Source organism: Paenibacillus sp. UNC451MF, assembly GCF_000686845.1.
Classification (GTDB): Bacteria; Bacillota; Bacilli; order Paenibacillales; family NBRC-103111; genus Paenibacillus_S.
On sequence record NZ_JMLS01000008.1, the window covers coordinates 57,672 to 173,014 of the forward strand.

Annotated in this window: 101 protein-coding genes and 1 other RNA gene (2 of these 102 cut by a window edge); 94 read left to right on the forward strand and 8 right to left on the reverse strand. The window is 46.6% G+C overall.

Annotated elements, in window-relative coordinates; all coding sequences use genetic code 11:
* The 25 genes from hrcA to BP97_RS35980 form a co-directional block, all read left to right on the forward strand.
* On the forward strand, positions 1 to 96 hold the final stretch of the coding sequence (gene hrcA, locus BP97_RS0111320; protein WP_028549198.1) for a heat-inducible transcriptional repressor HrcA. It extends 930 nt beyond the left edge of the window; 96 of the gene's 1,026 nt are visible here — the last part of the coding sequence; its start codon lies beyond the left edge, outside the window; its stop codon occupies positions 94 to 96.
* Entirely contained in the window at positions 93 to 1,634 is a 1,542-nt protein-coding gene (locus BP97_RS0111325; RefSeq protein WP_028549199.1) for a TCP-1/cpn60 chaperonin family protein, read from the forward strand. The genes hrcA and BP97_RS0111325 overlap by 4 nt, the downstream gene beginning before the upstream one ends.
* Positions 1,635 to 1,756: 122 nt before the next feature.
* Complete coding sequence (gene grpE / locus BP97_RS0111330) at positions 1,757 to 2,329, forward strand: nucleotide exchange factor GrpE (protein ID WP_028549200.1); 573 nt, start codon at positions 1,757 to 1,759, stop codon at positions 2,327 to 2,329.
* Positions 2,330 to 2,430: 101 nt separating this feature from the next.
* Complete coding sequence (gene dnaK, locus BP97_RS0111335) at positions 2,431 to 4,272, forward strand: molecular chaperone DnaK (protein WP_028549201.1); 1,842 nt, start codon at positions 2,431 to 2,433, stop codon at positions 4,270 to 4,272.
* Between the two features lie 207 nt (positions 4,273 to 4,479).
* Complete coding sequence (gene dnaJ / locus BP97_RS0111340; protein WP_028549202.1) at positions 4,480 to 5,595, forward strand: molecular chaperone DnaJ; 1,116 nt, start codon at positions 4,480 to 4,482, stop codon at positions 5,593 to 5,595.
* A 195-nt stretch (positions 5,596 to 5,790) separates the two neighbouring features.
* A complete protein-coding gene (locus tag BP97_RS39635) occupies positions 5,791 to 5,940 on the forward strand; it encodes a YfhD family protein (RefSeq protein ID WP_081824065.1) in 150 nt (49 codons plus the stop codon).
* A gap of 26 nt (positions 5,941 to 5,966) precedes the next feature.
* A complete protein-coding gene (locus BP97_RS0111350) occupies positions 5,967 to 6,359 on the forward strand; it encodes a hypothetical protein (RefSeq protein WP_028549203.1) in 393 nt (130 codons plus the stop codon).
* A 109-nt stretch (positions 6,360 to 6,468) separates the two neighbouring features.
* The gene (prmA, locus tag BP97_RS0111355; protein WP_028549204.1) at positions 6,469 to 7,446 is read left to right on the forward strand and encodes a 50S ribosomal protein L11 methyltransferase; all 978 of its coding nucleotides are present in this window, start codon (positions 6,469 to 6,471) and stop codon (positions 7,444 to 7,446) included.
* A 10-nt stretch (positions 7,447 to 7,456) separates the two neighbouring features.
* Positions 7,457 to 8,134 (forward strand): site-2 protease family protein, encoded by a 678-nt coding sequence (locus tag BP97_RS0111360; protein WP_028549205.1) that lies wholly within the window; start codon positions 7,457 to 7,459, stop codon positions 8,132 to 8,134.
* 141 nt (positions 8,135 to 8,275) lie between these two features.
* Positions 8,276 to 9,079 carry a 16S rRNA (uracil(1498)-N(3))-methyltransferase gene (locus tag BP97_RS0111365; RefSeq protein ID WP_028549206.1) on the forward strand — a complete coding sequence of 268 codons (804 nt, stop codon included), beginning with the start codon at positions 8,276 to 8,278 and terminating at the stop codon, positions 9,077 to 9,079.
* Positions 9,080 to 9,084: 5 nt separating this feature from the next.
* Positions 9,085 to 10,425, forward strand: coding sequence for a tRNA (N(6)-L-threonylcarbamoyladenosine(37)-C(2))-methylthiotransferase MtaB (mtaB, locus tag BP97_RS0111370; protein ID WP_028549207.1), 1,341 nt, complete (start codon positions 9,085 to 9,087; stop codon positions 10,423 to 10,425).
* Positions 10,426 to 10,506: 81 nt separating this feature from the next.
* Positions 10,507 to 10,935, forward strand: coding sequence for an NUDIX hydrolase (locus tag BP97_RS0111375; protein ID WP_028549208.1), 429 nt, complete (start codon positions 10,507 to 10,509; stop codon positions 10,933 to 10,935).
* Positions 10,936 to 11,637 (forward strand): deoxyribose-phosphate aldolase, encoded by a 702-nt coding sequence (gene deoC, locus BP97_RS0111380; protein WP_442952361.1) that lies wholly within the window; start codon positions 10,936 to 10,938, stop codon positions 11,635 to 11,637.
* A gap of 68 nt (positions 11,638 to 11,705) precedes the next feature.
* A complete protein-coding gene (locus tag BP97_RS0111385) occupies positions 11,706 to 13,079 on the forward strand; it encodes a class I SAM-dependent rRNA methyltransferase (RefSeq protein WP_028549210.1) in 1,374 nt (457 codons plus the stop codon).
* Positions 13,080 to 13,223: 144 nt separating this feature from the next.
* Positions 13,224 to 14,207, forward strand: coding sequence for a LacI family DNA-binding transcriptional regulator (locus BP97_RS0111390; RefSeq protein WP_028549211.1), 984 nt, complete (start codon positions 13,224 to 13,226; stop codon positions 14,205 to 14,207).
* 137 nt (positions 14,208 to 14,344) lie between these two features.
* A complete protein-coding gene (locus BP97_RS0111395) occupies positions 14,345 to 15,115 on the forward strand; it encodes a 2'-5' RNA ligase family protein (protein WP_028549212.1) in 771 nt (256 codons plus the stop codon).
* A 209-nt stretch (positions 15,116 to 15,324) separates the two neighbouring features.
* Entirely contained in the window at positions 15,325 to 16,659 is a 1,335-nt protein-coding gene (locus BP97_RS0111400) for an extracellular solute-binding protein (RefSeq protein WP_028549213.1), read from the forward strand.
* A gap of 25 nt (positions 16,660 to 16,684) precedes the next feature.
* Positions 16,685 to 18,517: a right-handed parallel beta-helix repeat-containing protein gene (locus BP97_RS0111405; protein WP_028549214.1), complete on the forward strand. Its 1,833-nt coding sequence runs from the start codon at positions 16,685 to 16,687 to the stop codon at positions 18,515 to 18,517.
* 185 nt (positions 18,518 to 18,702) lie between these two features.
* Positions 18,703 to 19,299 (forward strand): nitroreductase family protein, encoded by a 597-nt coding sequence (locus tag BP97_RS0111410; RefSeq protein WP_231506280.1) that lies wholly within the window; start codon positions 18,703 to 18,705, stop codon positions 19,297 to 19,299.
* Positions 19,300 to 19,576: 277 nt separating this feature from the next.
* The gene (locus BP97_RS35970; RefSeq protein WP_051620515.1) at positions 19,577 to 20,677 is read left to right on the forward strand and encodes a rhamnogalacturonan acetylesterase; all 1,101 of its coding nucleotides are present in this window, start codon (positions 19,577 to 19,579) and stop codon (positions 20,675 to 20,677) included.
* 294 nt (positions 20,678 to 20,971) lie between these two features.
* Positions 20,972 to 24,673 carry a helicase-exonuclease AddAB subunit AddB gene (addB, locus tag BP97_RS35975; RefSeq protein ID WP_064745687.1) on the forward strand — a complete coding sequence of 1,234 codons (3,702 nt, stop codon included), beginning with the start codon at positions 20,972 to 20,974 and terminating at the stop codon, positions 24,671 to 24,673.
* The gene (gene addA, locus BP97_RS0111425) at positions 24,654 to 28,697 is read left to right on the forward strand and encodes a helicase-exonuclease AddAB subunit AddA (protein WP_028549216.1); all 4,044 of its coding nucleotides are present in this window, start codon (positions 24,654 to 24,656) and stop codon (positions 28,695 to 28,697) included. The genes addB and addA overlap by 20 nt, the downstream gene beginning before the upstream one ends.
* Positions 28,698 to 28,781: 84 nt before the next feature.
* Positions 28,782 to 29,945: an exonuclease SbcCD subunit D gene (locus BP97_RS0111430; RefSeq protein WP_028549217.1), complete on the forward strand. Its 1,164-nt coding sequence runs from the start codon at positions 28,782 to 28,784 to the stop codon at positions 29,943 to 29,945.
* 27 nt (positions 29,946 to 29,972) lie between these two features.
* Positions 29,973 to 33,455 carry an AAA family ATPase gene (locus tag BP97_RS0111435; RefSeq protein ID WP_028549218.1) on the forward strand — a complete coding sequence of 1,161 codons (3,483 nt, stop codon included), beginning with the start codon at positions 29,973 to 29,975 and terminating at the stop codon, positions 33,453 to 33,455.
* 85 nt (positions 33,456 to 33,540) lie between these two features.
* Entirely contained in the window at positions 33,541 to 35,667 is a 2,127-nt protein-coding gene (locus BP97_RS35980; protein ID WP_051620516.1) for a stalk domain-containing protein, read from the forward strand.
* On the opposite strand, the gene BP97_RS0111445 is transcribed toward BP97_RS35980, so the two are convergent.
* Positions 35,657 to 37,612: an FAD-dependent oxidoreductase gene (locus BP97_RS0111445; RefSeq protein ID WP_028549219.1), complete on the reverse strand. Its 1,956-nt coding sequence runs from the start codon at positions 37,610 to 37,612 to the stop codon at positions 35,657 to 35,659. The genes BP97_RS35980 and BP97_RS0111445 overlap by 11 nt on opposite strands.
* A gap of 235 nt (positions 37,613 to 37,847) precedes the next feature.
* On the opposite strand from BP97_RS0111445, the gene efeO reads away from it, so the two are divergent.
* From efeO to rnpB, 27 genes are all read left to right on the forward strand, one after another.
* On the forward strand, positions 37,848 to 38,717 hold the full coding sequence (gene efeO, locus BP97_RS0111450; RefSeq protein WP_028549220.1) for an iron uptake system protein EfeO: 870 nt from the start codon (positions 37,848 to 37,850) through the stop codon (positions 38,715 to 38,717).
* Between the two features lies 1 nt (position 38,718).
* Positions 38,719 to 40,011, forward strand: a complete 1,293-nt coding sequence (gene efeB / locus BP97_RS0111455; protein ID WP_231506281.1) for an iron uptake transporter deferrochelatase/peroxidase subunit — start codon at positions 38,719 to 38,721, stop codon at positions 40,009 to 40,011.
* A 39-nt stretch (positions 40,012 to 40,050) separates the two neighbouring features.
* Entirely contained in the window at positions 40,051 to 41,850 is a 1,800-nt protein-coding gene (locus BP97_RS35985) for an FTR1 family iron permease (protein WP_036745748.1), read from the forward strand.
* A 158-nt stretch (positions 41,851 to 42,008) separates the two neighbouring features.
* Positions 42,009 to 42,353, forward strand: coding sequence for a histidine triad nucleotide-binding protein (locus tag BP97_RS0111465; RefSeq protein WP_028549222.1), 345 nt, complete (start codon positions 42,009 to 42,011; stop codon positions 42,351 to 42,353).
* A 106-nt stretch (positions 42,354 to 42,459) separates the two neighbouring features.
* Positions 42,460 to 42,633, forward strand: coding sequence for a 30S ribosomal protein S21 (rpsU, locus tag BP97_RS0111470; protein ID WP_010491812.1), 174 nt, complete (start codon positions 42,460 to 42,462; stop codon positions 42,631 to 42,633).
* A gap of 12 nt (positions 42,634 to 42,645) precedes the next feature.
* Entirely contained in the window at positions 42,646 to 43,089 is a 444-nt protein-coding gene (locus tag BP97_RS0111475; protein WP_028549223.1) for a GatB/YqeY domain-containing protein, read from the forward strand.
* A gap of 148 nt (positions 43,090 to 43,237) precedes the next feature.
* Positions 43,238 to 44,632: an NfeD family protein gene (locus BP97_RS0111480; protein ID WP_028549224.1), complete on the forward strand. Its 1,395-nt coding sequence runs from the start codon at positions 43,238 to 43,240 to the stop codon at positions 44,630 to 44,632.
* A 98-nt stretch (positions 44,633 to 44,730) separates the two neighbouring features.
* Entirely contained in the window at positions 44,731 to 45,720 is a 990-nt protein-coding gene (gene floA / locus BP97_RS0111485) for a flotillin-like protein FloA (RefSeq protein ID WP_028549225.1), read from the forward strand.
* 35 nt (positions 45,721 to 45,755) lie between these two features.
* Complete coding sequence (locus BP97_RS0111490; RefSeq protein ID WP_028549226.1) at positions 45,756 to 46,259, forward strand: hypothetical protein; 504 nt, start codon at positions 45,756 to 45,758, stop codon at positions 46,257 to 46,259.
* A gap of 194 nt (positions 46,260 to 46,453) precedes the next feature.
* Complete coding sequence (yqfC, locus tag BP97_RS0111495) at positions 46,454 to 46,732, forward strand: sporulation protein YqfC (RefSeq protein ID WP_028549227.1); 279 nt, start codon at positions 46,454 to 46,456, stop codon at positions 46,730 to 46,732.
* 14 nt (positions 46,733 to 46,746) lie between these two features.
* On the forward strand, positions 46,747 to 47,928 hold the full coding sequence (gene yqfD, locus BP97_RS0111500) for a sporulation protein YqfD (RefSeq protein WP_028549228.1): 1,182 nt from the start codon (positions 46,747 to 46,749) through the stop codon (positions 47,926 to 47,928).
* A 31-nt stretch (positions 47,929 to 47,959) separates the two neighbouring features.
* A complete protein-coding gene (locus BP97_RS0111505) occupies positions 47,960 to 48,922 on the forward strand; it encodes a PhoH family protein (RefSeq protein WP_442952362.1) in 963 nt (320 codons plus the stop codon).
* Positions 48,923 to 48,972: 50 nt separating this feature from the next.
* Positions 48,973 to 51,225 carry an HD family phosphohydrolase gene (locus BP97_RS0111510; protein ID WP_028549230.1) on the forward strand — a complete coding sequence of 751 codons (2,253 nt, stop codon included), beginning with the start codon at positions 48,973 to 48,975 and terminating at the stop codon, positions 51,223 to 51,225.
* A 4-nt stretch (positions 51,226 to 51,229) separates the two neighbouring features.
* Entirely contained in the window at positions 51,230 to 51,790 is a 561-nt protein-coding gene (gene ybeY / locus BP97_RS0111515) for an rRNA maturation RNase YbeY (RefSeq protein WP_028549231.1), read from the forward strand.
* Positions 51,787 to 52,488: a diacylglycerol kinase family protein gene (locus BP97_RS0111520; RefSeq protein ID WP_028549232.1), complete on the forward strand. Its 702-nt coding sequence runs from the start codon at positions 51,787 to 51,789 to the stop codon at positions 52,486 to 52,488. The genes ybeY and BP97_RS0111520 overlap by 4 nt, the downstream gene beginning before the upstream one ends.
* Positions 52,489 to 52,515: 27 nt before the next feature.
* Positions 52,516 to 52,926, forward strand: coding sequence for a cytidine deaminase (cdd, locus tag BP97_RS0111525; protein ID WP_028549233.1), 411 nt, complete (start codon positions 52,516 to 52,518; stop codon positions 52,924 to 52,926).
* 4 nt (positions 52,927 to 52,930) lie between these two features.
* Positions 52,931 to 53,842, forward strand: coding sequence for a GTPase Era (era, locus tag BP97_RS0111530; RefSeq protein ID WP_028549234.1), 912 nt, complete (start codon positions 52,931 to 52,933; stop codon positions 53,840 to 53,842).
* 144 nt (positions 53,843 to 53,986) lie between these two features.
* Entirely contained in the window at positions 53,987 to 54,133 is a 147-nt protein-coding gene (locus BP97_RS39640; RefSeq protein WP_081824067.1) for a YqzL family protein, read from the forward strand.
* A gap of 33 nt (positions 54,134 to 54,166) precedes the next feature.
* Positions 54,167 to 54,913, forward strand: a complete 747-nt coding sequence (gene recO, locus BP97_RS0111540; RefSeq protein ID WP_028549235.1) for a DNA repair protein RecO — start codon at positions 54,167 to 54,169, stop codon at positions 54,911 to 54,913.
* Between the two features lie 226 nt (positions 54,914 to 55,139).
* Positions 55,140 to 55,952: a pyruvate, water dikinase regulatory protein gene (locus tag BP97_RS0111545; RefSeq protein WP_028549236.1), complete on the forward strand. Its 813-nt coding sequence runs from the start codon at positions 55,140 to 55,142 to the stop codon at positions 55,950 to 55,952.
* 93 nt (positions 55,953 to 56,045) lie between these two features.
* Positions 56,046 to 56,501, forward strand: a complete 456-nt coding sequence (locus BP97_RS0111550) for a YaiI/YqxD family protein (protein ID WP_028549237.1) — start codon at positions 56,046 to 56,048, stop codon at positions 56,499 to 56,501.
* A 46-nt stretch (positions 56,502 to 56,547) separates the two neighbouring features.
* Positions 56,548 to 58,380 carry a DNA primase gene (gene dnaG / locus BP97_RS0111555; RefSeq protein ID WP_028549238.1) on the forward strand — a complete coding sequence of 611 codons (1,833 nt, stop codon included), beginning with the start codon at positions 56,548 to 56,550 and terminating at the stop codon, positions 58,378 to 58,380.
* Positions 58,381 to 58,423: 43 nt separating this feature from the next.
* Positions 58,424 to 59,539 (forward strand): RNA polymerase sigma factor RpoD, encoded by a 1,116-nt coding sequence (rpoD, locus tag BP97_RS0111560; protein ID WP_028549239.1) that lies wholly within the window; start codon positions 58,424 to 58,426, stop codon positions 59,537 to 59,539.
* A 126-nt stretch (positions 59,540 to 59,665) separates the two neighbouring features.
* A complete protein-coding gene (locus BP97_RS0111565; RefSeq protein ID WP_028549240.1) occupies positions 59,666 to 60,496 on the forward strand; it encodes a hypothetical protein in 831 nt (276 codons plus the stop codon).
* 1 nt (position 60,497) lies between these two features.
* Positions 60,498 to 61,268: a tRNA (adenine(22)-N(1))-methyltransferase gene (locus tag BP97_RS0111570; protein WP_028549241.1), complete on the forward strand. Its 771-nt coding sequence runs from the start codon at positions 60,498 to 60,500 to the stop codon at positions 61,266 to 61,268.
* On the forward strand, positions 61,235 to 62,350 hold the full coding sequence (locus BP97_RS0111575) for a Nif3-like dinuclear metal center hexameric protein (protein ID WP_028549242.1): 1,116 nt from the start codon (positions 61,235 to 61,237) through the stop codon (positions 62,348 to 62,350). The genes BP97_RS0111570 and BP97_RS0111575 overlap by 34 nt, the downstream gene beginning before the upstream one ends.
* A 141-nt stretch (positions 62,351 to 62,491) precedes the next feature.
* Positions 62,492 to 62,899: RNase P RNA component class A (gene rnpB / locus BP97_RS38805), an RNA gene on the forward strand.
* Positions 62,900 to 62,964: 65 nt separating this feature from the next.
* Here rnpB and BP97_RS0111580 read toward each other — a convergent pair.
* Positions 62,965 to 64,881 (reverse strand): S8 family peptidase, encoded by a 1,917-nt coding sequence (locus BP97_RS0111580; RefSeq protein WP_028549243.1) that lies wholly within the window; start codon positions 64,879 to 64,881, stop codon positions 62,965 to 62,967.
* A 198-nt stretch (positions 64,882 to 65,079) separates the two neighbouring features.
* Between BP97_RS0111580 and BP97_RS0111585 the strand changes: the two genes are divergently transcribed.
* From BP97_RS0111585 to BP97_RS0111645, 13 genes are all read left to right on the forward strand, one after another.
* The gene (locus BP97_RS0111585) at positions 65,080 to 65,580 is read left to right on the forward strand and encodes a YpuI family protein (RefSeq protein WP_028549244.1); all 501 of its coding nucleotides are present in this window, start codon (positions 65,080 to 65,082) and stop codon (positions 65,578 to 65,580) included.
* Positions 65,581 to 65,651: 71 nt separating this feature from the next.
* Positions 65,652 to 66,779: a glycoside hydrolase family 15 protein gene (locus tag BP97_RS0111590; RefSeq protein ID WP_051620518.1), complete on the forward strand. Its 1,128-nt coding sequence runs from the start codon at positions 65,652 to 65,654 to the stop codon at positions 66,777 to 66,779.
* A 47-nt stretch (positions 66,780 to 66,826) separates the two neighbouring features.
* The gene (locus BP97_RS0111595) at positions 66,827 to 67,033 is read left to right on the forward strand and encodes a DUF1540 domain-containing protein (RefSeq protein ID WP_028549246.1); all 207 of its coding nucleotides are present in this window, start codon (positions 66,827 to 66,829) and stop codon (positions 67,031 to 67,033) included.
* A 28-nt stretch (positions 67,034 to 67,061) separates the two neighbouring features.
* Positions 67,062 to 67,490 (forward strand): CoA transferase family protein, encoded by a 429-nt coding sequence (locus tag BP97_RS35990; protein ID WP_036745749.1) that lies wholly within the window; start codon positions 67,062 to 67,064, stop codon positions 67,488 to 67,490.
* Between the two features lie 196 nt (positions 67,491 to 67,686).
* The gene (locus tag BP97_RS0111605) at positions 67,687 to 68,376 is read left to right on the forward strand and encodes a lytic transglycosylase domain-containing protein (protein ID WP_028549247.1); all 690 of its coding nucleotides are present in this window, start codon (positions 67,687 to 67,689) and stop codon (positions 68,374 to 68,376) included.
* Between the two features lie 91 nt (positions 68,377 to 68,467).
* Positions 68,468 to 69,634, forward strand: coding sequence for a cysteine desulfurase family protein (locus BP97_RS0111610; RefSeq protein WP_028549248.1), 1,167 nt, complete (start codon positions 68,468 to 68,470; stop codon positions 69,632 to 69,634).
* Between the two features lie 2 nt (positions 69,635 to 69,636).
* The gene (gene thiI, locus BP97_RS0111615) at positions 69,637 to 70,839 is read left to right on the forward strand and encodes a tRNA uracil 4-sulfurtransferase ThiI (RefSeq protein ID WP_028549249.1); all 1,203 of its coding nucleotides are present in this window, start codon (positions 69,637 to 69,639) and stop codon (positions 70,837 to 70,839) included.
* Positions 70,840 to 70,923: 84 nt separating this feature from the next.
* On the forward strand, positions 70,924 to 71,592 hold the full coding sequence (locus BP97_RS0111620) for a TerC family protein (RefSeq protein WP_028549250.1): 669 nt from the start codon (positions 70,924 to 70,926) through the stop codon (positions 71,590 to 71,592).
* Between the two features lie 205 nt (positions 71,593 to 71,797).
* Complete coding sequence (gene typA / locus BP97_RS0111625) at positions 71,798 to 73,645, forward strand: translational GTPase TypA (RefSeq protein WP_028549251.1); 1,848 nt, start codon at positions 71,798 to 71,800, stop codon at positions 73,643 to 73,645.
* A 124-nt stretch (positions 73,646 to 73,769) separates the two neighbouring features.
* Positions 73,770 to 74,039 carry a YlaH-like family protein gene (locus tag BP97_RS0111630; RefSeq protein WP_028549252.1) on the forward strand — a complete coding sequence of 90 codons (270 nt, stop codon included), beginning with the start codon at positions 73,770 to 73,772 and terminating at the stop codon, positions 74,037 to 74,039.
* Positions 74,040 to 74,073: 34 nt separating this feature from the next.
* Complete coding sequence (locus BP97_RS0111635; protein WP_028549253.1) at positions 74,074 to 74,511, forward strand: hypothetical protein; 438 nt, start codon at positions 74,074 to 74,076, stop codon at positions 74,509 to 74,511.
* Between the two features lie 130 nt (positions 74,512 to 74,641).
* Positions 74,642 to 74,914 (forward strand): hypothetical protein, encoded by a 273-nt coding sequence (locus tag BP97_RS0111640; protein ID WP_028549254.1) that lies wholly within the window; start codon positions 74,642 to 74,644, stop codon positions 74,912 to 74,914.
* A gap of 187 nt (positions 74,915 to 75,101) precedes the next feature.
* Positions 75,102 to 75,554 carry a pyridoxamine 5'-phosphate oxidase family protein gene (locus BP97_RS0111645; RefSeq protein ID WP_028549255.1) on the forward strand — a complete coding sequence of 151 codons (453 nt, stop codon included), beginning with the start codon at positions 75,102 to 75,104 and terminating at the stop codon, positions 75,552 to 75,554.
* 34 nt (positions 75,555 to 75,588) lie between these two features.
* Here BP97_RS0111645 and BP97_RS0111650 read toward each other — a convergent pair whose 3' ends face one another.
* Positions 75,589 to 76,128 (reverse strand): YhcN/YlaJ family sporulation lipoprotein, encoded by a 540-nt coding sequence (locus BP97_RS0111650; protein ID WP_028549256.1) that lies wholly within the window; start codon positions 76,126 to 76,128, stop codon positions 75,589 to 75,591.
* A gap of 105 nt (positions 76,129 to 76,233) precedes the next feature.
* Between BP97_RS0111650 and BP97_RS0111655 the strand changes: the two genes are divergently transcribed.
* Complete coding sequence (locus tag BP97_RS0111655) at positions 76,234 to 77,565, forward strand: PhoH family protein (RefSeq protein WP_028549257.1); 1,332 nt, start codon at positions 76,234 to 76,236, stop codon at positions 77,563 to 77,565.
* A 71-nt stretch (positions 77,566 to 77,636) separates the two neighbouring features.
* On the opposite strand, the gene BP97_RS0111660 is transcribed toward BP97_RS0111655, so the two are convergent.
* The 3 genes from BP97_RS0111660 to BP97_RS0111670 form a co-directional block, all read right to left on the reverse strand.
* Positions 77,637 to 78,137 carry a hypothetical protein gene (locus tag BP97_RS0111660; protein WP_028549258.1) on the reverse strand — a complete coding sequence of 167 codons (501 nt, stop codon included), beginning with the start codon at positions 78,135 to 78,137 and terminating at the stop codon, positions 77,637 to 77,639.
* A gap of 31 nt (positions 78,138 to 78,168) precedes the next feature.
* Complete coding sequence (locus BP97_RS0111665) at positions 78,169 to 79,263, reverse strand: hypothetical protein (protein WP_028549259.1); 1,095 nt, start codon at positions 79,261 to 79,263, stop codon at positions 78,169 to 78,171.
* A gap of 114 nt (positions 79,264 to 79,377) precedes the next feature.
* Positions 79,378 to 80,349, reverse strand: a complete 972-nt coding sequence (locus tag BP97_RS0111670; RefSeq protein ID WP_028549260.1) for a protein-tyrosine phosphatase family protein — start codon at positions 80,347 to 80,349, stop codon at positions 79,378 to 79,380.
* A 136-nt stretch (positions 80,350 to 80,485) separates the two neighbouring features.
* Here BP97_RS0111670 and BP97_RS0111675 point away from each other — a divergent pair, with 136 nt between their 5' ends.
* Positions 80,486 to 81,604 (forward strand): class I SAM-dependent methyltransferase, encoded by a 1,119-nt coding sequence (locus tag BP97_RS0111675; protein WP_231506282.1) that lies wholly within the window; start codon positions 80,486 to 80,488, stop codon positions 81,602 to 81,604.
* 24 nt (positions 81,605 to 81,628) lie between these two features.
* On the opposite strand, the gene BP97_RS0111680 is transcribed toward BP97_RS0111675, so the two are convergent.
* Entirely contained in the window at positions 81,629 to 81,859 is a 231-nt protein-coding gene (locus BP97_RS0111680; protein ID WP_028549262.1) for a DUF2626 domain-containing protein, read from the reverse strand.
* A gap of 347 nt (positions 81,860 to 82,206) precedes the next feature.
* On the opposite strand from BP97_RS0111680, the gene BP97_RS0111685 reads away from it, so the two are divergent.
* The 3 genes from BP97_RS0111685 (at position 82,207) to BP97_RS0111695 (ending at position 84,346) form a co-directional block, all read left to right on the forward strand.
* On the forward strand, positions 82,207 to 82,860 hold the full coding sequence (locus BP97_RS0111685) for an RsfA family transcriptional regulator (RefSeq protein WP_028549263.1): 654 nt from the start codon (positions 82,207 to 82,209) through the stop codon (positions 82,858 to 82,860).
* 99 nt (positions 82,861 to 82,959) lie between these two features.
* Positions 82,960 to 83,931 carry a ketopantoate reductase family protein gene (locus BP97_RS35995; RefSeq protein WP_036745750.1) on the forward strand — a complete coding sequence of 324 codons (972 nt, stop codon included), beginning with the start codon at positions 82,960 to 82,962 and terminating at the stop codon, positions 83,929 to 83,931.
* A gap of 19 nt (positions 83,932 to 83,950) precedes the next feature.
* Positions 83,951 to 84,346 (forward strand): DUF3397 domain-containing protein, encoded by a 396-nt coding sequence (locus tag BP97_RS0111695; RefSeq protein ID WP_036745751.1) that lies wholly within the window; start codon positions 83,951 to 83,953, stop codon positions 84,344 to 84,346.
* 108 nt (positions 84,347 to 84,454) lie between these two features.
* On the opposite strand, the gene BP97_RS0111700 is transcribed toward BP97_RS0111695, so the two are convergent.
* Complete coding sequence (locus BP97_RS0111700) at positions 84,455 to 84,817, reverse strand: helix-turn-helix domain-containing protein (RefSeq protein ID WP_028549265.1); 363 nt, start codon at positions 84,815 to 84,817, stop codon at positions 84,455 to 84,457.
* Between the two features lie 167 nt (positions 84,818 to 84,984).
* Here BP97_RS0111700 and BP97_RS0111705 point away from each other — a divergent pair, with 167 nt between their 5' ends.
* The 24 genes from BP97_RS0111705 to ftsA form a co-directional block, all read left to right on the forward strand.
* A complete protein-coding gene (locus BP97_RS0111705; RefSeq protein ID WP_028549266.1) occupies positions 84,985 to 85,974 on the forward strand; it encodes an asparaginase in 990 nt (329 codons plus the stop codon).
* A gap of 351 nt (positions 85,975 to 86,325) precedes the next feature.
* The gene (locus tag BP97_RS0111710; RefSeq protein ID WP_028549267.1) at positions 86,326 to 87,981 is read left to right on the forward strand and encodes a peptide ABC transporter substrate-binding protein; all 1,656 of its coding nucleotides are present in this window, start codon (positions 86,326 to 86,328) and stop codon (positions 87,979 to 87,981) included.
* Positions 87,982 to 88,274: 293 nt separating this feature from the next.
* Positions 88,275 to 89,210 (forward strand): ABC transporter permease, encoded by a 936-nt coding sequence (locus BP97_RS0111720; protein WP_028549269.1) that lies wholly within the window; start codon positions 88,275 to 88,277, stop codon positions 89,208 to 89,210.
* Complete coding sequence (locus BP97_RS0111725; RefSeq protein WP_028549270.1) at positions 89,210 to 90,127, forward strand: ABC transporter permease; 918 nt, start codon at positions 89,210 to 89,212, stop codon at positions 90,125 to 90,127. Before BP97_RS0111720 ends, BP97_RS0111725 begins: the two co-directional genes overlap by 1 nt.
* Positions 90,128 to 90,199: 72 nt before the next feature.
* Positions 90,200 to 91,225, forward strand: a complete 1,026-nt coding sequence (locus tag BP97_RS0111730; RefSeq protein ID WP_028549271.1) for an ABC transporter ATP-binding protein — start codon at positions 90,200 to 90,202, stop codon at positions 91,223 to 91,225.
* Entirely contained in the window at positions 91,222 to 92,178 is a 957-nt protein-coding gene (locus tag BP97_RS0111735) for an ABC transporter ATP-binding protein (RefSeq protein WP_028549272.1), read from the forward strand. The genes BP97_RS0111730 and BP97_RS0111735 overlap by 4 nt, the downstream gene beginning before the upstream one ends.
* 151 nt (positions 92,179 to 92,329) lie before the next feature.
* Positions 92,330 to 93,970, forward strand: a complete 1,641-nt coding sequence (gene bshC, locus BP97_RS0111740; protein WP_028549273.1) for a bacillithiol biosynthesis cysteine-adding enzyme BshC — start codon at positions 92,330 to 92,332, stop codon at positions 93,968 to 93,970.
* A 115-nt stretch (positions 93,971 to 94,085) separates the two neighbouring features.
* Positions 94,086 to 95,348: an adenosylhomocysteinase gene (locus BP97_RS0111745; protein ID WP_028549274.1), complete on the forward strand. Its 1,263-nt coding sequence runs from the start codon at positions 94,086 to 94,088 to the stop codon at positions 95,346 to 95,348.
* A gap of 159 nt (positions 95,349 to 95,507) precedes the next feature.
* Positions 95,508 to 96,566 carry a DUF4349 domain-containing protein gene (locus tag BP97_RS36000; RefSeq protein ID WP_051620520.1) on the forward strand — a complete coding sequence of 353 codons (1,059 nt, stop codon included), beginning with the start codon at positions 95,508 to 95,510 and terminating at the stop codon, positions 96,564 to 96,566.
* A 124-nt stretch (positions 96,567 to 96,690) separates the two neighbouring features.
* On the forward strand, positions 96,691 to 97,128 hold the full coding sequence (gene mraZ, locus BP97_RS0111755; protein ID WP_028549275.1) for a division/cell wall cluster transcriptional repressor MraZ: 438 nt from the start codon (positions 96,691 to 96,693) through the stop codon (positions 97,126 to 97,128).
* Between the two features lie 35 nt (positions 97,129 to 97,163).
* Positions 97,164 to 98,114 (forward strand): 16S rRNA (cytosine(1402)-N(4))-methyltransferase RsmH, encoded by a 951-nt coding sequence (gene rsmH, locus BP97_RS0111760; protein ID WP_028549276.1) that lies wholly within the window; start codon positions 97,164 to 97,166, stop codon positions 98,112 to 98,114.
* 49 nt (positions 98,115 to 98,163) lie between these two features.
* Complete coding sequence (gene ftsL, locus BP97_RS0111765) at positions 98,164 to 98,592, forward strand: cell division protein FtsL (RefSeq protein ID WP_028549277.1); 429 nt, start codon at positions 98,164 to 98,166, stop codon at positions 98,590 to 98,592.
* 23 nt (positions 98,593 to 98,615) lie between these two features.
* Positions 98,616 to 100,907 (forward strand): penicillin-binding transpeptidase domain-containing protein, encoded by a 2,292-nt coding sequence (locus tag BP97_RS0111770; protein WP_028549278.1) that lies wholly within the window; start codon positions 98,616 to 98,618, stop codon positions 100,905 to 100,907.
* Between the two features lie 81 nt (positions 100,908 to 100,988).
* On the forward strand, positions 100,989 to 102,929 hold the full coding sequence (locus BP97_RS0111775; protein ID WP_028549279.1) for a stage V sporulation protein D: 1,941 nt from the start codon (positions 100,989 to 100,991) through the stop codon (positions 102,927 to 102,929).
* A gap of 89 nt (positions 102,930 to 103,018) precedes the next feature.
* Positions 103,019 to 104,509, forward strand: a complete 1,491-nt coding sequence (locus tag BP97_RS0111780) for a UDP-N-acetylmuramoyl-L-alanyl-D-glutamate--2,6-diaminopimelate ligase (protein WP_028549280.1) — start codon at positions 103,019 to 103,021, stop codon at positions 104,507 to 104,509.
* Positions 104,502 to 105,905, forward strand: coding sequence for a UDP-N-acetylmuramoyl-tripeptide--D-alanyl-D-alanine ligase (locus BP97_RS0111785; RefSeq protein ID WP_028549281.1), 1,404 nt, complete (start codon positions 104,502 to 104,504; stop codon positions 105,903 to 105,905). The genes BP97_RS0111780 and BP97_RS0111785 overlap by 8 nt, the downstream gene beginning before the upstream one ends.
* 70 nt (positions 105,906 to 105,975) lie before the next feature.
* Positions 105,976 to 106,938 carry a phospho-N-acetylmuramoyl-pentapeptide-transferase gene (mraY, locus tag BP97_RS0111790; protein WP_028549282.1) on the forward strand — a complete coding sequence of 321 codons (963 nt, stop codon included), beginning with the start codon at positions 105,976 to 105,978 and terminating at the stop codon, positions 106,936 to 106,938.
* A gap of 3 nt (positions 106,939 to 106,941) precedes the next feature.
* Positions 106,942 to 108,360 (forward strand): UDP-N-acetylmuramoyl-L-alanine--D-glutamate ligase, encoded by a 1,419-nt coding sequence (murD, locus tag BP97_RS0111795; protein WP_028549283.1) that lies wholly within the window; start codon positions 106,942 to 106,944, stop codon positions 108,358 to 108,360.
* A gap of 54 nt (positions 108,361 to 108,414) precedes the next feature.
* A complete protein-coding gene (spoVE, locus tag BP97_RS0111800) occupies positions 108,415 to 109,512 on the forward strand; it encodes a stage V sporulation protein E (protein ID WP_028549284.1) in 1,098 nt (365 codons plus the stop codon).
* 5 nt (positions 109,513 to 109,517) lie between these two features.
* Complete coding sequence (locus tag BP97_RS0111805; protein ID WP_028549285.1) at positions 109,518 to 110,582, forward strand: undecaprenyldiphospho-muramoylpentapeptide beta-N-acetylglucosaminyltransferase; 1,065 nt, start codon at positions 109,518 to 109,520, stop codon at positions 110,580 to 110,582.
* 222 nt (positions 110,583 to 110,804) lie between these two features.
* Positions 110,805 to 111,710 (forward strand): UDP-N-acetylmuramate dehydrogenase, encoded by a 906-nt coding sequence (gene murB, locus BP97_RS0111810; RefSeq protein ID WP_028549286.1) that lies wholly within the window; start codon positions 110,805 to 110,807, stop codon positions 111,708 to 111,710.
* Between the two features lie 15 nt (positions 111,711 to 111,725).
* Positions 111,726 to 112,994: a UDP-N-acetylglucosamine 1-carboxyvinyltransferase gene (gene murA / locus BP97_RS0111815; RefSeq protein ID WP_028549287.1), complete on the forward strand. Its 1,269-nt coding sequence runs from the start codon at positions 111,726 to 111,728 to the stop codon at positions 112,992 to 112,994.
* 168 nt (positions 112,995 to 113,162) lie between these two features.
* Positions 113,163 to 114,047: a cell division protein FtsQ/DivIB gene (locus tag BP97_RS36005; RefSeq protein WP_036745752.1), complete on the forward strand. Its 885-nt coding sequence runs from the start codon at positions 113,163 to 113,165 to the stop codon at positions 114,045 to 114,047.
* 179 nt (positions 114,048 to 114,226) lie between these two features.
* Positions 114,227 to 115,343 carry the 5' portion of a cell division protein FtsA gene (gene ftsA, locus BP97_RS0111825; protein WP_028549288.1) on the forward strand. The gene runs 134 nt beyond the window's last position, so the window shows 1,117 of its 1,251 coding nt (coding positions 1-1,117); it begins with the start codon at positions 114,227 to 114,229; the stop codon falls past the right edge of the window.

The window sequence follows — 115,343 nt, forward strand, 5'->3', positions numbered from 1 at the left end:
CTTGGGCCTACACGGATGGATTACGGTAAAGTGATTAATTTGCTGGACCACTTGTCTAAAGATATGACGCTGATGCTGGAGCGATGGTATAAATGAGCCAAATTAAGCCTGTCACACACGAAGGCGATGATACGTATGCAACGCTGTTGAATAATGCGGGAGCCATCCGCGCAATTTGTTCGGCTGTTGAAGGTACGCTCGGGCCTAAGGGTCTGGATACGATGCTGGTCGGCGGACAGGGCGAAGTCATTATAACGAATGACGGTGTGACCATTTTGGAAAAGATGGACGTTACCCATCCTGCGGCACGCCTCTTGATTCAAGTAGCGCGTTCCCAACAACAGCAAGTAGGAGATGGAACAACGACTGCTACGGTATTAGCGGGAGCACTGGTAGCCGAAGGCGTGGCACAGGTTACTCGTGGTGTTCCCGTAGCCAAGGTAGTCAGAGGGATTCAGCAAGGAGTTGCCGCGGCCTTGGCATCGCTTGCTAAGCGAAGTCGGCGCATTGAAGGCTTAAAAGATCCGCTTCTGTATCGTATAGGATATATAGCCGGTCGTGAGCATTCCGACTTGGCAGAGCTTGTGCTTAATGGAGCTCAGCGATTAGGAGTTCATAAGCTGCAGGAGGAAAACTTCCGATTTGCGGATGTGGTCGTATCACACAGCCGAGCCGTTAGTGAAGTGTGGCCCGGACTTCTCATTCAGAAGAAGCCGGTCAATTCACAGCTTGAGTTTCCGCCTGATGCGGCATCGGTTCTTGTTTTTCAGGATGCTTTCGAGCCTGAGACCATCGACGAGGAAGCTCTTATGACCGAGGCTGGCTTTCAGAAGCAAATGCAGCTGAAGGAGCAATTCCGTAAGTCGCTTGAGAAGCTCGTAGAGCTGCAGGTTGGGCTTATCATCGCGGATCGGGGCGTGAATGCGGAGGCGGAGCAGTTTTGTACCGATCATGGGATCATGGTCGTACAGCGTGTACCGCGCTCCGATCTTAGGCTCGTGTGCGAGTATACCGGAGCAAGGCCAATCCGTCGCAGCGGGCTTCGTAAGCCGTCCTCTGAGCTTGCAGGCTACCTGGGCTTCGCCGGACGCGTTTCGTACGACGAGCGTCTCGAGTGCGTACGAATGGCTGAGGGCAAGGGCAGGACGCAGGTGACCATCGTCGTTGGTGCCAGCACAAGCGAGGTTGTAGGAGAGCGGCTGCGCATCGCAAGGGATGCGGCCTCCGCCGTACAGGCAGCACTGCGAGGCGGGTGTTTGCCAGGCGGTGGCGCTGCCGAAATGGCGGCTGCCTACGAGCTGGATCGTCTGAGAGAGACGATCCAAGGCATGGAGGGCTTCGGCGTAGCAGCAGTAGCCCAAGCGCTTCGCAAGCCGCTTGCACAGATCGTCGTCAATGCGGGCTACAATCCGCTTGAGAAGGTCGAAGAAGTGAAGGCGGCGCAAATAAACGCGGGCACTGATGCACTTGGCGTCGATTGCGATACCGGTGCCGTCATCGATATGCTGGAGCATGGTGTTGTCGATCCTGCTCATGTGAAGCTGCATGCACTTCAAGCAGCAGGAGAGGTGGCTGCTGCTGTGCTTAGGATTCATACCGTCATTAAGATGAAGCAGCCACGAGCTGAAGAATAACAATTTTTATCCGGTCATCCGCAGATTCCTTCAACTAAATTTGCTTACATCAGGGATGGTCTGGTTAAAATAAATAAATAACAACTATAACAATCGGATTCGGATCAAGGAGGTGACAGATATTGAGTACTGAACAAAAAAACCAATTCGAAAACCAAGCGGACAACGGGCAAGAGGTTGACGCTACATATAACGAAGATACCGATACTGCAGCAGATCAACAACAAGAGGCAGCAAATGAGCAGTCCGGTGAGCTGGAGCAGCTTCGTCAGCTGGCGGAGGAAAATTACCAACGCTCCCTTCGGGCCCAAGCGGATTTCGATAACTTTAGAAGACGTACGCGTCAAGAAAAAGAAGAGTTCGCTAAATATGCTTCCTTGAAGGTGGTTGAGCAGCTTCTTCCGGTAGTGGATAACTTCGAAAGAGCCTTAGCCGCAAGTAAAGATAGCAAAGATTATGATTCATTGTTGAAGGGAGTCGATATGATTTTCCGTCAATTGGATCAAGTTCTTGGTAACGAAGGCTTGAAAGCAATGGATGCTGTAGGACAACCGTTTAATCCAGAGTTCCACCAAGCGATTATGCAGGTAGAGTCCGACGAGCATGAGGAAGGCATCGTAGTGGAAGAAGTTCAAAAAGGTTACATGCTCAAGGATAAAGTGCTGCGTCCTGCAATGGTGAAAGTGAGTTCCTAGTTCCTCTTTCAGCATTTTCATTGCCATCTATCATGACATTCTTAATCATATAATCAATGATTCAAGCGATCGTTTGTAAATTAAAGGAGGTTTAATCCAACATGAGTAAAGTAATCGGTATTGACTTAGGAACAACGAACTCTTGCGTAGCCGTAATGGAAGGCGGAGAAGCTGTTGTTATTCCAAATCCGGAAGGTAACCGTACAACTCCTTCCGTAGTAGGCTTCAAGAAAGATGGAGAGCGTGTAATCGGTGAGACAGCTAAACGTCAAGCTATCACGAATCCAGACCGTACCGTGATTTCTATTAAACGTCACATGGGTACAAACCATAAAGAAAACATTGACGGCACAGAGTATACACCTCAAGAAATTTCCGCTATGATTTTGCAAAAGCTGAAAGCTGACGCAGAAGCATATCTTGGAACGTCTGTAACTCAAGCAGTTATTACGGTTCCTGCTTATTTCAATGACAGCCAGCGTCAAGCGACTAAAGATGCTGGTAAAATCGCAGGTCTGGAAGTATTGCGTATCGTCAACGAGCCGACAGCAGCAGCTTTGGCTTACGGTATGGAGAAATCCGAAGACCAAACCATCCTAGTTTATGACTTGGGCGGCGGTACTTTCGACGTATCCATCCTTGAGCTGGGCGACGGCTTCTTCGAAGTTAAAGCTACTAGCGGTGACAACCGTTTGGGCGGCGACGACTTTGACCAAGTTATCATCGATTATTTGGTAGCTGAATTCAAAAAAGAGCAAGGAATTGACCTTAGCAAAGATAAAGCGGCTGTTCAACGTTTGAAGGACGCTGCAGAAAAAGCTAAGAAAGAGCTTTCCGGTGTATTGACAACTACGGTTTCCCTGCCGTTTATTACTGTAGTAGACGGAGTTCCTCAGCACTTGGAATTAAACCTGACTCGTGCTAAGTTCGAGGAAATCTCTGCTGCGCTTGTTGAAAGAACAATGGGACCTGCACGCCAAGCACTTAGCGATGCTGGTTTGTCCGCAAGCCAAATCGACAGAGTCGTTCTTGTCGGTGGTTCCACACGGATTCCTGCTGTTCAAGAAGCGGTAAAACGTTTGATCGGCAAAGAGCCGCATAAAGGCGTTAACCCAGACGAAGTAGTTGCACTGGGTGCAGCTGTTCAAGCGGGCGTATTGACAGGCGACGTAAAAGACGTTGTTCTTTTGGACGTAACTCCATTGTCCCTGGGTATCGAAACAGCTGGCGGCGTGTTCACTAAAATGATCGACCGCAATACAACGATCCCTACGACAAAATCGCAAGTATTTACTACTTATGCTGACAATCAGCCAAGCGTAGAAATTCACGTGCTTCAAGGTGAGCGCGCAATGGCTAACGATAACAAAACTTTGGGTCGGTTCATCCTGGGTGACATTCCACCGGCTCCACGCGGTATTCCGCAAGTCGAAGTTACTTTCGATATTGATGCGAACGGAATCGTTAACGTAAACGCGACGGATAAAGGCACAGGCAAAAGCCAAAAAATTACGATCACTTCCTCCAGCGGTTTGTCCGATGAAGAAATCGATCGCATGATGAAAGATGCTGAGTCCCATGCTGATGAAGACCGTAATCGTAAAGATTTGGTAGAGGCTCGCAACAATGCCGATCAGCTGGTATACTCTGTAGATAAAACGATTAAAGATCTTGGAGATAAAGTTGACCAAGCTGAAATCGATAAAGCGAATGCTGCTAAAGAGAAGGTCAAAAAGGTTCTGGAAGGCGACAACTTGGATGAAATCAAAGCCGCTACAGACGAATTGACTGAAGTAGTTCAACAGCTTTCCGTAAAATTGTATGAGCAAGCTCAGCAAGCACAAGCTGGTGATGCTGGAGCCGCTGGTGCTGAAGGTGCACCGAAGAAAGACAATGTCGTAGACGCTGATTTCGAAGTTGTAGACGATAAAAAGCAAGGTTAATTTCCCGGTAGTTATACCCTATAGTGTATGGAAAGGTCAAAGCCGCTTGCCGGCTTTGACTTTCCCTATGTAGAATAGGAATTTGGCTATTGGCGATAAAACCTACTTGCTTACGAAGCGATTTTTGCTAGAGCAAAACTTTAGGTCGTTCATCTTGGGATGCGTCGGCAGACGTTTTCTCATGGCTTTAAGAATGGGAGTGGAAGAATGAGTAAACGCGATTTTTACGAGGTACTTGGGGTAGGCAAGGAAGCTTCGCAAGATGAAATTAAAAAGGCTTATCGCCAAATGGCCCGGCAATTCCATCCGGACGTTAACAAAGCTCCAGACGCGGAACAAAAGTTTAAGGAAGCAAAGGAAGCTTATGACGTTCTGAGCGATGACCAGAAAAAAGCGCAATATGACCGATTTGGTCATGTCGATCCGAATCAAGGCATGGGTGGCGCCGGCGGTGCCGATTTTGGTGGCTTTGGCGATTTGTTCGATATGTTTTTTGGCGGCGGGGGCCAACGTCGTAACCCGAATGCTCCGCAGCGAGGCAACGATTTGCAGTACACGCTGACTATCGAATTTAAAGAAGCGGTATTCGGTAAAGAAACGGATATTCATATTCCGCGCACTGAAACCTGCGAAACATGTCATGGCAATGGCGCGAAACCGGGAACGAAGCCCGAAACTTGTACCGTGTGTAAAGGTAGCGGTCAGCAGGAAGTCGTTCAGAACACAGCTTTTGGCCGGATCGTTAATCGCCGGGTATGTTCGGCCTGCGGTGGCCAGGGCGTAACGATCAAGGAAAAATGCGGCACTTGTCATGGATCCGGAAAAGTGAAAAAGCAGCGCACTATTCATCTGAATATCCCTGCGGGCGTAGATGACGGAGCACAGCTTCGTGTTTCCGGTGAAGGTGAATCGGGTACACGCGGAGGTCCAGCTGGTGATTTGTACGTTGTTATTCGCGTGAAGTCGCATGATTTCTTCGAGCGCGAAGGCGACGATATTTATTGCGAAATCCCTCTAACCTTTGCGCAAGCGGCGCTTGGTGACGAGATTGAAATTCCTACGCTAACGGAAAAGGTTAAGCTGAAAATTCCGGCGGGGACACAAACCGATACGTACTTCCGCTTGAAAGGCAAAGGCGTACCTCGTTTAAGAGGATACGGTCAAGGGGATCAGCACGTGAAGGTCGTTGTCGTCACGCCGACGAATATGAATGACGAGCAAAAAGAATTGCTGCGAGAGTTTTCACGCCTCAGCGGAGAAAATACGCATGAACAGCAGCAATCTATCTTTGAGCGCATGAAAAAGGCGTTTTTAGGGGACTAAGAAGAAGCACACTTGCGGGGAAACCAGCAAGTGTGTTTTTTTACATAATTTAAATTTAGGGGTTCCCCGCAACTTGAATTCACTTCGAAGCTGAAGGCTCCACTTTGTGGGGGTATTTTGTTGTGCATATTAACATCGGTTTTGCGGACAATAGGAGGAGGTTTTTTAACTTACTCAGAAGGAGTGTTGTTACTCATGCCTAAGAAACAACAATCGAATCAACAAAATCAGAAGCTGCCCGTAGCGAAGAATGAAGATGTTGAATATAATGCTGAATTTGCGGATGAAGAGGATCTGGAGGCTTTGGAACGTGCCGAGCAAGCAGATTCAAGACAGCAATTCTAGACGAAGCTGTAGGAGGCGAACTAGTTGTGGCTGAAAAAAGCATCATGGCCTTTTTCCAATCTCCCGATCAAGCCGAACGGATCGTACCTAAGCTGAAGGCATTGCGAGTGGTCGATGTTTCGGTAGACTCCATTCATCATAATGGTGCAGCAGGTGTCAGCGAATCCATGAACCCGGCAACGGGGACTTTTCCCGGACTTTCCTTTTTAACCTATGGTACAGAAGGTCAGGGAATCGATGAACGGATTCTCTCAGCGGCAAGTGTCGATGCAAGCGGCATGAGTGCACCTATGGAGGAAGTGTTTCAAGGGGATTTTAACGGAATGGACCGGATGGATACCCTACTTACCGTCGTCGTCAATGAGCCTTATTATGAGCAAGCGGTTCGGGTCATTACGGAGGCTGGAGGGAAAATATAAGGCAGGTCAAAAAGCTTCCTGAATCGGGAAGCTTTTTTGTTGGCCGGAATTATTGTATACTGGGAATCATGTGCATTGCCTTAGTTGAACGTTTAGGGAGGATATAGACATGCGTTGGCATGAAGTTACCGTACATACGACAGAAGAAGCAATTGAGATGATTTCGAATTTTATCCATGAGCTTGGAGCAGGCGGGGTATCCATAGAGGAATCAGGAACCTTGAACAAAGAGAGAGACACTTCGCTTGGTCAATGGTACGAGAAGCCGCTTAATGATATTCCGGAAGGCCGTGCTATAATCAAAGGTTATTTTTCCGATAATACGGAAATGGACGCCATTATGGAATCTTTGAAACGCTCCGTTGAACAATTAACAGAGTTCGATATTGACACAGGAAACCCGACTTACGAGCTGAAAGAAGTGGACGATGAAGATTGGGCTAATGCTTGGAAGCAATATTTTAAGCCACTTCGCATATCGGAACGCTTGACGATCAAGCCAACTTGGGAGGATTACAATCCAGGGCCTGAGGAACTGATTATTGAGCTGGATCCAGGAATGGCTTTCGGCACAGGTACTCATGCTACCACTTCCTTGTGTCTTAGAACGCTGGAGAAGGTCATTCAAGGCGGAGAAGATGTAATCGACGTAGGCACAGGCTCTGGCGTACTTGCAATAGCCGCATCCAAGCTAGGAGCTAAGCATGTGCTGGCTGTGGATTTGGATCCGGTAGCTGTTTCAAGCGCTACAGAAAACACCAGATTGAACGGGCTAGAGTCTAACATTACGATAAAATTGTCTGACTTGCTGGGTGTTCTTAGAGAGAGTGAAGCGGCCGGCTCGGAGGCATCATTGGGCGTCAAAGTTCCGGTGCAGGTTGTTGTAGCCAATATATTGGCGGAAATTATTCTTTTGTTTGTGAAGGACGTTTATGATGTGCTGGCACCTGGTGGTACTTATGTTGTATCGGGAGTCATCCAAAGCAAACAGGAAGACGTGGAAAAGGGACTGGCTGAAGTAGGATTTACAGTCACTGAAGTCCATGAGGATCAAGATTGGGTCGTAATCATCGCTCGAAAGCTGTAGTTGGGAGGCATTGGATTTGAGTTCATTTTTACCGTTTCCGCTGGAGCAGCTTCCCTTTGTATTCATCGTGCTGCTGATCGGCTTCACGATACATGAATTTGCTCACGCATTTTTTGCTGACCGGTTCGGGGACCCTACTCCCCGTTCCATGGGACGGCTTACGCTTAACCCGAGAGTTCATCTGGATTGGCTCGGGATGATCTTTTTTCTGATTATTGGAATAGGCTGGGCGAAGCCCGTACTCGTTAATCGTTCACGGTTCAAAAGCCCCCGTCTGATGGGAATTATCGTTTCGATCGCAGGACCTCTTAGCAACCTTGTTCTTGCATTTATCAGTCTTATCGTTTTTTATTTGCTGATGAAGTTTCATGCGCTGGACAATGTGTCCAATGGAGTTAGCGTGGCAGTTAAACTCTTTTTTAACTTAATGATATTGCAAAATATTTTTCTCTTTATTTTAAATTTGCTCCCGCTGCCTCCGTTGGACGGCTACCGGATTGTCGAGGATTTGCTGCCAACGTCCATCATGATGAAAATAAAAGCATATGAACAGTGGCTGTTTTACGCCATCCTGCTAATGTTCTTTATTCCACCGATTCGGAGAGTGACGATTGGTCCTGTATTTGCTCTGCAGTGGGACATACTGGACGCTATGAATAGGGTTGTTTTTATGATATTCGGTAAATAATCCGACAGGGGATCTGGAGCGAGAAGGGCGCCACCTCCCCTTTGGGTATTGCTGTAAACGGTGGCTTTTTAATAAAAAAAGTTGTAAGATGAAATTTGATGCACATGCAGTTGAAATGAGAAAGAGGAAGTAGAGAAGACCATGCAGCGTTATTTTATAGCTCCTGAGCTTTTTTCGGAATCGTTCGTTGCGATCATCGGCGATGATGCCCACCATTTGAGCCGAGTTATGCGTGCAAAAGCGGGCGATCAAGTCATTGTCAGTGACGGAAACAGCCGTGAGGCCTTGGTGCGGCTTAGAGAGCCGGGTAAGGATCGGGTAGAAGCCGATATAATTGAATGGCTGCCGATGACCCATGAACCGGCGGCTGAGGTTTGGATTGCGCAGAGCTTGCCCAAGGGTGATAAGATGGAGCTCGTCATTCAAAAGGGAACCGAAATCGGCGCAGATCGGTTTGTTCCGTTTGTTTCGGAGCGGACTGTAGTCCAGTTGGATGCCAAGAAAGAAGGCAAGCGAATTGAACGCTGGCAAAAGATTGCCAAAGAAGCCGCTGAGCAGGCTCACCGCAACCGGGTACCCGCTGTGGAAACGCCTCATTCTTGGAAGCAGCTTCTGCAGCTGATACCGCAAATGGATGCGGCATGGATATGCTATGAGAAGCAGTCCGGTTTAACACTAAGAAAACAGATTCAAGAAGCTTTGTCCAAAAGCAAAGCGTTTCGTATAGATTCATCCGATAGTGAAGCAGCCGAACATTTGGGTCAAAGATTGAAGCTCATGCTTATCATTGGCCCTGAGGGCGGTTTTACGGAACAGGAAGTGGATGCGGCGGAAACGGCAGGTTGCCGTTCTGTCAGCTTGGGAAGACGTATATTGCGAACGGAAACGGCAGCAATGGTTGGTCTTACATGTATTTTGTACGAAACCGGTGAGATGGGAGGATAACGAAGATGCCTACAGTTGCGTTTCATACGTTAGGCTGTAAAGTTAATTTTTACGATACGGAAGCGATTTGGCAGCTGTTCAAGCATGAAGGCTATGAACAGGTCGATTTTGAGTCAACAGCGGATGTATATGTTATCAACACTTGTACCGTAACCAATACGGGCGATAAAAAGAGCAGGCAGATGATTCGACGCGCGGTTCGCCGTAACCCAGAAGCGATTATTGCGGTCACAGGCTGCTATGCTCAGACCTCTCCTGCTGAGATTATGGCGATTCCCGGCGTGGATCTCGTCATTGGTACACAGGATCGGGACAAGATCATTCCTTATGTACAACAGCTAGATCAAGAGCGCAAACCGATCAATGCGGTTCGCAATATTATGAAAACCCGCCAGTTCGAAGAGCTGGATGTTCCTGATTTTGCAGATCGTACGCGTGCGTTCCTCAAGATTCAGGAAGGCTGTAACAACTTCTGTACATTCTGTATTATTCCTTGGTCTCGGGGTCTGATGAGAAGCCGGGAACCGGAAAGCGTATTGAAGCAGGCACATATGCTCGTTGATGCAGGCTATCAGGAAATTGTTCTGACAGGTATTCATACAGGCGGGTATGGAGAAGATATGGAGAACTATAGCTTAGCTAAGCTGCTGTGGGATCTGGATAAAGTAGACGGGCTCAAGCGTATTCGTATCAGCTCTATCGAAGCAAGCCAAATTACCGATGAAGTGCTGGAGGCTTTGCAAGGGTCGGATAAAATGTGCCGTCACCTTCATATCCCGCTTCAAGCCGGTCATGACGCCGTGCTAGCAAGAATGCGCCGTAAGTATACGACGGCTGAGTTCGGTAATAAGATTGAGAGAATCCATAAAATTATGCCTGGGGTTGCCATTACAACCGACGTCATCGTTGGTTTCCCTGGAGAAACAGAAGAAATGTTCCGTGAAGGCTACCGCTTTATGGAGCAAATGCAGTTCTCCGAAATGCATGTGTTCCCGTACTCCAAACGTACAGGAACTCCGGCGGCACGTATGGAGGATCAGATTGATGAAGAAATCAAAAATGCTCGTGTTCACGAGTTGATTGATTTGTCTGAGCGGATGCAGCTGGCGTATGCCAAACAATTTATTGGACAGGTTCTTGAAGTCATACCGGAACGCGCTCATAAAGGTGAGGCGAACAGCGGGCTCATCATGGGCTACTCCGATAATTATATTCAATTGGTGTTTGAAGGAAGCGAAGATTGGATCGGCAGCGTATGCAAGGTGAAAGTAACGGAAGCGGGCGTTAATGAATCCCGCGGACAACTGCTGCGCCTTCCTGAGATGCCGCGAGCATTGATCGTGTAGAGCAGTAATGGGCAAGGATTTCATTCTGGTTAAAGGGTGAAATCCTTGTTCTTTCTCAACTAAACGGAAAGGGTGGGCTGCATGAAAGAAATATCTGCTGGAGGGGTTGTTTTTCGTAAAGAAGGAAATGAAACGCATGTCCAGATGATTCAGGATCGCTATGGCAAGATCACGCTTCCCAAAGGGAAAATGGAGCCTGGGGAAACCGTTGAGCAAACGGCTCTTAGGGAAATTTTGGAAGAAACGGGTATTGTCGGAGCGATTGTGGAGCCCATTGAAACGATCAAATATCAGTTTACAATGTCAGGTGTCGGTCTTGTCGATAAGGAGGTTCACTATTTCCTGGTTGAGGCAACAGGCGGTACGCTGCATGCTCAGGTGGAAGAAATTCGTGGTGTCGAATGGCTCGATCCCTTAGAGGCGTGGCATCAGCAGACACATTCCGGATACGGTAATAACGACAGCGTATTGAAGAAAGCATTGCATTCATTAGGATATGAGGTGAAGTAATTGGCTGATGGACAATCAGGAATCGTGTTGGATGCACGAAAGCTGCCTTCATATATCGACCATACATTGTTGAAAGCGGATGCCAACGAGACGTCGGTGCAAAAATTGTGTGTTGAAGCCTTAAATTACGGTTTCTACAGTGTCTGTGTCAATGGAGTGTGGGTACCATACTGCAAAAATACTCTTTCTGGAAGTCAGGTTCGTATAAGCGTTGTATGCGGCTTTCCGTTGGGAGCTAACGACAGTGCGGTTAAAGCATATGAAGCCGCAAAAGCGGCTGAGGCGGGTGCGAATGAGATCGATATGGTGCTGCAGATCGGACAGTTGATGGAAGGCAAGGAAGACGCGGTACGAGATGATATTCGCGCAGTTGTCAAAGCCGTTGAAGGGCAGGCTATCGTGAAAGTGATATTCGAGACGGGCTTCTTGAACGTTGAGCAAAAGACGGCTGCGTGCCGTTTATCCGAGGAAGCCGGCGCTCATTATGTAAAAACCTCGACTGGCTTTGGTCCTGGCGGTGCAACCGTTGAGGATATTCGGCTGATGCGATCGAAAGTCTCGCCATCCATCGGAGTTAAAGCATCAGGCGGCGTTCGCGATCTTCAGACGGCGCTCAACATGATCGAAGCTGGTGCAACAAGACTAGGCACGAGCTCGGGTGTTGCTATCATGAACGGACTTTCGGACTCTTCATCTTATTAATTCTACATAGTGTTTAAGCTGTAAGCTATTGCTTGCTAAGCAACGCTTTTTTGGGAGGAACGGCTACATTGGCATCCATAATTTTAAACAAGAAAAGAAAGAAACGGGTGGAAGCGGGTCATCCGTGGATATTCAAAACAGAGGTGGAAAGGCTCGATGGCGAGGCTGAACCTGGACAGCTCGTGGACGTACATAACCATATTGGCCAGTATGCGGCTACAGGCTACTGGAATCCAGCTTCACAGATTGTCGTGAGAGTGGTTTCCTACGAGCCGCTGGCTCAAATGACGCATGACTTTTTCGTGGAACGGTTTCAACGCTGCTTGGAGCAGAGGGAGCGGTTTTTGCAGGATGCGAGATCGTATAGGCTTGTATATGGGGAAGCAGATTTTTTGCCTGGATTAATCGTGGATCGTTTTGAGGATATATTGGTTGTTCAAATATTGACTCTAGGCATGGACCGTGTTCGTGATTCTATTGTCTCAGCATTAATAGAGGTCGTACGCCCTTCCGGGATCTATGAGCGCAGTGATGTGTCTGTACGTGAATTGGAAGGCTTAGAGCAGCGTACAGGGCTGCTGTACGGGGAATGCCCGCAGCATGTTCGCATAACGGAGAACGGATTGCTGCTCGATATTGATATTATGCAAGGCCAGAAAACCGGTTATTTCTTCGATCAGCGCGAAAACCGTGCTGCGATTGCTCCACTGATGCTGGGTTGGGGTAAACGAAGCGGAATCGAGTTGAAGGAGATCGTTGGGGAAGACGGCAAAGGACAAGGGATTAAAGCTCCTTTTAATGCCAACGGCAAGCAGGTAACCTTTCCGTTATGGGATGGCGCAACGGTGCTGGAGTGCTTTTCACATACGGGGAGCTTTACATTGAATGCTTGTAAGTATGGCGCCAAGAAAGTAACCTGCCTTGATATATCGGAGCACGCTATCGAGAGCGCGAGAACGAATGTAAAGCTGAACGGCTTTGAGGATCGAGTCGAATTTGTTGTAGCCGATGCCTTCGAATATTTGCGTGAGCAGGTCAAGGGATTGGATCAGAGAGTAGAACGAGGGCAAGCGGACAAGAAGAAGGTGGACACCTCGCAGCCGCTCCAAGCTAAAAGTAAAACATGGGATGTAGTGATTCTCGATCCTCCTGCTTTTGCCAAGACGAGAAGCGCGGTAGAAGGCGCATGCAGAGGCTACAAGGACATCAACCTCCACGGAATGAAGTTGGTTAATGAAGGCGGTTATCTCGTTACTGCTAGTTGTTCATACCACATGAAACCGGAGCTATTCTTGGAGACTATCCATGCTGCGGCGATCGACGCCAAAAAAATATTGAGGTTAATCGAATTCCGTGGCGCTGGCAAGGATCATCCGCGTATTTTGGGTGTCGATGAAGGCCACTACCTTAAATTTGCGATTTTTGAAGTGCGAAGTAAATAATAAAAGAAACAGCGGCGAATCAGGAATAAAAAAAGTCCTGGACTGCCGCTGTTTTTTGCTGGAAAAAAAATGAATGATGTGTTATGATGAATGTAATCGATTACATCATTATTTAAATGTAACGCACAAAGGAAGATTAAAGCTATGAGTTCCATTAAAGAGGTTGCCAAGCAAGCCAACGTATCGGTAGCTACCGTGTCGCGTGTATTGAACAATGATCCGGTTGTGAAAGCCGAGACGAAGACTAAGGTGCTTCGTGTCATCGAAGAGATGAACTACAAACCGAATATGCTCGCCAAAAATTTGCGTAAGCAAGCAAGCAAAACGATTGTTATGGTGCTCCCTTCCATGTCAAACCCTTATTTCTCAGAGATTGCGAGAGGGGCGCACGCCGCCGCGTACGATAGCAGCTATCATATTATCATAGGGACCATTGAATCGAAGCAATGGGTTCTGGATACATATATCAATTTGTTGAAGACGAACTTGGCCGAAGGGATCATTTTTGTATCATCCAGCGCTAACAAGGCTCTTCTGGAGCAGCTGCAGCCCAATTATCCGTTTGTGCTCTGCACGGAAAGCTGTCCGGGGATTGACGCAACATGTGTTGCTATCGACAATAGGCAAGCCTCGTATGAGGCAGTTAGAGAATTGCTTCAGCGCGGGCACAAGCGGATTGTTTACATTGCCGGAAGCAAAGAGTCGAGCTCGGTAACAGCCCGGCTGGAAGGCTACAAGGAGGCATTGAAGGAAGCGGGAATTGCTTATAATCCGGACTTGATCCGACCTGCGAAGAATGTATATCAAGATGTAGTTGAAGTGGTGAACCAAATACATTCCAATGGATATGAAATCGACGCCATCATTGCGCATTCCGACCTCCAAGCCTCCTATATTTTACGAGGCATCAAGGAGGAGACCATTCATCTTAATGAAACGGTGGGGCTAATCAGCTTTGATGGAACGTTCGTTGCGGAAATTACGAATCCGACGATTTCGACCATTGTTCAGCCTCTGTACGATTTGGGCTATCGTGCGGTTCAACAGCTGGTTTCCCAATTATTAAATGAAGCTGGAGCACCTCAGTTGGTAATTTTGCCTCATCGAATGGTTGTTAGAGAGACATAAGAGTTGTTCTCATAGGCTCTATGTTCTTTTTTGAAAGAAATGTAACCGATTACAATAAGGAGGTGAGTATGTTTAGGATGTGACGGTATTTTGCTAAAGTCAGAATAGAAATAGAAGATGAGAAGGAGAAATCGACCATGTTGACCATTACAAACCGTAAAGTAAAAGATCTCAAACCAAGTTGGGCTCCGTTTAACGGCTTTTCATTTTTATTTGATAATCCTGGGGACAGTCTTCGTTTATTTGAATTATGCGAAAATACGGAGGTCATGAATAATCGTTATGAGGACCAAGCCTCTACCTTTTACCGGATTCTGTATGATGAGGCGAAAGAAAATTCTTTTTTAATAGAACAATGCGGATTTTGCCCGCTACCTCTGCCTTCCTACCATGTTACGGTCTGGGATGGAGTGAATGATTATAATGTGCATCGAATCGACGGAAGTGAGAAGGAAAATGGGCTTAAGTTTCTGGAGGGGCTGCCTCATACGTTGCTGAACAGCCCGTTCGTGACGAAAAAAGACGGAAAACCCCTGTCGATACATACCCAAATGATCGAATTTACTTTCGCTAAAGTACATAAATGGGGTAACAGCTCGTTGGTTGCCTTACTGCAACCGGCCAATAAAGAGTCTGCAGAGAGGATTGCTGAGTTAGAGCAAGCCAGAGTGAGGCTCAACGATGAATTCATTGAACGATTCGGAATACAACCTGCAACGCTGCCTTATCGTCCGCATGTATCCCTTGGTTATTTCGCCAATAATGAGTTAGCTGATCAGGCAGAATCCGAGGTTCAATTGATAAATAAACGTGTGAGTGAGCAAATGGAAGGTCTCGTACTGTGTTTCCAAAGCATAAGTCTTTACGGAATGATCAACATGGAAACGTTTTTCCGGCGTAAGCTTTAAATCAAGCTTCATTTTTACGAATTCTTAAAAGATTACCGCAGTTCTTTTTACATTGGCATGATATGTTTAGCACTAGCATGATTTTCTCATGCGAAAATGTAATCGATTACGAAAGATTGATTAGCTTCCTATTCGTTAAGTGATTGAAGCACAGTCAATTCAAAAATGTAATCGATTACGAAAATCATAAAGAAAGGAACTAAGAAATCATGAAAAAGACGAAAATTAAGTCAAAATCGTTATCATGGCGTGCAGTGGGTGTCACAGGGGGGATGCTTGTCTCAGGTATGCTGATTCTGTCAGCTTGTTCACAGCAGGAGTCTGTCAAAGAAACGGCTAACAAAAAGGAGGAGAAGCATGATCCGGTTACGATCAAAATTGGTGTCAAAGCTAGTGGATATTTGACTGACGAGGAGTTCAAACGTTATTTTACGGATCCTGTACAGAAGAAGTATTCATGGATCACAACGGAAAAAGTTGCGTATGACGATAAGCTGCTTCCAGGGCAGGTTGTAGCGAATGAAGTGCCGGATGTGATCATTACCAACAATGTGAATGGAATTCCTGCCATTAATGAAGCCGGTCTGCTAGTGTCTTTAACGGATGGGCTCAAGAAACACGCAATCGATTTGTCAAGGTTTGAGACGGCAGCATTAGATTCAATCAAAGCCGCAGCGCAGAAGGACGATCTCATCGCGGTGCCGTATACGCAGAACTTCAGCGCTCTCTATTACAATAAAGACATTTTCGATAAATTCGCTGTTCCTTATCCAAAGGATGGCATGACGTGGCAAGAGGCTGCAGAATTGGCTAAAAAAGTGACCAGGATGGACGGAGGCGTTCAGTTCAGGGGGTTGGAGCCTAACGTACCCGAGCGGATGGCTTCCCAGCTCTCGCTGCCTTTCGTTGATGTGAAAACGAACCAAGCGATAATCAATAACGATCAGTGGAAAATGGTGCTTCAACAGGCGGCAAGCATTTATTCGATCGAAGGCAACGGTAAGCATGCATGGAAAACAGCAGGGATTAATTTGTTTACGAAGGACCGTTCTTTGGCCATGCTGGCAGACGTCAATATCATTACATCGGCCAAATTGGGCGATTTAACGGATTTGAACTGGGATGTAGCCTCGTACCCGGTATTCCCGGAAGCTGCAGGAAAAGGGATGGGACCGGATCTTCACATTATGGTGCCTACGAAGACTAGCAAGCACCAGGATGATGTGTTCAATGTCATTGCAACCGTAACATCCGATGAGGTTCAAATGGATATGGCGAAGCAAGGAAAAATGAGCATTTTGAAGGACGAGAAATACAAAGCAGCATTCGGACAGGAGCTGCCTTATTTAAAAAATAAACATATTGCTTCTGTGTTCAAGACTTCTGTAGCCAAGCCTTACCAGCCATCATTGTTTGATACACAGGCGATGACGATTATTCAAGAAGAGCTCCGCAACATGTTCCAGAAGGGCAAGGATGCAAATTCCGCGCTGCGGGATGCTCAAGAGAAAATCAATATGGATATTAAGACGAAGCTCAAATAATATGGGTTAGGTCGGTGAAGATCCAATGAAGAAGCTGGAAAAAGATAAGATGAACAGCAACTCACAGGGAACCAAGGTAAGCAGAAGAAAGCTCCTGCAGTCATTAGGGGTTGTTGGAGCTGCAATGGCAATAGGCTCGGTAGGATCAGCTATTGTACAAGGCAAGCCAATAGCGACAAGCAGTGTTACGGACAATGTGTACGGTACCGATCCGGAGCCGTTGTTGGACGATTGCATCTTCAATGTGAAGCTTTATGGCGCTGTAGGAGATGGAGTTGTAGATGACACTTCCATTTTCGAGCAATGCCTGACGAAAGTAAATGAGCACGGGCGAGGGACGATTGTTGTTCCGCCGGGTACATACAAGCTGACCAGAGTATTGAGATTGTACCGAAACACGATGATCCTGATGGATGATGGAGCGGTATTGAAAAGAATGGGCAATCCCGATGTCCATTTAAAGCTATTCATAAATGGCGTTTCGGGAGATGCCGATTATGCTTTTAGCTACGAAGGGGATGGGAACCTGACCTTGATAGGTGGTACGATGGATTTATGCGGTGATACGAATCCTCCTTCAAGCTCTGCTAAGAACTTCCAAGCCCTTGCACTAGCTCATGCAGACCGGATATACATGGAACGTGTTCAGTTTGTTAACGGGTATAACGGACATATTATTGAGTTTAATTCGAGCCGAAATGTCACCTTGAGAAATTGTTCATTTAAAAATCAGCTTGTAAAAGGAACCGATCAGTATGAAATGGTTCAGATTGATTTTGCTGATTCGTTATCGTTTCCATTGTTTGGTGCTTATGACAATACCCCTTGCCGTGATGTGCTGATTGAGGGCTGCACATTTGAGAATGGACACAGGGGAGTAGGGACACATGGCTCTAAGTATGATTCGGCGGGTCAGCAGGTTTTCCATGAAAATATTCGAATCGTTAACAATCATTTCAAGGGTTTGAAGGATATTGCTATTAAACCGGAAAGCTATAGGAATGCTATCGTGTCAGGGAATACGATAGAGCAATCAGGAGGCAATGCGATTTCCGTTTATTCCTGCAGCAATTTGGTGATCTCTGACAATGTTATTCGGCAAACTGGCCTGCACGGCATCGCGATAACGAGGAAAACGGTAGCGGGTGGATTCGACGAGCCTTCCGTCCTAATTCAAGTGGCAGACAATGTTATATCCAACGTTAAAAATTCCGCATTTCGAATCATAGGGGGTTCTGGAGTCGTAGTCACCGGAAATTATTGCTCTGCGATTCAGCGGGAAGGAGTGTATGTCACTAACACGAAGGATGCTGTTATCAAAGGGAATGTATTTCGGGGAGTGACACAGGATCAGAACGCTTTGTACTATGGCCTCCGAATCGAAGGCTGCTCTGGTGTAGAGGTAAGCGAGAACACACTTACTAATCAAGGATTCACGAACAATTACAAGTATGCAGTGTTCGTTCCCGCAGGAAATACGGGTGTGAACATAAACTTGAATACTTTAAGCCCAGGCGTATCAGGCACTCTCTATAATGATGCGGTCGATACCCTCTTTTCCACAGCTCAAGGGGAGCGGTTATTAACCGAGGTGTTGAATACGACTTCCGGAACCGTTACGTTAAACGACGACATAACGAAGTACAGAAGCGTTATTGTTGCAACAGGCAGCGTAACTGATGAAACTCTGCGCCATGAGATCGCCAGAGGCTGGATTACAACCGGATTCAGACCAGGAACGGATATTATCCATGTATTAACGTCAAACGGACAATTTGTCGCAAAGATTGAAGCCTCGAACCAAATTCTCATCGTTAGCGCCAGCGATCCGTTAAGATACATCATTGGAGTCAGTTAATTACCTGTACAGTCATAAGCCGTAAGTAGACACTGCGGCTTATGACTGTATTTGTAAGAGTGGGCCGTTATTGCAATCAATAAGGCTTGAAATTATACTTTGCCGAACATATAATGGTGGTAATGATAATTATTCTCAAGGTTTGATATAACAAAGCATTGGCAAAGTAAAGGTGGTAATTTACGATGACTTCATTAATCGATATAAAAATGCCCTTATGGGAAGCTATTAGAGACCGGAGAAGCGTTGGCAGGGTTAAGCAGGAGCCTGTGGATAAGCAGCTAATCGAGACCTTGCTGGAAGCGGCAAATTGGGCACCCAGCCACCATGCGACGGAGCCATGGCGTTTCTTCGTCATGACGGGCGGCGGCAGACAAGCTCTTGCGGACGCTTATGCCGATATCGCAACGGAAACTGCTACAGATGCAGGCGAAGAGGAATTGCAGATGATGCGACGCAAGGCGGGGGATAAAGCATTCCGTGCGCCAGTAGTCATCGCGGTAGCTGTTTCGCCTTCGAGTTCTCCGAACGTGAATCGCATGGAAGAATTTGCCGCTGCGCATTCCGCCGTGCAGAATATGCTTTTGACTGCTCACGCTCTTGGTCTAGGAGCCATATGGCGTTCTGGAGAGCCCGCCTACCATCCGAGAATGAAGCAAGCGTTTGGCTTGAATGAATCAGAAGCCGTAGTCGGTTTGATCTATGTGGGCTATCCTGATATGCAGCAGCTGCCAGGCAAAAGAAAGTCGAAGGCTGACAAAACGGTTTGGATGACGGAATAACCTATTGCAAAAGGAACTCTTTATGGTTTGAAGCTGCAAAGCTTTAGCTGTAAAGAGTTTTTTTTTAATAAGTGCAGCTATCCTTCATACCGAACCTCTTTGTTTCAAATATCAATATGGATGATAAATAATTCGGATTGATGTAGACGCCGATACAGCTTACTATTGTTATTATTGAAGACGAGATCATGGTGCTCGTCTATATTGGACTGGTTAGACTACGTGCAGTACTAGGGAAACACACACATCTTGGAGATCATTACAGGAGGATATAGGGATGAACGTATATTATCGATTTGCTCTTACTGAAGAAGAGACAAGTACCGATTCGACTCTACTCGATGATTCAACAGCTTACGATGCTGTAAAAGGCTACGGTTACGCGAGAGCGGCTAATCCATCAAAAAATGAAGATCTGCGGGACTCTTGGCCAGGCGACTACTTCGACAAGCCAGTGCCTACATTGTTAGTAGACCTGCCGTATGGAGCCTACAAAGTGTCTATTATTTTGGGTAATCAAGAATCGTCGTCGGTGACGACCGTTAAAGCAGGCCTTGGGAGACTAATGCTGGACCGCATTCAGGTGGAAGCGGGGCAATCGATCCGGCATACCTTTGCAGTACTCGTAGAGGATGGTCAACTGAAGCTTGCATTTTCCGGCGAAGCGCCAAGTGTAAGAGCCATCGAAATCGAACGCGCACTTCTTTTACCTACGTTATTTTTAGCTGGTGACTCTACCGTTACTGACCAGCCCTCCGGTCAATATCCGTACGCAGGTTGGGGGCAGATGATAGGCAAATTTCTGGGTCCAGATATAGCAGTATCGAATCATGCTCGCTCAGGAAGAAGCTCCAAGAGCTTTATTACGGAAAATCGGTTGAACAACATTTGGAATAAAATGAAGGCTACCGATTATTTGTTCATCCAGTTTGCGCACAACGATGAGAAAGACAATGACGGAGGAACCGAGCCTTTCACAACCTACCAGCAATATTTGAAGGAATACATTGACGGTGCCCGTCAGCGGGGGGCATATCCCGTATTGGTAGCTCCGATGCATAGACGTTTCTTTGATGAGCAGCACCGCATTAAAAACACTCACGGAGAGTACATAGAAGCGATGCAGCAGCTCGCTGAACAAGAAGGAGTACCGTTTTTGGATTTAGCAGCCAAAAGCAAACGTTTGTTCGATGATCTAGGTGAAGAAGCAACAAAAACTATTTTCATGTGGGCAGAGCCTGGAATATTGTCCAATTTGCCTGAAGGTGCTCAGGACAATACTCATTTTTGCCAATACGGCGGTGTGGAAATTGCCAAGCTAGTCGTTGAATGCATTCGGGAAGCAGGAATCGAACCTTTAAACAGCTATTTGCGGTAAAGTTAATCGGAACCATCATATATTGAAGCCGGAACGCTGCTAAGCGTCCGGTTTTTTGCGGTTGCAGAATTTTTAATTATGCTCAAGGTCGAACTTATAGTTCATTATGCCTAGGTTCATTGGCGAGATAATAACGGAACAAATGTTCTAATATGAACTAGTATGTTATACTAATCCAAAACATCCCTTTCCCTTTAATCCGTATTTTTTGGTAGAATAATAGAGTTAGGGAGTTATTTTACATAAGGGCCGTTTAGCAGTTAGGTCTTTGTTCATAGTTGAGGAGGAAGCGATATGGCGATCCGTTTTGTGCTCGGTAGATCCGGCACCGGAAAAAGCGAATATTGTTTGCGTAATATAAAAGATAAGCTGATAGAGTCGCCTAGCGGAAGACCGATAATCCTGCTTGTTCCTGAGCAAGCTACGTTTCAGGCAGAATACGCACTGGTATCTACACCAGAGCTAGGAGGCACGCTTCGCGCCCAAGTGCTGAGCTTTCGCAGGCTGGCATGGCGCGTCATGCAGGAAGCGGGAGGAACGGCACGTTTACCTATAGATGAGACGGGCAAGAAGCTGCTTCTGCATAAAATTATACATAGACAAAAAGAACGTTTGAAGCTGTTCTCCGCAACAGCGGATCAAATGGGCTTCATTGAGAAAATAAACGACCTATTCAAGGAATTTAAACGATACTGCGTTACGGCCGAAGGGTTATCTCAGTTTGTAGAAAGCTCTCCCATGCAATCGCAGTCGTTGTCGATAAAAGAGAAGCTGAACGATCTTCAGCTGATCTATGGGGAATTCGAGCATGAGCTGTCTCGCACATATTTAGACGGTGAGGATTATTTGACACTGCTCGCGTCACAGCTATCTCAATCCGATTATGTCCGCGATGCGGAGTGCTATATTGACGGCTTTCACGGATTCACCCCACAGGAACTTGCGGTCATCGAAAGCTTGGCTAAAGTTTGCAGCGATGTGACGATGACGCTATGCTTGGACCGGGAATACCGGTTAGGCGAGAAGCCTCATGAGCTTGACTTATTTCATCCGACAGCCAGAACTATGCTTCAAATGCTGGAGAGAATGGAGAACCTTCAGATTCCGGTCAAGGAAACGGTTCAGCTTAACGATAATCCCCCATTTCGTTTTCATGCAAACCCTATGCTGGCTTATATGGAGAGAGCTTTTGAGCAGCGCGTTAAGAAGCCTTTCTCAGGGCAGCAGATGGGGGAAATGGAAGGGGTTCGTCTTACCGCAGCAGTAAATCGAAGAGCAGAGGTTGAGGGGGCGGCCCGTCATATTTTGCAGCTTGTCCGAGAGGAGCAGGTTCGCTTTCGGGATATAACGGTAACTGTTAGGAACGCCGAGGTATACGGTGACTTATTGTCATCCACATTCACCGATTTCGGCATCCCTTACTTCTTCGATCAAAAAAGGACAGTTATGCATCACCCCTTAGTGGAGCTGATCCGCTCAGCTTTAGAAGTGATACTTCATTATTGGAAGTACGATGCAGTTTTTCGCTGTGTGAAAACAGACTTTTTTCTCCCTGTTGACAATGAGGAGAGGGAGATCAAGCTGGACCGTCACGCGATGGATCAGTTGGAAAATTATGTGCTCGCCTTTGGGATTCAAGGGGCTCGATGGTTTGACGGCAGGCCTTGGACCTATTCGATGCGTGCCAGTCTTGAGCAGCCGGAGGGGGCTGCGAGCGAAACGGAGACCGCCTTTTTACATAAGATGAATGCGTGCCGCAGCCGGGTCGTTGAGCCGCTGTATGCTTTTCAAGAGCGAATGAAGCGCAGTCGGACAGTGCAAGAACAAGTTAAGGCGTTATATGAGCTGCTGGCAGAGCTTCAGGTTCCGCAAAGGCTGGAAAGCTGGAGCCAGAAAGCGATTCGCGACGGTAAGCCGGAAAAAGCCCGCGAGCACTCTCAAGTATGGGATCGGATTATCGATATGTTCGATCAATTGGTCGAGCTGCTTGGGGATGAGGAAGTATCTACGGATAATTTTGCCGGTCTCCTTGAAACGGGGATGGAAAGCATTAAGCTTGGGCTAGTGCCACCTTCGCTCGATCAGGTTCTGATCGGCAGCATGGACAGGACCCGGACTGGTAATGTAAAGCATGTCTTTGTGCTGGGGGTGAACGAGGGCGTCATTCCATCCAAAATGAAGGAAGACAGTGTTCTGAGTGAACCGGAGAGGGAGAAACTGACTGGGTTAGGACTTCCGATGGCGGAAGGAAGCCGGAGAAAGCTGCTGGATGAGCAGTTCCTCATTTATTGCGCCTTTTGCACACCATCACAATGCTTATGGCTCAGCTATCCGCTTGCCGACGAGGAAGGTAAGATGCTGCTTCCTTCGGAAATTATTCGACATATGAAGCGAATGTTTCCCGGAGTAAAGGAACGACTTTTGATGAGTGAGCCGACGATGGGTATGGGCTTAACTGAACAGCTCGGTTATGTTGTGAGTCCGGGTAATGCTCTGTCCTATCTTGTTGTCCAATTGAAGCAATGGATGAAAGGGGAGCCGATATCGGAGCTCTGGTGGTCGGTCTACAATTGGTTTGTCCGTCAGCCTGGATGGGGCGCCCGTTTAGCGAATACCTTAAGGTCCCTTCAATACACAAACGAAGCGAAACCGCTCAGTCCGGTAACAAGCCGATTGCTTTATGGCGAGCATGTGCTTACCAGTGTTTCCAGAATGGAACGGTTTGTTGCTTGTCCGTTCTCGCAGTTTGCTTCACATGGTCTACGGCTGCAGGAGAGACGAATTTACAGACTTCAGGCGCCGGATATAGGCCAGCTGTTCCATGCGGCACTAAGCTTATTTGCTGAGCAGGTTGCCCAAGATGGGGGTGACTGGGGGAATCTTACGACGGATGAGTGCATGGTGAAAGCCGATAGCGTCGTCGATTTGTTGGCACCCCGGCTGCAGAGCGAAATATTGTTCAGCTCCCAACGAAATCATTATATAGCCCGCAAGCTGAAGCAAATCATCGGTCGCTCCGCTATGATGCTTGGTCAGCATGCGAAGTTTGGGCAGTTCGAACCGATAGGCCTCGAGATCGGCTTCGGCTCGGATCAGCCGATTCCACCACTTTCTTATATGCTGGATAACGGAATAAGGATGGATGTAAGGGGCCGGATCGACCGGGTGGATCGGGCGGATACGGAACAAGGTACGCTTCTGCGCGTTATCGACTATAAATCAAGTGCGACGGCACTCCATTTATCGGAGGTTTATTACGGCCTATCGCTTCAAATGTTAACCTATTTGGACGTCATTATGACACATGCCAAAGCATGGCTTGGTACGGAAGCCAAACCTGCCGGAGTGCTATATTTTCACGTACATAATCCGCTTCTTCAGACGCAAAACCGGATTTCGGCAGAGAAAGCGGAGGAAGAAATACGTAAAAAGTTCAAAATGAGAGGGCTTATTCGTGCTGAAGCGGAGACGGCCCGATTGATGGACGGTGCTCTGGCTAATTCAAGCGGACATTCCCAGCTGATTCCGGTAGCGCTCAAAAACGACGGCAGCTTCTATAAATCTTCTTCGGTAGCTGACGATGCGCAGTGGACGGTTATGCGGAATTATGTACGCAAAACGATCAAGGAAATTGGAACTTCCATGACCGGAGGAGACGTCGGAATTCAGCCATACCGGATGGGAGCTGAGGTAGCCTGTACATTCTGCTCCTATAAACCGGTTTGCCAGTTCGATACGCAGTTTGAGGCTAATGGACATAGGCTGCTATCACCAATGGGAAAAGACCGTGCCTTGGATATGATGAAGGAACGGATGGAAGCACCGGACTCCCCATCTTCTCAAGTAGTTCCTTTCCGACCAGCAAGAGCCAGTAAAAAGCAGAATGCTTCTTCCCTAGAGCTCGTCGACGACAGTGCGTCTGACGCAGATCTGCTTCAGATCGACGAATCGAACATTTCTACAGGAGGTAAGGCGAATGATCAACAGGATACCTAAACCGGAAGGAGCTACATGGACGGATGATCAGTGGGACGCGATAGCGATCCATGGCCATGATATGCTCGTAGCTGCTGCAGCCGGGTCCGGTAAAACGGCCGTCTTGGTAGAGCGTATTATTCGTCGGATCTCCGACGAGCAGGATCCTGTAGACGTGGATAGGCTGCTCGTAGCTACGTTCACAAATGCGGCTGCTGCTGAAATGAGGCATAGAATCAGCGAAGCGCTTGAAAAGACGCTGGAACGCCATCCAGAATCGGACCATGTGCGCAAACAGCTGGCTCTGATCGGGAGAGCGTCCATCACGACGCTTCATTCGTTCTGTCTTGAGGTTATCCAGACTCATTATCAAAAAATCAAGCTTGATCCCGGGTTTCGCATCGCTAACGAAACGGAAAGCGAATTAATGAGACAGGATCTAATCGAAGAGCTGTTTGAGGAACAATATGAGGCTGCTTCCGAGGACGGAGATTTTTGGAGGCTGGCGGAGTGGTTCAGCGGTGATAAGAGCGATGATACGTTATATCGACTGGTACAGCGTTTATACGATGAATCACGCAGTCATCCCAAGCCTGCGCAATGGCTTAAGGATATGGCCGGAATGTTCGAAAGAACAGAAGGGACCCCGAATCCTTGGCTTCCGAGTCTGCTTGCTTCGGTACGGCTGGAGCTTGAAGGTGTCGCTTCAGTATTAAAAGAAGCTGTCCATGTGGCCGGGCAGCCGGGTGGACCTGAGCCCTATTTACACAACTTGAAGGAAGATCTAGAAGCCGTCACTTACTTACAGGAGGTCGCTGCCTATTCGTGGGAGCATTTATACGACTCTTTCCAAGGTACTGCTTTCGGAAAGCTAAAACCCTGCAAGGGAGATCAGTATGATAAAGAGCTTCAGGAGAAAGTAAAAGATCTTAGAAACCGGGCAAAGGATCAGCTTTCGGGAATAGGAGACGAGCTGTTTGGCCGCACGCCGGAGCAGTATGATGAAGAACTGCGGATCATGGCTCCTTTAATGAATACGTTAATTGAGCTTGTTATGGAATTTGGGCGACGGTACCAAAAGGCCAAAAAGGCGAAAGGACTGGTTGATTTCGGCGATTTGGAGCATTATTGTCTTCAAATTTTGTCGGAGGACGACGGGGAGAGTGAACAGCTGATACCGTCACAGGCGGCACTTAGCTACCAGGAGCACTACGTTGAAGTGCTGCTCGACGAATATCAGGATACGAACCGGGTACAAGAATCGATTGTAGCCTTAATCTCACGGACAGCACCGGGCAACCGCTTCATGGTAGGTGACGTGAAGCAAAGCATCTACCGGTTCCGTCTGGCGGAGCCGGGACTATTCTTGGAAAAATATAAGAGCTATCAAAACAATGGCACGGAACCAGGACAGCGAATTGACCTTGCTCAAAATTTCCGAAGCCGGTTGTCTGTCGTTCACGGTGTCAATTATATATTCAAGCAGCTGATGGGAGAGACGGTCGGTGAAATTGCCTACAATGAAAAGGCTGAGCTCAAGTATGGGGCTTCCTATTATCCGGAATGGAATACGGCGACCAATGGCTCTGAGGCTGCGGAGTTGATATTGATCGATCGGTCGGACATAGAAAGCGATAATGATGTTGAAGCTGCTGAGCCAGCACAGCAGGAGGAGGCAAGCTCTGAAGAGGGTGGAGGAAACAGCGAAGCTGCTGATCGGGCGCTTGAAGGCAGAGAGCTGGAGACTGTTCAACTGGAGGCACGAGCCATTGCTGCTCAAATCCATAAGCTGCTCGGCTCGAACGGCGAACAAGCTTTTCAAGTTTACGATAAGTCAACGGGCGGCAAACGGGATATTACATATCGGGATATGGTGATTTTGCTAAGGGCAACCCAGCAGTGGTCTCCTGTACTTATTGAGGAGCTCCGGCAGCAAGGAATTCCGGCATATGCCGAGCTGAATTCGGGATACTTCTCGGCTACCGAGGTCGAGATCCTGTTGTCGCTGCTCAAGCTGATTGACAATCCGTATCAGGATATTCCGCTTGCGTCGGTGCTGCGTTCGCCTATCGTACAGCTTTCTACGGAGCAGTTGGCCCAAATTCGGATTACCGGAAAATACGCATCATTTTACGATGCGGTCCGTGCTTACTCTAAGGATACTGATAAAGAGACTGAATATGAGTCTGAGGAAGCTGAGGACTTTAGCCTGCCAGAACAACAGAATACAGAGGATAGACCGGAGATTGCTGGATGGCAGGAAGTTGCTGCTGCTCACTCAGATGTAGTGGAGACGGCAGTCGGACTAACGGACTCTGCTGCTAATTACGAAACGGATGCAAGGGATAGGGTGCAGCGTTTTTTGAAGAGGCTTCGTGCCTGGAGAGAAGCGGCCAAACAAGGCTCGCTATCTGATTTGATCTGGGCTATTTATAGAGAGACAGGTTTCTATGATTTTGTAGGGGGCATGCCAGGAGGGCAGCAACGTCAGGCGAATTTGCGTGCGTTATATGATAGAGCCCGCCAGTATGAGGCTACCTCATTTAGAGGATTGTTTCGCTTTCTGCGGTTTATTGAACGTATGCGAGATAGCGGGGGCGATCTGGGTACCGCACGTGCTTTAGGAGAGCAGGAAGATGTCGTTCGCATCATGTCTATACATAAAAGTAAAGGCTTGGAGTTTCCTGTTGTGTTTGTCGCCGGTATGGCTAAGCGATTTAATCAACGGGATTTGACGAACGCTTTTATGGTGCATAAGGATCTTGGATTCGGGCCGAAATGGATGGATAGTGTTGCCAGAATCAGTTATCCGACTTTACCTTGGCTTGCTATCCGAAGAAAGATGCGTATGGAAATGCTCGCAGAGGAAATGCGTGTACTGTACGTGGCGTTGACAAGGGCCAGAGAAAAGCTGTTCTTGTTAGCTACGGTAAAAGGGACGGATAAGCTGCTTCAGAGCTGGGGAAGGGCTTTGGAACAGGAAGAGCCCTTATTGCCTGACGATACGGTTGCCCGTGCCAAATGCTATCTGGACTGGATTGGCCCCTCATTAATGCGGCATCCGGACGGAAAGGAACTGAGAGAACATGCGGGGATCTCTTACCGTATGCCTTACTTTATGGTAGAAGAACCTTCCAAATGGCTCGTTCATTGGGTTCGGCCTGAAGTATTCGCGGCAATGGAGGAAGCTGCTGTTGTCTATGAAGTGTCTGAGGAACGGAAACAAGCTGTTTTCAGGTTGGAGCCTGTAACTGGTGAAGCGGGGACAGAGAATCTGTTCGAGTCGCAAATACAAGAACGGCTTTCCTGGTCGTATGACTTTGAAAAGGCATCTTCGCTGCTGTCAAAAACATCAGTGACGGAATTAAAACGATTATCTGAGCATCACAAGCTGCTGGAGCTAGTGTCAGAGGAGGCGCCTGCCGGGGAAGCGGATTTATTTTACGATCACGGAAGGAAGAAGGACTACAGGCCTGCTATTGTGCGTCGTCCTCGTTTTATGGAGCAGGCAAAGCTGAATGCAGCAGAGCGTGGAACGGTGTTTCACTCGGTGATGCAGCACATGCCGATTCATTTTTCACCAAGTGCCCAAGATGTCAAGGAAACCCTGGCTGAAATGGTGAGCAAAGAGCTGTTAACCGATACTCAAAAAGAGGTTGTAGACGCAGATGTCATTGTAACCTTCTTCAACAGTGATCTCGGACAGCGTCTGCTGCGTTCCAAAGCAGTTCACAGAGAAGTGCCGTTTAGTTACGGCCTGCCAGCTCGGGAAGTTTACAGCAGTACGGACGAAGCTTCCTCGGAAGAAACCATTCTGTTGCAAGGGGTCATTGACTGTGTGTTCGAGGAGCAGGACGGTTTGGTGCTTCTTGATTATAAGACAGACCATTTGAAGGGTCAGGGCGAGAAAGCATTGCAAGCGGTCCGAGAACGGTACCAGCTTCAGCTGGATCTTTACGCTCAGGCAGTTGCGAAAATTTGGAGACGTCCCGTAACGGGTAAATATATCTTTTTATTTGATGGGGCTCATATTTTGGAGCTTTAGGGCTTCGTATCGTTAATTGATTAATAGCAGAATGGGAAAATCATCTGCTGCAGCTTGGCATGAGCCGGAAAGGAAGGATGTTCGATGCGAATATTGCATACCGCAGATTGGCATTTTGGTCGTCAGCTGGAGGGCAGGAACCGAATAGAGGAGCAGGAGGCGTTCGTAGAAGAGCTGCATCGACTTGTTGAAGATCAGAGCATTGATCTGGTGCTGATAGCAGGCGACGTGTACGATTCAGTCAATCCTCCGGCTGCGGCGGAGCAGCTGTTCTATGACGCATTGGCTCGATTGGCGGACAATGGGAAGAGACCTGTCGCGGTCATTGCCGGCAACCACGATCACCCGGATCGATTGGCTGCGGCAGCTCCGTTGGCACAGAAGCTGGGCGTTCGATTGGCGGGACTGCCGGTAGATCGATATGAGCTTATAGATATTAAACGGACGGGAGAACAGGCCTGCTTGTTCTCCCTGCCATATCCTTCGGAGTCGAGGCTTAAGGAATTGCTCTCTGACAACGTAGAGGAAAATATGCTTCGTGCAGCATACTCGGATAGAGTCAGATACATAGCGGAACAGCAGGCCAAGCATTATCGTCCTGATACGGTTAACCTGTTGATGAGTCATATTTATGTGCTTGGCGGAGCGGAGAGTGAATCAGAGAGACCGATACAGGTAGGCGGAGCCTATACTGTAGACACGGCTGCTCTGGCCGTAGGAGCTCAATATGTAGCTCTGGGCCATTTGCATCGACCGCAAACGATTAAAGCCCCATCCTTGATGCGCTACAGCGGCTCGCCTCTTGCCTACAGCTTCTCAGAAGCAGGCCAAGCTAAATCAGTAACGGTTCTGGATGTGCAGCCAGGTGGAGAACCGAAGCTTGAAGAGCTGTTCTTAACAAGCGGACGTCCGTTAACGCGTTGGAGGGCTGAGAACGGTTTAACCCAAGTGCATGCATGGCTTGAAGAAGGCAAAGACGAGAGGGCCTGGATCGATTTGGAAATCCATATGACAGAAGCGATGTCGATGGAGCAAATTCAAACGCTGCGTAAAGCTCGTGAAGGTATAGTCAATATCCGTCCAATTTATCCAGAAATGGAAGCGGCTGCCGCTTCAGCCGTATCGATGCGGAGCATGCCGATGGATGAACTGTTCCGCCGCTACTATGCAAGACAGACGGGCGGAGCAGAGCCGGAAGCTGAATTGGTGAAGCTGTTTATGGAGCTGTTGGAAGCTCCCCAGGGATAAGGAAAGTGGAGAAAGGGGGAATTGAGCATGAGGCCTATTTACTTGCAAATGGCTGGATTGCAAAGCTACCGTGAGCTGCAGGAGATTGATTTCACAGCGCTGTGCGATGCTGGTGTGTTCGGGATCTTTGGGCCGACGGGAAGCGGCAAATCGACGATTCTGGATGCAATGACTTTGGCGCTATTCGGTAAAGTCGAAAGAGCGGCTAATGGGACTCAGGGCATTATGAATCATGCAGAAACGACATTAACCGTATCGTTTACCTTTGAACTGGGCCACGCGTCCGGAGCGCAGCGCTACAGGGTAGACCGCCAGTTTAAACGAGGCGGTGAAGTGTCTGTCAATAATACGGTAAGCCGGCTTATTCACTATCAAGACGGTGAGACAGTCGTACTGGCGGATAAAGCAGGGGAAGTAAATACGAAGGTGCAAGATATTTTGGGCCTGTCAATGCAGGACTTCACCAGAGCGGTTGTCCTGCCGCAGGGCAAATTCGCGGAGTTTCTTGCTCTGAAAGGCAGCGAACGGAGGCAAATGCTTCAACGTCTGTTCCATCTGGAGCCTTATGGGGACCAATTGAGCGCCAAAACGGCGACCCGTTTCAAGGAAACGGATGTGTCGATCAAGGAGCTCAGTGCCGAGCAGCAAGGGCTCGGCGATGCTTCTCAGCCTGCGCTCGATGCGGCTGCGGCTGCTCTTGATGCGGCGGCGCAGGCCGCTCAGCAGCTGCGCGAGCAGCTTGCCGCTTGCGAAGCGCGCGCCGCCGAGCAGCGCCGAGTGCGCGAGCTGCAGCTGGCGCTGGCGACTGCGCGGCAGCAGCATGCGCAGCACGTCGCCCGCGCGCCGCACGTGCTCGCGCTACAGGCGCAGCTCGCACGCGCTGCGCAGGCGGAGCTCGCGCAGCCGTACGCGCGCCAGCGCGAGCAGGCGCTGGCGCGGCTCTTGCGCGAGCGCGACGCGGCCGCGGGCGCCGAGGCTGCGCAGCGGAGCGCGCAGGCAGCGCTGACGCAAGCGCAAGCGGCGTATACGGCCGCCCGCGAGGCGCTCGCAGCGCAGGAGGCGCCGCTGCTGCTGCGCCTCGATAAGCTGCAGCAGGCGCTCGCGCTCGCGGCGGAGCTATCGCAGCAGCGTGAGGCTCAGACGCTGCTTGCCGCGCAGGAAGCGAAGTCGGCCGCGTCGCTAGCCGAAGCTCGGGAGCATTTACTGCGCGAGCAGGAGCTGCGCGACAAGGCAGTGAAGCGTCAGGCCGATCTGAAGGCGGAGCTCAAGCAGATAGAGGTGCCTAGCGAGATCCGTGAGCGGATGCAGGAAGCTCTGCAGGAGAAGCGGACGATTGAGCAGTGGAGGCGTCAGCTGGAGGAGCAGCGTCTTGAGCTTAATCGTCATGAAGCTGAATTACAAGCCTTGCAGCAGGAGCAAGCATCTTTGCGGGACAAAGTAAGCCAGTGGGGGCAAGGCTTGGCCGGTTGGCTGCAAGAGGTGTCCGAGACATATGTGGCAACAAGCAGTCAGGATCAAAGGCTGACTCACATTATTGAAGCCGTTCCTAAGCTGCTGGCAGAGTACAAGGCTCAAGGCCGTGAAGCGGAATTGAGGGCAATGGCGGCAGCGTTAGCTGCTAAGCTCGAGCCCGGCGATCCTTGTCCGGTATGCGGATCCATGCATCATCCGGAGCCCTATTCGCTTCACGAGCTCGAAGCGGCAGCAGGCTCTGAAACCGACGCCGCACAGACTCGTCTGGAACAGCTGCAGCTTCAAGCAAGGCAGCAGCAGCTTGCAGCAAGTCAGCTGAAATTAAGCTTGAACGGGGTCGTCCAGCAGTGGAAGCCTGTGCTGCCACAGCTGCAAGCGAATGCGGCATTGGCGGAAGCCGCCGCAGCAATAGAAGCAATTGAAGCTTGGTCTTGGGGGCAGGAATCAGAGCAGGAAGAGGTCGCCCATAGCATTGAGGCAAGCGATCTGCCAGCAGCGGAGCAGAGGCTGCAAACATACTATCAGGAGGCTCAGAGCAGCTTACTTCAAGCGAATAAACAATATCAGCAGCTGCAAAAAAGGCTGCAGGAGCTTCTTCAGCTTAGAGGTAGCATAGATCGCTTAAATAGTGAGCTGCAATCCAAACAACATACCTTACATACGATTCTAACTGGAGTTCGGCACAAATCAGAGAGACTCCAACAAACCGTTGAGGAATTAACGGACACATGGAAACGTAAATTTACTGATATCGATTATGAGCTTGTCGAGATCGCCGCAGAGAAGCAGCGGTTGAACCAACAGTACGCTGAAGATATTCGTCAGCGATTGGATAAGAGTGTGGGCTTTATTGATGAAAAGCTATTATTGATCAGTGAAATTCAGCAGCGCATGAATGAGCTGGACCGCCAAAGCGTTCAACTCAAGACGGAATGGAAAAGCGTTCATCAGCAGGTTGAAGAGAAAGCGGCAAGACTGCTGGAATGGGCAGGTAATGAAGATGTACAAGCTCAGATTGCTGCTTCTTCCAAGCAATTGAATGGACTACGACAAACCAATGAGCAAACGAAGCTGGAGTATGAGACGGCTCAATCGGCTGGACAGCAAGCCGCACAATCGTTTGCAGCTGCACAGAAGGCGGCTCAGACCGCGGTAGAGCAGTCGGAGCAAGCTGAGGAGGAGTGGAAGCGTCAGGCAGCTTTACACAGCTTTGTATCGCCTGAAGAAGTTATGTCCTCTCTGGTTGCTGATGATGTTAAACGATCATGGTCAACGGAAGTTGAAGACTATAGCAAGCTGGAGCATCAGCTTAAGTCTCAGGAAAGTCAGCTCGCAGAGCAGCTAGGCGGACGCAGCATTACGGAGGAACAATGGGCAGCACTAGAGTTGGAACTCTCCGAGTGCAAGCGCCAGGATGAAGCTGCGCTTCAGGCTAAGGCGAAGGCAGAACGGGATTGGGAATCGCTCGAGGCCAAGCATGTGAGATGGAGCGAGCTTGAGGCACAGCGATTAGTCAAGCAAAGTGAACTCACGCTGCTAAGCAAGCTGCAGTCTGTATTGCGTGGGAATGCTTTCGTTGAATTTTTGGCGGAAGAGCAATTGATGCAGGTTAGCCGTGCGGCGTCGGAGCGTCTCGGACAGCTGACCCGGCAAAAATATGCGATCGAAGTCGATTCCTCGGGTGGGTTCATCATACGGGACGATTCCAACGGAGGGGTCAAAAGACCGGTTTCCACTTTATCCGGCGGTGAAACCTTCTTAACTTCCTTGTCGTTGGCTTTGGCATTATCCGCTCAAATTCAGTTGAAAGGACAGTACCCATTGGAATTTTTCTTCCTTGACGAAGGCTTCGGTACGCTCGATCAGGATTTGCTGGAAACCGTGATTGTAGCGTTGGAGAAACTCCACTTCGATAAGCTTACTGTCGGCGTGATCAGCCATGTGCCGGAGCTACGGGCCCGGCTTCCTCGTCGACTGGTCGTCCAGCCTGCAGAAGCGGGAGGTAAAGGAAGCAGCGTTTATTTGGAAACCTTATAGGGCGTAATTACGTAGTTACGTACAAAGAAGAATTTCGTTAGGCAACCGCAGCCGGTTTATAGGCAGCGTGAGAGGGGAGAGGAATATGGCTACTGCACCCAACATAGTATCCCGGTGTATCAAAAGCGTGCTTGCGTTAACTGTAGCTTGCGGGTTGTGGCTTGAAGCTTCCCCGGTGCAAGCTGATCCGATTTGGGATCGCTGGAAAGCTGCCGAATCGGCAGTCAATCAGGGCAATCCGAGTGAAGCTGTGCCTCATTGGGAGTTTCTAGTCGATTATTACGCCTCCATCGAAGACTGGCAGAGTGCTGCGTTGTTCTCTGGAAAGCTGGATGAATATTTTGACGGCATCCAAGATTACGACAATGCGATCCGCTACTACGAGCTGGAGAATAAATATTGGCTGCTTAATGGTAAGGATTGGGGGGCCGTTGACCTTCAACGTGCCGAACAGATTCGTACCATTCTTGATGTATATATGTCCACTCAGGATACGGAGACATTGAAGAAACAAGGAGCGCCGGCTAATGGCAAGCTGGCCAAATTCGAGCCCGAGTATGGAATGTATATCGGAATGTATTCCGAACAGGATCCCGCAATGCAAAATAATTTCACCAAATCAAAAGCTCTTTACGGAAAAAATCATGCACTGTATTTAGCTTACTCGCAGGTAGGAAATCCATTCCCGCAGCAGTACGCGGTTCGAGCCAAGGAAGCGGGTGCGGCATTGCAAATCGCTTGGGAGCCGTCCAAGGGACTGGACTCAGTACAAGATGATGCATCGCTTCGGCAATGGGCACGTGCTGCCAAAGCTTCCGGTATTCCTATTTTTCTGCGGTATGCCAGTGAGATGAACGGAAATTGGGTCGTATGGCATGGCGATCCGCAAAAATATATAGAAAAGTTTAAGCTCGTCCATGATGTCATGGCAGAGGAAGCGCCGAACGTGGCAATGGTATGGAGTCCGGGAGATGTGCCCGCTTATTCCATGGATGCCTATTACCCAGGCGATGAATACGTCGATTGGGTCGGTGTCAGCCTGTATACGGAGCCGTATGAGAATGGCGATCCTAAGCAGGCTAACATGCAGGCGACAAGTCCAATCGAACGTCTGGACTATTTGTACAAAACATATTCTGAGCGGAAGCCTTTAATGATTAGCGAAACAGCAGTTTCTCATTATGCTCATATCCCTCAGGAATCATTTACGGATTATGGACTTTTGAATCTTCACCGGTTATATGAAATTATGCCGCTTAAATATCCTCGGTTGAAGTCGATAACGTACTTCAATGTGGATTTGAAAAATCGGGAATCACAAAACAATTATTTGCTCGGTGCTAACGAGCAAATGAAAAACCTTTACAGCCGTATGATCGCTTCCCCGTTTTATTTATCCAAAGTAGAGCAGGGAGCGAAGCCGTCCGATGGGACTGGCCATGTGAAGCTGGATACTGAGCACAATGCGTTTACTGTCAAAACCAAATTAACGCCTTGGGTTAAAATTCCAGACATCTATATCGGTAAAATGGACTACGCGATCAATGGAGTAATCGTTCAATCCCAGACAAGTCCTCCATTTGGGATCGAGCTGGATGCAGGTCAAGTACCTGAGGGTTCTCAAATTAACTTAACGGTATACAATAAGAACGGAACCAAAGTGATCTCCAAGTCGTTTGACTTATCCTCCCAGGTTTCCGTCGTACTCGATGGCAAGCGGCAGGTCTATGAGCAGCCGCCCGTCATCCGGGACGGAAATACATTGACACCGTTACGAGCCATCTTTGAAGCGATGGGAGCTACCGTCACTTGGGATGAGCGCACACAAACAGCGACAGGACGTAAAGGAAATACGACCATTTCCTTGAAAATCGGCGATCGTCAGGCGTTGAAGAACGGACAGCCGGTCCAGCTGGAAGCAGCCGCCCGGTTAATTAACGGTTATACAATGGCTCCTGCGCGTTTCATCGGAGAGGCTTTCGGAGGAGAGCTCAAGTGGGATGGCACGTCGAGGACGGTTACCATTAAATCTCTTAACGGCAAGACTGCCTTTAACTCCGCCGCTGCCTCAGGGCAAGCGGAAAGTCAGGAACAGCAACAACCCGATTCTCAGGAAGAATCGGGTTGGCTTTCCAAGCTTGTTTTTACTGCAGGGCTTGTTATTCAATCTGCAATATCATTTATAGTTAATTTGGTGTCCTCTATACTCTAGCCGGTATTTTAACATCCTCGATAATCGCTTTCGCAACTAAGCGCGCGCTTGAAAATGCTCTTTCCGCCAGCTCACCTTTTCCGACACAACCATCTCCGCAGAAATAAAACGGTACATGATCCAGACGTGTAGGCAGCAGCTCGTTCGTTACGATATTTTTGACGCTGGATACCATCGCTTTTTTGGAAACACGTTTCACAGCGGTTTCATCCCGCCATCCCGGATAGTAGTGATCGAACAAATCTTCCATTTGCTTCGTTTTCTTTTCCAAATAATCTTTGCGTTCCTGTTCGTCCGCGAAGCTATCGCTCAAGTAAGCAATACCTTGCAGCAATTGTCCACCTTCAGGTACTAACGTATGGTCTGTAGCCGAAACGTCGCTGATAAACAACTTGTTGTCCATATCACTAATATAGGAGAACGGTCGTGCTACAACACGTTTAAGGCCGATATCGTATACCATAACCTCGGTAGCTGTATTATTCTCGTAAGGAGCGAGGAACGGTTCCCAAGGCGTGCCTTTAAGCAGCTTGCAGGTTTGCTGTACAGGCATTGCAAAGATAACGCGGTCGAAGCTTTCTTCACGGTTTTTTGTTTTTAGTTGGTACTTACGGTCTGTGTACTGGATAGATTCAACGCCCTCTTGAAGCGCTAATTCCCAACGTCCCGAAATTTCAATTTTTTGACGCAATTGATTCGTAATGACAGCCCAGCTTCCAAGTACATAGTTAACCGGACGGCTGGACAAGAACAGGTTATGATAATATTCGCTGATAACGGGACCCGGCACCTTGCGCGCTTCTTCAGGCGTTATAAAGAAGTTGGAGCAGACCAGATGCTCCCATAGCTCCTTAACGTCCTCGTCTGCATCGGAATGGGCCAGATAGTCACCTAATGTATCGTAGTTCTTCACATTGTGGATATGGGCGATAATGGCAGTGATTTCTCCAACGAAGCGTACCTTTTGCATCGCGTTTAACAAATCGGTCCGCATCAGATTCACGAAATCCAAGGGTGCAGGAGTCAGTTGATCATGTTTGGCATACATTACTCTGCGTTTATCCACCTGCTTGGAGCTGAAGGAAAGTCCAAGCTCGCGCTCCATCGTCGATATTTCGTGACGATCGATGCCGTAAATAGCATGAGCGCCGTAATTAAGCGTAAATCCTGCTTTTTCATAAGTAAACGCGCGGCCGCCCAATTGTGGACTTCTTTCAAAAAGTACGCCTTCCACACCATACTGCTCTGACAAATAAGCGGCTGCCGTCAAACCGGCCAATCCGCCTCCTATAACTGCAATTCTCATCTTTTTTTCCTCCTTAGCGCTATGCGCAAGCCATGCCGCATCCGGTCTGACTTGCCTCGTTTCTACCGAGATGGATGATTCTTGTTGTTCCAAACGTAGACCTGACCATACCCATGCCAGGTTGCTGCGCATTAAACCAGGTAAGTCCATTTCCTCTTGAGAGCACCACATCCACAATGTCCCTCTGTATGCGGTAATCAGCAGCTTAACTTTATTCGGCTCCGGGAGCCAGTGAAGCAGCCGATCGAACAGTAATTGAAATTGTTCGTCTTCAATTTGTTTTACCGACTCATTTTGCAAAGACAGGGCGATTAAACTGCGTACCAGTCGAGGATACGCTTGAATATTCGACGCTAAGTCTAAAAAGAGCCTGTTGATATGTCCTTCCAAGGATAGGACTTGAGATGGGGTTTTTACGGCCCACTCGCTGATCGTTTGAATTTGCTTGCGGAAAATTTCTCGCAAAATTTCATCTTTACCTTTGAAATAATGATAAAAGGTTCCTTTAGACGTGTTCGTAGCGGCGATGATGTCGTCAACTGATACTTGTTCGTAACCACGCTCCATAAACAAATGAAGGGCAACCTCAATCATATATTCTCGTTTTTTTCTCGTTGCCGATCGCATCAACCGATTCATTCCGACCCACCCCACAAGTCTTTTCGGCTTCATTATACATAATATTAGACTCGGAGTCTATAAGTGAAATAGGGTGTAAATGAATAGTTTGAACTTATATTTTGCGCAGTTGCAGTGTCCCTTTATGTACATCAAAAAAACAATTGAAAGTGGGGGAAATCTGTGCTAATTTATTTGAGAATGATTATCAGTATCTATTAAGGCTCATTTTATTTTAAGGAGATGTCTTTCTATAATGATTACCCGTAATGTCGTATCAGCAATCGTGATTTCATCAACATTAATTTTTACAGGATGCGGTGCCAATAAAGCGAGTGTGCAGCCTTCCCCGGCACCGGTAGCTAAGGATACGACCAATCAGGCCGCTCCTGCAGATAATGCCGCACTGAAGCCAGCTCTCGAGCAATACCGTAAATTTGTAATTGAGCAATGCGATTTATTCGTTAAGCAAACCGGTGATTTCGTAGCGGCAGTAAAAGCGGGAGATCTTGCGAAAAGTCAGGCGTTATATGCTCCAGCACGCATGTATTATGAAAGAATTGAGCCTATTGCTGAAGCATTAGGAGATCTTGATCCGGATATCGATGCACGTGAGGATGATGTTGATCCAAAAGAGTGGAAAGGATTCCACAAGCTTGAAAAATCATTGTGGCAGGATAAGACGACGAAGGGACAAGAAGCTGTAGCGGATGAACTGTTGAAAAACAGTAAGCTGCTTAGAGCCAAGGTAGAAACAGTAGAGATTGATGCTAATATGCTTGTTACCGGAGCGGTAGAGCTGCTGAATGAAGTTTCTGCTACGAAAGTGACGGGCGAGGAAGAACGTTATTCACATACGGATTTGTATGATTTTGCTGCGAATGTGGAAGGTGCCGGTAAAATTTTTGAAATTTTGAAACCGGAGCTTCAGAAGAAAGACACTGCGTTAGTTAAAACCATTGATGATCGTTTTAAAGAGCTCACGGGATTGCTAACTCCTTATAAAAAAGACAATGGTTATATATTGTATACCGAGCTTAAGCCAGACCAAGTGAAAAAGCTGAGTCAGTCTATCGACGCGTTGGCAGAGCCGCTTTCGAATATGGGTAAATTGTTGGGGGCGTAGCATGATGGACGATTCTACTAAGCAAGAGCATCTTTCAGATCATAAGTCGACAGTAAGCCGGAGAGATCTCCTCAAGATGGCAGGTGCGGGTGGAATCGGGCTATTGCTCGGTTCAGTTGGTGTCGGAGGCCTGCTCGTTGGAACGGGGAAAATCGCCAAGTCTGCATCCGTTCCGTCCGACAGGAGTAATCTTAGCATCCCATTTTACAACAAGTTCCAAGCAGGTATATTGACCCCGCCTCAAAACTTTATTTGTTTTGCCGCCTTCGATTTAACTACAAAGCAAGCATCGGATGTTACTAAGCTGTTTCGTGCCTGGACCGAGGCGTCAGCCAAAATGGCGGAAGGACAGATGGTAGGGCCGCAAAATGACCAACCCAGTCTCCCTCCTGAGGATACCGGAGAAGCGGTTGGATTAAATCCGAATCAACTGACGATTACATTTGGAGTAGGGCCTGCTATTTTTGATGAAAGATTCGGTTTGGCATCCAAAAGGCCAGAAGCCTTTGTGGATTTTCCTAAGTTTGCCGGAGAACGTTTACGTGAAGAATGGTGTGGCGGTGATATCGGTGTACAAGTATGCGCTGATGATATGCAGGTCGCTTTTCACGCTATTCGCAATTTGGCCCGTATTGCCCGCGGCACTGCGGTTCTGAGGTGGACACAGGAGGGATTCCAACGATCAGCGACAGCAATGAATCTCAATGAAACGCCTCGCAACCTGCTCGGCTTTAAAGACGGGACCGGAAATCCGGATGTGCAGGACAGCAAGCTTATGAACGATCTCGTTTGGGTGCAGCCTTCCGACGGTTCTTCCTGGATGCACAACGGTACTTACATGGCAGTCAGACGTATCCGTATGCGGATTGAAGCTTGGGACCGTTCGACACTTAATGACCAGGAAGCCACCTTTGGGCGATACCGAAGCAGCGGAGCACCATTAGGTCAGAAGAATGAATTCGATCCTATGCAGCTTGATGCTAAAAATGCGGACGGTAAGCCTGTTATTCGGGCTAATGCTCATATCCGGTTGGCTCACGGGGAAGACAAGGAAAAAATATTAAGGCGTTCTTATTCCTACTCAAGCGGTATCGATAAGCAAACAGGCCAGCTGGATGCGGGGTTGTTCTTCATTTGCTACAACCGGGATCCGCGAAAACAATTTATTCCGATTCAACAGCGTTTGGCTAAAAATGATGCGTTAAATGAATACATTTTTCATATGGGCAGCTCGATGTTCGCCTGTTTTCCAGGTGTAAGTCAAGGCGGTTACTTGGGAGAAGGTTTGTTTTGATCAGAAAACATGCATTTCGCTTGAGAGGAAATGAGGACAATGAAACAAAATAGAGTCTTTATAATGAAATGGGTCGAAAGTTTGATGATTGCGGCCCTTCTTTTCATGCCGTTTGCCGGTAAAGCCTGGGCAGCAGAGGTCGATCCCGCTATTGAAAAGCTGATGCCTCTTATAGGCGGTGCACTAGTGGAAGCAGGCGATAAGCATTGGGATGGGGCTGCCAAGGAGCTGGAGCTGTTCGAATCGCAATGGAAGCAGCTGCAGCTCCCTAAATCAGCGCTCTACGATAATGTGAGCTCCGCCATGGCTGAAGCGAAGCAAGCTTTGAAGGATGCATCCGCTAAGCCTGATGCTGTGTATCCCGCTGTTTCCAAGCTAGCTAAAGCTACCGGCAGTTTCGTATCCGACTTGGAAAAGGCGGCTGATAAGGGGGATGGCAAAAAAGCGGCTAAAACTTTATTGCCAATACTGCAGCAGTGCTTGAATGAGATAAATCAGAATGATTGGACCAAGGCCCAAAATACATTCAAACAGTTTACAAATCAATGGGCGAAAGCAGAAAATGCTATACGTGCGGACAACGATCAAATTTATGGTCAGATAGAAACCGAAACAACGATGGCCAGAGTGTCCGTACAAGCTGAACCTCCGCGATCCGTTGCTGCCACAGCCGGAATTAACGATTTAATTCAAACCATCAATGGTTATGTCAGTGGCTCGTTGACTGTACAATCGCCTTCATCGGGTAAGCAAACGGTGGCGGATGGGTTGGATATGCTGAAAAAGGCGGAGAATAGTGTTAGCTCTGGCAATGCCTCTGAGGCAGCTGCGCAAATGCAGAGCTTTATCACTTTATGGCCGTCTGTAGAAGGCGTCGTTCGAACTAAAGCGCCTGATCTGTATACCAAGGTAGAGAACGAAATGACGGAGGCGCTAAGTCGACTTCTTTCCAATCCGCCTCGACTGGAGGAATCCTCTGGACTTATTAAGTCGATGCAGCTGGAGCTGACTCCATTTGCAGAGCAAACAAGCTACTCGGCTTGGGACGCTGCACTTGTCCTTCTTCGGGAAGGTGTTGAAGCCTTATTGGTTCTGGCCGCTCTAGTAGCCTTTCTTCATAGAACAGGCAATTCCGCCAAGCAAAAATGGATATGGTGTGGGGCTGCGGCAGGGTTGGTAATGAGCGGTGGTTTGGCTATTCTCTTGAACTACATGATTGCTAATTTAGCCGCTGGCAGCACTCGTGAAATGTTGGAAGGCATTACAGGGCTTGTTTCCGTTGCTTTAATGCTGACAGTGAGTATCTGGCTTCATAAAAAATCGCAGGTTAATGCATGGAACCGATATATAGAAAAGCAAGTAGGCATTGCGCTTGCGAGCGGCAATCTCTGGTCATTATTTGTTGTGGCATGCTTATCGATTTTGCGTGAAGGTGCTGAAACGACGATCTTTTATATCGGGATGGCACCTTCCATTCAACCGGGACAGCTGATAGCAGGCATTGCAGGAGCAATCCTTGTCCTGGTTGTAGTTGGTTACATTATCGTCAAAGGCAGCATTCGGTTGCCTATCCGCACATTTTTCAAGGGCGCTACTGTGCTTATTTATTATTTGGTCGTTAAATTCCTTGGCGAGAGCATCCATTCGCTTCAAGTGGCAGGCAAGCTGTCCTCGCATGTACCTGGCTTTATCCCTTCATGGGGTTGGCTTGGGGTATATCCCACATGGGAGACGTCGACGCCTCAGCTTCTTGTGCTTATCTTTATAATGATTCAGGTTCTATGGTTTGGACGTAAGGGGAAGGACAATGGGAATCCTTTGGGATCGAACCCTGCTTAAAAAGGGCGAGAGGGGCTTCATCAGGCGAATCTCGAATTTTATTCAAGAAACTTCGTAATTTTCTTGAATGCGGAGTTTCTTTTTTGCCGAAAATTAGGTATAGTATATAGGTAAAAATGAAACGGTCATAGTTTAAGTAGCTGGGAGGACAACCCGTCATGGAATGTATTTTTTGTAAAATTGTTGAGGGAACCATTCCTTCCAAAAAGGTGTATGAAAATGAGCATGTGGTGGCTTTTCACGATATTCAGCCTGCTGCTCCGGTACATATCTTGATTATACCCAAGAAACACATCTCAACCATGAACGACGTTGAGCCCGGCGACTGGGGTTTGATCGGTGAAATTCATCGTGCCGCCCAAGAAATTGCCAAGCAGGAAGGTGTGGCGGATAGCGGTTATCGTCTCATTAATAACTGTGGCAAAGATGGAGGACAAGTCGTTTTTCATATTCATTATCACTTGCTTGCTGGTGAAAAACTGGGACCTCTCAATGCTAAGTAAAGAATCTTTTTCCTTAGGTTGACACCTAGTTTATGTATACCATATAATGAAATTTGATGAACGCTTTTTTCGTCTTGGACGGTCTGTTCGGAGGGAGGGAAAACTGGTGTCAGAAACTCGAGTTCGCAAAAATGAAACTATAGATGCTGCACTTCGCCGCTTTAAACGCTCCATCGCAAAAGATGGCGTACTAGCGGAGGTTAAAAAACGCAAGCATTATGAGAAGCCAAGCGTGAAACGTAAGAAGAAGTCAGAGGCTGCTCGTAAGAGAAAGTTCTAGGGGGCTTAATCGATGAGCTTAAGCGAGAAATTAAACGAAGATATGAAGCTTGCGATGAAGAGCCAGGCCAAGTTCAAACTAACCGTAATCCGTATGGTTCGTGCAGCTATCAAGAATATTGAGATAGATCAGCGTAAAACCTTAGATGACCAGGAAGTACTTGATGTTCTAAGTCGCGAGATCAAACAGCGCAAAGATTCCCTCCAAGAATTTGAAAAGGCCGGTCGCGATGATTTGGCCGAAACCGTTAAGGCAGAAATAGAAATTCTGATGGAGTACTTACCGCAACAGTTAACTGAGGAAGAAGTAAAAGCCATTGTACAGCAGACCATCCAAGAAGTGGGTGCTTCTTCTAAAGCGGATATGGGAAAAGTCATGGGTGCTTTAATGCCTAAGGTGAAAGGACGGGCTGATGGCAAAGTTGTCAATCAAGCCGTTCAACAACTATTATCATAGTATGACGAAAGACACTCCTGTTTCAGGGGTGTCTTTTCTTTTTGTCTCTTCCTTGTTGAGGAAATTTTTGCATGTTTGAATCGAATCGGCTATGCTTTACGTAAGGAATGTATATGATTTGGAAAATGGTTGAAGGAGGTCATTGCAGATGTTTAACACTAAGCCTGGTTTATGGCTGATAAAGTCAGGCTTGCTGCTTCTATTGGCGTTTCTCTTATTACTGCCGTTAGGAACCGCCTTCGCGGCTGACAGCAATCCGGCTTCTGCTGCGTCTTCCGTCCCCAAGTCTGCTCCAGTCGTTGTTATTCCGGTACATCAAACGATTGAGACGGGTCTGCAAAAATTTCTTGAGCGGGCCATGAAAGAGGCCGAAGAATCACATGCCATGTACATTGTTCTTGATATTGATACGTTAGGCGGCAGAGTGGACTCGGCTGAGGACATCGGGGAGCTAATTCGTAACAGTAAGGCACCGACCATAGCCTATGTGCATGGGAGGGCGGTCTCAGCTGGCAGCTACATTGCGTTGAATGCGACCAAGATTGTAATGGAGCCTGGGAGTACGATGGGAGCAGCTGCCGTTGTAGATTCTTCCGGAGCTGAAGTAGGAAACGTTAAGGTTATTGCTCATTGGGCAAGCCAAATGAGATCTGCAGCAGAGCTTAGAGGGCGTGATCCCCAAATTGCTGAAGCCATGGTGGACAAAAATGCAGGGGTTGAAATGAAGGCGATCAACCGCACCGTTGCTAAGGGACAGCTGGTTTCATTAACCGCTGACGAAGCGGTAAAGGTAGGCTATGCTGAGAGTATGGCTGCCGATTTGGACGCAGTTATTGGCTTTCTAGGGGCTTCCGAACATCCGGTAATACATTTGGAGCCTACGGCAGCCGAATCGTTCTCGCGCTTTTTAACGCAGCCAGGAATATCGATCTTGCTTTTGTTTATCGGAATTGCGGGTATTGCGATTGAGCTGTTCGTTCCAGGATTCGGATTGCCTGGGATTCTAGGATTGCTAGGGTTCGGTCTGTATTTCTTCGGCCATTATATTGTAGGGTTTGCGGGGGTGGAGGATATTGCACTCTTCATTATTGGTGTTGTGCTGTTGATCATTGAAATTTTTGTATCGAGCTTCGGTATTCTTGGTATTCTTGGGATTGCCTGCTTGTTCAGCAGTGTCGTTATGGCTGCCTACAATACGAAGCAAGCAGCACTCCATTTGTCTGTAGCCTTTGTACTCGCCATCATTGTCGTAGCGATTGTCGTACGGATCTTCAAACACCGGGGTGTATGGAACCGTTTTATTCTCCGGGAGGAGCTGACTAAGGAAAAAGGCTATACCCCCGCTAAGGAACGCACAGATCTGCTTGGCAAGTCCGGAACTTCCATCACGCCTCTGCGTCCAGCGGGAACGATTTATGTCGGTGATGAACGAGTTGATGTAGTCACCTCCGGGGAGTTTATACCTCTGAATAAACAAGTTGTAATCGTTCATGTGGAAGGCTCACGGATTGTTGTTAGGGAAGTCAACGATGTACTTCATTAATTGGTGAAGCGCCAGTTTATTATTGGCGTAAAAAAGTAAAAGTCAATGCTTACTAAGCCAGTTTTTACTTGCATAAAAAACTTTTAGGAGGTTCAACCATGGATTCTATCGTTTATGTATTGCTTCTGGCTGCGATTATTATCATCGCGCTATCCGTATTTTTAAGCTTTGTTCCGATTATGCTGTGGATTTCAGCGTTAGCATCGGGAGTTCGCATCGGAATTATTACCCTCGTTGCGATGCGGTTACGCCGCGTTATTCCTAGTCGTATCGTCAATCCAATGATTAAGGCGACTAAAGCGGGAATTGAACTCACTATAAATCAGTTGGAAAGTCACTTCCTGGCAGGCGGTAACGTTGACAGGGTCGTCAATGCCTTAATTGCTGCTCATCGTGCAAATATTCATCTGGAGTTTGAACGTGCAGCGGCTATCGATTTGGCTGGACGTGATGTGCTTCAAGCGGTTCAAATGAGCGTTAATCCACGTGTTATCGAAACTCCAACGGTTTCCGCCGTTGCTAAAGACGGTATCGAAGTGAAGGTTATTGCCCGTGTAACGGTACGTGCCAACATCGACCGACTTGTCGGGGGCGCAGGAGAAGAAACGATTATCGCCCGTGTAGGGGAAGGGATTGTTACGACCGTAGGTTCCTCGAATTCGCATAAGGATGTACTGGAGAACCCGGATATGATCTCCAGAACCGTACTGGGCAAAGGGCTTGACGCAGGGACTGCTTTCGAAATCTTATCCATTGATATTGCCGATGTAGATGTAGGTAAAAATATCGGTGCACATCTGCAAACGGAACAGGCTGAGGCTGACAAGCGTATTGCCCAGGCTAAAGCGGAGGAACGTCGCGCAATGGCTGTTGCTCAGGAGCAAGAGATGAAAGCGAAAGTCGTGGAAATGAAAGCCAAGGTAGTTGAATCCGAATCACAAGTCCCTTTGGCAATGGCTGAAGCGCTTCGCGGAGGTAAGTTAGGCGTTATGGAATACATGAATTTGAAAAATATAGACGCCGATACGCAAATGCGTTCCTCCTTAGGGAAAATGAATGATGGCGGTAAACATGAAGATCAGGAATAATGCTTCCTGCATGAACCGGCAAAGGAGCGTGCACAATGAAGCTTATACAACTTCTGCTTAACAACTGGGTTTTTCTAGTGATCATTTTTATCATTTTGAGCAACGTTGGGAAAATGCTTAAGTCCAGATCCTCCAATGAAACCGGTAAGCAAGCCCCTCCAAAACAAGGGATGCCTCCTTTTGCAGGTGGGGGTGGAAGCGGCTCCGGCTGGGGGAGGACGATCAAACAGACGGTGACCCAAACGAGGGACGTCATAACCCGTTCTGAACAGCCTAAGACTCAATCGAAGCCTAAGCCTCAAGAACGGACGCAGAGGGCTCAAATGGCCCTTCAAGACCTGGAAACAGAGGATGTTTGGAAGGACTCACCACTTGAGAGCAACAGGAATAAAACATCTGTGAAAGCAAACCGTCAGCAGTTGCAACAGGCAGATTCTGAGCAGTCGCGGAAGCAGCTTTCCACTAACCAATTGGCACAAGGGGTCATTTGGGCGGAAATTCTTGGCCCGCCGAGAGCCAAGAAGCCTTTTCGTAAATAAATACTCCATAATGCAAGCACCGAAACCAACATTTGTTGGTCCGGTGCTTTTTTGTATGCTTTGCAATAACTTGCAGCTCGGCTTCCTTCATAATTTGCCCGTTTCCAGCATATGGTGTAAATAGCCTGTGCTGCATGTAAGGGATAGTGTGCCGAGGGATCTTGCAAAACCAACCAACTTTGAGGGGGAATCGTATGCGCAGTCTGTCTCGCAAATTCAATCAAATTACCGCCAAGCTGCTGGACCTTCCCCAAGACGTTGTACTGGATCTACCCCGTATGACACTCATTGGCAATATGCAGCTCTATATAGAAAATCATCGTGGTGTACTCCATTTCTCCAACGAACTGATGCGTTTGGCTCTGAATAAAGGGAGCTTGGAGGTTCGCGGCAAGCAGCTCGTGATCCGAGCTATTTTATCTGAGGAAGTTTTTATTGAAGGGGTTATAGAAGACGTCAAATTTATCCCGTAAAGAGGTGTCTGACAGTGAAATCATCATTTCTCTTATCGCTGCGAGGCTATGTGCTGATTGAAGTCAGGGGGGGACGGCTCGAGAAGCTGATTAATGCCTTGACGGAAAATCGGATGTCCGTTTGGGATATCCGTATTGTGGACGAGTCACATGCGGAGCTTTACATCGTCATTAAAGACTTTTTTCGGCTTCGTCCGCTCTTGAAAGAGACAGGCTGCCGTGTGCATGTCCGTATGAGGCATGGAGTCCCTTTTTTGTTGGACAAACTGGAAAAAAGAAAGATTTTTGCGATAGGTATCATAGGATTTGTTATTGGATTATACATGCTCTCTTCAGTAGTCTGGCAAGTGAGGGTGGAAGGAAATGAGCTGATAAGCACGCAGCAGGTGCTTGAAGCGGCTAAGGATCAGGGGATATACAAGCTTCAATGGAAATATAAGCTGAAGGATGCCGACGTATTGTCTAGGGCGATGCAAGGTGAGTTACCTGGAACGGCATGGGTGGGAGTAGAGGTGCATGGAACCCATATCGTAATAAAAATAGTTGAGGCTACGGTTCCAGAGAAGCAGCCGCTGCTGAATCCTCGCCATCTGGTTGCTTCCAAGAGTGCAATGGTTAGTTACATATTAGCGGAAAAAGGCAGACCTTTGGTAAAAGCAAATACGTATGTCAAAAAAGGGGACATCCTCATATCCGGTATTTTAGGAGACGAAGTAAACCACCAGACTGTTGTGGCATCTGGGGAAGTCAAGGGCCTGGTATGGTACACGCCTAAAGTAGAGGTTCCGTTAGTTCAACAGTACAAGGTGTATACAGGTGAAGTGAAGGAGCGGTCCTATCTTGTCGTAGGCAGCCGCGCTCTTCAGCTTACAGGATACGGAAAGACGGGATTTGAGCAGTTCGAGACGATTCCGGATAGAAAAACGCTGCAGCTTGGCAAATTCGTTCTGCCCGTCGGGTGGCTGAATGAACGGGTTATGCAAGTAAATATCGCGGAAAAGGCTATGGATCCGGTAGAGGCGAAAAAGCTTGGAATGGAAGCGGCAAAGAAAGAAATTTTGGCTTCAGCCGGCAAAGATGCAAAGGTCGTCAATGAAAAAATTTTGCATGAAAAGACGGAGAATGGTAAAGTTTATATGGAAGTACATTTGGAAGTGGAAGAATCTATCACTCAAGAGCAACCTATCGTTCCATAACGCGTTCGCTTGAAGGAGAAGAGGCCTGTTGATTGACAATGCACGCATCGTGAAAGTAGTACTAAGAAATCCCGCGGAAGGGCTTGCTTTATTTGGACCGCAGGACAAGTTTCTGCAGATGATCGAGCAGCAAACCGAAGCCAGAATTCAGTCTCGTGAAGAAGAAATCGTTATTCAAGGCAGCGCGGCTGAAACGGATTCATTGCAGCAGTTATTTGAAGTGCTGTTGGAGCTTGTTCGGAATAACTACACTTTGAATGAGCGCGATATTCATTATGCTCTGGAATTGTCCAAGCAGATGAAAGTCGACCAATTGCTTGATCTGTTCAAAGGAGATATCACGACTACCCATAAAGGGAAGCCTATTCGGGTAAAAACGATTGGCCAAAAGCAGTACGTGTCCACCATCAAGCAAAAAGATATTGTGTTCGGAATTGGACCTGCAGGTACGGGGAAAACGTACTTAGCTGTCGTATTGGCAGTCTCGGCACTTAAGGAAGGCAAGGTCAAACGTATTGTGCTGACGCGGCCTGCGGTGGAGGCTGGAGAGAGCTTGGGCTTTTTGCCGGGCGATTTACAAGAAAAGGTTGACCCTTACTTACGACCATTGTATGATGCTCTTAATGACGTCTTAGGGCCTGAGCAGGTGATCAAGTCCTTGGAAAGAGGGCTTATAGAGATTGCTCCGCTCGCCTATATGCGCGGCAGAACATTAGACGATTCCTTTATTATTTTGGACGAAGCTCAGAATACGACACCCGAGCAGATGAAGATGTTTTTGACACGTCTTGGATTTGGTTCAAAGATGGTCATTACAGGTGATGTTACTCAGATTGATCTTCCGAGGGGAAAGTCGTCCGGTTTAGTGGAAGCGCACCGCATTTTAAAGCAAATTGAAGAAATCGGATTTATCGAGTTTTCCGAAGCGGATGTTGTCAGACACTCATTGGTTCAAAAAATTATTGTTGCTTACCAAGAGGATAAAGAAAAATAGCTCTCTTAAAGTGAATAACGGTAGAGCTGTGAAAGGGATGACCTTTCGAAATGAAGAACCAGGTTTCGATCCAAGGCAAGTTTCAATATAAGCTTGCTGGCTGGAAATACAGCGCCCTTGTGCGCTTTCTTCTGTTTTTAGTGCTTACTGTCATTTTTTATATGGCCTTAATGAGTAAGCTGATCCCGCAAACGTATGACATCCGTGTTGGCTCAGTGGCGGAAAAAGATATTTTAGCTCCTAGAGCTATCGAAAACGCTGTCGCAACCGAACAAGCCAAAGAGGATGCAGCCCAGCGGGTACAGCCAGTGTACCGAATCGTTGCTTTGAAGAACGAAGTTCTTATGGAAGCAATGTTCGAGAAGCTGCAGCAAATTAACGCCGATACTGAAGTTACGCTTGGCGATAAGGTGAATATTTTTAAAACAGTCATTCCGAATCTTATTGACGATCACGTTGATAAACAGATCAAGACGTACACGGACAGCGGGCAATACAACGATGTGCTGCTGCAGGAGATGCGCAAAAAAATCCGAGAGCAGCAATACCGGATTCCGGAAGAAACGTATTACAAGATGCCTCGTGTATCCAAGGAAGATTTGCTAGCTATGGAGCCGGTTGCTAAAGATATTGTTACCCGGCTGATGAACGATCAGATTATGGATGCGCAAACCGCAAGGGCAAAAGTGGCCGAACTGGTAAATACTTCAACACTGACCAAGAGCACTTCACGGGAAATGGTGCTTGAGCTTGTCAGGGCAGCAGTGACACCGAATAAATTTTTTGATCAAAAAGGCACCGATGAAGCAAAAGGTCATGCTCGTGATAACGTGAAATCGGCATTTATAAATAAAAATGAAGTTCTCGTAAAAAAAGGCGCTACGATTACCGAGGAAATTTACCAGCGGCTCAGCGGCTTGGAGATGTTGAAAGACGAATCCAGCTATTGGCCTAAGTTGGGGCTGCTGCTGTTAGTGGTTATGTTCGGCCTAGTGATCTTCATGTTCGTTAAACAAAGTACCTTAGCGGTAAGCAGTAATAACGCCCAATTGCTAATGCTCGTACTAATTTTATTTATTAACATATTAGGGATGAAGCTGTTCTCCCTTGTGCAAAATCTGGATTACCCTTATATAGGGTTTCTGGCTCCTACCGCATTGGGGGCAATGCTGATTACGATCTTATTGGATGTGAATTTAGCCTTTGTCGCGACGGTAGTGTTCAGTGTCATGGCTAGTGTCATATTTAACACGGATCATTTGCAAGCGTTCGATTTTCGTTACGGTCTGCTGACGTTTGCCGCTTCGTTCGCTGCTATTTTCTCAATCCAACGGGCGAGTCAGAGGTCTTCGATATTAAAAGCCGGTATGATAGTCTCGCTGTTAGGCTTGGCGCTTGTCGGTTCGCTGCTCCTGATCGACGACCACGAGTCAAAGAGAAGCATGCTGTTTGCACTTTCCTTCGTTATAGGAGGCGGCTTGTTGACTGCCGTATTCGTCATTGGCTTGTTGCCGTTCTTCGAGGTTGCCTTTGGCATACTGTCTCCACTCAAGCTGGTGGAGCTGTCCAATCCGAACCATCCTTTGCTGCGTAAGCTCCTTACTGAAACACCGGGAACTTACCATCATAGCATTATGGTCGGCAATCTGGCGGAAGCGGCTGCAGTATCGATTGGCGCTGACGGTCTGTTATGCAGAGTCGGAGCCTATTATCACGATATTGGGAAAACGAAGCGCCCGAATTATTTTATCGAGAATCAGAATCATATGGAAAATCCTCATGATAAAATGGATCCGGCACTCAGTAAATCCATCATTGTGGCACATGCCCGCGACGGGGTGGAGATGCTGAAGGAGCACAACATCCCTAAGCCTATCCGGGATATTGCTGAGCAGCATCACGGAACAACACTGCTGCAATATTTTTATCATAAGGCCAAAAAAATTGCGGAATCGGAGAACGATACCAAGCCTGTAGAAGAAGCGGATTTCCGCTATCCTGGACCGAACGCACAATCCAAAGAAGCTGCGATCGTAGGGATTGCCGATTCCTTGGAAGCAGCGGTTCGTTCCCTGAGAAGCCCGACCCTTGAGCAGATCGATTCTATGGTCCGCAAAATTATAAAGAACCGCCTGGATGACGGACAGTTCAACGAATGCGATCTTACGATTAAAGAACTGGATCAAGTCGCCAAAACATTGAATGAAACGCTTTTAGGCATTTTTCATTCCAGGATTGAATACCCGAATGACCTTCCGGGGCAGAATCAGAATGGAGAGCCTAAGCAAGCGAAAAGGAGCTAGACATATGAGTCTGCGATTGGAATGGAACAACGAACAAAATGAATACGATATCTCCGAGGAGCTCATTCAGAAGCTTAGTCAGCTTCTGGAGCTTGCCGGTAAATCCGAGAGCGTAACCGATGGTGAGGTTGCTCTTACGTTTGTTGATGATGCAGAAATTCAACGGTTGAACAAAGAATATCGCAATCTCGATAAACCAACGGATGTGTTGTCTTTCGCCATGCAGGAGATGGGCGAGGATGAGATCGAGATTATTTATGATGAGGAAGACTTGGGCTCTGAGAGCGATCTTGACGATGTTAGACGGATGGATGATGACGAAGAAGCTGATTCGGAAGAGGATGAGGAGTCGTTCGAGGAGCCTCTCGGCGATATTATCATCTCCGTGCCTAGAGCCATTGCTCAAAGCGAGGATTATGGACATTCCGTTGAACGGGAGCTTGGCTTTCTATTCGTTCATGGATTTCTTCATCTAATTGGCTATGATCATCAAAGTGAAGAAGAAGAGAAAGTGATGTTTGGAAAGCAAGAGAATATATTACAGCAGGCGGGTCTTGTCCGTTGAGACCGAAGGTGAAGTGGCACAGAAGCTTTCGATTTGCGTATGAAGGGGTGAAATACGCCCTTTCTACGCAACGCAATATGAAGTTTCATTTTTTCGCCGCTTTTGTAGTTCTGTTAATGGCCTTGTTTTTCCATCTACATAAGCTTGAAATCTTATTTATTTTGCTGGCCGTGACTTTAATGATTGTTACGGAGCTTATTAATACAGCAGTTGAAAAAACGGTCGATCTTGCCATGCCAGACCGTCATCCACTGGCCAAAATAGCCAAGGATGTGGCCGCAGCCTCCGTACTGGTGTCTGCGGCTTTTGCCGCTATCGTCGGGATGGTAGTCTTCTATGAACCGATAGATCACATGTTCCGCGACGTCAAGAGTACTCAGGGGCACACGTTATCGGCAGGTTGGATCTGGATCTTGCTTTGCCTGGTTATGCTAACGGTAATCGTTGTAGAGACGCGATTTTCGAGTAAAGGGAGCAGAATCCAGCCAAGCCTGCTGTCGGCTGTCGCCTTTGCCATAGCGACCTTTATTACATGCTATGTGACGGTCACTTTAATAGCGCTGCTGGCGTATTTGTTGGCTATTGTGGTAATGATGGTATTATATGATAAACGAGGACGGGGCTTTGCCTCCCTTATGCTTGGAGCTCTTATCGGCAGTTTTGTTTCTGTGCTTGCTTACTATTTGATGAATCTATAATTCACTTTAATTCAAGGGGATGATATGATGGATCGACAGGCGTTGGTCGCTTTAGCGAAGCAAGCAATGGAAAAAGCGTATGTGCCCTATTCAAAATTTCAGGTTGGAAGTGCACTTCTTGACCAGAACGGAAAGGTGCATTTGGGCTGCAATGTTGAGAATGCGGCTTACGGCCCAACGAACTGCGCAGAAAGAACAGCGCTATTTCGTGCTATTGCCGACGGGGAGGCACCTCGATCCTTTCAAGCTATAGCTGTCATAGGAGATACGCTGAGCCCCATAACACCCTGCGGTGTATGCCGCCAAGTTTTAATTGAACTATGCCCTCCCGATATGCCTGTATATATGGCTAATCTGCGCGGAGATATGGAAGAAACGACCGTTGCTGAATTGCTGCCGGGAGCCTTTACTATGAAAGATCTTAATGGAGGAACATAATCGAATGACATCAACATCCAATAAAAAAGCGTTTAAATCTGGCTTTGTCGCTATAATCGGCCGTCCAAATGTGGGGAAATCCACCTTGATGAACCAAGTGATCGGTCAAAAGATTGCCATTATGTCGGACAAGCCACAAACCACGAGAAATAAAATTCATGGTGTATATACGACCAATGATTCCCAAATTGTGTTTTTGGATACGCCGGGGATTCACAAGCCTCAATCCAAGCTGGGTGATTATATGATGAAAATTGCAGAAAGCTCTTTAAGTGAAGTCGACGCTGTTCTTTTCCTTATAGATGTAGTTGAGGGGCTTGGTGGAGGAGACCGCTTCATCATTGAAAACTTAAAAAGAATCAAAACACCGGTCATTCTTGTCATGAATAAAATCGATCAGGTTCAGCCTGAGCAGCTCCTTCCGGTTATTACGGCATATAAGGATCTTTATGATTTTGCCGAGATCGTGCCAATTTCAGCTATTAAGGGCAATAACGTCAACACTTTGTTGGAGCAGGTTACTAAATATTTACCGGAAGGACCGCAGTATTATCCTGCCGATCAAGTCACCGATCATCCGGAGCAGTTCGTATGTGCGGAGCTGATTCGAGAGAAAATTTTGCATTTGACCCGGGAAGAAATTCCTCACTCTATTGCGGTGGCTATTGAGGATATGAAAGTAGAAGCGAACGGGCTTGTTCATATTTCCGCTGTTATTTATGTGGAAAGAGACTCGCAAAAAGGCATTATTATCGGAAAAAAAGGCGCATTATTAAAAGAAGTAGGGCAAAAGGCTCGTCAGGATATTGAAGCTCTGCTCGGCTCCAAAACCTTTCTTGAGCTGTGGGTAAAAGTGAAGAAGGATTGGCGCAATCAGGAGCGGGTTCTGCGCGATTTAGGCTTCCGTAACGAGTAAGCTCCGTATGCCAGTTATTACTTGGGATACTTCCAGTCATTTCGTATCATCCTAATCTTGTCGACAAGTACTGTCCTACCTAAAGTCTTTGTTTACAAAGTCAAGGGTTCCTTGGAAAGCTCTTAGGAGAGGGGATTGATACACATGAGAGATTTTTCGTGGAAGTATTTTTCAATGACTGGTGATGTAGATGCTTATCTGCTTTACAAAGAGATGGACAATGAGTTACACACCACCGAGGACAATTCGGAAGAGGATCCGGGTACTGAAGCGTCGGACGGGATTCAGTAGCTGTGTAACGTGGGTTTGGGGGAAGGACGGACGATGCAGTACAGGGTGCAAGGGATTGTTATTCGCAGTATGGATTATGGGGAAGGTAACAAAATCATTACCTTATTCTCGCGTGAAATGGGCAAAGTGGCTGTCATCGTGAGAGGCGCCAAAAAAGTAAAAAGCCGCTATGCCTCCGTCGCCCAACTTTTCACAAACGGTGATTATCTGTTCTTTAGATCAGGACAACTAGGAACTTTGAATCATGCAGAAATCCTGGATTCCCATCATCGAATCCGGGAGGACTTACATAAAGCGGCTTATGCCTCCTACATGGCGGAGCTCACTGATCGGATGATGGCTGATCAGGAGGCTAACGCTTTTTTGTTTGAACAGCTTAAAGCGGCATTGGCAGGAATTGAAGCAGACAAGGATATGCAAATCATCGGGTTCATATATGAAATGAAGATTTGGATGCAAGCGGGTTACCAGCCTGAGCTGGATGCTTGTGTATCGTGCAGAGCTACAGAGGGAGAGATGCGCTTCAGCCCAGGGCTTGGTGGCATATTATGCGGGCGCTGCAGAAGCAAAGATCCGCAGGCGGTGCTGATGAGTCCAGGGACATGGAAGCTGATCCGGTTATTCTCACGAATGGATATTCGACGGTTGGGTGAAATCGATGTAAAGCCTCAAACAAAGGAAGCGCTAAAGCAGCTTATGAGAGCTTATTACGATACACATATCGGACTCAACTTAAAATCACGAAATTTCTTAGAGCAAATGGATAAATACGGAGTATAGAGCTTTGACATTTTTATTCGCGTTTGATAATATAATATATTAACATTAAAGGCGACTTCTCGTCCTGCTTAAGTTCATTATAGGCTTAGCGGCGGGAATTTTTTGTTGAAAGGGGTTATTGGCTTAGCTTCATTCGTAGCTGCTGACTCGGTATAACATGCAATGAAACATTTATCCAACTACATACGTATTATAAGTAGCTTGTCTAAAGAAAGCGGGTGCAGCAGTGGCGGAACAAACCAATCCTATTATCTATGTAGCTTCAGACTCCGCGGGAGAGACAGGGGAAGCGGTAGTTCGAGCGGTTATGGTGCAATTCTACCCCCAGCAGGTAGATATGCGCATCGTGCCTTTTTTGGAGAACAGGGCGGGAATCGATAAGCTGGTTCAAACCGCGAAGCAAAGAGATGGAATTATTGTATTTACTCTAGTTATTCCTGAATTACGTGATTATTTGGTTGAGCAGGCGATTCGATACCAGCTAGCTTATATTGATTTGCTTGGACCGATCATCGGCTCGCTCGAGAAGAAGCTTCAGCAGGAATCCCGGCATCAACCTGGTATGATTCATCCGTTGGATGAAGATTACTTTAAGAAAGTCGAAGCGGTAGAATTTGCTGTGAAATACGATGACGGAAGAGATTTCAGTGGCGTACTTCAAGCGGATATTGTGTTGGTTGGTGTGTCAAGGACTTCAAAAACACCTCTGTCCATGTATCTTGCGCATAAAAAATTCAAAGTAGCCAACGTTCCTTTAGTACCAGAGATCCAACCTCCAGAGCAGCTGTTCACCGTCTCAAAGAAAAAAATTGTCGGCTTGCGTATTGATCCGGAGAAGCTAAACGTGATTCGCTCTGAGCGGTTGAAAATGCTAGGGCTGCCACAGAACGCTACCTATGCTAATGTGGAAAGAATTAATAAGGAACTGGAATACGCGAATAATATTATGAAACGGCTCGATTGTACTGTGATCGACGTTTCCAATAAAGCAGTGGAAGAAACCGCGAGCTTGATCATCGAATGGTTTCAAGGGCGTTAGTCTTTTTTTCGCGAAAACGTGCAGGATTTTTTATTTCTTCATCGTATATAATATTACGGTGGTACTACAGTAGGAATTCGGTGGGACTTGACTATGTCATTTAAAATTATTGTAGATGCCGATGCTTGTCCGGTTAAGTCGGAAATCGTCAAAGCTGCCTCACAATTTAACGTTGAAGTCATGATGGTCGCGTCATTCGATCATCGCCTTGCTCCTATGGAGGGAGTGCAGATCGTTCAAGTCGATCGCTCGGATCAATCCGTTGATTTGTATATTGCGAACCGAATAGTTCCCGGCGATATTCTGATTACGCAGGACTTTGGTTTAGCTGCTATTGCTTTGGGTAAAAAGGCATTAGCGTTATCGAATCGCGGCAAACAATACAACGACCGGACGATTGATTTTTTATTGGATCGCAGGCATGAGCAGGCGAAACAACGGCGGGGAGGCAAGCATTCCAAGGGACCGAAACCGTTTACTGACGAGGATCGATATTTTTTTCTACATTCTTTGACAAAAGTTTTGCAGAGTTTGCAGGAGATTCGATAACCGTAGCGAATAGTATTACGTGTTAATTTGATTGAAGGTGGATAGGATGAGTAACGGACGCATTCCGGAAGAAATCATCGAATCAGTCCTCAAGCATCATGATATTGTGGATGTCGTTGGCCGTTATGTGCATTTAAGCAAGCAAGGGCACTATATGAAAGGGCTTTGTCCGTTTCATTCGGAGAAAACGCCATCTTTTACCGTTACACCTGAAAAGCAAATTTATCATTGCTTCGGCTGTGGAGCCGGAGGCGGTGTCATTCAGTTTTTGATGGCAATGGAAGGATACTCCTTTGCAGAAGCGATCAACCAAATGGCTAAGGAAGCCAATCTGGATATCGGCATAGATGCACAGGCAGATCAACGCCCCCAGCAAAACCCGGAAAAAACGAAGCTGCTAGAAGCCTACGAGCTTGCCGGGAAATTGTATCAGTATATTTTGAAGAATACCGAGCAGGGCAAGCAGGCTATGCAATATTTAAGATCGCGGGGTCTGAACGATAAGCAAATAGAAACGTTCGGAATCGGCTACGCTCCCACTCAGTGGGATACGCTGACACAGCTGCTGGAGAGGCGGCAATTCTCTTTACCTTTAATGGAAAAGGGAGGGCTAATTTCGGCAAGGCAGGACAGTCAAGGATATTTTGATAAGTTCCGTGACCGTATCATATTTCCGATCCATGATTGGAAAGGGCAAGTCATCGCTTTTGCAGGAAGAGCTATGGGTGATGTACAGCCCAAATATTTGAACAGTCCGGAATCGATGTTATTTTACAAAAGCCGAAGCCTCTATAATATGCATCTGGCAAGGCCTAACATTCGAAAGCACCAGCAGTTGGTTTTATTCGAAGGCTATATGGATGTCATTAAGGCTTGGGAAGCCGGTGTGGTCAACGGAGTTGCCACTATGGGAACCGCATTGACCGGAGAACATGCGGAAATGATTCGCAAACAAGCGGATCAAGTCATAGTCGCATACGACGGCGATTCAGCCGGTCAGGCTGCAGCCTATAAGAGCATTCCGATCTTGGAGAAGGCAGGCTTGCTCGTTAAGGTGGCGATAATCCCGAACGGGCAGGATCCGGACGAATACATTACGAGTAACGGTTCTGAACGATTTGTACGGGAAGTGATTGAAGCTGCCGTACCGTCGATCAAATATAAACTTCTTTATTTTCGCAAAAATTTCAAACTGCAGGAGGATGGAGAAAAGCTTCGCTATATTCAGCAAGCACTCAAAATCATTGCTGACATTCCTTCACCTATCGAAAGAGAGCATTATGTAAGGGAGCTGTCAACCGAATTCAATTATTCCTACGAATCGGCGTTACAAACCTTGAACGAAATTCGACTCCAAACGGAAAAAAACAACAAGTTCGGGGATAATAAAGATAAACCGTGGAATAATGTTATGAATGACGGAACACCTCGGCAGCAAAATCCCTCATTATATCTTGCTTATCATAATGCGGAGCGTCAGCTCTTGGCTATCATGATGTACGATCGGGAAGTGACGCATTACGTAGAGCGGGAGCTAGGAGACCAATTTAACGTAGATGCTCACGCGGCGCTGGCTGCTTATTTGTACGCTTATTTTGCACAAGGGTATGAACCGAATGCAAGCAGCTTTATAGCTATGCTTCAAGAAGCGGAGCTGGAGAGTCTGGCCAGTTCTATAGCGATGATGGGCAATTCTCACGGGGTCAATGATCAAGTCATCGATGACTACATCCGAGAAATAAAAAAATACCCGCAGCAGCAATTAATCAAGCGAAAAAGAGAAGAAATGATTCGCGCAGAACGTTCAGGGGACATTATACGGGCTGCACAAATAGGTATTGAGATTATATCCCTAGAAAAGCAATTGAAATTATCCTAAGCGCACAAGCGGAAGATGTTTCTAGGGAGGAGGGAGTTGGATTATGGCGAACGATCAACATACGGAGATAGAGACTGAGTTGACGTTAGAGCAAGTCAAGGAGCAGCTGATTGAGCATGGCAAGAAGCGTTCCTCTTTAACCTACAAAGATATTATGGAGAAGCTGGCTCCCTTTGATCAGGATCCTGAGCAAATTGATGAGTTTTTCGAGCAGCTTTCTGAGATGGGGATCGATGTAGGGAACGAATCGGATGAAGATAATGAGCATGGTCCGGGTCAAGAACACGACGATTTCAATTTTGATGATGATTTGTCTTTGCCACCGGGCATCAAAATTAACGATCCGGTACGTATGTATTTGAAGGAAATCGGTAGAGTTCCTTTGTTGTCAGCTGAGGATGAAGTTGATCTGGCCAAACGTATCGAATTAGGAGATGAGGAAGCGAAACGCCGCTTGGCGGAAGCAAACCTGCGTCTCGTCGTCAGCATCGCTAAACGGTATGTTGGACGAGGAATGCTGTTCCTCGACTTAATCCAAGAAGGTAATATGGGCTTGATTAAAGCGGTTGAGAAATTCGACCACGATAAAGGCTTTAAGTTCAGTACGTACGCCACATGGTGGATTCGTCAAGCCATTACCCGCGCTATCGCAGACCAAGCAAGAACGATTCGTATCCCAGTGCATATGGTCGAAACGATCAACAAACTGATTCGTGTATCGCGTCAACTGCTTCAGGAGCTCGGACGTGAGCCTATGCCTGAGGAAATTGCTAAGGAAATGGATCTGAGTACGGACAAAGTTCGTGAAATTATGAAAATTGCACAGGAGCCTGTATCGTTGGAAACACCGATCGGGGAAGAAGACGATTCGCACCTGGGTGATTTTATCGAGGATCAGGAGGCTTTGGCCCCTGCAGACGCGGCAGCTTACGAATTGTTAAAGGAGCAGCTCGAGGATGTACTCGATACGTTAACAGAGCGTGAGGAGAATGTTCTCCGGCTTCGTTTCGGTTTGGATGATGGTCGTACCCGTACATTGGAGGAAGTCGGTAAAGTGTTCGGCGTTACTCGTGAACGGATTCGTCAAATCGAAGCAAAGGCGCTGCGGAAGCTGAGACATCCTAGCCGCAGCAAACGTCTGAAAGATTTTCTTGAATAGTACTTAGAACCTTATGACCTTTCTGCACTCGTTGCAGTCAGGTCTAATTTTTTGTTTCACCTCAACCGATAAAATGAACATGAAACCGTTGAAGAAATATCGCTGAGAAGAGGTGAACCAGATCTGATGGATGACAAACGAAAAATAATTATTCGCGAAATTGAGCAATGGCGTAAGAGCAAGCTGCTGCCGGAACATTACTGTGATTTCTTATTAAACATTTATTTAGAAGATAGAGCGAGCCAAGGTAAGACGTCTTTTCTAGGGATAACTCCAGCAGCAATAAAAAACAGTAATTGGAAAATATGGGTACTCATCTTCGGCCTTATTGCCGTTATTTCTTTAACTGCTCTTAATTTTACCGCTTTTAATTTACCAATGCAAATTGGGGTATCTTTGCTCTTTTTATTTGTATGTTACGCTCTAGGAAGTTTGCAAAGATTACATGAGCCGCTGAGAGCCCAAATATTGTTTGGCGTGGCTTCACTTTTTTTATTGTTTATAGGGGTTTATATGTTCAGACTATACAACATACACGAGCCTGTTCTTGTTGTAGGCTTCGTGGTTTTGTGCAGCTTGGTGTGGCTGCTGACGGGGCTTCTATCACGCTTTATCCTGTTTCAGCTGTGCGGCTGGATTGTTCTCGTGTTTTGTTATGGATGGCTGCTTCATTACCAGTTGGATTCCATTAATTGGGTCACATTGGAATTGAGCTGGGTGCCGCTTAGTGTTTTATTCGGTTGGCTGGGTTGGATTCTTCATGAAAAAACGAAGCAAACCGGTACGGTCTTCCTTATGCTCAGCTGTATCGTTTGGTTTATGCCAGAACTATATGGTATGCTGTATGCCGAGCAGTATGGCGCCCAGGTGGTTCAGCTGGCGCTAGTAGGTAAAATATTTTTTGAAGCAAGCTTGTTGTTTGCATTTAGAAAAAAATGGACTGAGTGGGTTGCCTAATATGTTAAAATTGTCAAAACGACTTGAAATGATAGCAAAACAAGTGCCTGCAGGGAGTACAATTGCGGATATCGGCTCCGATCATGCGCTTCTTCCGAGCTTTTTGGCGCTTCAAGGCCGTATTACAAAAGGAATCGCAGGAGAAGTAAATCCGGGACCTTTCCAGGCTGCTTCAAAGCAGATTCGCGAATCTAGGCTAGGGGAGATCGTTGATGTTCGTCTGGGAGACGGTCTGGCGGTTATTGCTGCTGGCGAAGTAGAAGTTATTACGATAGCTGGCATGGGTGGTGCGCTGATTGCAAGCATTTTGGAGAATGGATCGGAAAAGCTTGCAGGCATAAAGCGGCTCGTATTACAACCTAATGTAGGGGAATATAACGTAAGAAGCTGGTTATTAGAAAATGGGTGGCTTTTGACGGAAGAATTTATTCTCGAGGAAGACGGTAAAATATACGAAATACTTGTCGCTGTCTTTTCCGAAGAAGCAGCTATAGATAATGAGGCATTATACCAACCTCGGATTCTTGATGGGGAGCTTACTGCCGATAGAGAGCTTCTTCTGAAGATGGGCCCTTATTTGATGCAAAATCCTTCAAATGTATGGTTCCAAAAGTGGGAATTCGAGTTAAGCAAGCTGGATATGATTCGGCGTCAGCTGGCCTTGTCGGATTCACCGGAGTCACGAACAAAGGAGCAAGAGCTTGAACAAGAAATGAAACGTATCAAGGAGGTTATGGCATGTTTGCAAAAGGACAAAACATCATCCAAATGATGGAGGAACTGGCGCCGAAGCACTATGCCGTACCGGACGATAAAATAGGGCTGCAATTGGGCACTTTGAATAAAGAAATAACTAACGTACTCGTCGCCCTTGATGTTACGGATGAGGTTGTCGACGAGGCAATCCGTTTGAAAGCTAATTTAATTATTGCTCATCATGCGATCATTTTCAGACCGCTGGCTCATCTGCAAACGGATTCTCCTGCAGGAAGACTGTATGAAAAGCTTATTAAGAATGATATCGCGGTGTATATCGCGCATACGAATTTGGACGTAGCTGAAGGCGGAGTTAACGATTTGATGGCTGATGCGCTTGGCTTAAACGGCCTGTCGCCGCTTGAGGATATTCATACGGATAAGCTTAAGAAGCTCGTTGTGTTTATCCCTGAGGATCATCTGGATAAGGTTCGGCAAGCGCTGTTTCAAGCAGGTGCGGGTTGGATCGGGCACTACAGTCATTGCAGCTTTAATATTGCTGGAACAGGGACTTTTGTGCCTGAAGAGGGTAGTGATCCTTTTATCGGCAAGCAGGGTAAGCTTGAGGAAGTCCGTGAAGTAAGATTGGAAACCATTATTCCTCAAAGTATTGAGCGCAAAGCGATACAAGCAATGCTTAAAGCACATCCTTACGAGGAAGTCGCTTATGATTTGTACCATTTGGATTTAAAAGGCCGTACCTTTGGTTTAGGCCGCGTAGGGAAGCTGGATGACTCCATTACGCTGCAGCAGCTCTGTGAGCAGGTAAAGCAAGCGTATGAGGTTCCTACGGTACGTCTGGTCGGAGATCCTAATCGTTCAGTTCGCAAAATTGCTGTACTCGGAGGATCAGGAAGCCGTTATGTACGTCATGCGTTGTTCGCTGGGGCAGACGTCTTGATTACTGGAGATATTGACTACCATACGGCACATGATGCCTTGGCTGCAGGTCTTGCCCTAATTGATCCGGGACATAATGTGGAGAAAATTATGAAGCAGAGCGTAACTGGTTATTTGCAAAAAAAGCTGCAGGATAAGAAGTCGGATACACAAGTATTTGCGTCGGTAATCAATACAGAGCCATTCCAGTTTGTTTAAGAGCATGAAGCAGAACGAACGGCTTTCATTGCTTCTAAAACATCACGATTTCAATGAATCGTATTGAATTGGTTCAATTGGAAACAAGGGAATGGTTGTTTTTTATTCGAAATCGCTGTATACTAGCAAATGCACATCAGGAAAGCTTGACAGACAATCGCTGGTGAGAAATCACGAGAGGAAAGTCCGGGCTCCATAGGGCAGGATGCTGGATAACGTCCAGTCAGCGCGAGCTGAAGGCTAGTGCCACAGAAATGGACCGCCGATGGCGAGAGGCTTGTCCTTTCGCACAGGTAAGGGTGGAACCGTGGTGTAAGAGACCACGAGGAGATATGGTGACATATGTCCTGGTAAACCCCATTTGGAGCAAGACCTAGAGGAACGCACGTCTTTTCGAAGACAGTCCTTGCCCGGGACGCGTTCGGGTTGGTCGCTTGAGCTGAGCAGCAATGTTTGGCCTAGATAGATGATTGTCGCTTCAACGGTGGGAGGGTGGTACCCGTTATGACCACTGGAAGTACAGAACCCGGCTTACGGCAAGCTTTCCTGGAACCAAGAAAAAACCGCCCTTGCAGGCGGTTTTTGTGCTGTTGTGACGTATATTGAATATAGATTCATCTCCATCCGAGACGTTCAAGAAGTCTTTGTGCCCAATCCGATTTAGCGGGAACCGTCTCAGGACTCGTTTGAGTTTGAGTTTGCGGATGTTGCATAGCTTGCGGATTTTTTCCGCCTTGGGCTTTTTTGAGAGCAGCAACGACGTCGATTAACCCGCTGCCGAAATAGGAGTCTTTTCCCTTGGGACCTATATCTTGGGCTGTATCGCGCATAATTTGCATAACCTCGGTGTTTTTCAATTCCGGATTAACGGAACGAATCAAGGCGGCTAGTGCCGTGACGTGTGGGCTCGCCATGGACGTACCTGATAAAGCCGCATACTGATTATGCGGATAGGTACTAGCGATACTTACGCCAGGAGCCGCGACATCGATGTAATCTCCATAGTTGGAGAACGATGCTTTATTTTTATTGGCATCAGTGGCGGCAACGGCGAACACTTCAGGATAAGCAGCAGGAAAGCCTGGAGTCGCGGTATTATCATTGCCGCTTGCGGCAATTAATACGACATCATGATCATATGCATACCGTATCGCGTCATGTAGGAAATTCGCATCGGCATAGTTACCAAGACTCATATTAATGACTTTGGCACCATGATCTGTGGCCCATATAATTCCTTGAGCGACGGAATAGGTGCTGCCCGCACCGCTTTGGTCCAGCACTTTGACAGGCATAATGCGGTTATACCAGCTCATACCAGCAACACCCAAATTGTTGTTGACGATGGCACCGACAACGCCTGCAACATGAGTCCCATGACCGACATCGTCTGCAGGAGGGGCATCATTATTTACTACGTTGTACCCGGCGATCAACTGGTCTTTCAAGTCAGGATGGTTCAGATCAACACCGGTATCCACGATAGCTACCTTGATATCCTCGGAGCCTTTGGAGATGGCCCAGCCGGATTCTGTATCGATTAAAGGCAGATTCCATTGATAACGCTGGTATAAGGAATCATTAGGCTTGATATCCGATTGATTGTTTTGGTTAGACTGCGCGCTGTTTTCGTTTACCGCGTCAACCGCCGCGCTGTTGGTTAAATATAAAAAATGAGGCTCCGCATAGGCGACATTCCATTTTTTGAAGTAGTCCATCAATTGCTTAGCTTCCATTTGACGGGATTCGAAGACATACGTATAGCCAACTTTCCGATAATGAGTTGTGCCGATATCCGCTTCAATTTTGGCTAAGTCAGTGCTAGAAGGTTCATTCTTAAAACGGACCACGACCTGATTCACATGATAGTGGCTTGTCCCTTCATTTTCTTCGGGATGATTGACTTTTACATCCTTCAATGTTTTGGAATCCACCGATTCAATCTTGTAGTGATTATCTGCAGGATAGGTTACTATGCGCAAATTTTTCAACTGATGGTCTTCCACTTGCTTCAATATGGTTTGTTTGATAACGCCAAGCAAGGCAGAATTTGAGTTGGTGGAGGGCACTCCAAGCACGAAATACGTTTCGCCGTTGTGCTGAAAAGGGGCCGATTGGTAGCTGTTACCCTGATCTGTCAGTTGCTTGGCCTTTGATAATTCAGGCTCGGCTAGCTTACGGAGCGCGTCATCCAATTGCCCTGCTTGCACGCCTCGGTCCAATGGTTCTGATTTGGTGACCCAATAAAGCTTATGCATTTGCGGATGCTCCTGTTGAAGCTTCTGCAGGCTATTCAGCTTTGTACCGGGTGCTTGATGTTCCGCCTGACTTAGCATTCGCCGGAGTTCCAGGCTGCACTGAGAGCGGCATAAATCATCCGTAAGCTTCATATCCTGCGATAAAGCAGCTTGCTTGACTTTTATTTCTTCAGCGGGAGATAGGCCTGCAATTCGTGGTGCCCCTTCGTTACGGGGAAATAGGAGAGCACCAAACGCAAGCAATAAAGCAAAAGACAAGGCATATTTCCACATCGGACTGACTCCTTTTCCTTAAAGTTAAGGTTAGGGTCTCCGCGCAATGTTTTTCTTACAACCGGAAATCATCTCCTTGGATTTTTAACCAATAGTGATTTTTCATATTACTTTTAACTACAATTTGTGGTACGATGAAGAAAGAAGTGCACACCAATTACTAGCATGTTTTGTTTCAAATACAGGAGGTCTTGAATTATGGCGATGTTAACTGTGAAAAACTTATGCGAAACGACTAAATCCAAACTTAGCGATGCCATCTCGAAAATGGAAACATTCTTGAATGAACATTCCTTGCAGCAGCTGAATTCTGAAATGGATTCTTCGATGGAGGAATTTTATAAGGGCTATCTATCCGACACTCGTCATCTTCTTGTATTCAGCGAAGTAGCATATGAGAAGCTTGGAGTAAGCTTAAGACGTCCAACTTTTAACGTTGAGTATGCTGAGAAAGTATTGTATGAAGTGTATCACGGCAGCGTGAACAACTTTTTCTATCCTAAAAATGAATGCTATTCTGAGGATGGCCGTTACGCTTACACGGGACAAGATGCGATTCGTTTCCGCAAAAAACCGACACGTGCGGTTCGCGATCTAACCATTGAACTTTCTAAAATTTTCGAGACATTGCGCGAAGATTTGGCTTATTATGAAACCGACTATATTACGCAAAAACGTATGCAAGGCGAACGCGTATAAATATAACAACATGGAAATACTTACTAGAGATGCTAACGCATCTCTTTTTGTTTAGAGAGGGGTGTCAAATTATGAACACGGCCGTTTCCATTCATCACTTAGCGAAGATTAGCAAGCAAGTCATTCAATATAATCAGCATTCCAGCGGTGGTTATGTGGCGTGCCCTTTATTTTCCCATTATACATTCAGCTGGTTGAGGGACGGCAGCTTTATTGCTTATGCAATGGATATTACTGGGGAACGTGAAAGCTCCGAGCAATTTCATCAATGGGTAAATCGTGTGCTTGCGCGGCAAAAGGGTCATGTTGATTATTTGCTGCAAAAACATCAAAATGGCGAAGCTATTGCTCAGCATGAGTTTTTACATACGAGGTATCATCTGGATGGCCGCGACGACGATCATTCGGAATGGGGTCATTTTCAGCTGGATGGCTATGGAGCTTGGCTGTGGGGCTTGGTGGAGCATTGGAAAGCTTCGGGTCAGTCTGTAATGCCTGAATCGTTTCGAGTAAGTGTAGAGCTTACCATCCGTTATTTATGTGCTTTTTGGCAGCAGCCTAATTTTGATTGTTGGGAAGAGCGCAATGATCAGATTCATCCATCTACGCTTGCTTGCATCTATGGAGGACTAACCTCGATAAAGGCTTATGTATGTGATACGGAAATGGATGAGGTTATCGGACAAATTCGAAGGTTTCTCTTAGAACAGTGCGTTCATCCTGAGACAGGTTGCTTTGTGAAGAGCATTCGACCCATACCAAACGGGCAGTATGAAATTAGCTTCGATGGGGTGGATGCAAGCTTAATGTGGCTGACGGAGCCATTTCAAGTTTTTCCTCCCGAGCATCCGATGATGTCTGCGACACTGGGGAAAATTAAAGCGGATCTTCAAACCGATCACGGTGGAGTTCGAAGATATGTAGGAGATGAATACTACGGGGGCGGTGAGTGGCTTCTGCTTACCGCTTGGCAGGGCTGGATTGAGCATAAGACGGGAAAGCGCGAGCAAGCTGATCAAGCTTTGGAATGGATAAGCCGACAAGCCGACTCGTTAGGGCGGATGCCGGAGCAAGTACCACATACCTCGCCCCCTTCGGACAGCTATAATCAATGGGTAGAACGATGGGGTACACCGGCCTCGCCGCTGTTGTGGTCCCATGCGATGTATCTTGTGCTATATTCCCAGCTATACGAATAGTATAGCGCACCCTCTTTTTCGGGCACATTGAGGAGGGGGTGATAATCATGCCAGACGTTAAATGCAGTGTTTCCAACTGTAATTTCTGGGCAGAAGGAAACCAATGCGCTGCGAAATCCATCATGATTGATATTGACCAGCACGCTAATGCAGATTTTGACTCCGAATTCGCAAACGACTTCGACAATCATCAAGACAAAGCAAGCAGCGTTCGCAGCACCTGTTGTCATACGTTCGAGCCGAAGAAGAAGTAGTTTCAGCAAGATTCGGGAGGTATGACCTATGAGTGACCATAGAAAGCGGGGGCGTGCAAAAGCGCAAGCAGCTGCCAAGTCCCGACATGATTCCATGAAGCAGCTGCGGAAGGACTGGAGTCTTAAGGACTCGGATGAGTACGCTGCAGAGCTTGTGTCCACGTTCGGATCCCCGGTACAGGCTCCGGTGGATGTAAACGAGTCGCCCAGGCTGCGAATGGAATCGGCATCAACAGAAGGAGAGCGAACACAAGAGAAGAGCCGCTGGCTTGGTTATACGGCCTTGGCGGTAGCCGTCTTATCGATGTTCATGTTTCCAACGCTTTTTGGATCCGCCGCTATTGTATTAGGAGGCATATCGTATATGAAGGGAATGAGAGCATTAGGAGTATGGTCGGTCATACTCGGTCTTATTTCACTGGCAGGCTATTTCTTGCTGCTTCCTCTTTACTCATAGCGGTATCGGATGGGATGGAAACTAGCAAGCATGGGATATGTATTATCCTGTGCTTTTTTTATTTATAGTGAATGATGTTTTTTGTAGTGGACTTGTATCTTGTATTTTTGACAAATAGTACAAAAATAACTGGATGGCAAGTCCAAAACAGTGTACAATAAGTTTTGAAACTGGGATTAGGGAGCATAAAACGAATATGAATATTGACCCTAGAACGTTAAAGGATTTGCTTCAGCTGCAGCTGTTGAACAAATCCAGCTTGTTATCATCTGGTGCTTCATCAGGAATGGAAGATGATTCTGATTTTTCCGATATACTGAACAGCATCTTATCTTCATCAGCTGCGACATATGGTAAGCAAGCGGCAGGTGGGACTACCGTTTCGACCAACTCGGTCAAGCCATTAAGCTATACTTCTGCAATGCCATACGAATATGCTTTTATGAAGCAACTGAGTACTGTTAAGCAAACCGGTAATTTGGAATCATTAATAGAAAACGCAAGCCGTCAACACGGCGTTCAAACCAGCTTGGTGAAAGCGGTCATCGATAAAGAGTCCTCCTTTAACTCACAAGCGGTTTCGCGTTCAGGAGCTAAAGGTTTGATGCAGCTAATGGATAACACAAGCAGAGGACTAGGCGTAACGAATCCTTTTGACCCTGCACAAAATATTCAAGGCGGAACCCAGTACTTGTCAAGCTTGCTGAAAAAGTACAATGGAAACCGTGGAGTTGCATTAGCCGCTTATAACGCGGGTCCGGGACGAATCGACCGTTTAGGTATTACTAACGATCAAGAGCTGAAGTCAAAGATGCATTTATTGCCGAGCGAAACCCAAGCTTACGTAGGCAAAGTGCTTAGTCTGCAGCGTGATTATGAGGTTTAACTGCGGCATTATACCAAGACCTACTGTAAGCGTCCTGAAGGAGAAGGGGCTTAAGATAGGTCTTATTTTTATGAACTAAGGAGGGACATGAATGCTGTATTTGGACTATGCGGCAACTACACCACCTTATGATGAAGTCGTAGATACGATGGCAGAGGTCATGAAAAAGCATTTTGGCAATCCGTCATCCTTGCATCGAATCGGTCTGGAGGCAGAGCAGCTCGTTAGACAATCTCGCGCAGTTATTGCTAAATGTTTGAATGTGCTTCCTGATGAAATACGGTTTACTTCTGGAGGAACAGAGAGCAATAACTTGGCGATTCAAGGAGTTGTAAGCCAATTTCGCCACCGCGGAAACCACATTATTACAAGTGTTATTGAGCATGCATCTGTGTATGAAACATTCCAGCAGTTGGAGCGTCAAGGCTTCAGAGTCACCTATGTGCCAGTTGACGAGACGGGTTGTGTTAAACTGGATTATTTGGAGCAGGCACTGACGGACGATACGATTCTTGTCAGTATCATGGCGGTTAATAATGAAATGGGACGTAAACAACCTATTTCTGAAATAGGCCATTTGCTGAAGAACTATCCCAAAGCGATTTTTCATGTGGATGCCGTTCAATCGGTTGGCAAGCTTCCCATTGAACCAGATAAACAGGGGATCGATCTTTTTTCCTGCTCTGCGCATAAGCTGCGCGGTCCCAAAGGCATTGGTTTTCTTTATTGCAGGCAGGGCTTGGCGCTGCGGCCACTGCTCTGGGGCGGCGGGCAAGAGGCGGGTATTCGATCCGGAACGGAAAATGTTCCTGCTGTTGTCGGTATGGCCAAAGCAGTACGGATAGCTTTCGACCATCGTGAACGATTTGTTGAGCATACATCAAGGCTGAGAGAACGGTTTGTATCGGGAATACACGCTATTCCTGAATTGAAGCTGAGCGGGTCTGAACAAGCGTCAGACATGGCGCCTCATATCGTCCATTTCTCATTCCCGGGTATGAAGTCGGAGGTTCTTGTTCATGCTTTAGAACAACATGATATCTATGTTTCGACCCGATCTGCATGCTCGTCGGGGGCCGATCTGCCGAGCAGAGTGCTACACGCTATGGGATATGACGATGCTAGAGCGGCACATGGAATCCGGCTCAGCTATTCTCTGGATCAGACAATGGAGGATGCAGAGCGTTTCAGTCATGTACTAAAGGCAGTTGTGGAGAAGTTAAAGCCGACGATGACAACTCAGAACAGACGGAGGTAGCTATGGTACCGGATTTGATAGTTCTTCGCCTTGGGGAACTTGTGTTAAAAGGGAGAAATCGCCACCGATTCGAAAAAGCGGTGTACGATCAAATTAGAAAGAAGCTGAGACCTTATGACCAATTATCGTTTAACCGTGATTTTGGCAGAGTGTATGTAGAGCTTAATGGAGAGCCTTATGAAGAGATCTCTCTCCATTTGAAAAAAATACTCGGACTAACCTCGTTTAGCCCCGTTTATACGGCTCCCTTGGAGCTTGCGCCTATTCAATCGACTGCGGTAGAGGCGATGCGAAAACTCGGATATCTGCCTGGTAGTTTTAAGGTATCGGTGAAGCGAGTGAACAAAAGCTTTCCTCATGACTCACAGGAAATGAATAAGCTGGTGAGCGCGGCTGTGCTGCGAGAGATGCCTGGTTTGAAGGTAAATGTAAACCAGCCTGAGGTGGAGCTGAAGGTGGAGCTGCGCGAAGAGCGTTCGCTCATTTATTCGCAGGTCGAAGCAGGCGCAGGAGGATTTCCACTAGGGACCAACGGGAAGGCCATGTTAATGCTTTCCGGTGGGATAGACAGCCCTGTTGCCGGATTTCTTGCCATGCGGCAAGGTTTGAAGATCGAAGCGGTTCATTTTCACAGTTACCCTTATACCAGCGAACGATCGCAACAAAAGGTCAAGGATTTGGTTAGCAAGCTAGCGGAATATGGTGGAGATATCAAGCTTCACCTTGTCCCTTTCACCAATCTGCAAACTCGCGTCCATCAGTCATATAGTCAGAACCTGCTGATTACTATATTAAGACGGGCTATGTTCCGTATCACGGAGAAGCTCGCTGACGCCAACGACGCATCGGCAATCGTCACGGGTGAGAGCCTGGGGCAGGTGGCAAGTCAGACGTTAGGCAGTATGAATGTGATTGGCCGGGCGGTGGAAATACCGGTCATCCAACCGCTTATTTGTATGGAGAAACAGCAAATTATTCGAATTGCGGAAATGATCGATACTTTCAATATTTCGATTCTGCCGCACGAAGATTGCTGTACGCTGTTCTTGCCGCCATCACCTAGTACCAATCCGAATTTGCGTGTTGTGAAAAGCATCGAGAAGCAGATGGATTGGTTGGAGCATGAGATGGACCAAGCGGTTAGCCAAACGGAAACTATTTGGATTCAAGCTGGGCAGCAGTCGGAGTTTTCAAACTTTTTCTAAAGCTGCAATGAAACGAAAGAATAGCTTCAACGTATTAAATTGGATGGATTAAATGTAGATAGTGAACTTGGAGGTTAGAAGCGCATGTTAGATTGGTTTCTGCTTTTCTTACAAATTATGTTAATCAATATTGTGTTGAGCGGTGATAATGCGGTAGTTATTGCCTTAGCAAGTAAAAATTTGCCTGTAAGTCAACGAAAGAAAGCAATATGGTGGGGGGCTTTTGGCGCTATAGGTCTTCGGCTCGTGTTGACTGTCATTGCCGTCTACATACTGCACATCCCTTATCTTCAAGCGGCCGGATCGCTGCTATTAATTTGGATTGCAGTTAAGCTGTTGATTGATGATGACGGCCATGCGAATGTAAAAGAAGCTTCAACTCTCGGCAAAGCTGTTTGGACCATTATTGTTGCCGATTTCGTTATGAGCTTAGATAATGTGCTTGCTATTGCCGCAAAGGCAAACAATGATATTGCTGTCATTATTTTGGGGATTGGTTTGAGCGTGCCTATCATCATTTGGGGAAGTACACTAGTCATGAATTTGCTGACGAAATTCCCTATCCTTGTGTTCCTCGGAGCTGGAATTTTAGGCTATACGGCTGGAGAAATGTTCGTGAAAGATAAGAGTGTTTCTGATTTGCTGCTTTCCGGAGTACCACACTGGATTGCACCTGTCATTGGTGTGGTCATTGTTATCGGGGCAGGCATTTTGAAAAAATTATCGAGTAAACCGAAGCCGCATCATTCTTAGACTTATCGCTGATTTTGTAAAAAGGATGTAAATGGAACGTTAAACTTGTCGTTTCGCCTTGCCTTTTTAACTTTTTGCACGTATAATAAACATAAATGTCAAGCGTCGGCGCTTATGTCCGACGCTTGTTTTGTGAACGGGCCCCGATTGCTTCCCACCAGGAAGCAAAGTGGCAGGGTCAAATTAAGGAGAGGTAAGGGAAAACATGCATTCAAGAGATAAAATACGCAACATTGCGATTATTGCTCACGTCGATCATGGTAAAACAACTCTGGTAGACAAACTGCTTCAACAATCAGGTACGTTCCGTGAACACGAAGCGGTTCAAGAACGTGCGATGGACTCCAATGATTTGGAGAGAGAGCGCGGTATTACAATCCTGGCAAAGAATACGGCGATCAACTATAAAGACTTTCTTATTAATATTGTGGATACCCCGGGACATGCTGACTTTGGCGGCGAAGTTGAACGGATTATGAAAATGGTTGACGGCGTACTTCTGGTTGTCGATGCTTTCGAAGGAACAATGCCGCAAACGAAGTTCGTGCTGCGTAAAGCATTGGAACAAAATTTGACGCCAATCGTTATTGTAAATAAAATTGACCGTCCGAATGCTCGTCCTGCTGAAGTTGTCGATGAAGTATTGGATTTGTTCATCGAGCTTGGCGCTAATGACGATCAATTGGATTTCCCTGTAGTATATGCTTCAGCTTTGATGGGTACCTCCAGCATGGAATCCGATCCATCCAAGCAAGATAACAACATGCAAGCTATCTATGAAACAGTAGTAAGCCATATTCCAGCTCCTACGGAGAACGTGGAAGAACCGCTGCAATTTTTGGTTACCTTGATGGACTACAACGAGTATTTGGGACGTATCGCAATCGGACGTGTCAATCGTGGTGTCGTTAAACAAGGACAGCCGGTAGCGGTTATTAATCGTGATGGCGTTACTAAGCAAGCTCGTATTGAGAAGCTGTTTGGCTTCCAAGGCTTGAAGCGTATCGAAATCGAAGAAGCGGGAGCAGGAGACATTGTTGCTATCGCGGGGATTAAAGATATCAACATCGGGGAAACCATTGCGGATCCGGCTAATCCGGAAGCATTGCCTGTATTGAAGATCGATGAGCCTACACTGCAAATGACTTTTGTTGTTAACAACAGTCCTTTTGCAGGACGCGAAGGCAAATGGGTAACTTCCCGTAAACTGCGTGAGCGTCTGTTTAAAGAGTTGGAAACCGATGTTAGCTTACGTGTCGATGAGACAGATAGCCCGGACGCATTTATCGTTTCCGGACGCGGTGAGCTTCACCTGGGTATCTTGATCGAGAACATGCGTCGCGAAGGCTTTGAGCTTCAAGTATCCAAGCCGGAAGTTATCATTAAATTGATCGACGGACAAAAGATGGAACCTTTGGAGCGCTTGATTATCGACATTCCGGAAGAAAGCATGGGCTCCGTAATGGAGAGTCTTGGAACTCGCAAAGCGGAAATGGTCAACATGATCAACAATGGTTCAGGCAACGTTCGTCTGGAGTTCTTGATTCCTGCGCGCGGCTTGATCGGTTACCGTACGTATTTCTTGACCCTGACTCGTGGTTACGGCATTATGAACCATGCGTTTGACAGTTACGGACCTTACTACGGTGCAGGTGTTGGTGGCCGTCATGAGGGCGTGCTAGTATCCAGTGAAACAGGTACATCCACGATGTACGGTATGCTGTCCGTTGAGGACCGCGGTATTCTGTTCCTGGAGCCGGGTACTGAAGTATATGAGGGTATGATCGTTGGCGAACATACACGCGATACGGACATTATTGTTAACATCTGCAAAGAGAAACAGTTAAATAATATCCGTTCTGCAGGTAAAGACGATACCGTTAAAATGAAAACTCCTCGTATTTATTCTCTTGAACAAGCGCTTGAGTACTTGAATGACGATGAGTATTGTGAAATTACTCCGAAGTCCATTCGTCTTCGTAAAAAAATATTGAACAAGAGCGAACGCGAGCGTGCTGAAAAGCACCGCAAAATGGCTGAAGCTAACGCATAATATGGTAAAAGAAAGCTCTGATGATTCAGAGCTTTCTTTTTAGCCATTTAGGTGGTATCAAGATCAAATTTATACTAGAAGTCCTCGATAGAGGCATATCTCACATAAGGAGGTTTTCTATCCTATGACCGAATGGTTTCGAGAGCACCCCGTTATTACATACTTGATTATCTTAGTACTGATCACCTATGTGTATAATAAAGTATTTAAGACTCGAAGGCTTCCCATTCTGAAAGAAGCTATCATTTATTTGATGCTTGCTATTGGGGCTGGTATGCTGCTATTGTTTCAATTGGGAGCACTCCCGATTGTGTTGTGCTTAGCTGTAGCCGTTGGTTTAATGTTCCTTGTCAGAATTCGGTATTTTATCGAAGGCCGTACAAAAAAACAATAAATCCAGATCTATCCAAAAGGAGTGGTGGCTTCGTATGAGGAGCTATTGGCTAGCGCCTGTTCTAATGGAGGACGAGTCTGCCTTATTATCCTCGGAACGTTTTGCGCTGACTCCACCGGAAACAAGAGAGCGTTTTCTTCAGCTGATGAAGCAGGTTAACCCACGGCTTTTGGTTCCTTTTAAGTCTAATTTGCTGCTCAGCGAGGAATCGGAGATAAGGTGTGGAGTGGATCAGCTTCCGTTCCAATTGGAGTCTGAGGAACAATTCGTTTTTAGCCCCGACATGCTGGAGTTATCTCACTGTGCACAAGCTTACATCGACAAGCGACCTATAGGTGCTGAAATGAGCTTGCTGCTGCAGCAGGCATTTGAGCTGCTTGGCTCAGAAGCCTCGGACGAACCAATTGCAGGCTGGCTGCATAAAATGAAGAAATGGAATGAACAAGGCTATACGATCTTGCTGCTGAGTTAAGCTTACGAAGTAGGCTTTCCTGCCGAAAAGCCCAAGCTAACGCTTACGAAGTAGGCTTTCCCAACGGAAAGCCCAAGCTAGTGCTTACGAAGTAGGCTTTCCTAACGGAAAGCCCATAGGAGGATGCAAAGTGAAATTGGAGGACGCGCTGTTTAACTGGTTGCAAATGAAGATTGTATCCGAAGCTCGGCCTGAAGATAAGGCAGCTGAGGAGACAAGGCTCTTCTTCGAGGAAATTTTGCGGGAAGATCACGCCGTTTCGGAACTCACGACGAGTGACGAAGATATGAGGATTCATATTACATATGAAGTAAATGGAAGCAGTAGCAAACTCTATTTTGACAAGGATTATGCCGAACAACTTCTCCATGACATTAATTCCAATCCTAAGTACAATCAGTGACATATATAAGGGACACACTCTATAAAATAAATTAATATCGTTTGAAAGGAGTGTCCCGCTATCCTTGGAATACATAACCGGTTCACCTTTGCAGCTACTACAGCAGTCTGTGGTTGCCAAGCAATACCTGTGTTATAATAAAGCTAGAAATAGCATCATTTAAACAATGGACACAGGAGGGGTAATCATGGCAGAAACGATCACAGTACTTTCGGAGCAGCTATTGGATGCCTTGCAAAAAGAAACGCTAGCCCTGCTAAGTACCATTGATTTTGAGTCGGGCTCTCCCACTATGAATGCTGTCTCATGGATGTATGCCAAAGATTCGGAGACCATTCGGTTTGCTGTAGATCAGCGTTCGAGAATTGTTACGAATATTAAGCAAAATGAACTGGTCAATGTGACGTTCATTGGCGCAGGGTCTGTTCATGCTATTTATGGCAAAGCACGCCAAGTAGCGGAGGCTTTGGAAGGCGTGCCGTTCAAGCTGGCATGCTTCGACATTGACATCACTGCCGTGCGTGACGCCATGTTCTATGGCTCGCGAATTTCCGTTGCGCCTGAATATGAAAAAACTTATGACAAGCGCGCAGCCGATAAGCTGGATGCGCAAGTTTCCGATGCTATGAAAAAAGCCTAGAATGGTCATTCTAGGCTTTTTCTCCATATGATCCCTATAACTGTTTATTCGGCATTTGAGGTTCCGTACTCTGAGGAGGTGACATTGGTTCTACTTCTCGAGGAATTTGCGGCATAATGCGGCCGATAATCTCCGCCATCTCTTCTGCAAATCCGCTAATCGGCTTACCGTTAACAACATTATCTCTAATTTTTCCGATTCTTGCGGCCATATCCATATCCGCTGTCACGATAGCATCCACGCCGTAAGGATCTTTCTTTAAAGCTTCCGCAACCGATAGCTTAATGGTTCCTACTTTGGAACGGTCCATATCCGGAGGCAAATTGATCCCAACTACCGCCGTGTTCCCGAAGACGACGCATTTGGCTCCTTCAACCAGCGGTATGCTGGTGGCAATTTGCTCCAAACGTTCGGAGACGGCCCGCGAATCGACGATTTCTTTTTTCTGAGGTGCCGTTTGCTTCACCTGCACTTGTCGATTCACATCATTAGTCGGGGAAGCTCCATTCTTAGGTGATTGGTTACAACCTACCAATACTGACAACAACACAATACAGTAGACAAACACTCTCATAATCGATCGTTCCTTTCTATCCCTTTAATTGCTTTGGTTAGTTTGTCCTTACTACTCGATTCCTATGTATACCGGCAACCAAACACCAGCCTGGGAGGGACTCAAATGAGTAAAATTTTTGTATTGGATACCAATGTGCTTTTACAGGATCCTAACGCAATCTTTGCTTTTGAGGATAATGAGGTGGTGATTCCTGCCATTGTTTTAGAGGAGATCGATACAAAGAAACGCAACGCGGATGAGTTAGGCCGTAATGCGAGACACATCTCCCGGATGATGGATAGTTTGCGTTCTCAAGGACGATTATATGAAGGCATCGAGCTCCCTAATGGCGGTAGTCTAAAAGTGGAACTGAATCATCGGAGCTTTGCGAAGCTCCAGGAAGTATTCGCAGAAGGAACCAATGATAACCGAATCCTGGCTGTGGCATTGAATTATCATCTTGAGGAGCAAGACAAGGTCGATCCTAGACCGGTTATTATGGTCAGTAAAGACACGCTGGTTCGGATCAAAGCGGATGTACTGGGATTGACAGCTCAAGATTATTTAACAGACCGGATTGTGAATATGCCAGATATGTATATGGGATACTTGACGATCCATGCTCATCCTTCGGTGATCGATGAGTTCTATACGTATCGTTTTTTAAGCGTCAAAACCTTAAATCTGGCTTATCCGCTGCATCCTCATGAATTCGTTATTCTGAGAGATGAGATGGGTACTTCCAAATCAGCCCTTCTAAAGGTGAACTCGGATGGGAAAAAGCTGGAGCCATTGTTTTTAAGCAATGACCCGATCTGGGGGATTGCGGCTCGCAACGCTCAGCAAAGAATGGCTCTTGAGCTGCTGCTTAACGACGAGATTCCAATCGTCACGTTAACGGGTAAAGCAGGTACAGGGAAGACTCTGCTAACACTTGCGGCTGGATTGTTGAAGGTCGAGGATGAGCGGAAATATAAGAAATTGTTGATTGCCAGACCCGTCGTGCCTATGGGAAAAGACATCGGGTATTTACCTGGGGAGAAGGAAGAAAAGCTTCGTCCTTGGATGCAGCCAATATACGATAACCTGGAGTTTTTGTTCGATACGAAAAAGCCGGGTGATATCGACAAAGTTTTGGCTGGTCTGGGCAGTATCCAAGTCGAGGCGTTGACCTATATACGCGGTCGCTCCATCCCGGGTCAATTTATCATCATAGATGAAGCGCAAAATTTATCCAAGCATGAAATCAAGACGATTGTTTCAAGGGTCGGAGAAGGCAGTAAAATCGTTCTGCTGGGCGATCCGGAGCAAATTGACCATCCCTATTTGGATGCATCCAGCAACGGGCTCACGTACGTCGTAGAACGGTTTAAAGGCCAACAGATTAGCGGTCACATCACCTTGGAGCGCGGGGAACGTTCCCATTTGGCTCAGCTTGCGGCAGATTTACTATAATTGAACAAAAGCGCAGTGCGAGGCTTACACATTAAGCCTCGCAACTGCGCTTTTGTTATGTTTAGATTAAGTTAACCAAGAGGAAGGAAATGTACAGAGCACTGGTATGCACGGGCAATTCTTGCCATAAGCTCATCCGAATGCAAATCGGTAATATAGATCGTATTGTCGTTATCCCTATATCTGGCTAAAAGATGTTCTTCCATCTGTAGAAGGGCTAGCGCTGGTTCAGCACTGACATCATCTGCTATTAGTGTGTACATGCTTACTTTATCCTTATATACATAGGTTTGTTCGGATCGGCTGACGAATCCGTAGTCGTCAAAAGTAGGCTCTATTTGTACTGATTCGGGCAGCAGCAGGATATCGAGCTCCTCATACGGGATTTTGTACTGTGCCATGATGCCGTATGCAGCTTCTCGTTCGTTCGGCTCGGAGAAGATAAGGAGCTCTTTGTCTCTGTCAAACAAGGGAGCTTTGGCAGCTAGTGCTTTAATCAATTGAGCGTAGAAGCCAGGAACCTTGCCATCGGGCAGCTCCATGCACAGTCCATATTTATGTATTGGTTTCATTGCAGTTCCTTTCGGTTCATAGAAATAAGATTTAAAGCGCAAGCTTCAGCATGATGCTGAGCTTCCCCTCATCCAGGCGAACATCGGTTACTTGTAAGAAGGAAGCTATCGATTGCGGGTAAATGCCAAAATCAAAATCTTTAATCATGGAATCGATAGTCGATTGGGGCAGGTCAAAGCCGTTAAATTGCAGCTGCTCCAAGTTAAAGCGTATATATTTTCCCTTTAACGTATCCTTCGTTGCTATGTCATAAGCTCCTTTAATCATAACCTCCATGTCATCTTGTTTGCCCTTCGCAATGACTTTTGATTCGTAGAAACGGAATGTCATATTCTGAAACAACGGATTTTTGGACCGAAGGAAAGTATTCAGTTCTTGATCAGTAATTTGGAACGTATATTGAAAGCCGTTCATGATGAGATGATTGCTTTTACCGCCACTAGTATCATTAATAATCTCTGGCAACTGATTCATGGCTTGCGCAAGAGCGCGAAAATAGGTTTTAAACAGAGGAATGCCTTTGTCCTGCCATTGTACAGTGAGCTTCGTAATTTCCTGGATGACGACTGCAGAGGACGCCTGCTTGGCCAAACCTTCGTCGAGTTGTTTCTGCAGCAGCACTTGCTGCGCTCTTTGAGCTATATAACGATCCTTGGTCTCTTGCAATGTAGCTTGTGAGGACAGCAGTGAGGCGTTAAGCTTCTGCAGCTCTTTTTGGTTGTTCAGGTGCCTTTGAAGAGTTTCATGGTCACTCATGACGATCATCTGTAAATATTCAAATGTCGATAGAGCATCTTTAAACGAAGTGATGGAGAACAACAGCATCCATAAGGAATCACGGTCACCCATATAATAAGCTCGTAATACTTTGCCTGCATGCTGCTTCGTTTCTATCGATCTAGCTTGCTGTTGAGTGAGCTGTTGTTCGGTTGAAGCCATTTGCAGTTTCAGTGTTTTTTGCTGCTCTTCTATGCGGCCTAGCTCTTGATCAATTTCAAACACCGTTAAGCCTTTTTGCAAAAGCTGCTGTGTATCTTCGTTAGCCGCTATAGCTGAGGGCGGGTAGACGGACAGGCATAGATAAAGGCATAGCAGGATGCAGGCTGCTTGCGGAAAGTGCCTCATCAGCGTATTTCCTTTCTGGATATAATCCATATAAGATTATCACAACTTTATGTGAAAAAGGGTAAAAAAATACTTCTTCCGTAAAGAAGAAGTAGAACAATGTGCGGCTATGCATTATTTTTTTGCGGCATTTGCAGGCTTCACCAGGCGAAGCAAATCTTCCAAAGATTTGACCTTAGCTGGGGTTTCTTGCGTAAATGCGGGATTTTTGTTTATATCCGATATAGTATAAGTCCAATTCAATTTATTCTCGTTAGTGCTGCTTCCGGATGTAAAGCTTAAATTCCATTGCTGCTCACGAATGTAGCCTTCGTTATCAATCATCAAAGTAATAGTGCTAGGAGCTTTGACTTTGATTTGACCAAGCGTGGTAGTCCATGAATCTACCGAGCTTGAGGCTGCCAAGCCATTCGTTTTTATAATTTCCTGCAGACCTGGAACGACTGATTGGTTCATGTAGTCAGCGAAGGCTTGCTCATTCTTCTTGTTAATCTCCAAAGTGATTCGTTTCACAGTTGTTCCATCCGATAAGGCCGCAGCCTCTTTTGACGTTTGAAGCCATTTTGGATCGATATCCTTAAATAGCTGTTGCGTAAGATTGGCGGTCAACTGACCGGTGTTCTTCAAAGGTTCTGTGCTTCCATTAGAAGAAGCCTGCTTATTTTGGATGGGAAGCATCATGTACTCATCCGGCTTATTTAATGGTGGCATTTGGAAAAACAATTTGCTATCTTTAATGAGAACGGGGATGCTGATTGGCGAACCGCCGTTAGGCGTGACAGTAAGGTTCGTTTCCATACGAGCCGGCTCAAGCGCGGCAACTCCCTTAAACTCTAATTTGCTCTCTTTGATTAGAGAGAACAGGGAGGCGGCTATTGGATTGGCTTGTCCAAATAACGAAGAATCCGCATGCAGATCGATAGATCCTTCGAATCGGTAGTTTGCAACGTCCTGCTGCTTGTTAATAGCTTGTAATAAATCCTGCTTCAGCTGCTTATTGTCCGTACAGCCGGTAAGGATAGTGATGGCGAACAGAGTTAACAGTAAGGAAATAGTGACGATAGACTTACGATAGACTGACAACATGTTGGCTCCTTCCAAGTGAATTCAAGAAACAACCTTCATTATATCGACTATGGTTCGATTTGTCTTTAGTGATATGGATGCATGTTTTTACTATGCTGTGAACATTCAACTTAGTAGAGAGCGGGTGAAACGCCGGGTGAAGGGGAATCGAGCGTTAATTGAGGTCATACAGCAACGTATCGAACAAAGTCCGGAAAGGGCAATAAGTTTTTACGATTATATGGAGCTCTGCTTATACCATCCGGAGCATGGATACTATATGAGTGACCGACGCAAAATCGGCCGCGAGGGAGATTTCTATACCAGCTCAGCCATTGGCGGTCTAATGGGGGAAGTGATGGCTCGCTACATCGCGTCTCAGACGAAAGAAATCGGTCCGAGGAGCCCTGTTACTATCGTGGAGTGGGGTGGAGGAACCGGGAGGCTTACAAGGCTAGTATTGGACGAGCTAAGGCTTGTAGAGCCTGAGTTGTATGACAGACTAAAGTATATATGTATAGAAAAAAGCTTGGCTCATCGGGCGCTTCAATCCGAGGAATGCAAGGATCATGCACAACGTTTGCATTGGATGAGTGATATTGAATGGCTGCAGCAAGCCCCTTGGGAAAATGCAATTGTGATATCCAATGAGCTGCCGGACGCTTTTGCCGTGCATCGTGTTGAATTTCGGGATGACCAACCTTACGAAATTTATGTTGAATGGGATAATGCGGCTGAAACCTTTAAGGAAAAGGCGATAAAGCTGAAGAATCAAGAGTTGATAGCGTTTATCGCACAGCAGCGAATGACCTTTCGACAGGGCCAGCAAATGGAGATCAATCTGGATGCCCTGCGCTGGATGGTCACGCTCGGAATGGCTTTATCGAGTGGACTGATAATCACTGTAGATTATGGCGATCAGGCCATGGAGCTCTATGATGCTCACCGGATGAGGGGAACCTTCATGTGTTACCACAATCATCAGGCTTCAGACGACCCTTATGCATTTCCTGGTGAGCAGGATATGACGGCACATGTAAATTTTACGGCTTTGATGGAAGAAGGAGAGAAAACGGGTTTGCAGCTGCAGGGATACATGACGCAAAAGCAATTTTTGGTGGAAAACGGAATTTTAACCATGCTTCAAGATCATAACGCTACAGACCCGTTTAGTCCTGTGGCACGGCGGAATCGAGCGATTCGTCAATTGTTAATAAGCGATCAGATGAGCGAGTTGTTCAAGGTGCTGATTCAAAAAAAAGGTGAGCTGCATTAATGCAGCTCACCTTTTTTTGTCTGACTAGATGGACATTTTGAAGAATGACCAGTACGTAAAGCCGGTAAATGAAAGGATCATGTACCCCCAAAAAAGCAATATGTAGGTACGTTCGGATAGTTTCATATACCCTAACAGTACGAAGATAGCCGTTTGGGCAAAAAAGAGCATTGCCATCGGAACCATTTCACCGGCTAACGCCATCAATCCGATGACCAGCGTCCAGAATCCAAGAACGCGAAACATGCGATCCATTCTGCATCCCCCTTAGAGTTATCGCAAGAAGATTTGCTAATTAGCATAATTTCTCACTTTCGGTACTTTACTACTAGACATTATAACTGTTGCATCAAGGTGTGTAAATGTCCAACCGTGACGAAATTAAAAACAATTTTTTGGCTTTCGGCCCTAGCTTACCCTATTCCGTACTAAATCATGTATGAGTCCCTTAAAAAATGGCAATACAAAATAGTAGAAAAAGATTCTATGAACTCTACTATGGGCATAGAGATGAAGTAACGCAACATTCCATGTCTTACTTTCGATAGATGAATGGATGGTTGATTGGTTGATTACCCAGGGGTTAGGAGGACTGCTTTTGTATGACAGCTATAAGACAAGATGCATGGAGCGATGAGGACGACTTGATATTGGCGGAGGTGACGCTGCGTCACATTCGTGAAGGAAGTACACAGCTAACAGCTTTTGAGGAAGTCGGCGAAAAGATAGGAAGAACGGCAGCTGCATGTGGCTTTCGATGGAATAGTTTTGTAAGGAAAAAATACGAGGCTGCTATTCAAATTGCAAAATCTCAGCGTCAAAAACGCAATCAGCAAAAAAAGCATTCCGCTTTTGCGGCTGTTTCGAACAACACTGCGGTGTTGGATCATACGCATGTTGAGCATGTGAAATCCAATGATACGTTTGCGGAAGAGTCTATATCTATCGATGCTGTTATTCGTTTTTTGCGCCAATGGAAAGGCACTTATCAAGAAATGTCGCGGCATATCCGTCATTTGGAGAAGGAACTGACGGAAAAGCAGGATGAGCTTGACCGGTTACGCGGTGAAAACGATGTGTTAAACAAGCAGGTTAATGAGGTTGAAACGGATTACCGTGTTGTAAATGATGACTACAAAGCGCTTATACAAATTATGGACCGTGCTCGCAAGCTAGCTTTTCTTGTAGAGGAAGAAGACGAGAATAAGCCTCGCTTTAAAATGGATGCGAACGGAAATTTGGAAAGAATAGAATAAGTAAAAGCCCCGCAGGCAATTGGCTTGCGGGGCTTTTGTTTGCTATGGATATTCTGCTAAAATGGAATAAAAAGGCTAGTCAGGGGAGCGTTGTGTCAAATGAAAGTTAGAGTAATAGGAGCGGGAGCGCTAGGGATGCTGATAGCAGCTTCACTAGCTGAAGCAGGCATACAGATTGAACTGGTTACACGCAGCCGCGAACAAGCAGATACCTTGAGTGAAGAAGGGCTGCTGCTTTTGAAGAAAAAATCGGATGCCTCTCAGCAGGAAGTAATAGTGAGACCGATCGTTATGTCGGAAGATAAGTTAGAGCTTACTACAGGTGTTCAAGCTGCACCGGACGTGATCCTATTGATGGTGAAGCAAACTGCGGTAACAGAGGAGCTGGCAGATAAAATTGCTGCTCAAATGAAGCCGGAAACCAGGTTGATTTGTTTTCAAAATGGAATCGGCCATACGGACATTTTATCGCGCAGCATTCCTGCTGAACAAATATGGCTTGCTGTTACCACGGAAGGAGCTTTTCGACACCATTCCCGCTGCGTAGAGCATACCGGTAGAGGACTTACATGGCTCGGACCTTTAAGCATGCCAAACGATCAGAAGAATGAGGATGATTTGGAAAAAAAACTGCAAAAAATGTTTCAAGATGCAGGATTTAATGTGTCTTTGTCGAACAAAATCACTAGTAAAGTTTGGAATAAACTGTTGATAAATTCCGTAATCAATCCGTTAACAGCTATTTTGCAAATACCTAATGGGAAGTTGACACAATTGCCTGCGACCATGCCATTGATGCGTGCGCTCTTCGAAGAAGGCGTTCAACTGGCGGGCAAGCTCGGCATTGAGCTGGCGGACGATTTATGGGAGCAGCTTCTAACGGTATGTGAACGGACGGCTGCTAACCAGTCCTCGATGCTGCAGGATATTCGTGCTTGTAGGCTAACGGAGCTGGATTCGATTACTGGTGGCCTGCTCGCCAAAGCGCAGCAAGCAGGCATGGGGCTTCCTGCTCATAGAACGGTGTACCAGCTGGTACGGTCGATTGAGCAGCAGTGGGGAAAAATATAGGCAAAGCAGGTGATCCGCTGTGAACGGATTCGTGGCTTGGTTGCAGACGGTGTATACGTTTTTGGCACTTGTTCCTTTTGTTTCTTTTTTTGCTGCATGGGGCATTGTATACGGCATATTCCGTGACAAGAAGAAAGCAACCTACGCAGCAATTGATGTGACGACCTTATTTTTGATAGGTTCCGTGTCCGTGATGACGCAGAGTTTATTCCAATCAGGGCTAGGGCTATGGTTGGTTGTTCTGCTGTTCTTGGTTGTTGGAGGACTTCTTGGCAACATGCAAAACCGTATAAAAGGCAAAATTAATCCTGTCAAAATTGCGCGAACGTTACTGAGACTAGGATTTGTCGTATTGTCTGCCTGCTATGTACTTTTGTTATTTATCGGCATAGGCAAATACATAGTGGCAAGCTAGCGCTTGCCGCATACTCTCGACTCTGAAGTTGACGGTCATAATCAGTGAAATGCTTTTAATGACCGGACGATGAAAGGGGGTATCCTGGGTAATTTTGCAGCTCCGAATTTACTTCTTCGCAGTTCCGTCCATTTCCCGTAAAACTCTAATAAAAGCAATGACGTGCTTAATTTCTCCGGAAGAAAGCGATTTCCCATCCACGGTTATCGTAACCTGATCTAGTTCCAATAACTCAATGTGTTCCGTCCGCTGTATCGCTGGCGGGTGATTAGGTTCAGTAACCCTACCCAATAAAAAGTCCACCGAAGTACCATAAAGATCTGCAAGCATCTTCGTAGCTTCTAGTGACGGTTCCCGATAACCGGACTCGTAACCTGCGTAGGTGCTTTTTGCAATTCCTAGTCTATCCGCAATATATTGCAATGACCACCGTTTACTTTTTCGCAGTTCGGTTAATCTATTTAAAAACATTGCTTTTATCCCCCTTATTCCAAATCCCATTATAACATCAGAAATTGGATACTCAAGACATATGTACGCGAATCGCGTAAAATTCGCTTGATTTATCGTTTTTTCACGAATATAATAAGCAAGGAAAGTCGCAAAAAGCGTACGATTCGAATATCTGAGGTGCGATGATGAAAAAATTGCTTTTATTGGCAACAGGAGGAACGATTACGGCCATTCAGGGTGATGAAGGTCTGGCTCCTGGGATGAATGCTGAGGAACTAGTCAGCTTTTTGCAGGCTAAGGATCAGAATTATCAAATTGTTAGCAAGCTGTTAATGAATATTGACAGTACGAATATGCAGCCCGAATCGTGGGTAGAGATTGCCAAGGCTGTATATGATAATTATTCAGAATATGATGGCTTTGTCATAACGCACGGCACCGATACGATGGCTTACACATCAGCTGCTCTTTCCTATATGCTGCAAAATCTAAGTAAGCCGGTTGTTATTACTGGTTCTCAAATTCCAATTAACTATAAGAAGACGGATGCGAAAAAAAACGTGATGGATGCCATTCGGTTCGCCTGTGAAGATACGGGCGGAGTGTTTCTTGTTTTTGACGGAAGGGTAATACGTGGAACCAGAGCTGTCAAAATCAGGACGAAAAGCTATGATGCATTCGAAAGCATCAATCATCCGTATGTTGCCTATATAAACGATACCGGTATTAAATATGTAAGCTCCAAGCCAGGCAAAAGTACGAAAAAGCCGAAGCTTGACGCTTCGCTGTGCCCGGATGTATTTCTGCTGAAGCTGCTGCCGGGAACGAAGCCGGAGCTGTTCAGTCAATTGAAACCCCTTTATAAAGGAGTCATCATTGAAAGCTTTGGTAATGGAGGGATCCCTTTCCAAGGGAGGGATTTGTTGCCTGAGGTAAGAGAGTTAATTGCTTCCGGTATTGCTGTCGTGATCTCAACTCAATGTCTTGAAGAAGGGGAAGATTTGAATCTTTATGAGGTTGGGCGCAAGGTTGCTCAAGACAGAATCATTCTTTCCGGGGACATGAACACGGAGGCTATCGTGCCTAAATTGATGTGGGCATTAGGGAAGACGGAGGATCTTGACGAAGTTAAGAAAATTATGGAGAAGCCAATCAACCAAGATACAACGTTGTAGGCTAATGTGCGCGGAAAGCGACTTCCGCAGCATGTGACAAACTGTATAATCACAGCATCACAGGAAATAATAATCGCGAGGTTTCAATCCATAGAAACAATATAGTAGGAACCTAATTATGGGCTCCTATTCCTTCGTTTTATAAATGTACTAATGAGTTAAAGTTCATTTTGTGTCAGATTTTCTAATAATTAATTGACCTTTGGTCGTATATTTCCCATTTGGTAACGGTTTCAATCATTTACATTTTTAAAATAATCGTTTATTATTCTAGTGTGTAAACTCTGAGTCATATTTTCTAACATGACAAAGAGATTCCATATAATTACATAATAAAAGGGAGGAACATTTATGAAGTTGAATAAGCTTCTTGTTCTGGCGACAGTTACAGCTATGCTGGGCACAGCGGTGGGATGCTCGACGGACAACTCGAAGAATCAAGCTGGGGGTACAGATACTAAAGCGCCGGCACAAGAATTTAAAATTAATTTGTCGGCTGAACCGCCTGCGTTGGATAGCTCCATTGCTACGACGAATCCGACGTTTACAATCTTGAATGCAATCAATGAAGGGTTGTACCGTTTGGACAAGGATGGCAAGCCACAACCGGCTCTTGCCAAAGATTTGCCGCAAATTTCCGCTGATGGCTTGGTTTACACGATTACTCTGCGCGATGGTCTAACATGGGCAGACGGTACGCCGTTGAAGGCAGCTGACTTTGAATATGCATTCAAACGTACTCTAGACCCGACTACCAAAGCGAAATATGCTTCCATGCTTGCTTGGATCAAAGGTGGAGCGGCTTTTACAAAAGCGAAGCCAGAAGAGGCTGAAGCGAAAAAAGCAGAAGTGGGCGTTAAAGCTAAAGACGATAAAACGCTTGAAATCACTTTGGAAAAACCGGTCGCTTTCTTTACAGACCAACTCTCCATGCCGTTATTCTTCCCTCAAAAATCCGATTTTGTAAAAGCTCAAGGAGATAAGTACGGTGCTGATGCTGATAAAGTCATCGGAGCTGGACCTTTCAAATTGGAGAAATGGGATCATGAGCAGCAGTTGACACTTGTTAAAAACGATAAATATTGGGATGCAGCTAACGTGAAGCTGACAAAAGTAACAGTTAACGTTGTTAAAGACGCAAGCACTTCCCTTAATATGTTTGAAACAAACCAAGTAGATTTGACGGAATTGAAAGGCGATCAATTCAAAATGTACGAAGGTAAGCCTGAATTGACCCTGAAAAAAGAATTCGTTTCTTCCTACGTTATGTTCCAAGTGAAGAAAGTACCTGCATTTGCTAATGCGAAAGTTCGTCAAGCGTTGGGTATGGCTATTGACCGTAAAGCACTGAATGAAGTTGTGCTCGGCGGAGCTTCTATTCCTTCCACTGGCTTGGTACCTGGAACTGTTAGTGACGGTAACAAACAGGAATTCCGTAAAGTAGCAGGCGATACACAACCTGCATTTGACGCTGCAAAAGCAAAAACGTTGCTGGCTGAAGGCTTGAAAGAATTGAACATGACCTCTTTGCCGCCATTCAAGCTGACATCTGACGATACAGATTCTTCCAAGAAAACAATTGAGTTTATCCAAGCTCAATGGAAACAAAATCTTGGCGTTGACGTAACTGGCGAGCCATTGCCATTCGCACTGCGCGTGAAAAACATGCAGGAAGGCAACTTTGATACTTTGATCGGTCTATGGGGCGCAGATTACAACGATCCGATGACTTTCCTCGACATGTGGTTGTCAGATAACAAATCTTTCAACTATATGCAGTATAGCAATCCGGTGTATGATGAATTAGTAAGAGGCGCAGATAAAGAAGTTGATTTGGCTAAACGTTCCAAAATGCTGGTTGACGCTGAGAAACAGCTGATGAACGACATGCCGTTAAGCCCGCTTTATTTCCGGACAAGACCTTATGCTAAAAAAGTCAGTGTGGATGGCTTGATTCTACCGGCTATGTCTAAAGAGTGGGAATTGAAATGGGTTAACATTAAGTAATTAAGGTTTAGGTTATAACGTTCAACCTAGGGCCGTTCTGCAGCCGTTTGGAACGGCCCTTTATTTTTTTGCAAGTTGCCCGATTGAGCTGTCTATGTGGATCGAAGCGGAACTGTTTCGCAAACATAGTCTCGCGTGTATATCGTCTATGCTTGCGAAACAGTTCGGCTCCATAAGAATGCGGGACCGACTGTTTTGTGCTCTCCACGTCTACCATGTGTACCGCATCCTGCGGTTGCAAGCCCCTGAAATGCGTCAATACGTATTTCTTAATTAAGTACAGGAGGTGTAATATGCTTCGCTATACGTTTCGTCGTTTGGTCTATATGGTAGTTACCCTGTGGCTGATCGTAACGTTCACCTTTGTGCTGATGAAGAATTTGCCGGGTGATCCGTTCGGTGAAGACACATTAAAACTTACTGCAGAGCAGAAGCAGCTTTTATATGCCCAATATGGTTTGGATAAACCAATATGGGAGCAGTATTTAAAGTATCTTAACAATGTCATTCACGGAGATTTAGGCGTTTCTTACGCTTTCCCTACCCGTAAAGTTACTGAAATCATTGCACAAGGTTTTCCTGCGTCTCTTGAATTGGGACTCTGGGCGTTATGTATTGCTATTGTAGTTGGACTTATTCTAGGTATTGTTGCTTCCCTTAATCACAATAAGGGCTGGGACATCGGTGCGATGTTCACAGCAGTAGTAGGGATTTCGATTCCATCCTTCGTTCTTGCGCCGTTGTTGTCTTATTTTGTTGGGGTTAAGCTTGGTTGGCTTCCTGCTGGGATGTGGACCGGGGCTTCTAGTCGTATACTGCCTGCTATTTCGCTATCATTCGGGACCATTGCTATCTTAGCTAGATTGATGAGAACTTCCATGCTGGATGTACTAAGTCTCGATTATATCAAGACGGCTAAAGCAAAAGGCTTGTCACAGAGAGCTATAGTTGTACGCCATACACTTAGAAACGCGATTTTGCCTGTAGTAACCGTATTGGGTCCGGTGTTTGTTAACCTGATTACAGGTACGCTGATTGTTGAGCAAATCTTTGTCGTTCCTGGGCTTGGTAAGCACTTTGTCCAATCGATTTACTCTAACGATTATACGATGATTACCGGATTGACCATTTTCTATTCTTTCCTTTTAGTCGTTGTCTTGTTCATAACCGATATATTGTACGGGCTGGTAGACCCGCGTATTCGTCTGACCAAGGGAGGTTCCAAATGATGCAGCAAATTTCGAAAGACATGTTTGAGCCGGCAGCTAAAGGAACAGCCCAAGGCGATGTTATCGTTAGGCCATCCTTGACGTACTGGCAAGATGCCTGGAGAAGACTTAAGAAAAATAAGCTCGCTATGTTCGGGCTTATCACGTTGATCGTACTAAGTATCTTGTCCATATTCGGACCGATCTTTTCACATTATGATTACGCAACGCAAAACTATGATATTAAAAACCTCAAGCCATCCGGTGAGCATTGGTTTGGAACCGACGATTTCGGACGTGACCTGTGGGTCCGCGTATGGTGGGGCACTCGGATCTCGTTGGCAATCGGTCTTGCAGCCGCTTTGCTCGACTTGGTATTCGGAGTTTTGTACGGCGGGATTTCCGCTTATTACGGTGGACGTGTCGATGATGTTATGCAGCGTATTATTGAAATTGTATACTCCATTCCGTTCCTGTTGATTTCCATCCTGCTTATTGTAGTTATAGGGCCGGGATTTAAAACTATCATTATCGCTTACGCAATTACTGGTTGGGTTCCGATGGCTCGTTTGGTCCGAGGACAAATCCTGACGTTGAAGGAACAGGAATACGTTCTTGCCGCACGCACTTTGGGTGCTAATGGCGCACGTATTATATTGAAGCATTTGGTGCCTAATGCATTAGGCTTAATTATCGTACAAATTACCTTTATCGTTCCGTCGGCTATTTTTACCGAAGCTTTCTTGAGCTTTATCGGATTAGGAATTCGCGTTCCGTTAGCTTCCTTGGGTGCGTTGCTTTCTGATGGTGCAAGTGCAATTCGTTTGTATCCGCATCGAATTATTTTCCCTACAATTATTTTTAGCTTGATCTTGATGAGCTTTAACCTTTTAGGCGATGGTCTTCGTGATGCATTGGATCCGAAAATGAGAAAATAATGCCGGAATGGGGGAAGATTTTATTCCCGAAAAAGCTTATGCTTATATTAAAGCAAGCAGGAGGTGCCAATAATGAGTCAAAATATATTAGAGGTCAAAGATCTCAAGGTATCCTTTCGCACTTATGTCGGAGAAGTACAGGCGGTACGTGGCGTTTCCTTCGAACTTAAAAAGGGGGAAGTGCTGGCGATCGTAGGTGAATCCGGCTGCGGAAAATCCGTTACTGCGCAAACGATCATGAGACTGATCCCGTCGCCTCCAAGTGTCATTAAAGGCGGATCGATCTTGTTTGATGGTAAAACGGAAATTACTAAAATTTCGGATAAACAAATGGAGAAAATCCGTGGTTCGGAGATGGGGATGATTTTCCAGGATCCGATGACTTCTTTGAACCCGACCATGACGATAGGCAAGCAGATTACAGAAGGCTTGATTAAGCATCAAAATGTAACTAAAGCCGAAGCAAACAACAAGGCTATTGAAATTTTGAAGCTGGTGGGTATTTCGAATCCGGAAGGTCGTATTCATCAATACCCGCATGAATTCTCGGGTGGTATGCGTCAGCGTGTTATGATTGCCATCTCTTTGGCTTGCAGTCCGAAGCTGCTCATTGCTGATGAACCGACAACCGCTCTTGACGTGACGATCCAGGCGCAAATTATTGATTTGATGAAAACCTTGTCTGAAAAGACTGAAGCTTCTATTATAGTAATAACGCATGACTTGGGTGTCGTGGCGGAGATGGCTCAGCGTGTTATCGTTATGTATGCAGGTAAAGTTGTGGAGCAAGGAACAGTGGACGAGCTGTTCTATAATCCGCAACATCCATACACATGGGGACTGTTGCGTTCTGTACCGCGTCTGGATCATGATTCCGATAGCGAGCTCGTTCCGATTCCCGGAACGCCTCCCGATTTATTCGCTCCGCCCAAAGGCTGTGCTTTCGCAGCACGCTGCCCGTATGCAATGAAAGCATGTTTGGAAATAGATCCTGAGCATACCAAGCTTACGGACACGCATTCGGCTGCCTGTTGGCTGCTTCATCCCGATGCGCCGAAAGTAGAACGTCCGGTAGAAGTGGGAGGTGGAACTCGATGAGCAAGGATACCATTCTGGAAGTACGCAATTTGCAGAAGCATTTTCAAGTAGCCAACGGTAAAACTCTGAAGGCTGTCGATAACTTGAACTTTTCGATTGAGCGTGGGGAGACCTTCGGCTTGGTAGGCGAATCCGGCTGCGGTAAATCAACCGCAGGACGTACGATCATTAATTTGTATGATGCTACTGGCGGAGAAGTTATTTTTAACGGGGAGAACGTTCATAAATTGCGCGGTCGCAAGCTGAGTGATTTTCGCCGTCAAATGCAAATGGTGTTCCAAGATCCTTACGCTTCATTGAACCCTCGTATGACGGTTGGGAACATTATTGCTGAAGGTGTAGATATTCACGGCTTGTATTCAGGTGCTAAACGGAAGGAACGGGTGTTCGAGCTATTGGATGCCGTTGGCTTGAATTCCGAGCATGCGAACCGTTTTCCGCACGAATTTTCGGGTGGTCAGCGTCAGCGTATCGGTATTGCACGAGCGTTGGCTATTGAGCCGCAGTTCATTATTGCGGATGAACCGATCTCTGCTTTGGACGTATCTGTGCAAGCACAGGTTGTTAACCTGTTTAAAAAGCTGCAAAAAGAGCATGGCCTTACCTATTTATTTATTGCCCACGATTTGGCGATGGTGAAGCACATCTCGGATAGAATCGGTGTTATGTATTTGGGTAAGCTGGTCGAGGTTACGACATCCGAGGCGTTGTATGATAAGCCGCTTCATCCTTATACGCAGTCTTTGCTTTCGGCGATCCCGATACCGGATCCTGAGGTCGAGCGTACACGTGAGCGCATCATATTGGAAGGTGAGATTCCTAGTCCTTTGAATCCGCCGAGCGGCTGTCCGTTCCGTACTCGCTGTCCTAATGCGATGCCAGAGTGTGCCGCTTCCATGCCAGAGTTCAAAGAAGTGGAGCCTAATCACTACGTAGCTTGCCATTTGTATTAATGGCCTATTCATGAAAGCCGGGTTGTTCTGGACGATGTCCTGGAGCGGCTCGGCTTTCTATATTGAGGTATTCTGTTTTGACGATTGTGCATTTCATGTGTACAATCAAAGAGGTACATATAAATCATTGTAAAGTGAGGCGGCTGCCTTGTTGAAAGTTGAATCAATTCATTGGAAATCCAGCCAGCCTATCACGGAGGATTATGTTCACCAGTATGACAAGGTTAGCTCCTTGTTCGATTATAATCCATGGGATGGCTCATCATGGGCTGCGAGAGCGGAATGGCTCGATCACAGACGTCAATCTGCTGCTGATCGCGGACAGATTGCAGATGTGTTGTCCGTCTTTAACTCTCGGCTTCAGAACGCACCGGAAGCGATGCAAGCGGTAGAGAAGCTTCGTGACGAGCGAACGCTCTGTATAGTTGGTGGCCAGCAGGCCGGATTGTTTACAGGGCAAGCGTTAGTAATTTATAAGGCGATAACGTTAATTCGTTCCGCTCGTCTTGCCTCAGAGCAGCTGGGGCGACCTGTAGTGCCTATATTTTGGATAGCAGGGGAAGACCATGATTTTGATGAGGTCAACCATATCTATTCATTGACGCAAGACATGCAGGTGAATAAAATCAAGGTAGGCCAAACGAGTGCTAAGCGCAGCTCGGTTAGTCGCTTGGAAATCTCCAAAGAGCAATGGGAGGAAGCGCTGCAGCAGCTTGACGCTTCACTTATCCCAACGGAATTCAAAGGGTCTTGGATGGACTGCTTGAACAATATAGCGGCTTCTTCCACGACTTTGGTTGAATTCTTTGGTCAGCTCCTCGCCAAGCTGTTCGGTTCTTATGGGCTCGTACTGTTGGATTCGGATGATCCAGCACTGCGTAGAGTCGAGGCTCCGATGTTTCGTCGGTTGCTGGAGCACCGAGAGCAATTCCACAAGGCTTACCAGCAAGGTAAGCAAAAAGTGAATGAGCTTGGATATGCTTCTCAAGTGGAAATGCATGAACGTGGCGCGAATCTGTTTATTTTTGATGAGGATGAGCGCGTTCTTCTGCATGCTTCAGAGAATGACCCGAATTTGCTCACTGACCGAAAGCAGGAGAGACAATACACAGTAAGTCAACTGATCGACTGGACGGAGACCGCTCCAGAGAGGTTCAGTAACAATGTGCTGACGAGGCCTTTGATGCAGGACTATGTTCTGCCTGTGCTTGGAACGGTACTGGGACCGGGCGAGATTGCTTATTGGGGTCTTACTCGAGAAGCTTTTCATTACGCCGACATGCAAATGCCAATCATTATCCCTCGAATGGAAGTTACATTAATGGAGGGAATCGTCCAAAAAAACATGCAGAAATACGGCTTGTCGCTGGACGATGTGCTCTATAGGCTCGATGAGAAGCAGCAGCAATGGCTGAAAGAGCAAGACAGCTTAAAGCTTGATGAACGATTTGAACAGGTAAGAGTCCAGTTCAAGGATGGTTATCAGCCTCTGGTTGAATTGATAGCTGGAGTTAATCCGGGTCTTGGGAAGCTTGGGGAAACGAATTTGGCTAAAATATTGGAGCAGATTGCATTTTTGGAGCATAAAGCTGCAGATGCGGTTCGCTCTCAGTTTGATGCTTCGTTAAGACAGTTCCAAAGGATCGGCCTGTCTGTGCTTCCCCTTGGGAAACCTCAGGAAAGGGTTTATAACATGATTTCGTACTTGAATAAGTACGGAACCGATTGGCTCTATGAGCTTGTGGACGGTGAGCTTGAGCTCGACGGTCTGCATAAAGTAATCTATCTATAAAGCAAAGCGGGTAAACCTATGCCAATGCTTTGATTTTATAAAGGACAACAAGACAAATACTTGCCATTCGATTCTATATTGGCTGAAGCCTAAAACAAGACTTGGAGGATGATATATGAATACGAAAGAACGCAGCATTATTAAGGACTTATCCTTGGCCCCTGAGGGTCACTTGAAAATTGATTGGGTTAATGCGCATATGCCGGTATTGAACCGCATTCGTGAGCAATTTGAGAAAGAGCAGCCGTTCAAAGGCTTGAAGGTTGCCATTTCACTGCATCTGGAAGCAAAGACTGCCTATTTGGCTAAAGTAGTTCAAGCTGGTGGAGCAGATGTAACGATCTGCGGCAGCAATCCGTTATCTACACAAGATGATGTGTGTGCAGCGCTTGTAGAAGACGGCATTACCGTATTTGCCAAATACAATCCGGAACCGAAGGAATACAAAGAACTGCTGATCAAAACATTGGAAACCGAACCAGACCTTATCATCGACGACGGCGGTGACCTTGTATCCATTCTGCATTCCGAACGCAAAGATTTGTTGAAGAACGTTCGCGGCGGTGCGGAGGAAACAACTACAGGTATTTTGCGTCTGAAAGCAATGGAAAAAGACGGTCAACTGCAGTTCCCGATGGTAGCTGTTAATGATGCGTACTGCAAATACTTGTTCGACAACCGCTACGGTACAGGTCAATCCGTATGGGATGGAATTAACCGTACGACTAACCTGGTCGTTGCAGGTAAAACAGTTGTCGTTGTCGGCTACGGCTGGTGCGGTAAAGGTGTTGCGATGCGTGCAAAAGGTCTTGGCGCCAATGTAGTTGTTACTGAGATCGATGCGATTAAAGCAGTTGAAGCCTATATGGACGGCTTTGCTGTTATGTCCATGACCGAAGCGGCTAAGATCGGAGATTTCTTCGTAACGGTAACGGGTAATCGCGATGTAATTCGTGGAGAGCATTACAAAGTAATGAAAGATGGAGCTATCTTGTCTAACGCAGGCCACTTTGATGTGGAAGTGAATAAGCCTGAGCTTGATGAGCTGTCTGTATCCAAGCGTACGGTTCGCCGCAATATCGAAGAGTACACTCTTAAGGATGGACGTAAGTTCTACCTGATCGCTGAAGGACGTTTGGTTAACTTGGCTGCGGGTGACGGACATCCGGCCGAAATTATGGATATGACCTTTGCTTTGCAAGCCATGTCTTTGAAGTATGTAAACGACAATTACAAGCAAATCGGTCAAAAGGTTGTTAATGTACCTTATGAGCTTGATGAGCAAGTAGCTCGGTTCAAATTAGAGTCCATGGGCGTTTCCATTGATGCATTGTCTGAAGAGCAAAAGTCTTATTTAGACAGCTGGACTGAGCATTAACCCGCATGTAGCACAAGACAGCCTTCCCATTCGGGAGGGCTGTTTTTTTGTGTTTGAAGCTATTTTTGTTAATATCATGCAACAATTCCATTTTCGTCCTCGTTAATAAAGTATCGCTGTTAACGGCGATATAGGAAGATTCCATAGGGGGGGATCGCAGTGAGGGTCGAAGGATGCGGTATAAAAAGAAAAGGCAATCAGAATCAAAGGAACTGGATGAAAAAATGGGCGGTCGTTGCTTTGTTGGCAGTAATCTTAACCGGTTGCGGAGCGGCAGACCGAAGCAAAAGTTCGGCGGATTCTGCGGCTTCTAGTGAGAGCTCTAAAATGGTAAAAGGAGATTCCAATCAAAGCTCGGCGTTAGCTTTGCAGAATACGTCAGCAAAAACAGAAGCACAACCTGCTGCGCCTGCACAGGCAGATAGCTATAATGGCACTGGCGGCGAATTAGTTGACGCGATGGATCGTAAAATTATTTATCGGGCAAACCTCACGATGCAGGTGGATAAGTATGAAGAGGCTCAGCAGCAGATTGAAGATGCAGTTAAGAAGACAGGCGGGTACGTCTTGCAGTTCAGTCAAAATGAAACCACATATGAGAAGAGCGGCAGTTTTGTCATCAAAGTTCCTGCAATCGGCTTCAGCTCCTTGCTAAGTCAATTGGAGAAGATTCACCCCACTACGCAGAAAAATATGCAGGGCCAGGATGTCTCAGAGGAGTATGTGGATCTAACGGCGAGATTAAAGGCGAAGCAAGTGGTTGAGAGCAGGCTCATTGCCTTTATGGAAAAAGCATCGAAAACTGATGAACTGCTGGCGTTTTCCAATGAGCTTGGAAAGGTGCAAGAGGAGATCGAGCGAATAAAGGGCAGAATGAGATATTTGGAGCAGAATGTTTCTTATTCTACCATAGAGCTCAGACTGGTTCAGAAAGTGGGCTCGGCTGCGGTGATTAAGGGCCAAGAAGGAGGCCCGCTATATCAACGGGCTGTTTCGGCTCTAAATGGCAGTGCTGCGGTATTATCCCTTATTTTTCAATGGATTGTTATTGTCGCCGCCGCGGTTCTACCGGTAGCAATCGTGCTGGCTGTCATCATCATTCCAATTCTGCTTGTAAGGCGTTCAAGAAGGAAGAAACAGGTCGAATTAAGAAAGAAGCTGGCCGAAGAAAACAGAGAATCTATTCAAAATCCGTCGAATAATGAAGATTCTCAATAAATCTAAAATGAAAAACTTTTTGTGAAATCCTGCGCTAAAGCAGGATTTTTTGTTTTAGTGGAGAAATGTAAGTGTACAAGTGGTAGAAAGTGGGGTAAAGTGGTAGAAAGGGGTGAGGGTTTGTATGTTCATGGGAGAATACCAGCACAGCATCGATGATAAAGGTCGCATGATTGTGCCGGCTAAATTTCGTGAATCCCTTGGACCATCCTTCATCGTAACCCGCGGCCTGGACCAATGCTTGTTCGTTTACCCCAGGGAAGAGTGGAGTATCCTTGAGCAGAAGCTCAAGGCATTATCTTTAATGAAATCGGACGCACGCGCATTTACGCGTTTTTTCTTCTCCGGAGCTACGGAGTGTGAACTGGATAAGCAGGGCAGAATGAACTTGCCCAACAATCTGATTGAGCACGCCAAACTGGAAAAGGACTGCGTCGTCATCGGTGTTTCTAATCGGGTTGAGATTTGGAGCAAGCAAATGTGGGAATCCTATTCCCAACAATCGGAAGAGTCGTTCAACGAAATCGCCGAGAAGCTTGTGGATTTTAACTTTGATTTATAATAACCGAATGACTTACACAGGAGGAATTAAGCAGCATGTTTCATCACATCACCGTTTTGAAGGAAGAAGCCGTTGACGGTTTGGAAATAAAACCGGATGGCGTCTATGTTGACTGTACATTGGGAGGAGCGGGGCATAGCTCTGCTATTGCGGCTCAGTTAAGTGACGGAGGCTTATTGATAGCATTCGATCAGGATGATGCGGCGCTTGCTAATGCGGAGACCAAGCTAGCTCCTTATAAGGATAGAGTAGAGCTTATAAGAAGCAATTTTCGTGAAATAGAGAACCAACTACGTTTAATTCCTAGAGCGGTAAAAGACGGGTTGCCTCAAGTAGATGGAATTTTATTCGATTTGGGTGTGTCGTCGCCACAGCTGGATGAAGCGGAGAGAGGCTTCAGCTATAATCACGATGCTGAACTGGACATGAGAATGGATCAGACGGCGGATTTAACGGCTAAAGAAATTGTAAATGAATGGCCAGAGCAGGAAATTGCACGGATATTATTCGAGTACGGCGAAGAGAAGTTTGCGCGGCGGATTGCAGCTAGTATCGCAGCAGCTAGAAGCAAAGGAACTATCGAGACAACAGGACAATTGGTTGAGCTTATCAAGGAAGGCATTCCTGCCGCGGCGCGACGCAGCGGACCGCACCCAGCCAAACGAAGCTTCCAAGCTTTAAGAATAGCGGTTAATGATGAGCTGGGAGCATTCGAGGAAGCATTAGAGCAATCTATCCGCTGCTTAGCGCCGGGAGGACGGGTTGCTGTCATTACGTTCCACTCATTGGAGGACCGGATCTGTAAACAAACGTTTGCCAAGTATGTCGAGCGCTGCACGTGCCCACCGGACTTTCCGTTATGTGTTTGCGGAAGCAAAGGAATCGTAAAGCTAATTAATCGTAAGCCCATTGAGGCTGGAACGGGCGAGCTGGAAGCTAACCCAAGAGCACGATCTGCCAAACTGCGGATTGCTGAAAAACTATAATAGCTAAACATCATAAACTATTTACGGGTAGTGAAGGAGGAGAAACTATATGCCTGCATACATTCATGGGAACCTGGCTGTAGAGCAAAAATCGGGTCAAAAGGTGAGTATCAAAGAAACGAAAAAAATCGTTTATCGGAGTAAATCGCTTCCTGTCCAAGAGAAGCTATTGTATCTGTTTACCGTTCTTGTATGTGTGGCCGTAGCCAGCTTAATTATTTGGCGCTACGCCCAAATTTACGAGATGAACACACGAATTATGAAGCTCGAAACCGATATTCAAATGCTGCAGGCTGAGAATAGTGTGCTCAAACGTTCAGTAGACAAGCTTTCCAGTCCGGATCGTTTAAGAGAAGAAGCGAAAAAATGGGGTATGGGGCCAACGGATGAAAAACAGATCAGTAAAGTAGCGCGCCAAAATACGGAAAGTCCACCCAATGCGACGGCTGCCAACCAGAAAAAACCGGATACCCCGTGATCATCTGACTGGGAGAGATGAATATGAATAAAAAAACGAAGTTGAGATCGCTTTTAATTGGGGGGGTATTTACCCTCCTTTTTGTTGCCTTATTAGGGAGATTGTACTGGGTTCAAATCGTAGATGGAAAGCAGTTGTTGGCCAAGGCGCAAGAGAAATGGGAAACCGAGGATGTGCTGCGTCCGGTTCGCGGCATGATACTTGATCGTAACGATAAAGTGCTTGCAGAGGATGCGCCCGCCTATACGGTTGCTTTGAATCCCAAAATCATTCAAGCTAAAGGGCTTCAAACGGCAGTAACCAAAGGACTGGCATCCATCTTGAAAACATCGGATGACCCTGGGGATATAGCGGAATTAGAAGACAAGATAAGGAAGATTGTGACTAAAGAATATCCTACAGCACAGTATCCACAGGTCGAACTTCGCAATGAAGGGTGGAAGATTGATGCCGAGGTAGCCGATCAAATCAAGCAATTGTCTGAAGAATTGAAAAAGCAAGTGAAGTCCAATTCTATCGGCATAACTCTAATTGAGGATCAGAAACGGTTTTATCCGGGAGGAAGGCTGGCATCTCAGCTGCTTGGCTATGACAATAAGGAAGGCAAGCCGGTCATGGGGCTGGAGCTTGCATTGGATAAGGTGCTAAAAGGAATTCCCGGCTTCCGGTCCTATGAAAAAGATCGTACAGGTGTCGAGCTTCCGGACGCCAAAGTAAACTATGTTCCAGCGGTAGACGGCAATAGCGTTAAGCTTACGATTGATAAAAACATTCAATTTTACATGGAAAGCGCTTTGGAGAAGGTCTATAACCAATATCATCCGAAGAGCATAACAGCCATCGCGGCCGATCCGAAGACGATGGAGATACTTGGAATGGCGAGCTTTCCGAACTTTAACCCGAACAAATATTGGGAAGCCAACCCGCAGGATTTTTTCAATAACGCAGTTGCTTCGCAATACGAGCCAGGTTCGACCTTTAAGATCGTAACGTTAGCGGGGTCTGTAGAGGAAGGGCAGTTCAATCCGAATGATTTTTTTCAGTCCGGTGCCATTGCCGTTCCGGGAAATAAGCTGCACGACCATAACATTGTTGGTTGGGGGCCGATTAGCTATTTAGAGGGGTTGAAACGTTCAAGTAACGTTGCTTTTGTTAAATTGGGTTATGAGAAGTTGGGCCAAGACTTGCTGAAGCAGTATATTAAAAAATTTGGCTTTGGCGCCAAAACGGGAATCGATGTCGCAGGGGAAGTGCCCGGCAATGTCAATATGAAATATCCGGTAGAATACGCTACGGCAACCTATGGGCAAGGCTTAACTGCAACGTCCATTCAGCAAACCGCCGCCTACGGAGCTATCGCCAATGGAGGCAAGCTGATGTGGCCGCATGTTGTTAAGGAAATTTATAACCCTCGAACCAAAGAGGTTATCCAATCGTTCGAGCCGACATTCGTCCGTCAGGTCGTATCGGAAGCGACAGCCAAACAGGTTAGCGAGCTGCTGGAGCAGGTCGTAAGCGACCAGAAAATTGGAACGGGGAAGAAGGCTGCGATCGAAGGTTATCGCGTAGCCGGTAAGACGGGAACGGCAAATGTGGTTGAACCGGGTGGCAAAGGGTATTCTCCTGATAAATGGGTTATTTCGTTTATCGGCTTTGCCCCAGTGGAAGACCCGAAAATTTTGGTCAGTATTATTGCGGACCAACCCGATTTGGGCGGAGACTACCATCGAGGCAGTGAAGTGGCTCCTCCTGCGTTTAAGGAGATCGTTGCCCAAACGCTTCGATATATGGGGGTTCCCTCTTCATCACAGCAAACGAAGGCAGCTGAAAAGGAAGTTAAAGCAACTATGCCGGAATTGGTCGGAATGACATTAGAACAAGCTCGAACAGCAATGAATAAGTATGACGTTGTTGTAGAAGCCATAGGAAAAGGGCCGAAAATTACGTCCCAATCTCCGGCACCAGGTACTGAAATCGGCTCTACTCAACGAATTTATGTAACGATGCAGGAGAATGGCGATCCTAACGTACCTGATTTAACGGGGAAATCGCTAAGAGATGCGCTGGAGGTTTGCTCCTTTATCAAAGCAAAGTGTCAATCTACGGGTGAAGGGTATGTCGCTTCTCAAACGGTATCGACAGAAGGCGACACCAAGGTCGTAACCTTGCAGTTGAAGCCATATAATGAACTTCTGCAAACTCCGATCTCCGACAATGCTGGCGCCAAGTCAGACAAAAAGGATTCGGGCAAAACGGCTGACGCTTCCAAGGCAAATGATGCGTCAGGTAAAAAAGTTGTCCCACCAAACCGGTAAGCTTGTTCTATCCTAAGGTTGTCCCGAATAGTCTGGATATGAAACAATCTAGACAACCTTCCGGGAGGGGATAGAACGGTCATGAGGGCATCGAATGTAACGGTACGTCGTCGGCTGTTTGCCGCTTTAATTGTAGGTACCATACTTTTTGCTGCATTGATTGTAAGGTTAGGATATGTCCAAATATGGATGGGACCGGAGCTATCCGAGATGGCCGAGAAACTGTGGCGGCGTGAAATCCCGTTTGAAGCCAAACGGGGGGAGATCTGGGATCGCAATGGGGTTCAGTTGGCTTATAACATCAGCTCTCCCACCATTTATGCCATACCTGCGCAAATTACGGATGCCAAAGCTGCGTCAGCGCAGCTTGCAGGACAACTGCAGGTAACGGAAGATTCCATTTATAAACTGCTTACCAAAAAAGAATCGAGTGTGCGTATACAGCCGGCTGGACGTAAGATTACGCTGGAGAAAGCCAATGAAATCGGTGCTTTGAAAATACCCGGCATTGTAATTGCGGAGGATAACAAACGGTTCTATCCGTTCGGAGGCCTTGCGGCTCATATTCTTGGGTTTACGGATATTTATAATAAGGGATTGACGGGCATAGAATTAAAGTATGACAAACTGCTCACTGGGTTAAAAGGCAGTATAGCGTATTTATCCGACGCTGCGGGCCGTCTTATGCCCAACTCCTCGGAAGAGTACGTTAAGCCACGTGACGGCATGAACCTTCAGTTAACCATAGACAGTCATCTGCAATCCGTTCTTGAACGGGAGCTGGATCAGGCTATGGTGAAATATCAAGCCAATGACGCCATTGCGATCATGATGGATCCGAATAACGGAGAAATACTCGCAATGGGAGGAAGACCAAGCTTTGATCCGGGGAATTTTCGTGATTACCCCAAAGAAAGCTATGACCGCAACCTGCCGATCTGGATGACCTATGAACCGGGTTCCACTTTCAAGATCATCACTTTGGCAGCTGCGTTAGAAGAGAAGAAGGTCAATCTTAACGAGCCGTTCTTTGATCCCGGATCAATTAAAGTAGCAGGAGCGAATTTACGCTGCTGGAAGCGCGGGGGACATGGAAGCGAAACATTCTTGCAAGTAGTCGAAAACTCCTGCAATCCTGGCTTTGTTACAATGGGACAGCGGTTAGGCAAGGATACGTTGTTTAGTTATATTTCTAACTTTGGCTTTGGGAAGAAAACAGGAATTGATCTGAACGGGGAAGAGAACGGGATCATGTTCAAGCCTTCTAAGGTCGGTCCTGTAGAGCTTGCAACAACTTCATTCGGTCAAGGGGTATCCGTGACGCCTATTCAACAGATTACCGCCGTATCAGCAGCCATTAATGGAGGTAAGCTCTTTAAACCTCATGTAGCGAAAGCGTGGTACAGTCCGGAAACCGGAGAAATGGTACAGAAGGAGCAGCCTGAGCTGGTTCGGCAGGTGATCTCGGAAGCGACCTCCAAGCAGGTTAGAGAGACGCTGGAGAGCGTTGTAGCTAACGGGACTGGGCGCAATGCCTTCATCGAAGGATATCGTGTCGGTGGCAAGACGGGGACTGCACAAAAAGTTATAAACGGCAGATATTCCGCGTCTGAGCATATCGTATCCTTTATCGGGTTCGCACCGGCTGATGATCCTAAGGTCGTTGTTTATGCAGCGGTAGATAATCCCAAAGGAATTCAGTTCGGAGGAGTGATAGCTGCTCCGTTAGTTAAGAACATTATGGAGGATGCGCTCCATTATATGAATGTTCCACCGCGTAAGGATCAGTTGGATCGTAAGTATGTATATGGGGATACGAAAATGCTAGAGGTGCCTAGTTTGATCGGGATGAGTATCACGGACATTTACGAGGATATGAATTCCAACTTCCTTCTAGCAAAGTCAGGAGCTGGCAGTTATGTCGTGAATCAGGTGCCTAAGGCGGGAGCCAAAGTAGAGCAGGGCTCTACAATTCGCATCTATTTATCGGATACCGCACCCAGTCCGGATTCTCAGAATTAACATTTTCTATGAAAATGAAAAATTGGGCTTTTCATCAGAGCTTTTTTTGTCCATAATAGATACCATGTGTAAAAAACGGAGGGGGACTCATGCAGCTAAAGGAACTGGCTTCTCAGTTAACGTTAAGCCGTATTTTGGGTGACGGCGAGACGGTATTTACCGGGATTCAAACCGATTCACGTAAGGTGCAGCCCGGTGATCTGTTCCTATGCATTTCCGGCTTGGTAACAGACGGTCATCATTATGCAGCAAAAGCCGTAGAAATGGGAGCTGCGGCTCTAGTTGTCGAGCATGATGTCGATGTTGATATTCCCAAGCTGGTAGTGAAGGATAGCCGATATGCCATGGCCGTCATAGCCAATCATTTCTATAATTACCCGAGCCGTGAAATGAAAGTAATCGGAGTCACCGGTACGAATGGTAAAACGACCAGCACTTTTTTAATCGATGCTATATTAAGTGATCAAGGCTTACGCACGGGCTTGATGGGAACGATCCGGATGAAAATCGGCTCTACAGTAACCGATATGGAGCGAACTACTCTTGAGGCCGTTGATTTGCAAAAAAATTTACGGCTTATGGCGGATGCGGGAACCGATTACTGTATTATGGAAGTTTCCAGTCATGCACTGGATTTAGGTCGGGTTAAAGGATGCAGATTCCGTACCGGCATTTTTACGAATCTGACCCAGGATCATCTGGACTACCATGAAACAATGGAAGAATATAAGGCGGCTAAAGGCTTATTGTTCTCCCGTCTTGGTAACGAATTTTCACGTGATCCTGATGAACACCAGTTTACGGTGCTCAATGTTGACGATGCGGCTTCAGGGTATTATGCTAAGCAAACTTCCTCTCAAGTGATCACTTATGGTATTGATCATGATGCTGATGTGAGCGCGCAGCAAATTGAGATTACCTCAAAAGGAACGAAGTTCCGATGTGCTACGTTCTGTGGAACAGTCGACATTCAGATGAAGCTGGTAGGGAAGTTCAATGTTTACAATGCATTGGCTGCTATCACAGCAGCGCTGCTGGAGGGAATTTCTCTCGAAGCTGTAAAGAAGAGTCTGGAGGCAATAGATGCTGTAGATGGACGAATGGAAGTCGTCAATGCAGGACAGCCGTTTCTTGTCTTGGTCGATTATGCGCATACGCCTGATGGCTTGGAAAACGCGCTTTCTACGATTAAACAATTTGCTAAAGGCCGTATTTATTGCGTATTCGGATGCGGCGGTGATCGGGATCGAACGAAACGTCCGTTAATGGGTAAAGTTACAGCCAGCTACAGCGATTATATGTATGTGACATCCGATAACCCGCGTTCTGAAGATCCGGAACGGATTTTGCAGGATATCGTTCCGGGCATTGAGCAAGCGGGATTACAGACGGATCGATACGAATTGGTGGTGGATCGGCGTGAAGCCATTCAAAAAGCCGTTGCTCAGGCAACCCCTGACGATGTAGTATTGATTGCGGGGAAAGGGCATGAAACCTATCAAGAGATCATGGGAGTCAGGCATGATTTTGATGACCGCGAGGTTGCCAAAGAAGCGATAAGGGGACGATACCGTGATTAAGCGTACGTTAAAGCAATTGGCCGACATGGCGGGAGGCACTCTCGTTCATGGTGACGATAATCTTCTGATTCAAGGCGTATCCAAGGATACGCGCACACTGCAGGAAGGCAACCTGTATGTACCGCTGATAGGTGAGTCATTCGACGGGCACCAGTTCGTTGAGGATGCTGTGTCCAAAGGAGCTGCCGCCTCCTTATGGCAGAGCGATCATGAGAATCGTCCTTCCGGAGTGCCTTTAATCCTGGTGGATGACACGCTAGTGGCATTACAGCAGCTTGCCAAAGCCTACCGATCTCAGCTGTCCGTTCGGATTATAGGCATTACAGGAAGCAATGGAAAAACGACGACGAAGGATATGACGGCTTCCGTTCTTGCTACCACCTATAAAGTTCATAAGACTTTGGGTAACTATAACAATCATATTGGTCTCCCGCTGACTCTGCTGCAATTGGAAGAAGATACCGAGGTTGCGGTGCTTGAAATGGGAATGAGCGGCCGAGGGGAAATCCGATTTTTATCGGAGCTTGCAGAACCGGAGATTGTGCTTATCACGAACATCGGCGAAGCGCATCTGCTGCAGCTTGGTAGCCGAGAAGAGATCGCAAGGGCTAAGACGGAAATATTGGCCGGCTTGCAGCAGGATGGAACCTTGGTCTACAATGGCGACGAGCCATTGATAGAGAAAGTGCTTCCTGAGCTGAAAGCACAGGGCGGCATGAATGCGACAAGGTACCATCGTGTTCGTTTTGGAGCAAATCAGAGCAACGATTTGTATCCTTTAAATACACGTATGGATGCGGTAGGGACGCATTTCAGCGTTCAGCGTTTCGATGGAGTGTCCTTCTACATTCCGCTACTCGGATTTCATAATGTCATTAATGCTTTGGCTGCGGTTGCTGTTGGGATTCATTTCGCGATACCAGCTGCAACTATTGCTCAGGGGTTAAAGGCTTGTGTAATGACGAGCATGCGAATTGAACTGCTCAAAGCTCCTTCTGGTCTTACGATTTTGAATGATGCTTATAATGCGAGCCCTACATCCATGAAAGCGGCGTTATCTCTTCTTGAAGAAATGCAAGACTACAATCGTAAGATTGTAGTGCTTGGCGATATGCTGGAGCTAGGAGAGCAGGAAGAGGAATTTCACAAGGAAATCGGGCGAATGCTGAATCCCCAAAAAGTGGATAGAGTATACGTATTTGGCAAGCTGGCTCAACATATCGCAGAACAAGCTGCGAATAAATATCCGGCAGGCCGTGTTCATTCCTTTGACGACAAAAATCGGCTGGCGCAAGCCGTGGCTTCTTATGTAGGACCGGATGACGTTGTACTGGTCAAAGGTTCGAGAGGCATGAAGCTGGAGCAGGTCGTTTCATTGCTTCAACAATTAAAGTAGAATCATCAATCAGTTATGTTTTATGCTTATGATGTAACTTTCCTACGGAAAGTTTTAGGGGGACTCAATTGTGGATTTTAACGTGGTCATGATCACTTTGGGGGCAGCGTTCCTGCTTGCCGTCATTATGGGACCATTAGGCATACCTCTTCTCAGGAGGCTGAAGTTTGGACAACAAATCCGTACAGACGGACCGCAGGGACATTTGAAGAAAGCCGGAACCCCGACTATGGGAGGCACAATCATCCTGTTCGCGTTGGCTTTGGCCGTCTTGCGTTTTGCGGATAAGAGCATGGAAATGGTCATCCTGCTAGTCGCTTCTCTTGGTTATGGGTTAGTAGGATTTATGGACGATTATATTAAGATCATGCTGAAGCGTTCGCTAGGCTTGACCGCCAAGCAAAAGCTGCTAGGACAGCTGATTGTATCCGTTATTGTCTGCATTTTGTTGGCAAAAATCGGACACAGTACAGATGTTCGCATTCCTTTTATAGATTATTCCATTCCAATGGGATGGTTATACTATCCGTTTGTTGTCGTGATGATGCTGGGAACTTCCAATGCAGTTAATTTTACTGACGGGCTGGACGGTTTGCTGGCAGGTACAAGTGCAGTTGCTTTCGGAGCTTATGCTATCATCGCCTTAAATAATACCATGCCGGATGTCGCGGTGTTCTCAGCTGCAATGGTAGGTGCCGTGTTAGGATTTCTTGTTTTCAATGCCCACCCGGCCAAGGTGTTCATGGGGGATACAGGCTCGCTCGGAATCGGAGGCGGTCTTGCTGTTGTTGCGATTCTGACGAAGGCAGAAATTCTTCTTGTATTGATAGGCGGTGTATTCGTAGTAGAAGTGCTTTCCGTCATTATTCAAGTCGTATCTTTCAAGACAAGAGGCAAACGTGTATTTAAAATGAGCCCGATTCATCATCATTTTGAGCTGGTTGGCTGGTCCGAATGGCGTGTTGTCATCACCTTCTGGGCAACAGGCATCGTTTTGGCAGGAATCGGACTATTTCTAAACGAGGTGTTATAGCATATGAAGGATCCACAAGCATACCGGAACGAACAGGTGGTTATTTTAGGTTTGGCTCGCAGCGGGGTTGCTGTAGCCAAGCTGTTTCATGAACTGGGAGCCATTGTCACGGTAAACGATAAAAAGGAACAAAACCTATGCCCTGAGGCCGATGAACTTACGGCTCTGGGTATTTCTGTTATATGCGGCAGTCATCCGTCTACGCTCATACATGAAGGCGTGAAGCTAGTCGTGAAAAATCCCGGCATTCCTTACACGATCGAACCTATCCAACATGCTCTTCAGTTAGGTATTGAAATCGTTACTGAAGTCGAAGTTGCTTACCATATGTGTAAAGCCCCTATGGTGTGCATTACCGGCTCCAATGGTAAGACCACAACGACTACTTGGATCGGACTGATGCTGGACAAAGCCGGGCTAAAGCCTATTGTTGCGGGAAATATCGGACGCGCATTAACAGAGGCTGCTTTGGAGGCAGGTCCGGACAATCATATGGTGGTGGAGCTGAGCAGCTTTCAACTGAAGGGGACAACTGATTTCAGGTCGAAAGTCGCTTGCCTATTGAATATGTATGAAACGCATCTGGACTATCATGGCACTATGGAAGACTATATCGCCTCGAAAGCCAAGCTGTTTGCTAATCAGACGGCTGAGGATACAGCTGTGTTGAATTGGGACGACCCGGTATGCCGAGGATTGGCACAAGAAGTAAAAGCTTCGGTATTGCCTTTTTCCATCAAGGAGGAATTGGAGTACGGTGTATTCGTCCAGCCTTCCTACTCCGTTGATGTACCAGCAGTCGAGAGACAGATCGTTTACCGCGATTCTACGGGCAATATCCACCGTATTGTAGGTGTAAAGGAGCTTGGGATTCCGGGTACCTTTAATGTAGAGAACGCGGCTGCAGCATCTTGTGCAGCGTTGACGTTCGGCGTTTCTATAGAAACGATCGCCGAGGTGCTAAAAGAATTTAAGGGAGTAGAACACCGGCTCGAGCATGTAGCAACCCTTGACGGCGTTCAATTTTATAACAATTCCAAAGCTACGAATCCTACGGCAACTATTAAAACGATAGAATCCTTTGAGCAGGACGTGATTCTGATAGCCGGAGGCTTAGAACGCGGCATGGATTATATGGATCTGCTGCCGGTATTCCAAAACAAAGTCAAAGGACTTGTCGCAATAGGTCAAACAAAAGAGAAAATAAGTCATGTGGCCAAGCTTGCAGGCATGAGTCAAGTAAAAACGGTCGATACTGCTAACAGTGTGCAGGACACCGTAAACGAGGCGGTTCGACAAGCTGCAGCAATGGCCAAAGCTGGAGATATCGTTCTTTTGTCGCCGGCGTGTGCCAGCTGGGACATGTTTCCTTCCTATGAGGAAAGGGGAAGAATGTTTAGGCAGTCCGTGCATACCCTTTAAATAGGGGGGTATACAAGCCTACCCTACCATTTTACAAGGTAAGAGGTGGCATGTATGGCGAAAGCACGGTCTGCACCGGATGTGACAATGTTAGTATGTACGATGATGCTGTTGGCTATCGGCGTGGTGATGGTGTACAGCGCCAGCGCCGTACTGGCGTTTCATGAGTTTGGCGATTGGTACTATTATTTGAAGAGACAGCTTCTTTTCGCCGTTCTCGGTATTGCAGCTATGATATTTACAATGAATGTAGATTACTTGGTGTGGAAAAAGTATGCCAAGCTCGGACTCATTCTATGTTTTGTGCTTCTTCTGATTGTGCTGATTCCAGGAGTCGGTGTAGTTCGAGGCGGGGCACGAAGCTGGCTTGGTATCGGATCTTTCGGTATTCAGCCATCTGAGTTTATGAAGATCGGCATGATTTTGTTTTTATCCAAAATGCTCTCCGAGCACCAAAATAAAATTACGCTGTTCACCAAGGGGCTTATGCCTCCTTTGGGCTTAGTAGGCCTAGCATTCGGACTCATAATGCTCCAACCGGATTTAGGGACGGGTGCGGTGCTGGTAGGGGCGTCGCTTCTTATCATTTATACGGCAGGCGCCAGACTGCTTCATTTATCGTATCTGGGCATGGTTGGTGTGGTAGGGTTTATCGGACTTATAATCGCGGCTCCATACCGTTTAAAGCGGATTACTGCTTTCCTGGACCCATGGCAGGACCCGCTGGGAGCAGGCTATCAGGCTATTCAGTCTCTTTATGCTATCGGACCTGGAGGTTTGGTAGGATTGGGACTTGGAATGAGCCGCCAAAAATACAGTTATTTGCCTGAGCCCCAAACCGATTTTATATTCTCTATTATCGCGGAAGAATTGGGCTTTATCGGAGGCTCATTTGTTCTTGTTCTATTTATGCTGTTGGTTTGGCGCGGTATGCGAACAGCCATTACAGCACCCGATACGTTCGGTGCCCTGCTTGCAACGGGGATTGTCGGCATGATTGCCGTCCAGGTTGTTATTAACATCGGGGTTGTGATCGGCATGTTTCCGGTCACAGGCATTACGCTGCCGCTCATTAGTGCGGGCGGGTCATCGCTTACACTGATGCTAACCTCGATAGGTATACTATTAAATATTTCCCGCTATGCGAGGTGAAAGGCTTGAAAACTATCGTCTTTACAGGAGGCGGTTCGGCAGGGCATGTAACTCCAAACCTTGCACTCATTTCTAGATTGAAAAAGCAAGGTTGGGATATTCAATATATCGGTTCGAAGCAAGGGATAGAAAAAGATATTATTCAACATGCCGGTATTTCATACCATTCTATTTCTTCAGGAAAACTGCGTCGCTATTTTGATTTGAAAAATATGAAAGATCCGTTTAGGGTTATCAAGGGCGTAGGAGATGCTTATATGCTTCTTCGGAGACTTAAGCCTTCGATAGTGTTTTCCAAAGGTGGTTTCGTCTCCGTGCCCGTCATTGTAGCGAGCTGGTTAAATCGCATACCGGTTATTTGTCACGAATCCGATATCACCCCTGGACTGGCTAATAAAATATCGGTACCGTTCGCCAATCAAATTTGTGTTAATTTCCCCGAAGCACTTAAGTACATAAAAGGCGGTAAAGGAATATGCACGGGGCTTCCGATCCGTGAGCAGATACTGCAAGGAAAGGCGCATCGCGGGTTTGACTTGTGTGATTTTCACAAGCAAAAGCCCGTTCTCCTGGTGATGGGAGGAAGCTTAGGCGCTCAAAAAATCAATAAAGCCGTACGGGACTCGTTGGATACATTATTGGAACGTTACCAGATTGTTCATCTTTGCGGCAAAGGGCAGACAGACGAGGCGTATGCTAATCGTCGAGGCTACAAGCAGTTCGAATATATCAACGAGGAATTGGCGGATATCTTGGCCATGACGGATCTTGTGGTCTCCAGAGCGGGAGCGACATCCATCTTTGAATTTCTCGCTTTAGGCAAACCAATGCTGCTGATTCCCTTGACGAAGCAAGCGAGCCGTGGTGATCAGTTGCTGAATGCTGCATCTTTTGAAAAAAAAGGATATGCCCATGTGCTTTATGAAGAGAATTTGACTGCCGATACATTAATTGAAGGCATTAACGGCATTTATGATAACCGTGAGCGAATGATCACAACTATTCGATCTAACGAACAAAATGATGCTACGGATACAATCATTAACTTGATTCAAGAAACTAGCCTATAATCAGGCAGCTTCTGCGGTTTGAAGAAACTGTCTGGGCGATTGTCACACTATTACCGATTTTACATAAACTACACTATAACCGTGACAGACACCTGAGCTAATAACGACAGACAGAAGGCGACCATTGATTTTCATTAAAGCGTCTCATCATGTTGTTATTCCGGTTTGGACGTAATGTCCCCAAATCGGATGCCCCGGAAGTTCTGTGAAGGAGGTTTTCCCATGCAACAGGTCATAACACAATTGCTGAGCGGAACATTCGGTGAATGTCTTCTTAACGAGCCGCTCGCGCCTCATACCACTTGGAAGATCGGCGGGCCTGCTGATGTGCTGCTGATCCCTCGTACAAAAGAGCAGCTAGTTGAGGCTGTTAAGCTGCTTTATCAGCATCAGACGTCTTGGACCGTTCTCGGACGCGGCTCCAACATGCTGGTTGCAGATAAAGGAATACGAGGGATCGTACTCAAGCTTGCACCGTCGATGGAGACACTGCGGTTTGATGGCGATATCGTCTATGCTGGAGGAGCTTATTCCTTGATTAAGCTGTCTGTCATGGCCAGCAAGGAAGGTTTGACTGGATTCGAGTTTTTCGGAGGTATTCCGGGAACGGTGGGAGGCGCCGTCTATATGAACGCCGGAGCTCACGGGTCCGATGTGTCACGCATACTGTTAAGGGCTGAAGTGCTGCTCCCGACAGGAGAATTGGTGACGATGCAGCAGGTTGATTTTGATTATGGATATCGCCATTCTTTATTACAGCAGAAACCGGGGATTGTAACCGAGGCGGTTTTCCAGCTGCAGTTCGGCGACAGAAAAGAAATTATCGAAACTACGGCAGCTTACAAGGAACGACGTTTACGGACTCAACCGCTGCAATTGCCTTGCGCAGGAAGTGTTTTCCGCAATCCGGACGGACATTTTGCTGCAAGGCTGATTGAAGAAGCGGGTTTGAAGGGGTATAAAGTCGGAGGCGCCGAAGTTTCACCGCTGCACGCCAATTTCATCATCAACACCGGGAAAGCGACAGCTCAGGACGTGCTCACCCTCATCGAACAAGTACAGCGAATCGTTTTTGAAAAGAACGGCGTTAAGCTTGTACCCGAAGTATTGGTGGTGGGGGAGCGGTAAATCGGAGGTGGGACTTTGGAAAAGTTGGTTATCGAAGGTGGGAGACCTCTAACGGGAGCCATCAAGATTCATGGTGCAAAAAATGCTGCGCTGCCCATATTGGCAGCCGGTATGATGGCAGAGGGGACTATTGAAATCAGCAACGTACCCGATCTGTCCGACATTCAAGTGATGCTAAGCATATTACGCGCGCTGGGCTGCCGAACCGATCATCATGAAGATACGGTAACCGTTAATACATCCACTGCTCATTCGCATCATATTCCCGAAAGCTTGATGAGTCAAATGAGATCCTCCATTTTTTTGATGGGGCCGTTGTTAGCGCGCTTTGGCAGAGTTCAAGTCTATCAGCCGGGCGGATGTGCAATAGGAGAAAGGAAAATAGATTTACATTTAAGCGGGCTCATCGCACTTGGAGCGGAAATCGAGGAATCCGGTAATACGATTGTCTGTACGGCCAAAGAATTGCGGGGAGCGGAGATTGTTCTTGATTTCCCTAGCGTGGGCGCTACAGAAAACATTATGATGGCTGCTACTATGGCCAAAGGTTTGACTACGATATCAAATGCTGCCAGAGAGCCAGAAATACAAGATTTGCAAAACTTCTTGAATGCGATGGGCGCAAAAATTATTGGAGCTGGAACCGACACTATTACAATTGAAGGCGTATCGGAATTAACTCCATGTACTTATCGCATTATTCCAGACCGGATTGTCGCGGGGACGATGATGATTGCCGCGGCGGTAACGCGAGGAAATGTTACGCTGGAGAATGTATATCCTGCTCATTTAACGTCTGCGATTCACGTTCTGAAGCGCGCAGGTGTTCAAATAGCGATTCACGGTGATATAATAAACGTAAGCTGTCTATCAAGACCTAAGTCAGTAGAACGTATAGTTACATCGCCTCACCCATCCTTCCCGACGGATTTGCAATCCCAGATTATGGTTTTGTTATCCTTGGCAGATGGACTTAGTATAGTGAAAGAAACCGTATTTGAAGGTAGATTTAAGCATGTTGATGAGCTTTCCCGTATGGGCGCGGATATTCGTCTGGATTTGAACTCGGCCTTTGTCAAAGGAGTGCCCAGGTTGTACGGTGCCACCGTAGAAGCAACGGATTTACGAGCAGGCGCAGCCTTGGTCATTGCAGGTCTCGCAGCCCAAGGTACGACTGTGATTGAACAGATTCATCATATTGACCGGGGATACGATAGAATCGAGCTGATGCTATCGCGACTGGGAGCCCATATTCATCGTGTTTCGCCGGTGCCTTCCGAATAAGCTATTATTTACTTATATTGATTCCTATGACCATTGCCGCTGTTTTATCCCCTCTTTTTTAGACGGGGATATCGGCGGTTTACATAGTTCGTTGCGCAGTTTTGCACTTGCAATACTCTTAGCTTATGCTTAGGAAGTAGGCTTTCCTAACCCTTAGGAGGGACAACCTTGCATCAAGAACAAAGATTGCCCGTCATCCAAAAACCAAAAACAAAAAAACGATCAAGAAGCAGCAAAAAGCTGCTCCTGTTTTTATTCCTGTTCTTCATCACGCTGCTCTGTATTCTCTTCTTTCAATCGTCATTAAGCAAAATTACGACGGTCGAGGTAGAAGGTCAAGAATTACTGACCATTGAGGCAGTAGAGCAAGCTTCCGGCGTTAAAGCAGGAGATCATTTTTTCGCTGTTTCCTCCTATAATGTTGAACAGCAGGTTAAAGCATTGAAAATGGTAGAATCTGCTACGGTTACAAAGCATTTTCCCGGGGTAATTCATATCGAAGTCAAAGAATATCCGAGAGTCGCCTATCAATTCGGCAATGCCAATCAACCGGAGGCTATATTGGCGGACGGAAGTGTTGTAACAGTATCCGGCGACATCAATTTCATTATGGACAAGCCTATACTGACCGGCTGGGGCAGCAGTGCGGATCTGAAGCTTCAGCTCTGCAAGGCATTGGCATCTGCACCTGCTTCTACATTAATGGATATTTCTGAGATTAAACCGGATCCTTCTACATCCTATCCGGATCGAATCAAGATGTATACTCGTTCACAGTTTGAAGTGGTAACCACCGTAAGCTATTTACCGGAAAAGCTGAAATACTTAGATACCTACATTACCAATTTAAAGGAAAATAAAGTGAATACGGGCGTCCTGACGCTGCTTGAAGTTGATACCCATGCCCCATTTGAAGCTGATGGGAATAAAGCGCAAAATGGCAAGGATGGTAAGTCCGATAAGAAGCCGTCATCTAATTCTCAGAATGGCTCAGTCGATCCTAAAAAAGATCCAGGTAAGACTGCCTCAGGCAAAGAAACACCGAAGAATTAATAGAAAAGCCTACTCAATCTAGGGATTTAATGGTAGAATTAAGTTTATGGTATATTTAGCTACAAGTTTGTTGAAAAAAGTTTGTGAAAAAAGAGGGAAAACCCTAACCGTGTGGAATAAGTACAGAAGCTTTCTTTTCATAGAAGCTTATATCTATTAGTTATAGGAGGTGCCACGGGTTGAGCAGCAATGACATCATTGTTAGTTTGGACATCGGTACATCCAAAGTTCGTGCTATTATTGGGGAAGTCGTTAACGGCGCCATTAATATAATAGGGGTTGGATCAGCCGACTCGGAAGGTATTCGCAAGGGAGCCATTGTCGATATCGATCAAACGGTACAATCGATTCGCAGCGCGATCGATCATGCTGAACGTATGGTTGGTATTCAAATAGCAGAGGTTTACGTTGGAATTTCCGGGAATCATGTTGCTTTGCAATCTAGCCATGGCGTAGTAGCCGTTTCCAATGAAGACCGCGAAATCGGCGATGAGGACATCGAGCGTGTTATTCAAGCAGCAAAGGTCATTCCTCTAGCGCCGGAGCGCGAAATTATCGGTGTAGTGCCGAACCAATATTTGGTTGACGGATTGGATGAAATTCACGATCCGCGCAGTATGATAGGCGTTCGTTTGGAAGTGGAAGCCACTATTATTACGGGCGCGAAGACAGCCATACATAATTTGCTCCGTGTAGTCGAGAAAGCGGGAGTGAAGGTTGGAGGTTTAATTCTCATGTCGCTGGCGGCAGGCCACTTGTGCTTGTCCAAGGATGAGAAGGCGATCGGAACCGTGCTGGTAGATATCGGCGCAGGACAAACGACCATCGCCATTTTTGAACAAAACAATATGGTAGCAACGTCAACTTTGCCAATCGGCGGCGAATATATTACCAATGATATTTCGATCGGTCTGCGTACTCAGGTAGACATTGCTGAGAAAATAAAGCTGAAATTCGGCTGTGCAGTCATTGAGCATGCTGCGGCTGATCAAGTATTCAAAGTAAATCGCATTGGAAGCAATGTTGATAAGGAATTCTCGCAGGTGGATTTGGCGAATATCGTCGAGCCTCGCGTACAGGAAATATTCCATTTAGTACATTTGGAAGTACAGCGACTGGGCTTCTCCGAGTTACCAGGGGGCTATGTGCTGACTGGCGGCACGGTTTCTATGCCGGGAATGCTTGCAGTGGCTCAAGCTGAACTTGCAACATCGGTCAGAATTGCCGTACCTGATTTCATCGGAGTAAGGGACCCGTCTTATACAAGCGGTGTTGGAATTATTCAATACGCTTTCA

Coding starts and splice junctions, on each gene's coding strand:
- BP97_RS0111720 (WP_028549269.1), top strand. CDS start 88,275: ATGCTTCGCTATACGTTTCGTCGTTTGGTCTATATGGTAGTTACCCTG.
- BP97_RS35990 (WP_036745749.1), top strand. CDS start 67,062: ATGAGTGACCATAGAAAGCGGGGGCGTGCAAAAGCGCAAGCAGCTGCC.
- BP97_RS0111725 (WP_028549270.1), top strand. CDS start 89,210: ATGCAGCAAATTTCGAAAGACATGTTTGAGCCGGCAGCTAAAGGAACA.
- BP97_RS0111645 (WP_028549255.1), top strand. CDS start 75,102: ATGGCAGAAACGATCACAGTACTTTCGGAGCAGCTATTGGATGCCTTG.
- mraZ (WP_028549275.1), top strand. CDS start 96,691: ATGTTCATGGGAGAATACCAGCACAGCATCGATGATAAAGGTCGCATG.
- efeO (WP_028549220.1), top strand. CDS start 37,848: ATGATTACCCGTAATGTCGTATCAGCAATCGTGATTTCATCAACATTA.
- BP97_RS0111400 (WP_028549213.1), top strand. CDS start 15,325: ATGAAAAAGACGAAAATTAAGTCAAAATCGTTATCATGGCGTGCAGTG.
- BP97_RS0111730 (WP_028549271.1), top strand. CDS start 90,200: ATGAGTCAAAATATATTAGAGGTCAAAGATCTCAAGGTATCCTTTCGC.
- rpoD (WP_028549239.1), top strand. CDS start 58,424: ATGGCGAACGATCAACATACGGAGATAGAGACTGAGTTGACGTTAGAG.
- ybeY (WP_028549231.1), top strand. CDS start 51,230: ATGAGTCTGCGATTGGAATGGAACAACGAACAAAATGAATACGATATC.
- BP97_RS0111325 (WP_028549199.1), top strand. CDS start 93: ATGAGCCAAATTAAGCCTGTCACACACGAAGGCGATGATACGTATGCA.
- BP97_RS0111630 (WP_028549252.1), top strand. CDS start 73,770: ATGACCGAATGGTTTCGAGAGCACCCCGTTATTACATACTTGATTATC.
- BP97_RS0111550 (WP_028549237.1), top strand. CDS start 56,046: ATGTCATTTAAAATTATTGTAGATGCCGATGCTTGTCCGGTTAAGTCG.
- BP97_RS0111710 (WP_028549267.1), top strand. CDS start 86,326: ATGAAGTTGAATAAGCTTCTTGTTCTGGCGACAGTTACAGCTATGCTG.
- BP97_RS35995 (WP_036745750.1), top strand. CDS start 82,960: ATGAAAGTTAGAGTAATAGGAGCGGGAGCGCTAGGGATGCTGATAGCA.
- BP97_RS0111430 (WP_028549217.1), top strand. CDS start 28,782: ATGCGAATATTGCATACCGCAGATTGGCATTTTGGTCGTCAGCTGGAG.
- floA (WP_028549225.1), top strand. CDS start 44,731: ATGGATTCTATCGTTTATGTATTGCTTCTGGCTGCGATTATTATCATC.
- BP97_RS0111445 (WP_028549219.1), bottom strand. CDS start 37,612: ATGAATCGGTTGATGCGATCGGCAACGAGAAAAAAACGAGAATATATG.
- mtaB (WP_028549207.1), top strand. CDS start 9,085: ATGCCTACAGTTGCGTTTCATACGTTAGGCTGTAAAGTTAATTTTTAC.
- BP97_RS0111770 (WP_028549278.1), top strand. CDS start 98,616: ATGAATAAAAAAACGAAGTTGAGATCGCTTTTAATTGGGGGGGTATTT.
- BP97_RS0111585 (WP_028549244.1), top strand. CDS start 65,080: ATGGCGATGTTAACTGTGAAAAACTTATGCGAAACGACTAAATCCAAA.
- BP97_RS0111660 (WP_028549258.1), bottom strand. CDS start 78,137: ATGAAACCAATACATAAATATGGACTGTGCATGGAGCTGCCCGATGGC.
- murB (WP_028549286.1), top strand. CDS start 110,805: ATGCAACAGGTCATAACACAATTGCTGAGCGGAACATTCGGTGAATGT.
- BP97_RS35985 (WP_036745748.1), top strand. CDS start 40,051: ATGAAACAAAATAGAGTCTTTATAATGAAATGGGTCGAAAGTTTGATG.
- BP97_RS0111510 (WP_028549230.1), top strand. CDS start 48,973: ATGAAGAACCAGGTTTCGATCCAAGGCAAGTTTCAATATAAGCTTGCT.
- BP97_RS0111365 (WP_028549206.1), top strand. CDS start 8,276: ATGCAGCGTTATTTTATAGCTCCTGAGCTTTTTTCGGAATCGTTCGTT.
- BP97_RS0111780 (WP_028549280.1), top strand. CDS start 103,019: ATGCAGCTAAAGGAACTGGCTTCTCAGTTAACGTTAAGCCGTATTTTG.
- BP97_RS0111705 (WP_028549266.1), top strand. CDS start 84,985: ATGAAAAAATTGCTTTTATTGGCAACAGGAGGAACGATTACGGCCATT.
- BP97_RS0111405 (WP_028549214.1), top strand. CDS start 16,685: ATGAAGAAGCTGGAAAAAGATAAGATGAACAGCAACTCACAGGGAACC.
- BP97_RS0111635 (WP_028549253.1), top strand. CDS start 74,074: ATGAGGAGCTATTGGCTAGCGCCTGTTCTAATGGAGGACGAGTCTGCC.
- BP97_RS0111605 (WP_028549247.1), top strand. CDS start 67,687: ATGAATATTGACCCTAGAACGTTAAAGGATTTGCTTCAGCTGCAGCTG.
- addB (WP_064745687.1), top strand. CDS start 20,972: ATGGCGATCCGTTTTGTGCTCGGTAGATCCGGCACCGGAAAAAGCGAA.
- BP97_RS0111575 (WP_028549242.1), top strand. CDS start 61,235: ATGTTTGCAAAAGGACAAAACATCATCCAAATGATGGAGGAACTGGCG.
- ftsL (WP_028549277.1), top strand. CDS start 98,164: ATGCCTGCATACATTCATGGGAACCTGGCTGTAGAGCAAAAATCGGGT.
- BP97_RS0111590 (WP_051620518.1), top strand. CDS start 65,652: ATGAACACGGCCGTTTCCATTCATCACTTAGCGAAGATTAGCAAGCAA.
- BP97_RS35980 (WP_051620516.1), top strand. CDS start 33,541: ATGGCTACTGCACCCAACATAGTATCCCGGTGTATCAAAAGCGTGCTT.
- dnaJ (WP_028549202.1), top strand. CDS start 4,480: ATGAGTAAACGCGATTTTTACGAGGTACTTGGGGTAGGCAAGGAAGCT.
- BP97_RS0111775 (WP_028549279.1), top strand. CDS start 100,989: ATGAGGGCATCGAATGTAACGGTACGTCGTCGGCTGTTTGCCGCTTTA.
- BP97_RS0111475 (WP_028549223.1), top strand. CDS start 42,646: ATGAGCTTAAGCGAGAAATTAAACGAAGATATGAAGCTTGCGATGAAG.
- BP97_RS0111685 (WP_028549263.1), top strand. CDS start 82,207: ATGACAGCTATAAGACAAGATGCATGGAGCGATGAGGACGACTTGATA.
- BP97_RS0111610 (WP_028549248.1), top strand. CDS start 68,468: ATGCTGTATTTGGACTATGCGGCAACTACACCACCTTATGATGAAGTC.
- BP97_RS0111570 (WP_028549241.1), top strand. CDS start 60,498: ATGTTAAAATTGTCAAAACGACTTGAAATGATAGCAAAACAAGTGCCT.
- BP97_RS0111680 (WP_028549262.1), bottom strand. CDS start 81,859: ATGGATCGCATGTTTCGCGTTCTTGGATTCTGGACGCTGGTCATCGGA.
- BP97_RS0111465 (WP_028549222.1), top strand. CDS start 42,009: ATGGAATGTATTTTTTGTAAAATTGTTGAGGGAACCATTCCTTCCAAA.
- thiI (WP_028549249.1), top strand. CDS start 69,637: ATGGTACCGGATTTGATAGTTCTTCGCCTTGGGGAACTTGTGTTAAAA.
- BP97_RS39635 (WP_081824065.1), top strand. CDS start 5,791: ATGCCTAAGAAACAACAATCGAATCAACAAAATCAGAAGCTGCCCGTA.
- BP97_RS0111390 (WP_028549211.1), top strand. CDS start 13,224: ATGAGTTCCATTAAAGAGGTTGCCAAGCAAGCCAACGTATCGGTAGCT.
- BP97_RS0111665 (WP_028549259.1), bottom strand. CDS start 79,263: ATGAGGCACTTTCCGCAAGCAGCCTGCATCCTGCTATGCCTTTATCTA.
- spoVE (WP_028549284.1), top strand. CDS start 108,415: ATGGCGAAAGCACGGTCTGCACCGGATGTGACAATGTTAGTATGTACG.
- efeB (WP_231506281.1), top strand. CDS start 38,719: ATGATGGACGATTCTACTAAGCAAGAGCATCTTTCAGATCATAAGTCG.
- BP97_RS0111580 (WP_028549243.1), bottom strand. CDS start 64,881: ATGTGGAAATATGCCTTGTCTTTTGCTTTATTGCTTGCGTTTGGTGCT.
- typA (WP_028549251.1), top strand. CDS start 71,798: ATGCATTCAAGAGATAAAATACGCAACATTGCGATTATTGCTCACGTC.
- era (WP_028549234.1), top strand. CDS start 52,931: ATGACATCAACATCCAATAAAAAAGCGTTTAAATCTGGCTTTGTCGCT.
- BP97_RS0111395 (WP_028549212.1), top strand. CDS start 14,345: ATGTTGACCATTACAAACCGTAAAGTAAAAGATCTCAAACCAAGTTGG.
- BP97_RS0111480 (WP_028549224.1), top strand. CDS start 43,238: ATGTTTAACACTAAGCCTGGTTTATGGCTGATAAAGTCAGGCTTGCTG.
- BP97_RS35970 (WP_051620515.1), top strand. CDS start 19,577: ATGAACGTATATTATCGATTTGCTCTTACTGAAGAAGAGACAAGTACC.
- BP97_RS0111490 (WP_028549226.1), top strand. CDS start 45,756: ATGAAGCTTATACAACTTCTGCTTAACAACTGGGTTTTTCTAGTGATC.
- BP97_RS0111435 (WP_028549218.1), top strand. CDS start 29,973: ATGAGGCCTATTTACTTGCAAATGGCTGGATTGCAAAGCTACCGTGAG.
- rsmH (WP_028549276.1), top strand. CDS start 97,164: ATGTTTCATCACATCACCGTTTTGAAGGAAGAAGCCGTTGACGGTTTG.
- BP97_RS0111410 (WP_231506280.1), top strand. CDS start 18,703: ATGACTTCATTAATCGATATAAAAATGCCCTTATGGGAAGCTATTAGA.
- BP97_RS0111655 (WP_028549257.1), top strand. CDS start 76,234: ATGAGTAAAATTTTTGTATTGGATACCAATGTGCTTTTACAGGATCCT.
- BP97_RS0111375 (WP_028549208.1), top strand. CDS start 10,507: ATGAAAGAAATATCTGCTGGAGGGGTTGTTTTTCGTAAAGAAGGAAAT.
- prmA (WP_028549204.1), top strand. CDS start 6,469: ATGCGTTGGCATGAAGTTACCGTACATACGACAGAAGAAGCAATTGAG.
- BP97_RS0111700 (WP_028549265.1), bottom strand. CDS start 84,817: ATGTTTTTAAATAGATTAACCGAACTGCGAAAAAGTAAACGGTGGTCA.
- BP97_RS39640 (WP_081824067.1), top strand. CDS start 53,987: ATGAGAGATTTTTCGTGGAAGTATTTTTCAATGACTGGTGATGTAGAT.
- BP97_RS0111565 (WP_028549240.1), top strand. CDS start 59,666: ATGGATGACAAACGAAAAATAATTATTCGCGAAATTGAGCAATGGCGT.
- BP97_RS0111620 (WP_028549250.1), top strand. CDS start 70,924: ATGTTAGATTGGTTTCTGCTTTTCTTACAAATTATGTTAATCAATATT.
- murD (WP_028549283.1), top strand. CDS start 106,942: ATGAAGGATCCACAAGCATACCGGAACGAACAGGTGGTTATTTTAGGT.
- dnaK (WP_028549201.1), top strand. CDS start 2,431: ATGAGTAAAGTAATCGGTATTGACTTAGGAACAACGAACTCTTGCGTA.
- BP97_RS0111595 (WP_028549246.1), top strand. CDS start 66,827: ATGCCAGACGTTAAATGCAGTGTTTCCAACTGTAATTTCTGGGCAGAA.
- cdd (WP_028549233.1), top strand. CDS start 52,516: ATGGATCGACAGGCGTTGGTCGCTTTAGCGAAGCAAGCAATGGAAAAA.
- BP97_RS0111745 (WP_028549274.1), top strand. CDS start 94,086: ATGAATACGAAAGAACGCAGCATTATTAAGGACTTATCCTTGGCCCCT.
- BP97_RS0111650 (WP_028549256.1), bottom strand. CDS start 76,128: ATGAGAGTGTTTGTCTACTGTATTGTGTTGTTGTCAGTATTGGTAGGT.
- BP97_RS0111670 (WP_028549260.1), bottom strand. CDS start 80,349: ATGTTGTCAGTCTATCGTAAGTCTATCGTCACTATTTCCTTACTGTTA.
- addA (WP_028549216.1), top strand. CDS start 24,654: ATGATCAACAGGATACCTAAACCGGAAGGAGCTACATGGACGGATGAT.
- recO (WP_028549235.1), top strand. CDS start 54,167: ATGCAGTACAGGGTGCAAGGGATTGTTATTCGCAGTATGGATTATGGG.
- BP97_RS0111735 (WP_028549272.1), top strand. CDS start 91,222: ATGAGCAAGGATACCATTCTGGAAGTACGCAATTTGCAGAAGCATTTT.
- dnaG (WP_028549238.1), top strand. CDS start 56,548: ATGAGTAACGGACGCATTCCGGAAGAAATCATCGAATCAGTCCTCAAG.
- yqfC (WP_028549227.1), top strand. CDS start 46,454: ATGCGCAGTCTGTCTCGCAAATTCAATCAAATTACCGCCAAGCTGCTG.